The sequence below is a fragment of the Buttiauxella brennerae ATCC 51605 genome (genome assembly GCF_001654925.1).
In the GTDB taxonomy this organism is placed as follows: Bacteria; Pseudomonadota; Gammaproteobacteria; order Enterobacterales; family Enterobacteriaceae; genus Buttiauxella; species Buttiauxella brennerae.
This window is the reverse complement of sequence record NZ_LXER01000006.1, coordinates 230,251-345,593: the sequence shown is the minus strand read 5'-3', so window position 1 is coordinate 345,593 and position 115,343 is coordinate 230,251. Positions and strand designations below refer to the sequence as shown.

The window sequence follows — 115,343 nt, the reverse complement described above, 5'->3', positions numbered from 1 at the left end:
GTGTTATGAATAAAATCGATCGTCACAGATTTAACGCATTAAATCAATTAAACAAATAAAAACCACGTCACAAATCACGCAGAAGTTAATTAAGTAAATAAAAACCATTAAGTCTATTTAAATCAGATAACCCTTTGTGAAACAGCTCAAAATCCGCCTGTCAAATACCCTTTACGATCTTCCCTACAGCACAAAAAATGCCGCAAAGCGCAATTGAAAATAAAACGTTATAAGTTGCAACAAATAACCCTGTTCCAGGAAATCAGAATTCATGTTTGGTAATACCGTATTCGCCCAGGTTAAACGCGCCGAAAATATAAAGATGTCGGCTATCACTCAATTTCTGCGTGAAAATGATCTGAGCATCGATACCACAGTGGAAGTGTTTATTACCGTAACCCGTAACGATCGGCTCATCGCCTGCGGCGGCATTGCCGGAAATATTATTAAATGCGTGGCTATCAGTGAATCGGTGCGCGGTGAAGGTTTAGCACTTACGCTTGCCACGGAATTAATTAACCTCGCCTATGAGCGCAACTGCCCCAACCTTTTCATCTACACCAAAACGAACAATGAAGCGTTATTTAAGCAGTGCGGTTTTTATACTCTGACCAGCGTGCCAGGCCTGATGGTGTTGATGGAAAACAGCGCCACGCGTTTAGAGCGTTACGCCAGCTATCTCACAACGTTGCGCCAGGCAGGCAGCAAAATTGGCTGCATCGTGATGAATGCCAATCCGTTTACCCACGGGCATCGCTATTTAATTCAGAAAGCTGCGGAACAGTGCGACTGGCTGCATGTCTTTTTGGTGAAAGAAGACACCTCACGCTTCCCTTATGAAGACCGCCTGGCGCTGGTTCGCGCCGGCACTGCCGATATCAAAAAACTCACCGTGCATCGCGGTTCGGAATACATCATCTCGCGGGCGACCTTTCCTTGTTACTTCATCAAAGAACAAGGTGTGCTCAACCATTGCCACACCGAAATCGACCTGAAGATTTTCCGCCAGTATCTGGCTCCTGCGCTGGGCGTTACACACCGTTTCGTCGGCACCGAGCCCTTTTGCGCCGTCACCGCCACCTACAACCAGGATATGCGCCACTGGCTGGAAACGCCGATGCTGCAAGCGCCGCCCATTGAGCTGGTCGAAATTGAGCGCCTGCAATATCACGGCATGGCGATATCCGCATCCTGGGTGCGCAAGCTATTGGTGAAAAAAGACTTTCTCACTATCGACTATCTGGTTCCTGAGGTCACCCGCGATTACTTACAACGCACGTTCACAGCTCGCCCGGCTAACCCCGCAGGCGAGCAGCTGGAATCCACATTAACAGGTGAAAAATGAAAATTACCCACGCAGCCGTTGCCGGCACCCTGGAGTCGGGTGATGTGATGATCCGCATCGCACCGCTTGATACCCAGGAGATTGATCTGCAAATCAGCAGCAATGTTGAAAAACAGTTTGGCGAAGCCATTCGCGCCACGATGCTGGAGATCCTCGAGCGCCATCATGTTACTGGCGTGCAATTGATTGTGGATGACAAAGGTGCGCTGGACTGCATTCTGCGTGCCCGTCTGGAAACCCTGCTGGTTCGCGCAAGCGATGTCAAAGCGCTGCCGTGGGAGGAAAACCTATGACGCCGGAACAAAAAAACCGCACCCGCCGCAGCATGCTGTTTGTGCCGGGCGCGAATGCAGCGATGGTCAGCAACGCCTTTATTTATCAGGCGGACGCGCTGATGTTCGACCTGGAAGACTCGGTTATTTTGCGCGAAAAAGATGCCGCCCGCCGCCTGGTTTACCACGCGCTGCAACACCCGCTGTATCAGGATGTGGAAACCATTGTGCGCGTGAATCCGCTCGACTCTGAATATGGTGTTGCCGACCTGGAAGCCGTGGTGCGTGGCGGTGCCGACATCGTCCGTCTGCCAAAAACCGATACCGCACAAGACGTTATTGATACCGAAAACGAAATTGCGCGCATTGAAGCCGCATGTGGCCGTGAAGTCGGGAGCACCGGAATTTTGGCCGCTATCGAATCCCCGCAAGGCATTACGCAGGCCGTGGCGATTGCTCATTCATCAACACGCTTAATCGGGATTGCGCTGGGCGCAGAGGACTACGTTCGCAACTTGCGCACCGAACGATCCCCTGAGGGTATCGAGCTGCTATTTGCCCGTTGTTCCATTCTGCAAGCCGCACGTTCCGCAGGGATTCAGGCCTTCGATACCGTTTATTCCGATGCCAATAACGAAGCGGGTTTTCTGCAAGAAGCCGCACATATCAAGCAGCTTGGCTTTGACGGCAAATCATTGATCAACCCACGCCAGATTGAGTTGCTGCACAACCTTTACGCCCCGACGCAAAAAGAGGTCGATCACGCTAACGCCGTTGTTGAAGCCGCCGAAGCATCTGCCCGTGAAGGCCGTGGCGTGGTGTCGCTAAACGGAAAAATGGTCGACAGCCCGGTTATCGAACGCGCTCGTCTGGTGTTATCTCGCGCCGCACTTTCCGGCATTCGTGAAGAATAAGGCAAAAAAATGACTCAGAAACAACAACGTATCGCCGCCTGGAGCCGCCGCGCTGAAAGCGACCTGCCTGCTTATAAGAACGTTTCAAAACTCAATTTACAGGCGCAAAAGCCGCGGGCGAAAAAACTGTGCAATTCACTGGAGGAAGCAATTCGCCGCTCCGGGCTGCACGACGGCATGACAATCTCCTTCCACCACGCCTTTCGCGGCGGCGACCTGACGCTGAATCTGGTGATGGCAACCATCGCCAGCATGGGCTTCAAAAACCTGACGCTCGCCTCAAGTTCCCTGAGCGACTGCCATGCGCCGTTGATCGAGCACATTCGCAATAACGTGGTGACGCGGATTTATACCTCTGGCCTGCGTGGTCCGCTGGCCGAAGAAATTTCACGCGGCCTGCTGGCAGAACCGGTGCAAATTCACTCCCACGGCGGGCGCGTGCAACTGGTAAATTGTGGCGAGCTGAAAATAGATGTCGCGTTCCTTGGCGTGCCTTCCTGTGATGAGTTCGGTAACGCCAATGGCTACACCGGCAAAGCCTGCTGCGGCTCTTTGGGTTATGCCAGAGTCGATGCCGAACACGCCCACCAGGTTGTGCTGCTCACCGAGGCACTGCTGCCCTACCCGCACAACCCGGCAAGCATTATGCAAGATCAGGTCGATCTCATTGTGCAGGTCGAGCAAGTTGGCGACGCCGATAAAATCGGTGCCGACGCCACCCGTATGACCTCCAACCCACGCGAATTACTGATTGCCCGCACGGCGGCAGATGTGGTCGTCAATTCCGGCTATTTCAAAGAAGGTTTTTCACTGCAAACCGGAACCGGTGGCGCATCGCTTGCGGTGACGCGTTTTCTGGAAGACAAAATGCGCAGCCGTGGCATTCACGCAGGTTTTGCGCTCGGTGGCATCACCGCAACCATCGTCGACCTGCATGAAAAGGGGCTAATCAAAAAGCTGCTCGATGTGCAGAGTTTTGACCGCAGCGCGGCACAATCCCTGGCGCGCAACCCGAATCACATTGAAATCAGCGCCAATCAGTACGCCAACTGGGGCTCAAAAGGCGCGTCAGTCGACCGCCTGGACGTGGTGGTGTTGAGCGCACTGGAAGTCGACACCCAGTTTAACGTCAACGTGCTGACCGGTTCCGACGGTGTGTTACGCGGCGCATCCGGCGGGCATTGCGACACCGCCGTTGCCGCAGCGCTCTCTATTATCGTCGCCCCACTGGTGCGCGGGCGTATTCCAACGCTGGTCGATAACGTCCTGACCTGCGTCACGCCGGGCTCCAGTATCGATATTTTGGTTACCGATCACGGTATTGCGGTTAACCCCGCTCGCCCTGAACTGGCCGAACGCCTGAAAGATGCCGGGATGAAAATCGTCACCATCGAATGGCTGCGCGAACGGGCGCAAATCCTTACCGGCCTTCCCCACGCCATTGAATTTACTGACCGCGTAATTGCCGTGGTGCGTTACCGCGACGGTTCGGTGATTGATATCGTTCATCAAGTGAAGGAATAAATCATGCCGATGTATCTCTCTTCTGCGAGCAACGCCGTGGTCACGTTACCGCAGCTACTTGCCAGTCGCGACGCTCGCCAAAAACGGCAACAGGAGTGGCTGGCGCGCCATGCCATAACCTTAATTTCTTTTACCGTGGTCGCCCCCGGCCCGGTGAAAGACAGCGTGTTAACACGGCGTATTTTTAACCATGGGCTCAGAGCGATTCGCCACCTGGCTGAGCTTTCTGGCTGGGAAATTAAACATCAGAATTGCCTGGCTCAAGCCACCGGGCCAGAAGCCCTGCTGGCAATCAACGCCCTGCCTGGGGCGGTGAAGCAAGCCACTATTGAGCTTGAGCAAAATCATCCGCTTGGCCGCCTGTGGGATATCGACATCCTGACGCCACAGGGCGAAATTCTCTCGCGCAGTGATTTTGCGCTCCCCGCTCGACTGTGTTTGTTATGCGAAAAAACTGCCGCGGTTTGCGCTCGCGAGCAAGCACACCCGTTTGCTGAGCTGACCGAACGCATGGAGGCACTACTCAATGATGCAGACAACTCTGGCGCGCGTTGAGGTTCCGGAAACGATCGCTGCCCATTACAGCGAACTGGCCTTTCGCGCATTACTGGCGGAGGTGAATCTAACGCCGAAACCGGGCCTGGTCGACAGGCGTAACTGTGGTGCGCATAAAGACATGGCACTAAAGGATTTCTACCGCAGCGCCGATGCGATTCGCCCGTGGTTGCCGCGTTTTATTCAGCAAGGTGCGCGCACAGCTTTACTGCCAGCAAGTGACGTGCTGAAAGATTTGCGCCCCATCGGCATGGCGTGTGAGTCCGCCATGTTCCGCGCCACTGCGGGTGTGAACACCCATAAAGGCAGCATTTTCTCACTCGGGTTGCTGTGCGCCGCGATTGGCCGCCTGCATCAACAACAGCGTGAAGTCACGCCGCTTGCAGTTTGCCAGACAGCGGCGGCTTTTTGCCACGGGCTGACGCAGCGAGAACTGCGGCAGAACAACCACCAGCAAACTGCCGGGCAGCGGCTTTTCTGCAAAGTGGGGTTAACCGGGGCGCGCGGTGAGGCCGAAGCCGGCTATCCGTTGGTGATAAACCTTGCACTACCGCATTACCGCTCGCGCCTGGCCCAGGGAAGCGACCCGGAACTGGCATTGCTGGATACATTGCTGCTGCTGATGGCACACAACGGCGACACCAATATCGCCTCACGTGGCGGCGTTGAAGCCCTGAACTGGCTGCAAGATTACGCACGCAACCTGCTGCACAACGGCGGTACCCATCAGCCCGCAGATCTTCACTCTCTGCACGTTTTCGATAATGCCTGTATTGAGCGCAACCTCAGCCCCGGAGGCAGCGCCGACCTGCTGATCATCACCTGGTTCTTAGCCCAAATTTCGCAATCTCACCCTTAACCTAATCAGAAAAAACGCCTTACTGGAGAATCAGTTATGTCTGTTTCAAAAGATAAAATATGGAAGTTACTGGCACCGCTGGCGGTCATGGCCATCATGCTGCTCATTCCTGTACCCGATGGTATGCCGCCTCAGGCATGGCATTACTTCGCCGTATTTGTCGCGATGATCGTGGGCATGATTCTGGAGCCCATTCCGGCGACAGCCATCAGCTTTATTGCCGTCACCATCTGCGTTATCGGCAGCAATTATTTACTGTTCGATGCCAAAGAGTTAGCCGACCCGGCCTTTGATGCGGGTAAGCAGGCGTTGAAATGGGGGCTGGCGGGCTTTTCCAGCACCACCGTCTGGCTGGTGTTTGGGGCGTTTATTTTTGCGCTGGGCTATGAAGTCACCGGGCTGGGCCGCCGTATCGCCCTGTTTATGGTGAAGTTTATGGGTAAGCGCACGCTGACGCTGGGTTATGCAATTGTCATTATCGATATTCTGCTGGCACCCTTTACGCCGTCGAATACTGCGCGTACTGGCGGCACGGTTTTCCCGGTTATCAAAAACCTGCCACCGCTGTTCCAGTCTTTCCCGAACGATAAATCTTCACGCCGTATCGGTGGCTACCTGATGTGGATGATGGTCATCAGTACCAGTTTGAGTTCTTCCATGTTTGTCACCGGCGCCGCCCCCAACGTGCTGGGGCTGGAGTTTGTCAGTAAAATCGCCGGGATCCAGATTAGCTGGATGCAGTGGTTCCTGAGCTTCCTGCCGGTCGGCCTTATTTTGCTGATCGTGGCGCCATGGCTTTCTTATGTGCTGTACAAACCCGAAGTGACTCACAGCGCGGAAGTATCGGGCTGGGCGAATGACGCATTAAAAGAGATGGGCAGTCTGACGCGTAAAGAGATCACACTGATTGGCCTGGTGCTGCTGAGTCTTGGGCTGTGGGTATTTGGCGGTGAGGTGATTGATGCCACAGCGGTCGGTTTGCTGGCCGTTTCGCTGATGCTGGCGTTGCACGTTGTGCCGTGGAAAGACATCACCAAATACAGCAGTGCTTGGAATACGCTGGTTAACCTTGCGACCCTCGTTGTAATGGCAAGCGGCCTGACCCGTTCTGGTTTTATCGACTGGTTCGCCAACACCATGAGTTCGCATCTGGAGGGCTTCTCGCCGAACACGACGGTTATCGTGCTGGTGCTGGTGTTCTACTTTGCGCACTACCTGTTTGCCAGCCTTTCGGCACACACCGCTACCATGCTGCCGGTTATCCTGGCCGTGGGTAAAGGTATTCCGGGGGTTCCAATGGAGCATTTGTGTATTTTGCTGGTGCTGTCCATCGGGATCATGGGTTGCCTGACGCCATACGCAACAGGCCCAGGGGTGATTATCTATGGTTGCGGCTACGTGAAATCGAAAGATTACTGGCGCCTGGGGGCAATCTTCGGCGTGATTTATATCGCAATGTTGTTGTGCGTCGGCTGGCCTATTCTGGCACTCTGGAGCTAATACCCGTCATACTTTAAGTTGCATTATTTATGGGTAGACATATTCAGAACAAAGCGTCTCTGCGAGGCGCTTTTTTTATGATTAAATACGGAATCATCATTTAACCAAATGAGAACGGCATGAAATTCATCTGCCAGACCACATTATTGTCATTCGTATGTGCCACCAGTTTTGCTGTGCAGGCCGAAGATCTTCAGCCCAAACAATATGGTGATTTTGACCGTTACGTACTCGCTCTTTCCTGGCAAACCGGCTTTTGCCAGGCGATGCATGAACGCAATCGCAATGAACCCGCAGAGTGTAAGATTCAACAGGAACAAAGCGACAAACGCGCCTTTTTAACTGTGCATGGCCTGTGGCCTGGATTACCGAAATCCGTTGCAGCCCGCGGTGTGGATGAAAAACGTTGGATGCGTTACGGCTGTTCAACTCGCCCGGTGCCCAATATGGCGGAAGTTCGTGGCTCACAAAAATGCCAGGCTCCAGCCCCAGCGTTATCCACAGATATAGCCAGCAAACTCGCGGGTGTGATGCCGGGAGCGGGCGGTCAGTCGTGCCTTGACCGCTATGAATTTGCCAAACATGGTGCCTGTTTTGGTTTTAACCCCAATGCCTATTTCGGCACCATGGTTCGCCTGAATAATGAGTTCAAACAGAGCGCATTCGGCACGTTCCTTGCGGAAAACTACGGCAAAGACGTCACGCGTAAAGCATTCAATCAAGCGCTGAATAAAAGCTGGGGAAATGACGCAGTGAAAGCGGTGAAACTGACCTGTAACGGCAACCCCGCTTACCTGACAGAAATGCAAATCTCGCTGGATGCGGCAAAAATTAATAACCCACTTAACGAAGGCTCTTTTGCCGCTCAAAAAAATCCAGGCAACTGCACGAAACAGTTCCGCCTGGATGCTGTGGGTTACTGACGGTTAAGCAACATGGGGTTGTTTAGCTGATTTATCTGCGACTGGCTTATCGTTATTCGGAGTCAGATCGCAGTTCTTCGGCAAGGTTAAGGTAATCAGTGCGGCAATCACCAGCGAACCGGCCAGCGCACATACCGCCACGTTTTGCCCGTAAAGATAAATCATCATCCCCACCAGCCACGGCCCGCAGAATCCGCCCAAATTCCCCAAACCATTTATTACACCACGCGCCCCACCGGCGACTTCTGGTGATGCGATACGACCCGGAATCGACCAGAATGGGCTGGTTGCCGCTTTAAGGAAGAAGCCGCACACCACCAGTGCGATATACGCCGCAATAATGTTATGGCGTAAAACCACCGAGGCCAGCAGTGCCGCGGCAAAACAGAGCAGTGAAACCATCACCCACAAACGGCGTTTCCCGGTTTTATCGCTGAGCGTTGAAATCACGTAGATGCCGATAATCGTTGCCACAAAGGGCACTATCGCCAGCAACCCAACCCCTGCCATATTCGCGCCCGTCAGGTTTTTCAGGATAGTCGGCAGCCACAGCGTGTAGCCATAATCCCCGGTCTGGTAGAAGAAATTAAGCGCCACCAGTTTCATTAAGCTGCTGTTACGGAACACATCCTGCAGCGGTGCTTTACTGACGGGTTGTTTCAGGCTGCGCGCCTGACGGTCACGCTCCAGTTCGGCCAGTAAATAGTCGCGCTCAGCCGTTGGCAGCCAACGCGCTTCCTGCGGGCGGTCGCTAATCAACACCCACCACACCGCCAGCACCACAATCGACAGCAAACCTTCGATGATAAACAGCCAGCGCCAGTCTAAACCTTGAATAATCGCACCCGAGATAGGGGCCGTCACCATGCCGCCAATCGGTGCAAACATCATGACAAAAGCATTCGCCCGGCCGATTTCCTTATCCGGGAACCAGTTGCTGATCATCGTCAGCACCACGGGTAGCATGCCGCCCTCGGCCACACCCAACACAAAGCGCAGCACCAAAACCTGATAATGATTGGTGACAAAACCCGTGGCGATAGAAACGATCGCCCAGGCCACCAGCGACCAGGCTATGAACCGTTTGCCACTGCCGTTGACTGCCGCACGCCCACCGGGGATCTGCAAAAAAAGATAGCCGATGAAAAATATCCCGCTGGTAAGCCCGGCCATCTGGCTGGTAATTGCTAAATCGGCTTCCATTCCGCCGGGAAGTGCAAAACTAATATTCACCCGATCCATAAAAGAAATAATGCAGGCGATTAAAATAGGTGCGACCACACGCCACCAACGAGTGCCGGGTATTTTATTTTCCATGGTATTTTTCCGTGACAATTAAAGTCATTGCCCTTCTTAACAAAGGGCGCGGTATAATTAATTTATGCGGTGCGGTAATGGCTGACCGTTAAAATAGGCCTGAACATTTTCAAATACGATATGACTCATACGCTGGCGTGTTTCATGTGTCGCACTGGCGACATGAGGCTGTAATACCACATTATCCATGCCGATAAATTCCGCTGGCACATTAGGCTCATCAACAAAAACATCCAGGCCTGCACCCGCAATATCACCATTTTGTAAAGCGGCAATTAAATCTGGCTCGTTAATAATGCTGCCGCGGGCGATATTAATCACTAATGCATGCGCCGGTAACGCCTGGAATACCTCGTGGTTCACAATCCCCTGGCTCTCCTTTCCGCCCGAAACGGCAACGACAAAAAAGTCACTGCGCTGAGCAAGGCTCAATACATCATCACACCAGTGATACGGCAGCGTGTTATCTGCCTGGCGGTCGGTGTAATAAATATCCATATCAAACCCGCTGGCGCGACGGGCGATGGCCCGGCCAATATTGCCCATGCCAAAAATGCCGATACGTTTACGACTCACCTGTGTTGCAAGCGCGGGGCTTTCCTGTAACCAGCGCCCTTCGCGCACAAAACGGTCCCCCAGGCAGAGCTGGCGGGCACTACTGAGCAACAAACCGAACGCAAGGTCGGCGACATCATCGGTTAATGCCCCGGCAGTCACCGTCACTGCAATATGGCGACGGCGTGCATATTCAAGATCCACCGCGTCAGTGCCAACGCCAAAAATAGCAATCACGCCAACCTGAGGCAGGTTTTCCAGCACGGCGCTGGTAACGCCCACATCGCCTCGGGTCACGACAGCCCCCACGTTTGCACCGTTCTCAGCAAGCCAGGCGGCTGCATCGGGTTGTTGATAGAGGCGGTGTACGGTGTAGTGCGCGTCCAGTTGTTGCTGGAGCGCATCCATCACAGGAGCAATCAGTAATACGTGTTGGGTAGGTTGTGACATGTGTCCCCCGGTTAAGTCAGTTAAGTCAAAATTTCTGCTTAACATCAAAACCGTTTTAAGCGCAGGGTTTTGCGACGCAGGTCACGCGAATTCATGTTAGAAAAGCGTGTTACCGTTAGCGTGATCGTTTCAGCATTTTGGAGGCTAAAGCGTGCCGCCCAGGGACAAACGATAGTGCAAATCGACCTGTTCAATGGTCGGTTGTTTATTGATTTTCTTAAGTAAAATTTCCGTGGCAACTTTGCCTATCTCAAAGCGTGGCGTCACGACACTGGCAAGTTTTGGCGCGGTAACCTGGCCGATTTCCAGCCCGTGAAAACCGGCAATGCCCATCTGCGCGGGCACAGAAATGTTGGCCGCCTGACACTCCTGTAACACGCCCGCGGCAAGGTCATCATTTGTACACAATATTCCGTCCATATCCGGGTACATCTGGCGCGCCATCGCCATCATTCCGGTGCCCACGCTGATGGACGAGACTTTATTTGGCATCAGTCGCCCATCAGCCAACCCCGCATCAGCCATCGCTTTGCAGTAGCCTTCATATCTTTTGATGTCACGCGCATCAGCCATCGAACCAAAATAGATAATTCTCTTCTTACCGCTGGCAATCAGCATGTTGGCCATATCAAAGCCTGCGCGAAAATTATCGAACCCGACATTAATTCGCCCGCTGTCAGCCACCAGATCCATCACCTCAGCAACCGGGATCCCGGCGGCCGTTAGATACTTCTCGGCCCGCAGCGTATGCACGGTTTCCGTCAGAATTAACCCGGCAACGTTGAAACCTAATACCGTGGAAATTTGCTCTTCTTCGCGTTCGCGGTCGTAATCATAGTTAACCACCAGGGTCTGGTAGCCCATCGGCTTTGTTACGGACTCGATACCGGCCAGTAAATCGGCAAAAATCTGGTTATGAAATGAGGGAATAATAACGCCAATGCGCGGCTGCATATTACTCGCCAGCGCCCTGTTTTCAGGGTCCGGCATATAATTCACTTCTGCCATTACTTCAGCAATTCGGGCGGCGGTTTCCGGGGCAACTTTATCCGGCGTGCGCAAATAACGGCTGACGGTCATTTTTGTCACCCCGGCAAGGGCGGCAATATCCTGCAATGTAATGCGCTGGTACTTCATCTGGCTTTCCTGATAACCCCGCAGAAAAACGATTATGCCTCGCATTCTCAAGAAAAGAAAAGCCGCTGCGCTTCACACTCCAGGTATCATGCTGGCGTAACACGATTCTCAGTGATCTACTTCACAGTTTTGAATGGTCTGAACCGCTTTGATAGGAGGTATTAAATACTACGCAGCATTAACAGGAATTGACCATGAAGAATTTATTTACGCTCGATAATAAACGCGTATTAATTACCGGTTCCGCTCAGGGAATAGGTTTTTTATTAGCGCAAGGTCTGGCAGAACAAGGCGCTGAAATTATCATCAACGATATTACTGCTGAACGCGCCGAAAATGCTGCAATGAAATTACGTGATAAAGGTTTTACCGCCTGGACATCAGCATTTAATGTCACGGCCCCTGACGCAGTAGAAAATGCAATTGAAAATATTGAGCAAGAGATCGGCCCGATTGACGTATTAATTAATAATGCAGGCATTCAGCGACGCCATCCTTTTACTGAATTTCCATTCAACGAGTGGAACGATATTATTGCCGTTAACCAGACAGCGGTATTTTTAGTTTCCCAGTCTGTTTCACGCCGCATGGTGAAACGCCAGGCCGGGAAAATTATCAACATCTGTTCGATGCAAAGCGAGCTGGGCCGTGACACCATCACGCCATATGCCGCTGCAAAAGGTGCCGTAAAAATGCTGACCCGCGGCATGTGCGTTGAACTGGCGCGTTACAACATTCAGGTTAACGGAATTGCACCTGGCTACTTTAAAACCGACATGACTAAATCGCTGGTCGATGACGAAGCCTTCACCCAGTGGCTCTGCAAGCGCACGCCAGCGGCTCGCTGGGGCGACCCGGAGGAACTGATTGGAGCGGCGGTGTTCTTGTCGTCTAAAGCATCAAACTTCGTCAATGGCCACCTGCTGTTTGTCGATGGCGGCATGCTGGTTGCGGTGTAAGGGGGAAATATGATTATTGATAAACTCAGCAACGCCGCCCATAACCCGGTTTACCCGCAGGTTATTCGCCATGCGCTACAAGCCATTATCGCAAACGAACCGCTGCAATTAGCCAACGGTAAATACCCGATTGAAGGCGAACTTATCTATTTCTCGGTGTTTGATGGCAAAACTAAACGGCTGGAAGAACAACGCCCCGAACTGCATGCCCGCTATATTGACGTGCATATCGTACTGGAAGGCGAAGAGATTATTGGTGCCGCGCCCGTAGAGCAGCAGCAACAGCCAGACGGTGAGTTCGACGAGCAAAGCGATATCGGTTTTTTCACCGGTATGGGCAGTGAATCATTGATTAAACTGCTGCCAGGCGACCTCACGATCCTCTTCCCCGGCGAGCTTCATCGCCCAATGGCGACGCTCAATACACCTGCTGCACTCAGGAAAATTGTGGCAAAGATTGATGTGAGCTTACTGAGCCGTTAGCTTCATGCAGGCTTTTCGACTAAATACGGAAGACAAAAAATAATCAGTTCACTATTAGTTCCGGTTTTGTAGACATATGCTTTGTCTGGCAAATACGGAGGTAATCATGAACACTACGAAACGTTATTTATTGCAGTTAAAAGCTCAGTTTGAACGTGAAGGCCAGGCACATAAGCTGTTGGGTTTGATTTGGCTATCCCCCCAACAGCGCTATGAGATTTTGAAAGAGATAATGCTGCCGGTGGCAGGCAAATGAAATGGCAAATGGCGGATAAGGCTGCGCTTATCCGCCAATGCTTTCTAGCCCTTCAAAAACGCCAGCAAATCCGCATTTACCCGGTCTTTCTCCGTGGTGCAAATACCATGCGAGCCACCTTCATAAACTTTGAATATTGAATCCGGTAGCGTTGCGGCGGTCACTTTGCCACAGGTTTCGAACGGGACAATCTGATCGTCATCCCCATGAATAACCAGCGTCGGGATGGTCATTTTCTTCAGATCTTCGCGCAAATCGGTTTCCGAGAACGCTTTAATACAGTCATACAAGGCCTTGATTCCGCCCTGCATACCCTGCTCAACAAAACTCTCTCTGACACCTTCTGAAATTTCAGCCCCCGAGCGGTTATAACCGTAGAACGGTAAAGTCAGCTCTTTGAAAAAGTCTGCGCGGTTAGCACGCACACCTTCGCGGATCCCATCAAACACATCAAGTGGGACACCGTTTGGGTTGAAATCGGTTTTCACCATGATGGGTGGAACCGCGCTTATCAACACAGCTTTCGCCACACGACTGGTGCCGTGGCGGCCAATGTAACGCGCCACTTCCCCGCCGCCTGTTGAATGCCCAACGTGGACCGCATCTTTGAGATTCAAATGCGCGGTCAGTTCGGCAAGATCATCGGCGTACTGGTCCATGTTATTTCCGTCCCAGCTTTGCGATGAGCGCCCGTGTCCGCGCCGATCATGAGCTATAACCCGAAATCCTTTCTGCCCAAGGAAAAACATCTGGTCTTCAAACGCATCCGCCGTTAACGGCCAGCCGTGGCTGAATACTACCGGTTGTCCTTCTCCCCAATCCTTAAAGTAAAGAGAACTGCCGTCCTTTAACGTGAGTTTGTCGTAATGGCTCATGATATCTCCGGTTCAGGTGATGACCGCACAAGGCCTGAGTGAAACGTGCTTATAAAGAGTAATGCAAGTTTTGCCCATGGCAGGTTTATTTACGGTCAGCAATTAATCAATGCGGCTTATGGACGGTTTCTTTCGATAGTTTGAACTTGCTCTCAAAATGTTAATAAACATGGTGCACTCCATTCCCGACAGCGGCATGTTACCGATATCATGTTACCGGTATCAGAGATCTGGTGAATTATGCTTAATGCATATCTTGCCTATAAATTCGGCGCAGAGGACAAACATATGACCGAAATAACAGCACATTACGGCGCAGGGACCCTACTTGGGATCGCAGCTTGTGCAGTCGTACTCCTACTTATTCTCATCATGCGCTTCAAAGTGCATGCATTCTTAGCATTAACCCTTGTGAGTGTTGTTGTCGCCCTGGTCACTGGCGTGCCGTTTGATAAAATTGTCCCGACTATTTTGGGTGGTTTTGGTAGCACACTGGCGGGCGTTGCGCTGCTGGTTGGCCTCGGTGCCATGATTGGCCGCCTGCTGGAAATTTCCGGTGGAGCTAAAGTGCTAGCAGACACACTTGTCGGGAAATTTGGTTCACACCGTGCTCCGTTGGCGCTTGGTGTCGCCTCTTTGCTGTTTGGCTTCCCAATCTTCTTTGATGCGGGCCTGGTCGTGATGCTGCCGATTATCTTCAGTGTGGCAAAACAATTTGGTGGCTCTACGCTGAAATATGCCCTGCCTGCTGCGGGTGCATTTGCTGTTATGCACGCCCTGCTACCACCCCACCCGGGCCCGGTTGCTGCGAGTGAATTGCTCGGCGCGAACATCGGTCTTCTGGTCATTGTTGGCCTGGTTATCGCGATCCCGACCTGGTATCTGGGTGCCTATCTGTTTGGTTTGTACGCGGGCAAGAAATTCGAAGTACCATTGCCTTCTTCATTCCTCGGTAATGTCGAAGCTGATCCAAACCACCAGCCGCCATCTTTTGGCACCGTATTATCGATTCTGCTGCTGCCGCTGGTGCTGATTTTCCTCGATACCGGCCTGAACACCGCCACCGTACTCGGTTGGGTATCGGCCGACAATACCGTGGTTCAGTTCCTGCGCATGTTAGGTAAAACCCCAATCGCCCTGCTGATCACCGTGTTCTTTGCGCTTGCGGTATTCAGTGGTCGCCACAGCCGCCAGCATCTGGAAAAGGTGTGTGATGGTGCGCTTGGCCCAATCTGCGGCATCATTCTGGTGACCGGTGCGGGTGGTATGTTCGGTGGCGTGCTGCGTGCAAGTGGCATTGGTGATGCGCTGGCAGGTGTATTGTCTGATACCGGTATGCCAGTTATCGTCGCCGCGTTTGTTATCTCTACCGCGCTGCGCGTGGCACAAGGTTCTGCAACCGTAGCACTGACAACCACAGCCGCGTTGATTTCACCAATGGTTGCAGCAACACCAGGCCTGAGCCAGTTCGACCTGTGTTTCATCGTGGTGGCGATTGCAGGCGGTGCGACAGTGTTGTCTCACGTTAACGACTCTGGCTTCTGGTTGGTTGGCCGTTTCCTCGAGATGGATGAGAAAACAACGCTAAAAACCTGGACCGTGATGGAAACGCTGATCGGTTCCATCGCCTTCCTGTTCGCGCTGGTCGGCAGCATTATTCTGTAAATTGTGGTGTTACTAAACTGTGACTGAAGTCACTTTAATCTAAGTGTTAAGCTCAGTATCATCAGTACAGACCAAACCCTCACTCTAACCGGTGAGGGTTTTCTTTTGTAAGGTCCCCATCAGGCACATGAATGCCTGTTTTTTTACACGGAGAGAAATATGTCCAGACCAGCCATTATCATTAATGAACTCGATGCCGAGCGTATTGACCGTTTGCTGGAGCAGCCACAATTTGCCAACCAGCCGGTAGCAACAGTGCTGAACGCAGAACTGGACAGAGCAGAAATGCGTAAGCCTGGAGATATCCCAGCCGACGTCGTGACAATGAACAGTCGCGTGAGATTCCGCGATTTGTCCTCGAAGGAAGAGCATGTGCGCACGTTGGTTTACCCGATAAACCTGACCGATAGCGACACTCAGTTATCAGTCATGGCACCTGTTGGTGCAGCACTGCTGGGTTTACGTGTTGGTGCGACAATTAACTGGACGTTACCGAACGGTAACCAGACGCATCTGGAAGTGCTGGAGCTGCAATATCAGCCGGAAGCTGCGGGCGAGTATCACCGTTAGAGATCTGTTGCTCAAAACGAAACCCGAATAATTCGAGTTGCAGCCAACACTGCTGCAACTCGAAGTATGAATGGGTCAAGCCGATTCCCGCTGTACCAATTCCCCTGAAATAATGATCTTTTGCGCAGGCAACGTTGGCGTTTTAATTTTATTCACGATTAGCGTTGCCGCTTGTCGCCCTGCTTCTTCGCTGGATGCCGAAACATAGGTAAAGCGCGGTGAGGTAAGATTAATGTGCATCATGTCTTCAAAACCAATCAGCGATACCTGTTGGGTCAAAAACACGTCTTTCCCAACGGTTCGCCCAACCTGCGCAATCCCATTCAGGCAGCCAATAATGGCGGAAGGCGAATGGCAAAGCATTGCGGTGATTTTGCTATTTGTCTCAAGCAACTGCCGGGTTAAGCGTGCCGCCGCTTCGGTATCATTTTCACAAACCGGGGCCCACTCTTCACGGAACGGTAAATCGTATTGCGCCAGTGCATTGCGATAACCGAGCAGGCGTTCTTCACGCATCAGGTTCGCTGCCGTACCGCCCAGATAGGCAATATTTCTGTGTCCACGGTCAATCAGGTAACGCGTTGCCTGGTTTCCCGCCTGGCGATTATCCCGGCCAATCACATCACGTTGGGTACTTACCGTTGATTCAGAAATGATAACCGTCGGTAGCGGGCATTCGGCAATCAATGCCGGAATGGCCGCTAAACGGTGATTCGCATCCAGATAAATAACACCCGCCACGCCTTGCTGCGAAAAGGATGTTAAGCACTGCTGTAGCTGTTGAACGTCGTCCTGCGGATGACCAAGAAAAACCATATAGCCTTGTTTTTCAAGATAATGGACCACACTCGCCATGACATTCACACAAAAAGAGTCGTTGAAGTCACGGATAATCAGGCCGATAAGGTTTGAGGTACTGGAACGCAGATTCGCCGCCGCCACGTTGTGGACATAGCCAAGCTGCTTAATGGCCGCATTCACTTTGTCGATGGTTGCTTCCGAGATCTTTCCTTTTTGGCGCAGCACTAAAGAGACTGTGGAGACAGAAACTCCCGCCAGTTGTGCCACATCAATAATATTGACCTTTTTCATCCCGTTCCTTTGCACCAAATATCCTTGTTATCAATACCATAAAGCCGCCGATAAACATATCGGCGGCTTGAAGGATGACGGGGAAATTATTTGCCAATCATTGTGGACATCGTCTGGGCGATGAATTGTGCTCGTGCGCCAAATATCACCTGAATACCCGAATCACCGACAAACACTACGCCGCGCGCACCCAGGCTATTGAGCCCGTCTTTATTGACCTTATCGCTCTTATCCACTTCCAGACGCAGACGCGTAATGCATGAACCAACCGAGTTAATGTTCTCTGCACCGCCCAGCAAGCCGATAATATCGCCAGCAAGTTCAGTGTCAGTTTTATCGTTAGCGTTGGCAGTAATATCTGCGCGGCCTGGCGTTTTCACATCGAAGCGGCGAATCACAAAACGGAAGGTAAAGTAATAGATCAGCGCCATCGGGATACCGACGATGATTGCCGACAGGAAGTTTGTCTGGTAACCGTTAAACGACGGCAGGATCCCAAAGGAGATGTAGTCAATCATCCCCGCCGAGAACGACTTGGCGATATGCGCATGTAGCAGATACATACACATATAAGACAAGCCAGCCATTACTGCGTTGAAGACATAAAGGATGGGTGCGACAAAGATAAAGGTAAATTCAACCGGCTCGGTGATGCCTGTCAGGAAACAGGTCAGCGCCGCAGAGAACAGAATACCGGAGGCAATTTTCTTATTTTTGGTGTTCGCTTCGTGATACATCGCCAGACACGCAGCCGGCAGTGCAAACAGCATCAACGGGAATTCGCCCTGCATGAATTTGCCCGCGTTCTGGTAGCTGTCGCTGCTGAAGGATTTCACACCCTCTTCCAGCATTTTGAACCAGATAGTCTGGTCGCCATGAATAACCTGGCCCGCGCTGGTTGTGTATTCACCAAACGAATACCAGAAAGACGGATACCAGATATGGTGCAAGCCAAGCGGGATCAACGCACGCTCAACTAGGCCGAAGATAAAGGTCGAAAGCGCCTGGTTGTCACCGTTTACAATGACCGATAGCGAATCAATCCCCGACTGAATGTAAGACCAGACCCACGGCAGCATCATTCCCAGCAGGAACGATAAGAAAGCGGTCGCGATGGCAACGAAACGCTTGCCGGAGAAGAAACCAAGAAATTCAGGCAACTGCATGGTGTGGAATTTGTTGTAGCACCACGCCGCCAGAATGCCGGAAATCAACCCGCCGAACACGCCCATTTGCAGCGTTGGGATGCCGACAACCATGGCATATTTGCCACCCGCTGCCGCCATTTCCGGCGTAATGTGCATCACCGTACCAATCGTGACGTTAATGATAAAAACAGACACCGCCGCCGACAGCGCAGCAATGCCTGATTCTGCCGCCAGCCCCACCGCTGAACCAATCGCAAACAGCATCGGCAGGTTATCGAAAATAACCCCACCTGCGTTCATCATCAGCGGTAAATGGAATTTGTCACCGAAGGCCAGCAACAGGCCCGCTGCAGGTAACAAAGAGATCGGCAGCATTAATGCACGGCCTATCATTGATAGCTTTGATAATGATTTTGTAACACTCGATAACAAACTCATAGAAAATCCCCCGGTGTTGACGTCGCCATCGCGTTTTGTTTATTTCCGCGTTTTTATGGTTGGTAGAACGTTCTAGTAGAACGTTCTACTTATACTGACGAAACGTTTTTTAACCAGCAACTAAAATATGAGTTGTAGCCATACTGTTATCGAATATTTGAAGTTGCGCAGGTTTTAACCTGATTTTTATGAGGGATTAAACAGCAGTTAGCGCAGGTTTTTGCGCATCACAAACAACAAAAAGGCCATCATCAGCCCTGGCAGCCAGACCCATTGCAATTCAGACCAGATCACCGCCTGCCCACGGGGTTCGAGATAGCGCGAGAGCGCAAAAGGTGCGACCCGAATCACCTGCCAGGGCGCGAAAAAGCGTTCGGCCGACCACGGCCACAACCAGCCAACGCCCTTGCCCCCGGTGGTTACCGAGTCCAGCAAACTATGCGAAAGCAGCGAAACGGTCAGGAATAACCAGACGCGGATAAACCCTGCCTGGAACCAGCGATAACCGAATAAGCACAGCAGCGGCACCACAAAAGCGAACAGCAAAGAGTGCGTGAAACCGCGATGACCGAAAACATTGCCGTATGCCACGCCGAACTTGAATGCCAATACATCGACGTCAGGTAACATCGCCAGAACAATGCCGCCCAATAACAGGCGTGGCGGGATGACTTTTTTACCCAGTCCTAATGCTAAACAAACGGGCACAGCAGCATGAGTGATGATCGTTGGCATAGAAGGCGTTATTTGATGAGCGGAAACAGCAGAATAGCTTAGGATCAACAAAATAAACCAGGCTAAACATCCGAAACTGGTCACTATTTTCCCCTTCACCTTGATAACTTATCGTTTCACTGACATCCACACCAAAACCTGCCAATCCACATCTCATATCTGCCGTAATAAAATCTGTAAATGTAGACATTAGTCGACTTTTCATCTAAAAACTCTGCAGTTGGCATTAGACAAATCCCGCCGACGAATAATAATGGCTGAATATTAAAGAGCGGCAAGTCAGCTACCCGCCGGGCATTTCGCCACTGATAAACACAACCACGCACCTTCTTGGGAGAATTTATGCAATCCTCGGTTAACAACAACGAGAGCCGAACCTTCTTCGGTCATCCTTACCCGCTAGGCTCACTGTTCTTTACTGAGATGTGGGAGCGATTCTCGTTTTACGGGATCCGTCCCTTACTCATTTTGTTTATGGCAGCAACGGTTTACGACGGCGGTATGGGGCTTGCGCGTGAAAACGCATCGGCAATCGTCGGTATCTTTGCTGGCTGTATGTATCTGGCGGCGCTGCCGGGTGGGTGGCTTGCTGATAACTGGTTAGGGCAGCAGAGAGCTGTCTGGTATGGCTCGATTCTCATTGCCCTCGGTCACCTGTCGATTGCGCTTTCCGCGTTCATGGGTAACAACCTGTTCTTCATCGGCCTGATGTTTATCGTTCTTGGCTCTGGTCTGTTCAAGACATGCATCTCAGTCATGGTCGGGACGCTGTATAAAAAAGGCGATGCGCGCCGTGACGGCGGTTTCTCGCTGTTCTATATGGGCATCAACATGGGTTCGTTTATTGCCCCTCTGATCTCCGGATGGCTGATAAAAACCCACGGCTGGCACTGGGGCTTTGGTATTGGCGGTATCGGAATGCTGGTTGCGCTGGTTATCTTCCGTGTGTTCGCCGTTCCGGCCATGAAACGCTACGACAGTGAAGTGGGCCTGGATTCAACCTGGAACAACCCGGTGTCTAAGAAAAACGGTGTCGGTGGCTGGTTGCTGGCACTGGCGGTCGGCGTGGCTGTTATCGTTACGCTGATTGCAAAAGGTGTGATCGTCATTAACCCTGTTGCGGTTGCCAGTGTGCTGGTATACGTGATTGCGGCGTCGGTAGCGCTCTATTTTATCTATCTGTTCATGTTCGCGGGTCTTAACCGCAAAGAGCGCGCCAGGCTGCTGGTTTGCTTTATTCTGCTGGTTTCTGCGGCCTTCTTCTGGTCTGCGTTTGAGCAGAAACCCACTTCGTTCAACCTGTTTGCGAATGACTACACCGACCGCATGATCGGCAATTTTGAGATCCCTGCTGTGTGGTTCCAGTCCATCAATGCGCTGTTTATCATTTTACTGGCGCCGGTGTTTAGCTGGGCATGGCCGCGCCTTGCACGTAATAACATCCGCCCAAGCAGTATCACCAAGTTTATCATCGGCATTTTATGCGCCGCTGCGGGCTTTGGTTTGATGATGCTGGCAGCACAAAATGTTCTGAACAGCGGCGGTGCGGGTGTGTCGCCACTTTGGCTGGTGGGAAGCATCCTGATGCTGACACTCGGCGAGCTATGCCTGAGCCCAATTGGGCTTGCGACCATGACGCTGCTGGCTCCAGAAAGAATGCGTGGCCAGATGATGGGGCTTTGGTTCTGCGCCAGTGCGCTGGGTAACCTGGCGGCAGGTCTGATTGGCGGTCACGTGAAAGCCGACCAGTTGGATATGCTGCCTGACCTCTTCGCACGTTGTTCCATTGCGTTACTGATTTGCGCCGCTGTGTTGTTCGTACTGATTATTCCGGTGCGCAAAATGCTGGAAAATGCCCAGGTGAAGACAGAACAAAAACCGGTAACCAACGCCTGATTTTTACTCTCGTAATGAAATAAAAGAATATTAATTTAGAAGGGAAACCCTCGCTGGAAAGCGAGGGTTAAACGGGAAGTTTAAGCTTCGACCGTAATGCTCAGTGTTTCAAAAACCACTGTCTGACCAGCAACAATTTTGCAGCGTTTGCGGATTTCTACTTCGCCGTCTACTTTCACCAGCCCTTCTGCAATCACCGCTTTCGCCTGTGCGCCGCTTTCACACCAGCCTTCCAGCTTCAGCAGATCGCATAATTCAACGTGTGGGTGTTTACCTAATGAGAAGGTCGCCATTTTATTCTCCATGGACATCATGATATTCCTCGCAAGCCTGCAAGGTATTCTGGATAAGAGTGGCGACGGTCATTGGGCCAACGCCACCCGGAACCGGCGTAATATACGAGGCTTTGGCGGCGGCTTCATCATAATTTACGTCGCCGACCACTTTACCGCTCTCCAGACGGTTAATACCCACGTCCACGACAATCGCCCCTTCCTTGATCCACTCGCCAGGAATAAAGCCAGGTTTACCCACCGCAACGATGACCAGATCGGCGTTCTCAACGTGTTGACGCAAGTTTTTGGTGAAGCGGTGCGTGACGGTTGTGGTGCAACCGGCCAGTAACAGCTCCATGCTCATCGGACGGCCAACAATATTCGATGCGCCAATCACTACCGCGTTCAAACCGTAGGTGTCGATATTGTAGCGCTCAAGCAATGTCACGATTCCACGCGGCGTACAAGGGCGCAGACGCGGTGAACGCTGGCACAGACGACCAACGTTATAAGGATGGAAACCATCAACGTCTTTATCCGGGTCAATACGCTCCAGAACTTTTACGTTGTCGATGCCCGCAGGTAACGGCAACTGCACCAAAATTCCGTCGATTTCTTTATCTGCGTTGAGGGTATCAATCAGCTCAAGCAGCTCTGCTTCTGAGGTGGTGTCCGGCAAATCGTAAGAGCGAGAAAGGAAGCCCACCTCTTCGCACGCTTTGCGTTTACTACCGACATAAATCTGCGATGCAGGGTTCTCACCAACCAGAACAACTGCAAGTCCTGGCGCACGTTTTCCTGCGGCAATTCGGGCTTTCACTTTTTCAGCAACTTCAAGCCGTACCTGCTGCGCAATCGTTTTACCGTCAATAATCTTTGCTGCCATCAGTCGAAGTATTCCGTCTGTAATGAAATAGAAAGGGGATTGTTGGTATTTTGTCAGAAGCGCGGCTCGCTGTCAGGCATTGTTAGCATTTATGCTTAATTGTCGCGCAGGTAGTTGAAAAGCCATTGACTCAAAGGGCGCGGACCGTATAATCCGAGTCCGCAATGCTCCCGAAAGGGATTCAGTGCGCCCTTAGCTCAGTTGGATAGAGCAACGGCCTTCTAAGCCGTAGGTCACAGGTTCGAGCCCTGTAGGGCGTACCATTTCGACTTCTCCCAGCGTCTTTTCAAGTCTACTAAATCCCACAGAATCCAGTCATACCAAGGAATCTTGTTATTTCTACGTCTCCCTATGTCTATTGCAACCTACACTTAGGTGGGGGTACCCTCAGGTTCAATAAGGTGATATTGAAGTGGAGCGATATTAAGCGCAGTTATTTAGCAAAATCAGACGCTATAAATCAGACGCTATATATTAATAAGCATCTGAGCGGGTTGATAATCATCGATTAACGTTTAAACCTTAGCGCCTCAACAAATAAAGAGAACGCCGTAGTGTGTTGTTTACGGCTTGGGTAATACAGGTAATAACCCGGGAATGGAGCACACCATTCTTCCAGCAATGTTACCAGCTCACCACGAGCAATAGCCTCTGCGACCGAGTCTTCCGGAACATATGCCAGGCCAAGCCCGACGGCTGCGGCATCAATGCGCTGGCGCAGGCTATTGAACGTCAATTGCCCATCGACGCGCACCCGTAACTCCCGGTCGTCTTTAGCAAATTCCCAGGCATACAGACCGCCCATGGTAGGTAGTCGCATATTAATGCAGTTGTGGTTTTGCAGATCCTGCGGCGTTTGTGGCGAACCATTTTTAGCGAGATAGCCAGGCGAAGCAACCACTGCCATGCGCATATCCGGGCCGATGCGCACTGCAATCATATCTTTGGCTACCTGCTCACCCAGGCGAATACCTGCGTCAAACCGACCAGCCACAATATCCGTCAGTGTGTTATCGACCGTAATTTCTACTTTTATATCCGGGTATTCGCCGAGAAATGATTTCAGCACCGGCCACAGAACGGAATCCACCGCGTGTTCCCCTGCGGTGATACGGATATTGCCCGCTGGGTTTTCACGCATTTCAATCAGCGCTTCCAGTTCACCTTCTATTTCGGCAAAGCGCGGCCCAAGGCTTTCCGCCAGTTTTTCCCCGGCCTGGGTTGGCGCAACACTGCGTGTAGTACGCGTCAATAATCGCAGTTCGAGGCGTTCTTCAAGACCCCGAATGGCATGGCTTAATGCCGATTGTGATACGCCTAATTTAGCGGCAGCTTTAGTAAAACTGCGTTCACGTGCAACCACGAGAAACGAAATCAGATCGTTAAAGTTCTCTTTTAACATGCGCATTCTGCCGTTAATACGAAATAAACCAGCAACCACTATACGCTGATTCATGAGTTCAGCTCATAGCTCCTTTCGTATTTAACAGACTAATCGGCAGCGATTAGCACAGATAACATGGCTGTCTCAGAACTCACAACGAAGCGTGAGCCACCGTCTTAATCGCCTGTTATCTGCCAGTTGCTCTCAGTTACCTATACTTCTGACTGGCGTTATCTTTGTTAACCCCGGCTATGAATGCCGAAGTGGAGTAAAAAATGGAAGAAAAAATGAAAATCATCCAGGCTGGATCACAGCCTTCTCAGTCTGGTCCGGAAAGTTACTTTACTGGAAAAGTCCGTATTGATTCTCCTTTCCAGACCACGCCACCAGCCCGTACTGGCGGTGCAACCGTCACTTTTGAACCGGGTGCCCGTACCGCCTGGCATACCCATCCACTGGGCCAAACGCTGATTATCACCCATGGACACGGCTGGTTACAGGAATGGGGTGGCGAAATCCGCCAAATGAATCAAGGTGATATCGTCTGGATCCCTGAAGGCGTGAAGCACTGGCACGGTGCCACGCCCGACAATGCCATGACGCATATTGCCATTGCTGAATCACTCAACGGCAGCCCCGTCGAATGGATGGAGCATGTCAGCGACGATCAATACAAAAAAGATACCCTTCATTCTTGAAGTTGCCGCCTTGAAGCAACTTCAATTATTTTGGGTATAGCCTCTCAATTCGGAGAACAAACATGACGATGAAAGTGCTCGGTTATGCGGCCCAATCCGCACAGGTTCCACTTGCTCCATTCGAATTTATGCGACGCTCGCCGCGTCCTGATGACGTAGTGATCGAAGTGATGTACTGCGGCGTGTGCCACTCAGACCTCCACCAGGCCCGTAATGACTGGGGTTTCAGCCAGTATCCTGTGGTGCCGGGCCATGAAGTCGTTGGCCGTGTAGCCTCCGTTGGCAGTGACGTAACAAAATTCAAGCCGGGTGATTACGCCGGTATCGGTTGTATGGTGGATTCATGTCGTATCTGCCATCCCTGTAAAGAGGGCCTTGAGCAGTACTGCGAAGAAGGCAACGTGCAGACTTACAACGGCATTGATCGCCACGATCACCTGCCGACCTACGGCGGTTATTCGCAAGCGATTGTAGCTTCGGAAGATTTTGTGCTGAAAATGCCTGAGGGTATGGATCTCAAAGGTGCGGCCCCATTGCTGTGCGCGGGTATTACCACGTGGTCGCCACTGCGCCACTGGAATGTAGGCGAAGGTAGCAATGTGGCTGTGATCGGGCTCGGTGGCCTCGGCCATATGGCGCTTAAACTGGCAAATGCCATGGGCGCAGAAGTCACGCTGTTCACCCGTTCAGCCAGCAAAGAGGAAGATGCACGCCGCTTAGGGGCCCATCACATTGTGCTTTCAACCGACGATGCGCAAATGGCATCGGTGAAAAATCAGTTCGACCTGATTATCGATACCGTCCCTTACGACCACGACATTAACCCGTACATGCCAACTCTGACGCTGGATGGCACGCTGGTGTACGTCGGTTTGCTGGGCAATATTGAGCCGCCGGTCAGCACATTGCCCATGATCCTGGGTCGCCGTTCGGTTGCCGGGTCCTGTATTGGTGGCATTAAAGAAACCCAGGAAATGCTGGATTTCTGTGGTGAGCACGGGATTGTTTCTGACATTGAAATGATCAATATGTCGGATATCAACGCCGCCTACGAACGGATGCTGAAAAGTGATGTGAAGTACCGTTTCGTGATTGATATGGCGACACTAAAAGCCTGATGGCTCAGACCCTCTCTGTAAAAAAGGGAGGGGTTTTCTGGTTATAACCTCCCTTCAACCATCACACTTCATATACAATCACGCAACAATATGGGTATCAGGTAGATTGCACGGTTGTCGTCACTTTTCTCACTTTCACATCGTAAATGGCCTTCAGCAATCGCTTTACTGGCGATGTTGATGCTTTTTATCGCCCCGGTGATTTCAAAATCGCTGGAGCAACGACGTGCGACGACGAACGGTGAGCATCATATGATGGGCCATTCAGGCGCCATGATGATGGAAATGGGCGCAATGGAAATGCCTGTTTCTTCCCATTTATTACCGGGTGCTGGCACATCTTTGATGGACGATATCGCCTGCGGATATTGCCAACTCCTGCTGCATATTCCGCTTATCGTCTGGTTATTTATTCCGTTTATCTGGCTGGCGTGGCGTATTTCGCGCGCGCCGCCTCCCCCGGTTATTGCCCCGCTTCTGGCTCAGCATGATGACGCCGAAGCACTGCCCCGCGCCCCTCCTGTTGCACTGTTTCGTTAAAAAAACTCATTTAACGTCACAGTTTTACTGGAGATAACCATGTCTGTGAATCAATCCCAGCTCGCCTGCCGTGGCGCGCTGCTGACGCTATTGCGTCGCCTGCATTTTTATATTGGCCTGTTCATCGGCCCGTTTATTTTCGTTGCGGCCCTCACCGGCACGCTCTATGTGTTAACGCCCCAAATTGAGAATGCGCTTTACCATGAAGCCTTGCGCACGAAAGATACGGGTGCAAACCAGTCACTTTCACAGCAAATAGCTGCCGCTCGAAAATATACAGGCGAAGATGCCAGCATCTTTGCCGTGCGGCCTGCACCTCAGCCGGGCGACACCACGCGCGTGCAGTTTGTTGACCCTGAACTTGGCGAGTCTGAATCCCGCGCCATTTTTGTCTCACCTTCCACGCTTGCCATTCAGGGCGATCTGACGGTGTACGGCACCAGCGGTGTACTGCCGCTGCGCACATGGATTGATCAATTTCACCGTGAATTGCTGTTGGGCGATACTGGCCGACTCTATAGTGAACTTGCTGCGTCCTGGCTATGGGTTGCAACGCTTGGCGGTGTGGTTTTGTGGCTGACTTCCAGGCCAAAAAGAATGCGTAAAGTACGGCAAACTCCGCAAAGAAAAGCGCGGCACTGGCACATCACTCTGGGGGCTGCGCTGTTACTTGGCCTGCTGTTTTTCTCTGCCACCGGACTCACCTGGTCGCAATGGGCAGGCGTAAATATTGACAAGATGCGAAGCGCGCTGGGCTGGATGACACCACAGGTGAATACTGCGTTAGTCGCGCAAACCGGGCATCAGCACCACGACCCGCACGCGGAACATCACGCAATGATGCCTGGCATGACCATGCCGCAAACAGACGACAGCACCTGGGATAACGTACTTACCGCCGCTCGCGGAGCAGGTATCGAATCCACCAAAATAGAGATTCGCCCTGCCCGCTCGGCAGATAAAGCCTGGACCGTGACTGAAATTGACCGCGCCTGGCCGACACACGTCGATACTGCTGCCGTCGATCCCACAACGTTCAGGGTGATTGACCGTACCTGGTTTGCTGATTTCCCGTTAGTGGCCAAACTGACGCGCTGGGGAATTGATGCCCACATGGGTGTGCTTTTCGGGCTGGTAAACCAGCTGTTGCTGGCGACGTTTGGTCTGGGTCTGTGTGCGATGGTGGTTCTCGGTTACCGGATGTGGTGGTTAAAACGCCCGGCGGCTTCTGCGAGCAACCCCGCACAAACGCTGTGTGGAGCATGGCTGGCACTGCCTGGCACGTGGCGTGCTGGGGTGGTGATTATCGCGCTGCTTTTCGGTTACTGCCTGCCAGTAATGGGTGCCAGCCTGTTGCTGTTTATCACGGTGGATGTGGTGCGCTGGCGCAAGAGCGCATTGAGATTGCAGATTTCGTAGTTTTCCCCCTCACCCTAACCCTCTCCCTCAGGGAGAGGGGATTGTCCGGTTTTCCCCCTCTCCTGGGGGAGAGGGCCGCGGTGAGGGTTCCCTTCAAATATTGGTCCTACCAATCACTTCCAAAACGTGACCACCTCACGCTTATTGACAAAATACACAACACGAATATTGCCAATAATTAACAAAAGATTAACCTTTACACATTAACTACCCTACATCGCCGCATTGGTCCTACCAATCAGTCGAAAAATAATAAGCACATCACGTTCTGGAGAGTCCTGCATGCAAGCCTGGCAACAAGCCGAACACAGCTTGATTTTCACCTGTATGGTCGGTGTCCTCACCACACTTCAGGCTTATGTCTTAACCTGGATGATTCCTTGATGAGCACTCAACCGCGCCTGGCCGACCACCTGGTCGAGCGTGTTAAAGCATTAATTAGCGAGCGTAAACTGGAGGCGGGCATGCGGTTGCCCGCCGAACGCCAGCTTGCGGCAGAAATGGGTGTGTCGCGCTCATCAATTCGCGAAGCTATCCAAAAGCTAATTAGCGAAGGCATTCTGATTAGCCGCCGCGGTGGCGGGACATTTGTGCGCTACGAAGTTCAGGCGTGGTCGGAGCAACGTATCGTCCAGCCGTTGAAAACACTGGTGGAAGATGACCCCAATTACCGTTACGACATTTTAGAAGCACGCCACGCGATAGAAGCCAGCACCGCCTGGTATGCCGCTCAACGGGCAACACCTGCCGATAAAGAGAAACTCATCGCCTGTTTTGACGCTACCGTGAAATTCAAAGAGAGCGACGACCCGGATCTCGCAGCCCAGGCTGACGTGCGCTTTCACCTGGCAATTGCCGAAGCCTCGCACAACATCGTGCTACTCCAGACGATGCGCGGTTTTTTCGATTTGCTGCAATCCTCTGTGATGCACAGCCGCCAGCGCATGTACACCGTACCGGCAATTTTTGCTGGTCTCACCGAACAGCATAACGAACTGTTGCAGGCCATTCTGGCAGGCGACCCGGCACGTGCTCGCCTTGCGGCGAAAAAACACCTCGGTTTTGTCCACATCACAATCAAAAACCTGCATGAAGACGAAGCCCGACAGGCGCGAATCAGCCGCCTGCCTGATGAAGACACCGACGTAATAAGGGACGAAAATCCATGATTATTTCAGCTGCATCTGACTACCGCGCCGCTGCAAAGCGTATTCTACCGCCATTTTTGTTCCATTATATTGACGGTGGGGCTTATGCCGAACACACGCTGCGCCGCAACGTTGAAGACCTCGCGCAGGTGGCGTTAAAGCAGCGCGTTTTAAAAAATATGTCCGCATTAAGCCTTGAAACCAAACTGTTTAACGAAACGCTATCGATGCCCGTAGCGCTCGCCCCCGTTGGTTTATGCGGAATGTACGCCCGCCGTGGCGAAGTGCAGGCAGCAAAAGCGGCAGCTGCCAAAGGCATTCCGTTTACGCTTTCTACTGTTTCTGTTTGCCCAATTGAAGAAGTGGCACCAGCAATCGACCGCCCGATGTGGTTCCAGCTGTATGTTTTAAAAGACCGTGGTTTTATGCGCAATGCGCTGGAGCGCGCCAAAGCCGCTGGCTGTTCGACGCTGGTGTTTACCGTTGATATGCCGACGCCGGGTGCTCGTTACCGCGATGCGCATTCAGGTATGAGCGGTCAACATGCCGCACTGCGCCGTTACTGGCAGGCGGTGACGCATCCGCAATGGGCATGGGATGTGGGTCTGAATGGTCGCCCGCATGATTTAGGGAATATCTCAACTTATCTGGGTAAACCCACCGGGCTTGAAGATTACATTGGCTGGCTGGCGAATAATTTTGACCCGTCAATTTCCTGGAGTGATCTGGAGTGGATTCGTGAGTTCTGGGATGGCCCAATGATCATCAAAGGTATTCTCGACCCGCAAGATGCGAAAGATGCGGTGCGCTTCGGGGCTGACGGGATTGTGGTATCAAACCATGGTGGCCGCCAGCTCGACGGAGTGCTTTCATCGTGCCGTGCCCTGCCCGCCATTGCAGATGCCGTCAAAGGAGATATCGCGATCCTTGCCGATAGCGGTATCCGCAGTGGGCTGGACGTGGTGCGCATGATTGCGCTCGGAGCCGATACCTGTCTGTTAGGCCGCGCTTATCTGTATGCGCTGGCAACCCACGGCCAGGCGGGCGTAACCAACCTGCTGAACTTAATTGAAAAAGAGATGCGTGTGGCGATGACGCTGACCGGTGTTAAAACCATCGCTGAAATCAGCCCGGAGTTACTGGTGCGAGAAGGGCTGAAAGATATCCTTTCGCCACAAAGCATGGCGGTTGGGTTTTAAATAAACTGATGCTCGCCCGGTTGTAAGTGGCGAGCATTTCCACTTAATTCGTCAGCTCCGCAAAACTGATTCCAGCAGCATTAATGATTTTTTTAGTGGTGCTGATGGTCGGGTTACCGCGTTCGGAAAGCGTTCTGTAGAGTGTTTCGCGATTCAGTTTGGTTTCGGCGGCAATTTTGCTCACCCCGCCCCGAGCTTCTACAAGGCGGCGTAAAGCCAGCAGGAATAACACTTCACCGTTTTCTTCATCCAGGCCCGCAAATGCCCCTTTTATATATTCAACGGCAAAGGCGGGATCTTCTTGAAGCATTTCAATAACAGTGTGGTCAAACTCGTTAAATTTCATTTTCTGACTCCTGATGTTCTTTCCACCACGCAACAGCCTGGTCGATATCCGCCTGCTGTTTGCGTTTATCACCACCGAGCAAAAGCAGGTAAGTATCCTTGCCTTCATGGGCGTAATAAATTCTGTAGCCCGGCCCTTCATCAATTCGCATTTCCCACACCCCTTGCCTGCATGGCTTATGGTCGCCTGGGTTGTTGAGCGCTAACTGGTCAATTCGTTGAACGATTTTTGTTTTAGCGCGTGGATCCCTTAACACCCTTAACCACTCATCAAATGGAACCCTGCCATTTTGCAGCCTGAAATACTTAATGATGTTCATCCCTGAAGCCCCCGATTGTAGCTTTAATGCCACAACAGTCAATGAATAAATTTTGCGCGAAAAAGCTTATTACGCAGCAGGCTACAGCAGGTCCAATGAATACAGCGAGAGAAGTTCGAAGGGGTATTTCAGCTTTGCGGCATATCTTCCAGGATGGAAATAAATGGCACAACGCTGCCGTCGAAATTCATCGGGGCAGCGTGTGTAGAACGTTAGTTGAGTTTGTAATCGAGGGTGATTTCAGCTTTCATCAATTGTGAAACCGGGCAACCCGCTTTGGCTTTCTGAATAATCTGGTCGAATTTAGCGCTATCTGCATTCGGCACTTTTACCGTACTGGTCAGTGCGATTTTAGTGATGGCGAAACCACCGTCGGTTTTATCCAACGAGACATCGGCAGTCGTGTCGATACTTTCTGCCGTATATCCTTCTTCACCAAGCATCAGCGAAAGCGCCATTGAGAAACAAGCCGCATGCGCTGCGCCAATTAACTCTTCAGGGTTGGTCCCCGCGGCACCCTCAAAGCGGGTGTTAAAACCATAAGGCTGCTCTTTTAATGCACCACTTTCAGTGGAAACCGTGCCCTTACCGCGTTTAATGTCACCTTCCCAGTGAGCCTGCCCTTTCTTATGAATCGTCATATCTGCGCTCCTGTTTTATTTATGCAAAGCATAAGTATAGAAGTTGAATACACGTCTGCCTGGCAACTAAGAGCAATCCTTAACGCATAAAAATAAATCGAATAAATCATTACTCTCAAATGTTCACTGCATACCGAACACCACGAGGGCTTCACCATGAACCGTTTTTCTCCCTGGTTGTTACCTGCTGTTGTCAGCAGTTTCTTTTTACTTTCAGGCTATGCCCAGGCGATGGGTGGCAGCAGTGACGAACCCACCCCGCCAACCTGTCCGAAAGGGCAAATTTACGACTCGAAAACGAAAACCTGCATGGTTGATAAGGGCGGGATGATTGGCGATGAGGCGCGTACCGATTATGCCTACGCGCTGGCAAAAGCGGGCCGTTATCAGGAAGCACTGGATATGCTCAATACCCTTAAAGACCCTGATACCGCCGAAGCGCTGAATTACCGGGGTTACGCCACCCGTAAGTTGGGCCGCACGGATGAAGGCATCAGCTATTATTTAAAATCTGTGGCGCTTGATCCCAAATACCCCAAAGTTCGCGAATATCTGGGCGAAGCGTACATGATCAAAAACCGTCCTGATTTAGCACGCGAACAACTCGCGACCATCAAAACCCTGTGTGGCGTAGGTTGCGAAGAATATCGTGACCTGGCAGCAGCCATTGATGGCCATCCGGAATCCTGATATTCGCCTCTGGAGGCAAAAATCAGCAGCGAGACAATACGCAACGAAATCGCCCTCTACCTCTCCCGCCTGTGGCGTTACGCCCTGGTGCTGTCCCACCGGCGGGATGTGGCGGACGATCTCGTTCAGGCAACCTGTGTGCGGGCGCTCGAACGCGCCTCACAATATGCCGCTGGCAGTCGTATAGACCGCTGGCTGTTCTCTATTTTGCATTCGATCTGGATTAACGAAGTGCGGGCGCAGCAAATTCGCCGTGGGCAAGGTTTTGTCGATGTGGATGAACTGGTCGGCGAAGAAAACAGTGACGCCCCAATTTGGTCTAACGATGTCATGAAGCGGGTTAATCGTCTGCCGGAAGCCCAGCGGAATACCGTGTTTTTGGTGTATGTCGAAGAGTTGTCTTACCGGGAAGCAGCTGAAGTGCTAAATGTGCCTGTCGGCACGGTGATGAGCCGCCTTTCTACGGCACGCCTTACCCTCGCTCAGGACAATTCACTCCAGCCAGATTCGCCGCAAATCAAAGGAGAGAAATCATGAGCCTACCGCTGGGTTCGGACGAAATGCTGGTGGCGTATCTGGATAATGAGCTCAGTGATGCACAGCGCAAAGATCTGGAAAAATGGCTAATTGAGGACGAGGCTCTTACTCAGCGTCTGGCTTTACTGGAACGCAGTAATCTGCCTTTTAAAACGGCTTTTGAACCGCTACTGGAGATGGCCCCAGTTAAGCGCTTACAGCAGCGGCTCCCTCCTGAAATTCACAAAACCTCAGGGGTTTCGCGACGCCATTTGATTGCGGCCGCAGTTGGTTTCCTGGCACTTGGCGTGGTGGGCGATCGGGTAATGATTCATTTAACGCAACCCGAAGATAACTGGCGCGAATTAGTGGCGCAATATATGGCGCTTTATACGGCGGAAACACTGACGGAAACGCCATCAAACCAGGCTATGGATGCGCAATTGCAGACAACAGGCGAGCAGTTAGGCCTTGTTCTTTCCTCTTCGAGTCTATCGCTACCAGGTGCTGTACTAAAGAACGCGCGGATGCTGGCTTATGATAACCAGCAAATTGCGCAAATTACCTGGCTTGATGAAGTGCACGGCCCTATGGCGTTATGCATTACAAAAAACTCAGGCCGCGGGATGCAAAAGATGAACGAACAACGGCTCGGCATGAATATTGTTTATTGGGCAAGTGCGAACCACCAGTTTATGGTGATTGGGCATGGTTCTGAGGAACAAGTCGGTCAAGTCGCTGAGCGGCTACAAAGTACAATCGGTGCTTAGTTCAGGCAGGCAGCAACTTTGCTTACCCGCAGGCAAAAGTTACAAAGTGCACGCTTAGACCGTCCAGTCTTCGACACGCAAACGCGCCACCATAGTAAACGCACGATCGCTGGTAATAATCGTCGCGTTTCGGCTAAGGGCATGCGCGGCAATTAACTGATCAAGGTGGCCCATGACTTTGCCTTTTTGTTCCATTGCCGCGCGGAGCTGGCCGTAGCTTTTTGCAGCTTCACTATCCCAGGCGTATACGGTGACTGTTTCCAGAAAACCCTGCACAGCAGCCGTTAAGGCTTTGCTCTTGCGCTTAGCAACGCCATACAACAACTCAGCTTCTGTAATACTCGATATACAGATTTCTAAAGGCCGTATTTGGGCAAGATTTTCCAGCACCTTTGGGTGCTGGCGGAAAAGATAGCTCACCGTGTTGGTATCGAGCATATACATGGTCAGTCCATCCCTGCGAAAGGATCTCGGTCTGCAGTACCTTGGTTACGTTCTTGCTCGTCAAGGAAGTTACTCGGCACTTTTGCTTTTTTCAATAAAGCAAAAACGTTGTCCCATCCTTCTGGTTTAGCTGGCGTTTTTGAAAGAATCACGTTCCCATCCTTGTCTTTGCGGATATACACCCTGTCGGTATCAAACTCAAATTCCACCGGTAACCTCACCGCCTGGTTTCTGCCGTTTTTAAAAAGCTTTGCGACGCGTTCCATGGGACCTCCTGACACTCATTGGCCTATGCCATAGCATATGCCAACGGAACACATCAAACAAGCTCACTTCTTGTACGCTTAACGTCTGTGCCAGCAAATCTATCCTGGATGGGTGAACTTAGGTTGGCTTTATTTCAACCAATGAATGGTTTTGCGAGAAGCTTTCAGGATTATGAAAAAACGATGGGATATTGCAGTGAATAATGAGACTGATGACAAACCTTTCCCCTGGCCCGATTAGCGAAACAACATCCGAAACCATCGGCGTAAACGGTGGATGTCGCTTGCGCTAATCCACCTTACACCATCTTTTACTGCACCAGCGCAGTCAGCTTGCCAAATACGCCTGCGCCATCGGCATCACGCCTGATTTGCACCACATCCTCAAGCTTGTCGATTTGGCTAATCATCTGCTCAAGGCGCTGGTCGTCTGCTACTTGTAGCCAGATTCGGCTCTGATCACCCTGTGGGAGAGGAAGGCAAAGAATGCCTTCAACGTTAAACGCACGGCGGGCAAACAGGCCACAAATGTGAGACATCACGCCCGGATGGTTACGCACCGTAAGTTCCAGAATAACGGTTAGTTGTTGCATCGCTTACTCTCCAATCATTTCAATATTGGCAGCGCCTGGCGGCACCATCGGGAATACTTTTTCGCTGGCATCAATACGCACGTGAATCAGACATGGGCCTGGTCGTGAAATCGCGTCTTGCAATGCCTGTTGCGGGTTTTCAGCGGCGTTCAAATCGCACGTTGCGAGGCCAAAACCTTCGGCAATTTTCAGGAAATTAGTCTGCCCTGAGTAGGTAGCAGCAAAGACATTTTGTTGATAGAACAGCGTTTGTTGCTGATGCACCAGCCCCAAAGCCTGGTTGTTGAGCAAAATAATTTTTACATCCAGATTATGTTCAGCCGCGGTCGCCATTTCCTGAATATTCATCATGATGCTGCCATCGCCAGTGAAGCACAGCACTTTGCGATTCGGTTCAGCTAATGCCGCACCTACTGCCGCGGGCAGGCCAAAGCCCATGGTTCCCAGGCCGCCAGAAGTCAGCCACTGGCGCGGACGGTTCAACGGATACGCTTGCGCCACCCACATCTGGTGCTGGCCTACGTCGGTGGTGATAACCGCTTCGTCATCCACACAGGCGGCCGCCGCGTTAATCAGGCCGTATGGCGTCAACGGGTTATCGGCACCCGGCATATTGAACGGGAACTCCTGCTGCAAACCCGCCACTTGTTGCAGCCACGCCTCACGTGGTTTCGCGTCAACTTTTGGCAGTAATTGTTCAAGCACTTCACCCACGTCGGCGCGAATGGCAACGTGCGCCTGTTTGATTTTACCCAGCTCCGCACGGTCGATATCAACGTGAATGATTTTTGCATTCGGGCAGAACTCTTCAGTTTTACCAATCGCGCGGTCGTCAAAACGCGCGCCCAGCACAATCAGTAAATCCGCTTCCTGCATAATGTAGTTGGTGCTACGCGCACCGTGCATTCCCAACATACCCAAGGATAACGGGTGTTTAGCGGGAACGGTGCCGAGCGCCATTAACGTCATGGTGGTGGGCAGGTTAGCTTTTTCGGCCAATGCACGCGCATCAGCATGGGCATTAATCACCCCACCGCCAAGATACAGCACCGGGCGCTGCGCCTGGTTGATCATCGCGGCAGCATCGGCAATTTGTTGGGCTTCAAATTGTGGTGCTGGAGTGTGTGCGGAAACAGGCGGCAACTCGTTGATGTCAATTTCTGCCGTTTGCACATCTTTTGGAATATCAATCCACACCGGGCCAGGGCGGCCAGATTCAGCAATGCGAAACGCGTCGCAAATTACCTGCGGTAATTCCGCAATATCGCGAACCAGATAGTTGTGTTTGGTGATGGGAATGGAGATGCCGTAGGTGTCGACTTCCTGGAATGCGTCGGTGCCAATCATTGATTTCGGCACCTGGCCGGTGATGCACACCAGCGGGATGGAATCGAGACGCGCATCAGCAATCGCAGTCACCAGATTTGTGGCACCAGGGCCGCTACAGGCGATGCACACCGCCGCTTTGCCTTGTGTACGTGCCATGCCCTGCGCCATAAAGCCTGCGCCTTGTTCGTGGCGCGCCAGGATGTGGCGGATTTTTTGGCTTTGACTCAGTGCGTTGTAGAGCGGCAGAACGGTGCCACCGGGGATACCGCTAACGGTGGTGATGCCATGATGTTCAAGCATTTGCACAATTAACTGTGCGCCCGTAATACGGTGTGCTTGCGGTGGGTTTTCCGAAATTGCCATTGCTCCAGTCCTTCTTCTTATGCCGTTTCGCTTCTGGCCGGGGGACTAAAACAAGAAACCCCGCCCGGTTTGCGCCGGCGGGGTTTTGGAATCGATGTGTTGATTCAGACCCTACGGCGCATTGCCGACGACGACCACCACCACACGCACGACGACTACCGCGGCTGGTAGCGCGGTTAGTAGTAGGGCTGATGTGTGCAGGTTAGTTGTCATTTAGGTCCTGAATGTGTTGTGTGTTTTTAACAGCGAATTTCATACAAACATACTGCTTCGTTTCGCACAACAGCTTTATTCGCCATGGATGAAAATCGTGCGTGAGATCACATCCGCGTTTCAGCGTTTAAATGGTTGTTGCAGCAAACTCCTGACGCAGCTCATCAATCGGCAGGTAACGCCCGATAATCACTAAGCGCGAAACGCGTGACTCGGACGGGTGCCACATCGAGCCATAATCAAAGCCCACCACTTTATGCACGCCCTGCACAATCAAGCGCTGCGGATGATCGGCAATCGCCAGTACACCTTTATAACGCAGCATGTCGTTGCCAAAACGCGCGATGCAGCTTTCCATAAACGCACCAATTTTTTTCACATCAAGCATTCCGGCGTCAAAAACATGGGCCTGAATCGCATCATCCCAGGATCGTTTAACGGGAGTTTTACGGAACGGTTGAAAACGATCGAACTGGCCAGCACCCGCACGAATCACATGGAACCCGGCAGCCATGTCGATATTATCGGTGAGTTCAAAAGCGTTAAGATCAAGCCATAACTCTTCCGGGCATTCGCCGTTTACAATCTCAAACAGATCCGCTTTGGTATTGATCCGATGAATGCGATCCAACGCCAGCTGTTTTGTTTCTTCGTCGACACGATCCGCTTTGGTGAGCAAAATACGATCGGCAAAGCCGAGTTGTGACGCTGCAACCGCATGTTCATCAAGCTGGCGTGAAATATGCTCAGCATCGGCAAGTGCGATAACCGCATCCAGGCGCAACGCTTCACGCAGGTGTTCATCGACAAAGAAGGTCTGGACGATAGGTGCAGGGTCAGCAAGGCCTGTGGTTTCAACAATCAGACGCTCAAATTTCAGCGTTCCGGCAGCACGCTTTTCCAGCATTTCTCTTAACGCTGCGGTGAACTCCCCACGCACGCTGCAACAGACACAGCCATTACTGAGTTCCACAACGTTGACGTTTTCACCGCCTCTGAGCAATGCGCCATCAATGTTTACCGCGCCAAATTCGTTTTCAAGAATGGCAACGGAGGCGTTGTCGCAATGGGCGAGAAAATAGTTGAGAAGTGTGGTTTTCCCGGACCCGAGAAAACCCGTTAGCAGAGTGACAGATACCGCTTGATTCATGTCAAATTCCTTAGCTTAACAGCAGCGAGCGCCGCCTTTGCCGCCGTAGCGCGCATCCTGACGCTCACGGAAAAACTCTTCGTAAGTCATCGGCGTCTGCTCCGGATGAGTCAGACGGATGTGTTGCACGTAGTTGTCGTAATCAGGGACGCCAACCATCAGTTTAGCGGCCTGGCCGAGATATTTTCCGGCTTTGGCGAGAGTGTCGAACATAGTGGCTCCTGTGTTTATTGGACTGCCCTCACCCTAACCCTCTCCCACAGGAGAGGGGATTTTCTTTTCCCCCTCGCCCCTTTGGGGAGAGGGCCGGGGTGAGTGGAGAACTCAATTAGTGCACGCTTTTCGCCTGAGCTAACACCTGCTCAACGTCTTCTGGCATCTTCTGGTAAGGCGTTTCTTTCGCGGTTGGCGTGTCCGATTTCAGCGCCTGGCGAGCAGTTTTAATCGCGAACAGGCCAATCACCACCACAACCACCATAAAGAAGATGGTCAGCCCAGCATCCAGACGGTTGTTAAACACCAGTTGGGTAAGCTGAGACTGAGTGTATTGCGCCGGAATATTGCCGCTGTCGAGAATCGCCTGGAATTTATTAGCGATAGCCAGGAAGCCCACTTTCGGGTTGTCGCTGAACGCTTTTTGCCAGCCCGCCGTCAGCGTACAGAACAGCAGCCATGCCGTTGGTACCAGTGCCACCCAGGCATATTTCTGCTTCTTCATCTTAAACAGCACGACCGCACACAGCATCAGCGCCATGCCAGCCAGCATCTGGTTGGCGATACCAAACAGAGGCCACAGGGTGTTAATACCGCCAAGTGGGTCAACAACGCCCTGATGCAGGAAGTAACCCCATGCCAGTACGCAAAGTGCCGTCGCCAGCAAGTTCGCAGGCAACGAGTCTGTACGTTTCAGGCTCGGGGAAATCACGCCCAGCAAGTCTTGCAGCATAAAGCGCGCCGCACGTGTACCGGCATCTACCGCCGTCAGAATAAATAGCGCTTCAAACAGAATGGCAAAGTGATACCAGAACGAAACATCCATCAGGCCGCCCAATGCGCCGTGCAGAATGTACGCCATCCCGACCGCGAGCGTTGGTGCGCCACCAGCACGGGAGATGATGCTTTGCTCACCCACCTCATTCGCAATATTAGTTAAGGTTTCTGGCGTGATATGGAAGCCCCAGCTACTGACAACACTTGCCGCAGAGGTGACGACATCAACCGTCCCTGCTGGAGCCAGAACCGCCATCGGGCTGTTCATCGCGAAGTAGACGCCAGGATCGATAACACAGGCCGCCACCAGCGCCATAATCGCCACAAACGATTCCATCAGCATGCCGCCGTAGCCGATGAAACAAGCCTGGTTTTCGTTAGCCAGCATTTTCGGTGTAGTGCCCGAGGCAATCAGCGCGTGGAAGCCTGAAACCGCACCGCATGCAATGGTGATAAACAAGAACGGGAACAGGTCGCCAGTCCAGACCGGGCCAGTACCATCAATGAATTTAGTCAGCGATGGCATTTGCAGCGTTGGGCGCATAATCAAAATGCCAATCGCCAGCCCGATAATGGTGCCGATTTTCAGGAAGGTTGAGAGGTAATCACGCGGCGCCAGCAGCAGCCAGACCGGCAATACCGCAGCGACAAAACCGTAGCCCACTAACATCCACGTCAGTTGCACGCCGGTAAAGTCAAAGTACGGAGCCCAGGTTGGGCTTTCGGCAACCCAGCCACCAGAAATGATGGCAAAGACCAGCATCACCAGACCGATGACCGACACTTCACCAATGCGGCCCGGGCGCAGGTAACGGATGTACACACCCATAAACAGTGCCAGCGGAATGGTGAACGCCACGGTGTAAGTTCCCCAAGGGCTGTGGGTCAGCGCTTTCACCACAATCATCGCCAGTACCGCAAGGATGATCACCATGATCATAAAACAGGCTACCAGCGCAATCACACCCGCCGTGTTGCCCATCTCTTCTTTCACCAGTTCACCCAGTGAACGCCCGTCGCGACGGGTTGAGACAAACAGCACCATGAAATCTTGTACCGCACCTGCCAACACCACACCGGCCAGCAGCCAGAGCATGCCAGGCAAGTAACCCATTTGCGCGGCAAGTACCGGACCGACAAGCGGCCCCGCACCGGCAATCGCGGCAAAATGGTGGCCGAACAGCACTTTTTTGTCGGTTGGTACGTAATCCAGCCCGTCGTTATGGCGCACGGCTGGCGTCATACGAGTGGCATCAACAGTTAACACCCGTTTAGCGATAAACAGGCCGTAGTAACGATAAGCGATGAGGTAAACGCAGATTGCAGCAACCACAATCCACAATGCGTTTATCTGTTCGCCACGATTAAGCGCGATGTAGCCGAGCGCGAATGCACCAATCAGTGCAAGCACAGCCCATATGAGGTGTTTCCCTGGATTATTCATATTGTTTTTCCATGTGTAGCGCCAGAGGCAGACGGTATTACCGTTTTGTTCTAGAACAAGCACGCGGATTTAACAACATTGAAACATTGGAATGCAGTGGTTTGACCAGGTCTTTACATCAGCTTGTTACGGGGATCACGATGTGGGGAATTTGTTGGAGCGCCCTCACCCCGGCCCTCTCCCCCAGGAGAGGGGAAAACAGAGCTGTCTCCTCTCCATCAGGGTTAGGTTTGTGTTAACCCAACGTCGCCGTCGTCAGCCGACTCGTACAACACCGCTTCCCACGAGCATCAAAAATAGCAATTTCCCACACCTGGGAAGCCCGCCCTAAATGCAGCGGTTTGCACACGCCGCGCACTGTACCCGATGCCACCGCGCGATGGTGGCTGGCGTTTATCTCCGTTCCCACCACGCACTGCCCTTCGCTCGTCGTCAGAAACCCAGCCATCGATCCCAGCGTTTCTGCCAGCACCACAGACGCACCGCCGTGCAGCAAACCAAACGGCTGCTGGGTGCGGTTATCGACCGGCATTTCCGCTTCCAGGCTTTCGTCATCCAGGCGCGTATAAATAATCCCGAGATGCTCAACCATCGTTCCGGCGCTGGTTTGGTTTAGCTCGTCGAGCGTTAACTCTCGTTTCCAGATGCTCATTCAGGCTCCAAGCGTTGCGCCGCCATCAATCACAATATCCTGCAACGTGATGTGGCTGGCGTGCATTGAAGCGAGGAACAAAATCGTGCTGGCGATTTCCTGCGGGCGGGCAATTTTCCCCAGCGGGATCCCCAGTTTGAACTGCTCCGGGAACCCCTGAATGCGCTGCTGTTCGGCATCCGGCGTTTTCCACAATGTGCGTTGCATATCGGTATCCGTCGAACCCGGTGACACCACATTGCAGCGCACACCAAATGGAGCCAGTTCCAGGCCAACGGTTAGCGCAAGGCTTTTTAGCGCCGCTTTCGATGCACCATAAGCCGACATTCCGGTGCGCGGCGTGTGCGCGGCATCAGATGCAACAGTCACAATCGCCCCGCTACGTTGCTCACGCATTCGTGGCATGACGGCGCGGAACATATTGAACGCGCCGCCGACGTTTACGGCAAAAGTGTCCTGCCAGTCCTGCAACGCCAGCGCATCGGTTGCGCCCATGCGCAAAATTCCCGCCGCGTTCACCAGCACATCGAGCGGTTGTCCATCACTCAGAATACGCTCGGTGATGCTGGCGACCTGGTCCGCATCCGCTACGTTGACCACTTCGATGGCGAACGGGTAAATCTCCAACGGAAACGTCAAATCAAAGCCGGTTACCGTCGCACCCGCGTCGCTAAACGCCCGCGCGGTGTGGTAACCAATGCCTCTGCCTGCCCCCGTTACCCAAACTTGTTTGCCGCTAAAATCGATGTTCATGCCTGAGCTTCCCGCGACAGCAGCGCCCACCAGGCGTCAATCGTCGGGTTCTTCGCCAGCATCACGAAATCAATGTCGGCGTGGATTTTGCGCCAGCGTGCCGCCAGCGCCATCATGCGCACGGAATCAAGACCGTAATCAATCAGGTTTTCGTCATCTTCCGGAATGTCAGATTCATCAAGCAGCGGCAGGACGATTTCACGCAGTTGCTGTTTGTTTTGCGGCGCGCTTTCCGGCAGCAAATCGCGGGTCATCACTACGCGCCCGGAACGGCCTGCGGTGTATTTCAGCGCCATCATGTGCTCTTCGCGGCTGAAATCAGCCAGCGCATCGGCCACCATAAACGGTTTGATATCGCGCATAAACGCGTCAGTTGCCGTCGTCATGCAGCCAATGTGTGCGTATACGCCGCAAATAATGAGCTGGTTGCGGCCAGTTTCTTTTAAGGCTTGCTCCAGCGGCGAGCGGATAAACGCGCTGTACCGCCATTTGGTCAGCACCGTGTCGTGTTCGTCTGGCGCAAGTTCTGCCACCACTTTCTGGCGTTCAGGGTGTTTGTTTAAACCCGGCCCCCACATGTCGTTTAGCAGCGCACGGTCTTCATCGCTCTGGCCGTTAGGCTGCGCGGTGTAGTAGACCGGAATATTGTGGCGCTTGCAGTAATCGCGCAGCGCGGCAATGTTGGCGATAACCTGCTGGATCATCGGGCAATTGTCGCCCCAGAAATCGATGAAATATTCCTGCATATCGTGAATCAGCAGTGCCGCGCGCTCGGGTTCAAACGCCCAGTTCACTTTGTTTTCCGGGATGTCGGCAGCCGTCGGTAAGGTGTATGCGTTCAGTTTTGGAATAGCCATAAATTCTCCGTCAATCAGGAAGCCAGTTGCTTATCAGCAATCAACTGGCGCAAACGTTTTTTGTCCACTTTGCCCACCGCGGTTAGCGGCAGGTTTTCAACGATTTCAATACGATCGGGTAGTTTGAAGTCGGCAATACCCAGTTCACGCAAATAGCGACGAACTTCCACGGCGCGAAACGGGCGGCTGCCGACAATAAACGCGCAGCTTTTCTCGCCCAGCAGACTGTCTTCCATCGAAACCAGCGCGGCATGGACGATCTCTTCGTGGCGCAGTAACAGGTTTTCGATCTCCTCGGCGGCGATCTTCTCCCCGCCACGGTTGATCTGATCTTTCTCGCGCCCTTGCACGGTGATGTAGCCGTCTTCGGCAATCGAAATCAGATCGCCCGAGCAGTAGAAACCGTTGGCATCAAAGGCGCTGGCGTTGTGCTCCGGGCTGCGGTAATAGCCACGGAAGGTGTATGGCCCACGCGTCATCAGGCGGCCGACTTCGCCGTGTGGCAGCGGGTTTCCTTGCTCATCGGCCACCCAGACTTCGTCGTCCGGGCACATTGGTTTGCCCTGGGTTTTGAAGATGTGGTCGTTATCGTCGTCAAGGCGCGTGTAGTTCACCAGGCCTTCGGCCATGCCGAAAACTTGCTGTAACTGGCAGCCAATTTCAGCCGGGATACGCGCGGCCAGCGCTTCGCTCAAACGTGCGCCGCCGACCTGCAACAGTTCTAATGATTCGAGGGATTGATTGCTGCCCCACTCGCCAATCGCTTGCAGCCACAGGCTGACGGCCGGCGGCACCAGCGCGGTGGCATTGAGTTGGTGGCGTTCAATCAGCGGGAAACAGAGCGTCGCACTCGGGTCGTTTGCCAACACCACGCGCCCGCCGCCATAAAACACGCCCAGCGAACCCGGCGAACTTAGCGCGTAGTTGTGTGCCGCCGGGATCGCGCACAGAAAGCGCGTGTTCGCATCAAAGCGGCAGATTTCTACGCTACGGCGAATGCTATAGTAGTAATCGTTATGAGTGCGCGGGATCAGTTTTGGTGTGCCCGTGCTGCCACCGGAAAGCTGGAAAAAGGCCACTTCGTCGGCAGCGGAAGGGCTGGCAACAAAGTTGTCTTCCGGCTCATTGATAAAGGCACTCAGCGAACGTTCACGATCGTTTTCATTGAGCAACACCGCCATGCGTAGCGATGCGTTTTGCTGGCACAGCGACTCGAGAAAATCATCATGAGCGAACAAACTGTGTTTGCGATCGGCAATCAGCACCACCGGCTCGATTTGCCTGGCGTAGGCTTCCATTTCCGTGCGCTGATGGCTGTACAGCGCGTTCACCGGAGCAACACCTATTTTCAGCAGCGCAAACAGCGTGATGTACAGTTCCGCCACGTTGCCAAGTTGAACCAGCGCGGTTTCACCACGGCTCAGGCCGCGGCGCTGTAACGCACTGGCAAGCCGCGTCGCCGCCAGTTCCAGCTCGCGGTAGCTGTAATGACGTTCACCTTCGATTAACGCAATCACGTCGTTTTTGGCCTGGCGGCTGAGAATGTCGGTCAGGGGCAAGTCGGCCCAGTAACCTTTTTCGCGGTAGCGAGCGGCCAGTTCATCCGGCCAGCGAGTGAATTGAATCGCCATTTAATTAAGTCCAAATACGTTGAGCATGGTGGAAAGTTTGACGCCGGTTTCGCGCCATTCCGATTCAGGAGAGGAAGCAGGCACAATCCCTGCTCCGGCGAACAGGCGCACCTGATTACCGCCCACGCGGGCGCAGCGAATAGTGACTACCCACTCGCCGTTACCTTCGGCGTCACACCAACCAACGATGCCGCCAAACAGTTCGCGATCGAACGGTTCCAGTTCGGCAATTAATTTTTGTGCCACATCGTGTGGGAAACCGCTCAATGCAGGAGTTGGATGCAACAAACAGGCAAGAGATAACGCATTGTCGTGGCTGTCTTTCACCTGACCGTAAATCGGTGTGGCGAGGTGCCACAAGGTTGGCGTGGTGATAAGTTCCGGTGTATCGGAAAGCGTTAAATACTGGCTGTGCGGCTGCAAAACGTCGCGCATTGCCTGTGTCACCAGACCATGCTCGTGGCGGTCTTTAGTCGAACGCAGCAGCTGTGCGCCGATTTCACTGTCGCGCTGGATATTGTCTTTATCGCGACGCGCTGAACCCGCCAGCGGCAAAGAGCTGAAATTCTTACCGGATTTACGTAACAGTAATTCCGGGCTGGCCCCCACCAGCGAACTGCCATCGGCTAGTGGCACATGGAAGTTGTAGCTGGTCGGATTTTGGCTAATCAGGCGATTGAGCAAAGCATCGAGATCAACGGGCGCATCCGTTTCAATATCGATCAGGCGTGAGAGCACCACTTTGTCGATATCCGGCTGGGTGGTAGCGGCAGCGGCGTGCGCCACCATTTCCATAAATTTATCTTGTTCAGGGACGGCTTTACGCGCGGCAATGTTCAGCGGTTGGGCCGCACCGCACTGGCTGGAATCACTCTGCCGTTGAGCACGAGAAAACGTCTGCCATCTTTCAGGAATAAACAATGCTGATGGTTGGCGGGGATCAAAGGGGATTGCGCCTACGGCAATGGGCTTCTCGATACCGTGCTTTTTGGCGTTTTCGAACACTTCACGCAACTGTTTTTGCAGCCCACCATTGAGGTTTTCACCATCAAATGCCGGGCAGTCGAGTCGAATAAAGCAGCCGCTTGTCGAGAAACTGCGATAAGGCGACATAAAGAAAAAACTATCGGCACAAGAAGTTAGCTGTTTTTCTTGCGGCTGCCGGGCCAGTAACGTATCCATCCATCCTCCGTCAAAAAATGATAAAAGATATTAATAATAATTATCATTTGTATTTCGGAGTCGTAACCTAAAGAGAAACCGCCGCGCTGTCAACAAAGGCAAATTTATTTTAACAATTGTGCCGCTTGCACCCTGATGGCATAACAGTGAAAATGAGAAGCATTACCATAACTTTGCGCATAATTTCCTACAGGATGTCATTGAGTGAAAATCAGATTCTCCGCACTAATCCTTTTCTGCCTGAGCAGCTTTGCCCACGCCGCCGACTGGCCGCGCACCATCACCGACAGCCACGGTACGCACACGTTTGAGCAGGCACCACAGCGTATTGTTTCGACCAGCGTGACATTAACCGGCTCGCTGCTGGCCATTGATGCGCCCGTTATCGCAAGCGGTGCAACGACGCCTGGCAACCGAATGGGTGACGCGCAGGGTTTTCTGCGCCAGTGGGGAGATGTGGCTAAAGAGCGTAACGTTCAACGCTTATATATCGGCGAAGCCAGCGCCGAAGCCGTTGCCGCACAAATGCCGGATCTGATTTTGATTAGCGCAACCGGTGGCGACTCCGCCCTCGCCCTTTATGAGCAGCTCTCTGCCATCGCGCCAACGCTTGTGATTAATTATGACGACAAGAGCTGGCAGCAATTACTGACTCAGCTTGGTGGCATCACCGGGCATGAGAAGCAAGCCGCCGGGCGAATTGCCAGTTTTGATAAGCATCTGAGCGAAGCAAAAATGCATATGGCGCTGCCACCGCAGCCGGTTACCGCGCTGGTTTACACCCCTGCCTCACATTCGGCGAACTTGTGGACGTCAGAATCTGCGCAAGGGAAATTGCTTCAACAACTTGGCTTCACGTTGTCGACGTTACCCGTGACAATTCAGGCCAGTAAGAGCATGGGGAAACGTCATGACATTGTGCAACTTGGTGGGGAAAACCTGGCCGCAGGTTTGAACGGTGAAAGTCTGTTCCTGTTTGCCAGCGATGATAAAGATGCCACCGCGCTGGAAAACAACCCGCTGCTTTCGCATTTGCCTGCCGTGCAGCACAAACAAGTTTATGCGCTGGGCACTGAAACTTTCCGTCTGGATTATTACAGTGCCACTCAGATTCTGGAGCGGATGAGTAAGCTGTTTGCCAGTAAGTAATTGATTGCATGTCGGATGTCGCTAACGCTAATCCGACCTACTGGTTTCAGGTGATTGCGTGGTATTTCCATGTCGGATGGCGCAGCGACATCCGACATGGTTCATGTTTTAAGCAGGAACGGTTTGCTGGTAACGTCGCAATTGCACCAGCACAATCGCCAGCACAACCCCGCATATCGTCAGCGCAAAACCACCTGAGCTTGCCGCCGCAACAGGCGTCATAGCAACGGTCATTCCGCCCAAAATCGCCGCCCCAATCGCATCACCCGTCACATTTTGCGCGGTCCATAAACCGTTAATACGGCCTAACATGCCGTCCGGCGTCAGCGTCTGAATTAACGTGTATTGCAGCAGTGAGCTAATCGCACTGAGGTAGCCAAACAGCGCAAGGCACGCAAGCCCGAGACCCCAAACGGGCATCAGGCTGAATACGCCAATTGAGATAAACGACACAACACCCGTTCCCAGCATGACCCTACCCGGAGTTGCATGATGCGCAATGCGCCCGCTGGTCAACGCGCCAATGGCGGCACCCAGTGGCACGGCGGCGTACATCAAGCCGATTTGCGCTGCACTCATTTGCCAGTGCCCGGCGAGCGCCGGATACAACACGCGCACCGCGCTCGCCATCGTCAGCAACGCGCCGACTAACGCAATGCCGCCGATAATCGGGTGGCCAACCAGAAAACGTAAACCATTCCACAGTGACAGCAGCGGGTTTTCACGCGCTTGTGGCGGCGGTGCCAGTTTCGGCAAACTCAGCAGGGGCAGCAATGTGATAAAGGTGCCGACGGAAGCCAGCGCGTAGTTCCACACCACGCCGCCCGAGGCCAGCAGCAGCCCACCGATCATCGGCGAAATCACGGAACCCAGGCGCACGGTGAGCATGGTAATCGCACTCGCCTGCATTAAATTTTCGCGCCCCACCAGCGCAGGTGTTGCGGCTAAAAGTGCCGTTACACCCAGTGCGCCAAAGAACCCATCCCACACACCAAGCAGGTAAATTGCCGCCAGCGACGGTTCCGGCAACGCGGCGTTAATCGTCAGGCCAATAAAACCGACACCGCAGGTGGAACGGGCCAGAATAATCAGGCGGCGGCGCTCGTGGCGGTCTGCCAGCACACCGCCCATCATCAGGCCGATAAACATCGCCGAACCGGTCAGCGTCACCGCAAGACCGACTTGCAAAGAAGAACCTGTCAGGGTCTGAATTTGTACCGGCACCGCAACGCCCAGCAACCCCAGCGAAACAATGGAGATAAAACGGGCGAGGAAGACGGCGCGAAAAGCGGGATGGGTCTTGAGCAAACTGAGATTTAGCAGCAAAGAATTGCGGTTCATTACATGGCCTTAAAGCGAATTTTTCTTTCCGGGTGCGAAGCGGCTCATGCTAACATAAACAAATAAGAGTGATAATGATAATAACTATCATTATATTTTACTTAAAAGGATTGCCGCTTTTTGTGGCTTTGTCGGGTGGATGACGCGCGCTTATCTGCCCTGCGACGTGAAGGATATGCAAGGTATGTCTCGCTGGTTTACCCTGCTGAGTCTGTTGTTTTTTCTGTTATTGATGGCAACGCTCAGTTTGTTATTAGGTGCAAAATCACTCCCCGCTGAAGTTGTTATCGATGCGCTTAGCGGCCAGTGCCAGAGTGCGGATTGCACGGTCGTGCTCGACGCTCGCCTCCCCCGCACGCTCGCCGGTATTCTTGCGGGCGGCGCGCTGGGCCTTGCCGGTGCGTTGATGCAAACCCTGACCCGAAATCCACTCGCTGACCCCGGTCTGCTTGGCGTTAATGCCGGAGCAAGTTTTGCCATTGTGTTGGGTGCGGCGGTCTGGAGCCTCTCATCTCCGCTGGCGTTGCTCGGTCTGGCCTTTTCTGGCGCGCTGTTCGCCGCCCTGGTGGTGGCATTTACCGGCAGTCAGGGTGGCGGGCAACTCAGCCCGGTGCGCTTAACGCTGGCGGGTGTTGCGCTCGGTGCGGTGCTCGAAGGTTTAAGTAATGGCATCGCGCTACTTAACCCAGTGGTTTATGACCAGCTACGTTTCTGGCAGGCCGGTTCACTCGATATCCGTACGCTTTCAACGTTGAAAGTCATTGTCTTGCCCGTGCTGGCAGGCGGTGCGATTGCGCTGCTTATCAGCCGTTCGCTAAACAGCCTGAGTATGGGTACCGATACCGCAACTGCACTTGGCAGCAAAGTGGCACGCACTCAGTTGCTCGGTTTAATCGCCATCACTTTATTGTGTGGCAGTGCTACAGCAGCCGTTGGCCCTATCGCTTTTATTGGCCTGATGATGCCGCATCTGGCGCGTTGGCTGGTGGGCGCTGACCATCGATGGTCGCTTCCCGTCACCTTGATTGCCACACCAGTGCTGTTGCTGTTTGCCGATATTGTTGGCCGCATGCTGGTTCCCGGCGAATTACGTGTTTCAGTGGTGAGCGCATTTATTGGCGCACCGATGCTCATTTACTTAGTCCGCCGCCAGCGTAAAGGAGCCGGAATTTGAACCGCCTCTCCCCTCGCCTGTTAATCAGCAGCCTGATGCTATTAATGCTCAGTATTATTCTCGGATTGTGGAGCCTGGGGAGTGGCGTTTTGCCGCTATCAGTCAACCAGGTGATTGACGCACTACTCGGCTCCGCACCACGCAATATCTCACTGGTCGTCGTTGAATGGCGCCTGCCACGCGTTGTCATGGCGCTGCTGATTGGTGCGGCGCTGGGCGTGAGTGGTGCCATCTTCCAGTCACTGATGCGTAACCCACTCGGCAGCCCGGACGTGATGGGCTTTAATACCGGGGCGTGGAGTGGTGTTCTGGTCGCCATGGTGCTGTTCGGCCAGCATCAAACTGCAATTGCAACCTCCGCCATGGCCGGTGGCATTATTACTGCGCTGGTGGTCTGGTTGCTCGCGTGGCGAAACGGCATTGAAACTTTCCGTTTGATAATCATCGGTATTGGCGTGCGTGCGATGCTGGTGGCGTTCAATACCTGGCTATTGCTACATGCCTCGCTTGAAACCGCTATTTCCGCAGGGCTGTGGAATGCGGGTTCCCTTAATGGTTTAACCTGGGGGAAATTATTCCCGGCAGCACCGTTAATGTTGCTGGCATTAGTGGCTGGTGCATTGTTAGTGCGGCGCATGCGTTTGCTGGAAATGGGCGATGATAGTGCCTGCGCGCTCGGAGTTTCCGTGGAGCGATCTCGCCTGCTGTTGATGCTAACGGGGGTTATTCTCACTGCCGCCGCAACGGCACTCGCCGGGCCAATTTCGTTTATCGCGCTGGTCGCCCCGCATATCGCCCGCCGTTTGAGCGCCACTTCACGCTGGGGTTTGCTGCAATCTGCATTATGCGGTGCAACGCTATTGCTCGCAGCAGACCTGTGCGCCCAACATCTGTTTATGCCGTATCAATTACCGGTCGGCGTTGTCACCGTAAGCCTCGGCGGTATTTATCTTATTGCGTTGTTGATTCAGGAGTCCCGTAAGAAATGAGCCAGATTTCCACTCCATCGCGCCTGCATGGCGAAAAATTACGGCTTGGATATGGCAATCATGTGGTGGCCGACGGCCTGACCGTTGCTATTCCTGACGGGAAATTTACCGCGATTATCGGCCCCAACGGCTGCGGTAAATCCACGCTGCTGCGCACGCTAAGCCGCCTGATGAAACCGATGCACGGCCAGGTGTGGCTCGACGGCAATGAAATTCACCGTTTTGCCACCAAAGAAGTGGCGCGGCGTGTGGGTTTACTGGCACAAAATTCCACAGCTCCGGGGGATATTAGTGTGGCGGAACTGGTGGCTCGCGGCCGTTACCCGCACCAGCCGATGTTTTCACGCTGGCGCGAAGAAGACAGCCTGGCGGTCGAGCGGGCATTAAAAGCGACAAACATTGAAGATTTAGCCGATCAACCCGTCGACACGCTTTCGGGCGGCCAGCGGCAACGAGCCTGGATTGCGATGGTGCTGGCGCAGGAAACCTCTATTTTACTGCTTGATGAGCCCACCACCTGGCTTGATATCAGCCACCAGATTGATTTGCTGGAATTGCTGCGCGACCTCAACCAAAAACAAGGTTACACGCTTGCCGCCGTGCTGCACGATTTGAACCAGGCATGCCGTTACGCCACGCATTTAATCGCCTTGCGGGACGGCAAGATTATCGCCGAAGGGGCACCGACCGAGATTATCACCCCTGAACTTATCGAAGCGATTTACGGCCTGCGCTGCATGATTATTGAAGATCCGGTGGCACATACACCGCTGGTGGTTCCGCTCGGACGGGCGTGAAGTATCGGTGGATGTCGCTTACGCTAATCCCCCCTACAAAACCTGCTCATCCGTAGGTCGGATTAGCGCAGCGACATCCGACATTCTTCAACAATGTCGCAAGACAAAAAATCGTGCCGCCGCATTTGTTTAATCTAACGCTAACACTCGCTGCAATACCGGCCCAATTTCCTCGAAAGCATGGGGGGAAATGATATCGACATGGGCGCAATCGAGGTGGAATACATCAAGCTCACCCACCCACGGAGCCCAGGTTTGCTGCGGGTCCATTCCTTCTGGCAACGTCCGTTCGGCAACAAACAATGTGGCTTTACCCGCAAACGGCACACTTTGCGCCGTGGTCAGCAGGCGCACCGCATCACCATAGTTGCCTTCGATAGCCTCGAATAAAGCACCTGAGGCTTGCCCCTGCTGTGCGGCGACAAATGCCTCACGCTCGCGGTTGATTTCATCAAGCACCGCCGGGTCGAGTTCGTTGGCACCTTTTTCAGCCCAGTTTTGCGTTTCCGGCGGCCAGGTATCTAATAGCCCTAAGAACGCCACCTTTTCACCCGCCGCTTCAAGACGCGCCGCAATACCTTGTGCGAGCGTGCCGCCTAACGAATATCCCATCAGGTAATACGGGCCATGCGGCTGAAGTTCACGCAGGGTTTGCAGATGCGTTTCACAAACCTGCGCCAGGTTTTCTGCCTGCTGCATCGGGCCAGATGGCCGGGGAGACTGAATGCCAGTAATTGACCAGCGCGGGTCGAGGTAGCGCTGCAACACGCTAAACTGCCAGGCAAAACCAGACGCCGGATGGAAGCAATAGAGCGTTGGGCCAGAGCTTTTACGCAATGGCAGTACCGCTTCAAACCCTGCCCGATTCGCTTCTTCTTCGTCGCAATCATGCGCCAGAATTTCAGCAAGCTGGCCGATTGTCGACGCCACCATCACTTGCCCCACGGTTACTGGCCTTTCAAGCGTACGGCGTAATTGAGCCGCGAGGCGCATCGCCAGTAATGAATGTCCGCCGAGGGCAAAGAAATCGTCGTCTACCGAGCGAATTTCACAGCCCAATAGATTCGCAAACGAGTCTGCAATGGTCATTTCTAAAGAAGATTCAGGCGCGCGCCCTGAGCTACGTTGGGCCAGTTGTGGCAACGGCAGCGCTTTTCTGTCGAGCTTACCATTCGCACTTAACGGGAAATCATCCAGCTGAATCAGCGCAACCGGCACCATGTGTGCCGGGAGCACGGCAATCAATTGTTCGCGCAGCGTTGCAACGGGCAAAGCCAAGCCTGAAGCAGCAACCAGGTACCCCACCAACTGACGGGCATCGCCACCACTTGCCGCGCCTTGATTCAGCACACAGGCGTGCGTGACGGCCTGAGCTACACCCGGCAGCGCCTGCAAAGCGCGGTCGATGTCACCCAGTTCGATGCGCTGTCCACGAATTTTAAGTTGATCGTCACTGCGCCCAAGGTATTCCACCGCGCCATTATCAAGCCAGCGAGCCACATCGCCCGTGCGATACATACGCTCGCCCGCAACAAAAGGATCGGCCACGAAGCGGCTGGCGGTAAGATCCGGGCGGGACAAATAGCCCTGCGCCAGTTGGATACCGGTGAGATAAAGGTCGCCAGCAACACCCGGTGCTACCGGGCGCATTGCCGCATCCAGAATCCGCAGCCCGGTGTTCCACACCGGCCAGCCAATTGGCACGCTGCTGCCAGAGACTTGCGCTAACTCGTCACCAAATGCCGGATACCAGCTCACATCAACGGCGGCTTCCGTTGGCCCGTAAAGGTTGTGCAGCGGCGCATGGGTAAGCTGCTCCCACTGGCGGCAAAGTTCGGTTGGCAGCGCTTCGCCGCTACAGAATACGCGTTTCAGATTGGCGCATTTCGCCACTGCGTCGGCATCGTTTAAAGCAGCAACAAACGCGGCTAACATCGACGGCACAAAGTGCGTGGTCGTCACCCGGTAGCGGGAAAATAACTGCTGCAACGCTTCCGGGTCACGGTGTGCTTCTGGGGGAGCCATCACCAGTTGTGCACCCACAATATACGGCCAGAAGAACTCCCAAACCGACACATCAAAACTGCATGGCGTTTTCTGCAAAACCACATCATCGCCATTTAACGGATAGTGGTTTTGCATCCATAACAGCCGGTTCACGATGGCCTGCTGCCCGACCATTACTCCTTTCGGGCGGCCGGTTGAGCCTGATGTGAAAATCACATAAGCGGTATGTTCAGGGCGTGAGAGATTATGAGTCTGCGGCGGCGCAAGCGTTGCCAGCACGTTTTGATAGCAGAAAGTTTGCAGGCCGTTGACGCGCTCAAAACGTGGTAACTGATCTTCGGATGTCAGCAACAAACGCGGGGCGGCATCTTCCAGCATCATGTGTAACCTGTCATCGGGGTAACCGGTATCCAGCGGCAACCAGGCGGCGCCAGCTTCCACAATGGCCTGCAACGCCAGGGATAAAAACACTGAGCGTGGCAACGCGACTGCGACGACATCACCCGGTTTAACACCACGAGTTATCAGCTCCCCCGCCAGTGCAGTCACTTGTTCGCGCATCTCGCGATAGCTGAACTGATGGTTTTCATCGGCAAGTGCGGGGGCATCAGGTGTGCGCTCCGCTTGCTGAGCAATCAACTGGCTTAAGGTTGTCGCCGGGACGGGTATCTGCGTGGCATTCACACGAGCCAAAAGTTCGATTTCGGACTTTTGTAGCATTTCAGCATCCACACAGCGCAGTGCGGGACTGACCGCAAACTGGTTTAAAAGTAGCGGTAAGCGCGCAATATGCTGCTGCAACGTTTGTGCATCATAACGTTCGGAGTTAGCCAGCATTTCAAGGGAGAAGTCGCCTTGTTCGCTGATATACAACGCAATTTCTAAATCACGTACCGGGCCGGAGGCCAGTTGATGCGTAATGCCTTCGATACCGTTGAAATCCAGGCGGTAATCGAACATTTTCAGGTTCAGCACCGGGCCGAATAATGGCTCTGAACTTGCGGCCTGCCCCAAATCACGCTGGATTTGCTCGGCATCGTAGCGCTGATAACGGCGCATACCTTTCAGCTCTTTAGCCAGGTTTGCCGCCAGATCCACGAGGGTGAAGCCGGGTTCGATACGCACGCCAAACGGCAGCACATTCAGCACCGGGCCGGTGGCGCAAAGAGCCGTAGAACCCATGCGGCGCATAAAGATAAAACCGGCGCAATATTCCGCACGGCCACTTAAACGCCCGAGCCACAGCGCCACCAGCCCTAATGCCATATCAGCGGGCGTCAGGTTGTGAAGCCGTGCGTGTTCAACCAGACGCTGAAAATCTGCACGGTCAAAACTCAGCGACTGGCGGATAAGTTGCGTGGTGGAACCATGGCTGTTGAGCGGTTGTGTTGAAAGCGTGGCGGGTGGCGGCAGTTGTTTGGCTTTCTCAGCCCAGAACGTCGCATCGCGTTGCCACGCGTCGCTTTCGCGGTATTTTTGGTACTCGGCAACCACGTTGCTAAATGGTGTAAACGGCGAGGGTTCTGGCGATTCGCTTTGGCAAAGTGCGCTATAAATATTGGCAATCCGGCGGGTAATGGCGGTGAAACTGAAGCCATCAACCACTAAATGGTGAAAACGTTGATACCAGAACCAGCGTGTGTCGCTGATACGCAGCAACTGGTGGTGGTAGAGCGGTTTGCCGCTGGAAAGACGCAAATCCTGCTCGAGATCGTTGCGCATAATATTTTGCGCGGCAGCCACCGGGTCTGCGTCGTTACGCAGGTCCTGGCAATGCGGCGTGGTGAATGAAGCATGCGGATCAAGCCACTGGCGTGCTTCGCCGTCCACTTCACTAAAGCGCATGCACAAAGTATCGGCCTCTTTCATTCCGGCCACGATAGCCTTGCACAGCAGCGCTTCATTGAGGACACCATTTAACTCTACGTAGTGGGCCACGCTCCACGCATTAGCCTGCGGCGAAAGTTGATCCGCCATCCAGATGCCGGGTTGGGCCGCCACGAGCGGCAGAGTTTCAATGTGTTGTTCCAGTGCAGATGACATCATTAATTCACTCACCAATCACGCCCTCTTTCGCAAAAGAAGTGGGTTGAAGTTGGGTCCAGTTGGCGAGCAGCCAGCGGTTGCACTCATCGTTTGATGCGGGTTCACAAACCACCTGCCAGCCATCGGGCAAGGCACAATGTTCTGGCCATAAGCTGAACTGGCTCGCGGCATTTTCAAGGATGAAAAAGCGGCTCTGCGGCGAGTCGAAAGGGTTACTGAATTCCATAGTTCACTCCAATCTTTAAGGCACTTTCCACAACCAGGCTAAACCATTCAGAAGGCCGCCTCGCCAGCAAAGTGCATCGTGCCCACCGTCAACCTGACGGTAGAAAACAGCTCGCTGTGTTTTTTGTAGTAAGGGAAAAATTCGCTGATTAACCTGATGGATGAGAGGTTCTCTGACCCCTGCCTCAAGATAAATACGTAACGGAGTGTCGCACTGCAGCCCATCTTCAAGCTGTTGAATCAGTTGCCCACCTTGTTGATTTGACTCGCGACGCGGCCACCAGTACGAACCAGACTGGCTGAGCACGCAGCCAAATTGTTCCGGCCAATGGAGAGCAGCATAAAGCGAGGAAAGCCCGCCAAAACTTTGCCCGGCGACGACCGTGGTTTGCGGGGTTTCATTCCAGCGGGTGAGCGAGCGTAATTGCGGCAATAACTCTTCCTGCACCGCCAGCCAGAACTGCGCATTACAGGGGAGTTCAGCACTGCGCGTTGAATTGTCGATGACATCAATAAGCACGTAAACCGCGGGAGGCAATACTCCGGCATCGGTTTGAGCCTGCAGCGCAGACCACACCGGCATGCTTTCGGCCCAGAATTGCCCGTCGAGCAAAATCGCCATCGGGCGTTGTTCTGGCTGTGCATCACCCGTTGCAAATACCCAGACGTTACGCTGATTTTTCAGGCGTGAACTCGTCCAGGTTATGCAACGTGCTGCGGCAAACGGCGTATCGGGTTGATCCCAGCCCGCTTGTTTCGGCGCATCAGGAAGATGGAGCGCTGACATCGGGTGCCCTCGCCCACCGGCCCAGCTTTCAGAGTTAAGCGGATCGGCTATCGCACAAGGCAGCAGCTTTCGCCAGCCTTCACGCAGCGCCATCGGAACCGGAACCAGCTCTTCAAAAGCCTCTGGCGGGAAATCGTCTGTGCTGGCCGAGGGAATGTAGCAATAGCTGCCGCGCCATGTGGCAGTCAGGCACGTTTGCCATTGCCAGACATCAGTGCCCGGAACGCGTTCGAGCGTCTGCGGACGCGAGCGTTGGTGATGGTCAGTCACGCCTGTGATGTAAATCCAGACTCGTTTTATGGGGGAGGTTTTCTCGCAGCCTTGTGGGTCACGCCACAAAAAAGTCACTTCGCACAGACCGTCATTTTCACAGGTCACGGCGGGGATCCCTTGCGCCTGTTTTTCCTGCCACCAGCTCTCACTTCCTGTCAGCAAATTCACCACTCGAACATAACCCCATGAAAGTATTGATAACGATCAATTAAGCTGAAATATATTGATAATACTATTGATAATTATTTGCATTTGCAATAGCGTATTTCCGCGCTTTGAGCTACCAGCTTCCTGGTGCAAAAACAATAAATTGCCGAACTTGAACGCACGATTCCCTCATTTCGGGGTGGTTGCTGACAATTTTGGTATCACGACGTGAAATCTATTGCTGCACCCGATCCCTCTGGGAATGGAATGACGCCGGGTTCAGTGGAAAAGCAGGCCGCCATAATGAATAAAAAAATAAACTATTCCCTCGCTATGCTGATTAACCTGGGAATATACGGTGTCGCTTCACCTGTCTTTGCGGCAGAACAAGCAGCACCGGCAACGGCTGAGACCGCTGCCAACAATGACAACACACAAAACCCCGCAGACGAAGACACGCTGGTTGTCACCGCCGCTGTGCAAAATTTGCAAGCCCCCGGTGTTTCGACCATCACCGCTGAAGAACTCAAAAAACGCCCTCCGGCGCGTGATATTTCCGAAATTGTCCGCACCATGCCTGGCGTAAACCTGACGGGCAACTCCACCAGCGGCCAGCGCGGTAACGGTCGCCAGATTGATATTCGCGGCATGGGCCCGGAAAACACCCTGATTCTTATCGACGGCAAACCGGTAACCAGCCGAAATTCGGTGCGACTTGGCTGGCGTGGCGAGCGTGATACACGCGGCGATGCAAGCTGGGTGCCACCAGAAATGGTTGAACGTATTGAGGTTATTCGTGGCCCGGCCGCAGCACGTTACGGCAACGGTGCGGCAGGTGGTGTAGTGAACATCATCACCAAAAAAGGTAGCGGCGAATGGCACGGCTCCTGGAACACTTATCTGAATGCGCCAGAGCACAAAGATGAAGGTTCAACCAAGCGCACTAACTTCAGCCTGAACGGCCCGCTGGGCGGGGATTTCAGCTTCCGCCTGTACGGTAACCTGGATAAAACGCAGGCCGATGCGTGGGACATCAACCAGGGTCACCAGTCCGAGCGTACCGGAATTTACTCTGATACTCTGCCCGCCGGGCGCGAAGGTGTGATTAACAAAGATATTAACGGTGTCGTGCGTTGGGACTTTGCCCCGATGCAATCTCTGGAACTGGAAGCGGGTTACAGCCGCCAGGGCAACCTCTATTCCGGCGATACCCAGAACACCAACACCAACCAGATTGTGAAAGATAACTACGGTGAAGAGACAAACCGCCTCTATCGCCAGAGCTATTCCATGACCTGGAACGGTGGTTGGGACACTGGCCTGACGACCAGCAACTGGGTGCAGTACGAACACACGCGTAACTCGCGTATGCAAGAAGGGCTGGCGGGGGGGACCGAAGGGATTTTCTCCAGCGATAAGTTCAGTGATATCGACCTGAGCGACGTGCTGCTGCACAGCGAAGTGAATATTCCGATCGATTTCGTGGTCAATCAAAACCTGACGCTGGGTACCGAATGGAACCAGCAGAAGATGAAAGATTTGTCTTCGAACAACCAGACCTTTATGGGCGGTCCGATTCCTGGCTCGACCAGCACCAACCGTAGCCCATATTCACAGGCTGAGATATTCTCGTTATTTGCTGAAAACAATATGGAGGTCACCGACAGCACCATGCTGACGCCGGGCCTGCGTTTTGATCACCACAGCATTGTTGGCAACAACTGGAGCCCGTCGCTGAACTTGTCTCAGGGTTTGGGCGACGACTTTACCCTGAAAATGGGTATCGCCCAGGCATATAAAGCGCCAAGCCTGTATCAAACTAACCCGAACTACATTCTGTACAGCAAAGGTCAGGGCTGCTACGCAAGCGGCACCGGCGTGGGTTGTTACATGATGGGTAATGACGATCTTAAGGCTGAAACCAGCATCAACAAAGAGATCGGTCTTGAGTTCAAACGTGATAACTGGCTGGCTGGCGTGACCTGGTTCCGTAACGATTATCGGGACAAAATTGAAGCCGGTTACGCGCCTATCGGCCAGACGGGCCAGGGAAAAACCAAAACTGATATTTATCAGTGGGAAAACATTCCTAAAGCCGTGGTTGAAGGCCTGGAAGGGACGTTAAATGTGCCGGTTTCCACTAGCGTAAACTGGACCAACAATGTCACTTACATGCTGCAAAGTAAGAACAAGGAAACTGGCGAGCGTCTGTCCGTTATCCCTGAATACACCATCAACTCCACGCTGAGCTGGCAGGTTCGCCAGGATATCTCTGTGCAATCTACCTTCACCTGGTACGGCAAACAGGAGCCGAAGAAGTACAACTACAAAGGCCTTCCGGCAACGGGTTCAGAAACCAACGAAGTTAGCCCTTACAGCATTGTTGGCCTGAGCGGAACCTGGGATGCGACGAAGAATGTCAGCCTGACAACGGGTATCGACAATCTCTTTGACGAACGCCACTGGCGTGCGGGTAATGCCCAGACCACGGGCGGTGATGCGGGTTATATGTATGGCGCAGGTGCCGCAACGTATAACGAATCCGGTCGTACTTACTATGTCAGTTTGAATACGCATTTCTGATAGACCTCCGCTTACGCCATGCAGCCCCTCTCCTTTTTGGAGAGGGAGCCGCGATAACCGCTCTCACCACAACCTTCTCCCCAGGGTAGAAGGAGAAAACATCTGATGAATACTCAGCTCACCCATTTCAGCCTCTCTGACACGACGCAAACTATCGTACGGGTGGATTTTGACGCCGCCACTTTTCAACCCGATGACCTACTGTTACTCCCGCATCACACGCGTCTTGAAAATGCTGTCAGGCAACGCAAAGCCGAGCATCTTGCTGGCCGGATTGCTGCCTGCGAAGCGCTGCGTCTTCATGGAATAAGCCATCATATTCCGGGCATTGGCCTGCACCGCGAACCCTGCTGGCCGCCAGGGTTTACCGGCAGCATGACTCACAGCGGCAATGTGGCGCTGGCAACGGTAATCGCTGACTCAGCGCAGATGCGTGTGGGAATTGGCATTGATTGTGCTGAAATTATTACGCCAGATGTCGCCGGGGAAATTTACCCTGGCATAATTGATAGCGCGGAAAGAGAAGTTTTGTACGCGACCGCCCTCCCCTTTCATTACGCATTAACGCTGGCCTTTTCAGCCAAAGAGAGTTTATTCAAAGCCTTGTTTCGCCACGTTGGGCGCTATTTTGATTTTTCAGCTGCATCCATAAGAAAAATAGATGACAAGCATCTTATTGTGACGCTCAACCATTCACTCGGACCATTTAAAAAAGAAAGTAAATTCAAAGTGATATGGGAAAATCACGCTGCGCAATTAATAACGCTAATACAGTTATAAACAGCATAAGATAAATCACTTGCGGCCTGGTAATAAGTGAATGTTATATTCGAAAGAACACAACACATCTACAACATCACTTATAACAAGGACTTCTTAATCTATGGAAAACTCGCTTTCTCTCGAATCATTCCTCACCTCTGTACAACAACGCGACCCAAACCAGCCTGAATTTGCTCAGGCCGTTCGCGAAGTAATGACCACCCTGTGGCCGTTCCTCGAGCAAAACCCACAATACCGCCGCTCTGCGCTGCTCGAGCGCCTGGTGGAGCCGGAGCGTGTGATTCAGTTCCGTGTTACCTGGGTGGATGACAGCAATCAGGTGCAGGTTAACCGTGCCTGGCGCGTGCAGTTCAGCTCGGCTATCGGGCCATTCAAAGGTGGGATGCGTTTCCACCCGTCCGTTAACCTCTCCATTCTGAAATTCTTAGGCTTTGAACAGACCTTCAAAAATGCGTTGACCACATTACCGATGGGCGGAGGTAAAGGCGGCAGCGACTTTAACCCGAAAGGCAAAAGTGAAGGCGAGATCATGCGTTTTTGCCAGGCGCTGATGATGGAGTTGTACCGCCACCTCGGGCCAGATACTGACGTTCCGGCTGGTGATATTGGCGTGGGCGGGCGTGAAGTCGGCTTTATGGCCGGGATGATGAAAAAGCTCTCCAACAACACTTCTTGCGTGTTCACCGGTAAAGGCTTGTCGTTTGGCGGGAGTCTGATTCGCCCGGAAGCGACCGGTTATGGTCTGATCTACTTCACGGATGCGATGCTAAGCCGCCACGGTCTGGGCTTTGAAGGGATGCGTGTCGCGGTTTCCGGTTCCGGAAACGTGGCGCAATATGCCATTGAAAAGGCATTGTCGCTGGGGGCACGCGTGGTAACGGCGTCGGATTCCAACGGCACTGTCGTGGATGAAGCGGGTTTCACTACCGAGAAGCTGGCGCGTCTGGCTGAGATCAAATCCAGCCGCGACGGGCGTGTTGCGGATTATGCGAAAGAGTTTGGCCTGCAATATCTCGAAGGGCAGCAGCCGTGGAGCGTACCGGTTGATATCGCGCTGCCTTGTGCCACACAAAACGAGCTGGATACCGAAGCGGCACGTACGCTTATCGCCAATGGCGTGAAAGCCGTGGCAGAAGGCGCGAATATGCCGACCACCATCGAAGCGACCAATTTGTTCCTCGATGCGGGCGTGTTGTTCGCACCGGGCAAAGCGGCAAACGCAGGCGGCGTGGCCACTTCCGGTCTGGAAATGGCGCAAAACGCTGCGCGCCTGAGCTGGAAGTCTGAAAAAGTCGATATTCGTTTGCATCACATCATGCTCGATATTCACGAAGCCTGTGTGAATTACGGCGGCGAAGATAAGCAAACGCATTACGTGCGCGGTGCCAATATTGCCGGTTTCGTGAAAGTGGCGGATGCGATGTTAGGGCAAGGCGTGTTGTAAGAACGGGTGATGGTTTTGTGTCGGGTGGCGCTACGCTTACCCGACCTACAAAACCGCGCTATGTTAGTTAAAACCGCGCTATATTAGTTAAAACCGCTCTACCCGCTCAAACGCCGCAAACAACACTTGCGGACTTAATTCCACCGCCAGCGCATGAATCGACTCCCCTGCTTCCAGTGTGCGGGTAATGACCTTATCAATCTGTTGGCGGTTATAAATATCCACGTCCAGTTGCGCAAGGCTTGTCGGGAGATTGAATCGCTTAAAGGCCTGAACCAGCCCCGCCAGAACGTCATCCTCTCCAAGCAATGCGCTCTGCACCAGAATGCCGTAAGCCACTTTAGTACCATGCAGGAAACGATCGGTTTGTGGCAACGTGGTTAAACCATTGTGCACCGCATGGGCTGCCGCCACCCGCGTATAACGTTCGCCAAGCCCGCCAACCATCCCGCCACCGGCAATAATCGCGTCCACTACATCAAGAAAAACCTGCGTCAGTTCGCCCCGTTTTTGATCCGCCAGCGCCGTTTCGCTACTTTCCAGCAGCACATCGCGAATAGCCAGTGCGGCGTTAATCCCCAGGCGCACCGTCAACGGCAAGGTTTCTGGCTGCGGGCTTAGCACCACCGCTTCATACCATTTCGCCAGCGTATCGCCGATGCCTGCCAGCAGATATTCCTGCGGCGCACGTAAGATGATTTCCGGCTCAACCAGCACCAGATGGTTTGCATTATTGAAAATCTCAAAGCGCAGCGCCTGCCCGGCATCGTTGTACCAGACGGAAAGTGGCGTCCAGGCGGCACAGGTTGCGGCAATGGTCGGTATGGCGACTACAGGCGCGCTCAGTCGACGCGCCACCACTTTCGCAGTATCCAGCAGTGCACCACCGCCAACGCCAATCACCACCTGACTTTCACCCGCCTCGGCCACCAGCTTTTGCACTTCGCTTTCGCTGCAATGCCCGCCGAAAGAGATGTGCTTTGCACCTGGCGCGTTAAAGCATGCAGGCAGGAAAGGACGCGCCGCCGCGATTGCTCGTTCGCCGTAAATCCACAGCGCATTTTGCAACTGCTCATCAGTATAAAACTCGTTCAGCCTGGCCAGCGCCCCCGGATGGGAGTAATAGTTTGCCGGGCCGGTAACAACGCGGATCGCCGTCGTAGTCATAGTCTGGTTCCTTTTTCTTCTTCTCATTTATTGCGCGTGGAATGGGGTTAGCACGATGATATGTCTGGACATCCGGACGGCTAAGACCATTTTGCTTTATCTTATGCCTTTTGGTTAGTTGCTAGCCGCCCTTTTGCCCGTTAAAAAGTCGATAAATCAATTTATTAATCCTTAAGGCTAGCTAAACGATGACCACACATCACCGTCTTGAGATGCGGGACATTTCCATCGCATTTGCTGGCTTCAACGCACTTAACCGAGTGGATTTCACCCTGGACGGCGGCTCGATTCATGCGTTAACCGGCACAAACGGGGCCGGGAAATCGACACTGATGGCGGTGCTTTCAGGCGCGCACGACCATTATCTGGGACAAATCCAGATTAATGGCGAGCAGGTGGAAATTCGCACCCCGCGTGATGCGAAACAGCTCGGCATTCACCTCGTCCAGCAGGAAGTGGATGTGGCGCTGATCCCAGGCCTGAGCGTGGCGGAAAACATCATGCTCGATACGCTCTCGGAAGCAGGCCACTTCTACCACTGGTCGCAAATTCATAAACAGGCTCACGAAGCGCTGTCGCTGCTGGAAGTCAACATCGACACCCGTAAACGCATCGAACAGTGTTCGCTGGCCGAAAAGCAGCAAATCCTGCTGGCGCGTGCGCTTTCGCATAACTGCCGCTTTTTGATCCTCGATGAGCCGACCGCCCCGCTGGATCAGAATGAAAGCGAGCACTTGTTCAACGTGGTCAGGCGTCTGCAGCGTAACGGCATCGCGGTGGTCTTCATCTCGCATCGCATTCACGAGCTGAAAGCCATCTGCGATCGCATGACGGTATTGCGTGATGGGCGACTTATCGAAAGCGCGCCAATGAACGCGCTGAGCGGTGAAGAGATCGTTGAGAAGATGCTTGGCCATCAGTTAGACGATATCTATCCGCCCAAACGTCCGAAAGTGGCTGACGAAACGCTGCTGCACATCGAAGGGCTACACGACGATTTGCTGCTGCGCGACATCTCGCTACGTCTACGCAAAGGCGAAATTCTGGGCATTGCCGGCCTTGCAGGCGCAGGCAAAACCGAGCTGTGCAAAGCGCTGTTTGGTGCCACCCGCAGCCAGGTTCAGCGCGGCGAACTAAACGGCAAAGCCTGGAAGCCGAAAGACCCTGCCGATTCCGTACTGCGCGGTTTGGCGCTGGTGCCGGAAGAACGTCGCAAAGAAGGCATTTTTATCGACGAACCGGTGAGCATGAATCTCTCAATCAGCTCAGATAATAGCTTTTCACGCTGGAGTCTGTTCGGTCACCGTCAGGCGTGGCGCTGGGCAGAAGAGGTTATCGCCCGTCTCGGTATTCGCACCACCGGCCCGGCACAAACTCTGCGTCGCCTGTCAGGTGGTAATCAGCAAAAAGTGGCGATCGGTAAATGGCTGCGTGGCAATGCTGAAGTGCTGATCTTCGATGAGCCAACCAAAGGTGTGGACATCAAAGCCAAAACCGATCTGTTTACCCTTATCGACGGTCTGGCCCGACAGGGCAAAGGCGTGATTTATGCCTCCGGCGAATTTGCCGAGCTGGTTGGCCTGTGCGACCGGATCTGCGTGCTGTGGGATGGTCGTATCGTCGCTGAACTCGACGGCCATGAAGCTTGCGAAGAAACCCTTTTACTCTACTCCACCGGAGGAACACCTGCGTGAGCAAAGCATTATCCCTAAAAGCGGCATCTGGCCGTCATCAGCTGTTTGAGTTTCTCTATAAGTGGGGAATGCTGCTTACCGTGGTCGCGCTGGTGGCGCTATTTGGCATCGCCTCGGAGAATTTCCTCGAGCCAAATAACATCATCAATATCCTGCGCTCTATCGCCATCGTGACGGTGATTGCCATTGGCGTATCGATTTCACTCACCGTGGGTGGCTTTGATTTGTCCGTCGGTTCAACCGCCTCACTTGCCAACGCGCTGGTGATTTCCCTGTTTGTCTGGCATGGCTTCGGCACCACCGAGGCGATTGTTATCACCCTGGTGCTGTGTACCCTCGTCGGCCTGTTTAACGCCTTTTTAATCGTCATTCTGAAAATTCCTGACATGCTCGCCACCCTCGCCAGCTTGTTTGTGATTCAGGGCGTGGCGATGACTTACAGCTACGGCGGCTCGATAACCGAAAATATGGTGCTGCCGAGCGGCGACATGGCGGAAGGCACGATCCCGGCGGCGTTTGGTCTGCTCGGCCAGGTACCGACCATCGTCATTATTATGTTGGCGGTCACCATTGTGGCGCAGCTGGCCCTTTCGCTGACCAAACATGGTCGCCGGATGTACGCCATTGGTGGTAATCCGGAGGCGGCGCGCCTGTCAGGCATTCGCACTACGCGCTATCGCGTGGCGGCTTATGTGCTGGCGTCGTTGCTGGCAGGTTTAGGCGGCATCCTGCTGGCCTCGCGTATCGGTTCTTCACAGGTTAACGCTGGGGGCGGTTATCTGATGGACGCCGTGGCAGCTGCATGGATTGGTTTTTCGCTGGCGGGTTCCGGTAAACCCAATGCGCTGGGCACGCTGGTCGGCGCGGTGATCCTCGGGGTACTGCAAAACGGGCTGGTGATGCTCTCCGTGCCTTACTACGCCATGGACATTATTAAAGGTCTGGTGCTGGCAACAGCGCTGGCGATTACTTACATACAAAAACGTTAATCACTTGCAGACAGGGAATACACAATGAAAAAAATAACCACTTCACTGATAGCGCTAAGCCTGCTCGCCGCTTTGCCAGGACAGGCCGCAACCGTGGCACCCGTGCCGGAAGCCATCGCAAGCCATGATGGCCCGATTCGCATCGCCATTATCCGTAACCTGGGTTCCGACGATAACACCACCCAGTTTGTCGCAGGCGCGGCTCAGGAAGGCAAAAAGCTGGGCTTTAAAGTCAGCACCTTCTTAAGCAACGGCGACGACGCTAAATTCCAGGACTTCGTTAACCAGGCCATCAGCCAGAAATACGACGGGATTATTCTCTCGCAAGGGCGCGATCCTTACTCCACTGAGCTGGTGAAAAAAGCCGTCGATGCGGGGATTAAAGTCGCGGTGTTCGATACCGCCGTGAACGGCACCATCCCGGGCGTGACCGTGACGCAACAGGATGACTCCTCGCTGACCAACCTCTCTTTCGGGCAGTTAGTGAAAGATTTCAACGGCAAAGCCAACATCATCAAGTTGTGGGTGGCCGGGTTCCCGCCAATGGAACGCCGCCAGACCGCTTACCAGGAATTGCTCAAAGCTAACCCTGGCATTAAAGAGCTGGAGTCCATCGGCGCAGTATCAAGCGACGTGCAGGGAGACACCGCCAACAAAGTCGGTGCGGTGCTGGCGAAATACCCGAAAGGCAAAATCGATGCAATCTGGGGCACCTGGGACGCTTTCAGCCAGGGCGCATATAAAGCGCTGCAAGAGAACGGACGCACCGAAATCAAACTCTACAGCATCGACGTGTCCAACCAGGATTTACAGCTGATGCGTGAGTCAAATAGCCCATGGAAAGTGAGCGTTGCGGTGGATCCGAAACTGATTGGCGCGACAAACGTGCGTCTGATTGCCAACAAGATTGCGGGTGAATCCACCCCTGCCACCTACGACTTCAAAGCCGCGGCTATTCCGCAGGCATTGCTGGCAAGCCAACCGGGACCGGTGAACGTCGCGTCACTGGGTAAAATCATCCCTGGTTGGGGCCAGACGGAAGATTTTATCGCGCCGTGGTTCGCCACCCTTGAAGCGAAAAACGCGAAAAAATAAGGATCGGTAATGGCACTTCCGCAACCCGAATACAGCCGCAATATGCAGCTTATCGGCCACAGCGACCAGGGAGGTCGCCCGGACGGCGTGCAAGTGATGGTCCATCGCGGCTACGCTTACATCGGCCATATGGTCTCGAAGGGATTTTCGATTGTCGATGTACGTGATGCTAAAAACCCGAAAGCGGCTGGCTTTGTGCCAGCCCCGCCGGGAACCTGGAATGTGCATCTCCAGGCGCATGACGATCTGCTGCTGGTGATCAACGCCCGCGACCTGTTTGCCGACGTCCGTTTTGCCGATGAAAAGGTCTATTACACCCGCGCGGTGGGCGAAACCGTCAGCGATGTGCAGGACAAAGGCTGGAGCGCCGGACTGCGGATCTTTGACATCTCCACGCCGGACAAGCCGCGTGAAATCAGCTTTCTGTCGCTCAATGGTATCGGTATCCATCGCTGCTGGTATGTGGGCGGACGCTGGGCGTACGTTTCAGCGCTGATCGACGGCTTTAGCGACTATATCTTCCTGACCCTTGATCTTGCCGACCCGCGAAATCCGCAGGTGGCGGGCAACTGGTGGTTACCGGGCATGAACACTGCCGCCGGTGAAACGCCGAGCTGGCCGCAAGGTAAACGCTACGCGCTGCATCACGCGATTATCAGTGGTGACACCGCTTACGCCAGCTGGCGCGACGGTGGTTTGACGCTGCTGGATGTCTCCGATCGCAGCCAGCCGCAGCTCATCAGCCATCGTAACTGGAGCCCACCGTTTGGCGGCGGCACGCATACCGCCCTGCCGCTTCCGGACCGGGATTTGCTGGTGGTGCTGGATGAAGCCGTGCTGGATAACCAGGAGGATGGCGAAAAGCTGATTTGGGTGTTTGATATTCGCGATAAATCAAACCCTGTCAGTATCTCCACCTTCCCGCAGCCTGATGAAATCGATTATGTGGCAAAGGGCGCGCATTTCGGCCCGCATAACCTCCATGAAAACCGGCCCGGCAGCTTTATGAGCTCGACGCTGATTTTCGCGACGTATCAGAATGCGGGGGTCAGAGCGTATGACATCTCTAACCCGTATCGTCCGGTGGAAACCGGTGCGCTGGTGCCCGCCGCACCTGAACGGATGATGGACACCCGCCCAGGCCGTCCGCAGATAATTCAGTCCTGCGACGTATTTGTCGATGCCCAGGGGATTATCTACAGCACCGACTACAACGGCGGGCTTTCGGTGATTGAATATTTGGGGTGAGTTGAGGCGTTAATTGTCGGATGGCGCAGCGCCATCCACCGTTTTACCTTGCTCTAACCCTTCTGCCGAACGCGGGCAATAAACTGCTCGACGTTCTCAATCTTCCCGGCAATCAAAATCAAGAATGAACCCAACTCAATGGCGTGGCGGGTGCATGCCACGCGCGTTTCGTGGTCTTCAATCGTTTCCAGGTCCGCGACATGGGACATCCCCACCGTGCGACGGATAAGCTCTGTACCGCAATAACCGATGGCGTCCTTCCACACACTTTGCAGGAAGCGATTCGCATAACCCGGATAAGCCAGCGCGACGTCGCGAGTTTCGCTCCGCGCCAGCGCTTCGAAGCGTTGCGCGAAAGTGAGCCACAACTCGCGGATATCCTGTAAACGTTGCTCACGATGGGCAGCGGCATCGCGTGGGCCAAAATGCCCAGGCTGAGCGCAGTAATTCAGCAACAGGTTGCCGATTGCGGTACCGATATCAAAACCAATCGGGCCAAAGTAGCCGAACTCGGCGTCGATGGATTTCAGGCTGCCCTCGGCGACAAAAATCGAGCCGCTGTGGATATCGCCATGCAGTAAAGCCTCTGCCGCCGTGAAGAAGCGGTGTTTCAGCCCGGCCACGGCAATCTTCAGGTTGTCGTCACTTCTCAGCGCGACAACCTGATCTTCCAGTTCAGCAGGATAGTTATTTCGCTCGTGGTCGATAAACGGATCGTTAAAGAACAGATCTTCGGTGATCTCGCACATTTCTGGATTGATAAAGCGCGCAACCTGCGCTTTTTTCTCATGAGGATGCAGATAGAAATCAGACGTGTGGAACAGTGTTTGTGCCAGATATTCACCCAGCTGCGTCGCGGCTTGCGGGTAGTAAACACCGCTAATCAACTCGCCACGCCAGATGCGGTGGCTGGAGAGATCTTCCATCACCATCACCGCCAGTTCCGGGTCGTAATGCAGAATTTGCACGGTGTGCTGCGGGCTGTGTTGGTAATGCTCTACCAGGGTTTGCGCTTCCAGGCGGGCACGGTCAAGGGTTAGCGGCCATGACTCGCCGACGCAGCGCACGTAAGGCAGCGCCTGTTTAACAATAATGCGGCTGATACCTGCGGTATCGAAGATTTTAAACACCAGGTTGAGGTTCCCGTCGCCCACTTCCTGCGCGTCCACCAGGCTTGCTGGATGCGCCAGGCCACCAAACTCTTGAGCATAAGCCACCGCGTCGGCTGCGGTAAACGTGCGGTATTGCGACATTGCCGGTTCCTCTTCGAAATAAGTAAAATAAGCCGTTCAGACGTCTATACATCCATGTGGCATGTTGGCACAATACGAAGCAATAACGCAACATGGATTTAACACGCATGCATAATTTAAAAACAACCAGCCTGCACGTTCGCGATAACCAATTGTGGATCCTTGACCAGCAGGCGCTTCCCCAGCAGCAAAACTGGCTGCCTGCTCATACCGTCGACCAGCTTGCCGGCCATATTCATGCCCTGCGTGTGCGCGGTGCGCCGCTTATCGGCCTTTCTGCCAGCCTGCTTCTGGCGCTGCTTGCCGAAAACGGTCAGCCGAGAGCCCAACTCGGACAGGCGCTGGAGATCCTTCGGGCGTCACGTCCGACAGCCGTCAACCTGATGAACAATCTGGATCGCATGAAGCTTGCCCTGGCGGCAGATAACGTCGTCGACGCCCTGAGCGTTGAAGCGCTGCGTCTGGTGGAAGAAGACAAAATTCTCTGTGAAAAGATAGCGATAGCCGGAAGCGCGCTGGTTAAACCTGACAGCCGCCTGCTCACCCACTGCAACACTGGTGGGCTGGCGACAGCGGGCGTCGGCACCGCCATTGGCGTGATTCGCCGGGCTTTTGAGCAGGGCAACGTGGCTAATGTGTGGGTGGATGAAACGCGCCCACTGTTACAAGGTGGTCGTTTAACAGCATGGGAGTTGGGCGAGCTGGGTATCCCCTACCAGCTGATTTGCGACTCCATGGCGGCAAGCCTGATGGCGAAAACACAGGTCGATGCGGTGTGGGTGGGTGCGGACCGAATCGCTGCCAACGGTGACGTGGCAAACAAAATTGGTACCTATAGCCTGGCGGTGCTGGCGAACTATCACGGTATTCCGTTCTACGTTGCCGCCCCGCAAACCACGCTGGATACTCATTGCCCGAACGGTGAAGCCATTCCTATCGAGCAGCGCGCTGCCAGTGAAGTCACTGGTGTGGCAGGCAGTTTTGGCGCGGTGCAGTGGGCACCAGAAAATGCAGCGGTTTATAACCCGGCATTCGATGTGACCCCTGCCGAACTTATCAGCGGCTGGGTGTTGGATTCCGGCGTGGTGACGCCTGAGCAGGTTCGGGATGGTGTATTTAAACGCAGATAGTTTTATGGTGGATGGCGCTTACGCTTATCCACCCGACTATTCACTTAAGGCAACTTCGGATAAGCATCCGCAATCGAATCACCGGTAAAGTTCGCAATCCACCCTTCCGGATTATCGAAAATACGAATGGCGGTGAAATGCGGCTGCGAGCCCATATCAAACCAGTGCGGTGTCCCGGCTGGTACTGAAATCAGATCATTTTTCTCACACAGGATCTGGTAAATCTTGCCGTCCAGATGCAAGCAGAACAGACCGGCACCTTCCACAAAGAAACGCACTTCATCTTCGCCGTGCGTATGCTCGGAGAGAAACTTACCGCGCATCACCTCTTTTTGCGGGTTATCCGCACGTATGCTTATCACATCCCAGCTTTGATAGCCTTTCTGCGCCACCAGCTTGTCGATGGCGTGCTGATAGGCTTCCAGCACCGTTTGCGGCTCCGGGTTCTGGCCTAAATCGCGGTTAGCTTCCCAGCGTTCAAAACGCACATCTTTCGCGTTCAACTGCTCGCGGATAGCCTCAGCATCGGTGCTGTGCCACACCGGCTCGCGGGATTCGGTGTCGGTAAAAATGGTCAATGCGCTCATGAGGGAAATTGCTCCAGGTTTATCTCGTCAAAACGGTTAACCTGACGGTGAACACTGTCGGTGTCCTCCTCGCCACGAATTAACTGCACGGTGTTCCAGCCCGCCTGCTGCGCGGCATCCAGCTCCTGTCGGATATCAGACAGGAATAAAAGCTCATTCGCAGGCTTGCCAATTTGAGCGGCGATATTGCGATAGGACTGCACGTCGCGTTTCGCCCCAACGTGGGTGTCAAAATAGCCGCTGAACCGCGAGGTTAAATCACCTGCATCGCTGTAGCCAAATAACAATTTCTGCGCAGCTACTGAGCCTGAGGAATATACATACAGCGCAATGCCCTGCTGCTGCCAGGCGTTAAAAACAGGTAGAACGTCTGGATAAAGATGCCCGGTAAAATCGCCGTTTACGTAGCCATCTCGCCAGATTTCGCCCTGAAGTGCTTTTAAAGCGGTGGATTTACGATCCTGGTCCATAAAGCTAAACAGGATCTCGATCAGCCGTTCGGTATCGGCCTGCGGCTCTTCGATCTCCGTACGCAGATCGACCATGATCGCCTGAATATGTGCTTGTTGCTGATGCTCGCGCACAAATCCCGCCAGCCGTTCACGGGCAAACGGGAAAAGAATGTTATGCACGAAGCGGATGTCGCTGGTGGTGCCTTCGATGTCGGTGATAATGGCGCGGATCATGTTCTCTCCAGCAAGCGTAAATTCATTTCGCATTCAAATAAAAACTCCAGCCCTTCAAGGTGCTGACGGGCTTGAGCGACATCTTTGCCCCAGCAGGTCAGGCCGTGTCCGCGCAGCAAAAAACCGTAACGGAGGGGCGTTTCCGTAGCAAAGTGCTCAATACGGCGGGCGAGTTTGTCGATATCCTGCTCGTTGTCGAAAATCGCAATCGGTAGCGCATCCAGATGCGTGGTCTGGCCGGTCAGGGACTTTTGCATCTCGTAACCACGTAGCACCAGTGAGTCTGATTTTTCCACTCGCGAGAGCACCGTCGAATTAACGGTATGGGTATGCAGAACCGCCCCCGCGTCAGGGAACAGGCGATAAATCAGAGTATGCAAAGCGGTTTCTGCCGAGGGTTTGCGGCCCGAGGGTGCGCGATTACTGGCAATCTCAACCTGAATAAAGTCGTCCACCGTCAGGCTACCTTTGTCTTTGCCGGATGCGCTGAGCAGGCAGTGAATCTCGTCTTCCCGCACCGACATATTGCCGCCGGTTGCCGGTGCCCAACCTTTCGCGCCTATCCAGTGGCAGGTCGCCACGAGTTCGGCGAGTTGCAGATGTGCTTTCATACCCCTCCTGAATGCGGGTGCGATGTTGTTATATCTTTATGGTTTAGACGTCTAAGCGTCTTGATTGCCAAATATTAACATCGACGTTATAGTCCAGCAACATAAGGAATACAGCCGTGACATCAAAGGTCGTATCACAATGACGCAAAAAACCTTGATTCCCGAGAGCAAATTGCCTGCCCTCGGCATCACCATTTTCACCCAGATGAGCCAGCTTGCGCAGCAGCATCAGGCCATTAACTTGTCGCAGGGATTCCCGGACTTCGACGGGCCGCGCTATTTGCAGGAGCGCCTCGCGTTTCACGTGGCAAACGGGGCTAACCAGTACGCGCCGATGACTGGCGTGCAGCCACTGCGTGAAGCTATTGCAGAGAAAACCGCCGAGCTTTATGCCTATAAACCGGATGCCAACAGTGATATCACCGTGACGGCTGGGGCAACCGAAGCCTTATACGCGGCCATTACTGCGCTGGTTCGTCCTGGCGATGAGGTGATTTGTTTCGACCCAAGCTACGATAGCTATGCGCCGGCGGTGACGCTTTCAGGTGGCATTCTCAAACGAATCGTCCTCCAGCCGCCCTCTTTTCGCGTTGACTGGGAAGCGTTCGCCACGCAGCTCAGCCCACGCACGCGCCTGGTGATCCTCAATACGCCGCATAATCCTTCCGCCACGGTGTGGCGCAAAAGCGATTTCGCCGCCCTCTGGCAGGCGATTAAGCAGCAAGAGATTTATGTCCTGAGCGACGAAGTTTACGAGCACATTTGCTTTGATGAAGCAGGTCATGCCAGTGTGCTCGCTCATCCACAACTGCGTGAACGCGCCGTGGCCGTGTCGTCGTTTGGCAAAACGTTCCATATGACGGGTTGGAAAGTGGGTTATTGCGTGGCGCCAGCCGCCATTAGTGCCGAGCTGCGTAAAGTGCATCAATATCTGACTTTCGCGGTCAACACGCCGGCGCAACTGGCGATTGCGGATATGCTGCGCGCCGAGCCTGAGCACTATCGCGAGTTACCGGAATTCTACAAGGCACGTCGCGACCGCTTTATTCAGGCGCTGGCAGACAGCCGTTTCGAAATACTGCCATGCGAAGGTACCTATTTCCTGTTGGCAGATTACAGCGCGATTTCCGATGCGGATGATGTGACTTTCTGCCAGTGGCTGACAAAAGAAGTTGGCGTGGCGGCTATTCCGCTTTCGGTGTTCTGCGCCGATCCGTTCCCGCATAAGTTGATTCGCCTGTGCTTTGCGAAGCAGGAAGCGACGCTGGATGCGGCAGCCGAGCGTTTATGTAAGGTTTGAGTTGTCATGGATAAGGGTGGATAACGCTAATCGCTTATCCACCCTGCAACAACCTTAAGCCTGGCCATGCGACAACTAAGCCGCTGGCACCACCTTAATATCCTCCATCCCAATACCCAGCTTGCGCGGTTCATGGCCAAGAATATTACCTTCATTCGATAACTGCGGTTGCGGTGGAACAATCTCCAGCACATTGCTGCGTTCAGGGTTATCGAAATGCAGCGTCGTGGTACTGGCATCTTCACCCAGGACCAATGTTTGCTGCTGGCTCCCCACTTTTACCGGCACAGGCTTACCGATATTCGGGCCAAAGGCTTTCGCCGTAATCACCAGATCAAACTTCTCCGGTAGCGGCTCGGCGTATTCAATTTTCACTTCCGGTGCCAGGTTGGCATTCGACCAGCGGCCCCACTCTTCCGGGCGAGAAATCCCGCTAAACTCTTTCACATTTTGCGGCGCACCCGGAACGTTGAAAATAAAACTGTCGGCCTGATAACGAATGGCATTTTCATCGACCTTCAACAATGCGACATTCTTTTTAAACTGCGCTTTGTCGATATTTTGCTGCGCAAATTGAACGGCGTGTTGCTCTTGCGGCTGTTCAATTAAACGCACCGATGTTTGCCCACCCACTTGCCCCTGAGCCACGCACAGCCCGGTCGAAAGTGCCAGGTTGGGTTCCCATAAACGCGCCATTTTGAAGCAGCGGTCGGCCCAGATAAATTTGTCATTCTCTTTAAAGTCAGCCAGTTGATAACGCAACGGCGCTGAATATTCGCTTTCAGGCAACGGTTCTATTTTTTTATCCAGAACACGCAGCAACAGTGGCATTTTGAAATGCGCCCCCGAATAGCTGAAGGTATTTTTCTTCTGGTCAATTTCATACTGGGTAATTGTTTTCGGGAAGTTCCACAGATCGATGACATCAGGTTTCCACTCCATCACCTTTTCTTTGACGTTAAGGAATACCGATGCAATAGACTGCCCGGACAAACTACTGCGCCCCAGCCCAAGATAATTATCGCCGCCTAACACATCTAACACCGTTGCCCCGTTATCCAGCGTGCTGCGTTTTACCGGCACCAGATCGGCCTGTGGTTTATCACCGCGAATAATAAAGAACAGGTTATTACGGTCATGCTGATTGAGGTATTTGTACGCGGTGTTATTCATTGCCAGGTGATCGGAACTCACCACAATGACGGTATTTTTAAAATACGGCGATGCTTTTATTTTCTCGATAAGGGCGGCAACGTGTTCCTGGCTGCAAGCCACGGCGCTGAAGGATTGGTTTTCTTTACCGTCAAAACGGTAACTGCGGCGCTTACAGGTTTTCGAAATAAAGCCGTCAGGGTGATGCGTGTCGACGGTCAGCGTAAACAGGGAGAATCGTTTATTCTTTTTCGACAGTTCAACATACTTTTCATACACCTCGTCCAGAACCGTATCGTCGTAGAAGCCCCAGTTATTACGGTATTCCGGGTCAGCCACCATGCTTTTCAGCTCTTGCGCGCCGTACATATGGTCGAAACCATGAGACTGTAAAAAGATGTCTTTGCCCGCAAAGCGCAAGTCCGCGCCCTGCATAAAGTAATTTTCATATCCCGAGGCTTTGAGGATATCGCCAAGGCAGATATTTTTCGGGAAGAAACTCGACATCGAAGCCGAGGAATTACCTTCAAATGGTGCAAATAACGGAATACCACATTGCGAGGCGACCATTCCGGCAATGGTATAATCGGTTCCCGGTAATTGCACCGTATGGCTGAAATCTATTGCTTCATTTTTAAGCCCGGTTAATTCCGGGGCTAAGTCAGGAAAATATTCCGGCTGCAAATAAGTGCGTTCCAGACTTTCACCGTAAATATAAACCAGGTTTAATTTAGGGTCTTTAATACTCCCCTGCGGGACTTTGTAATAAACATCAAAATCAGAATCGCCGGAACGAGTTTGCGATTTTACCAGCTCAGCGACCTGGCGGAATGCGGGTGACGCATCCACAGAACCCATCGCCAGCATGAGTGCCAACAGGCTATAGCCAAAATGGTGAGGGTAGTTTTTACGACGGCGTAAAATCCAGGTCAGGCCGCTGAAAACGGCCACCAGCGCGACAAACACGCCCACACCCGGCAGTATGTATTTGCCAATCCCGGCGCCAGTCAGGCTGCTGGTTAGCGTGTAAAGCACGGCGTCGTTAATCCCGTCGCCGGTAAAGTAGTTACTGGCAACAAAGGTGACGTTCAGGACAATATACAGCCCCAGAATCAGAAGGATGGCGATAAACCACCAGACGTTACGACCTGCTTTTACGGCGTACACGGCAATGGCTGCGACAAACAACACAATTGAAAGCATTTCCGACAACGCCTGACCCTCGAAATAGATGCGCATAAGTGCGCAAAACTGAACCCAGTCACTACTGACCGCTAAATCTAGCGTTGTTGTCACAGTCCTGCAATTTCTCTGACATGAAAGTGTGCTGCATTTCGGAATTGTACCCGCTAAAAGTAAGGGTACAGGGGGAATCAATAGCAAATAGCTATCAGAACCATCGTTAATACAAGGGTTGCGCGGATTGACCCATCCGCTACATCAATGATTTAATCCCGCCGCTGTTATGATTTTTTAAAGTGGAATTGTAACGCGCAACATGAGAAGCCACCCCGCAACGGGTGGCTTTTTTTTATATCCGTAGAGGCAGAACATTCCGGGTATTAATTAAGTTGTTAGGTAAAACTTATCAATTCGATACAGCTTACCCATTAGAGCCAGACGCAATTATTCGGTACCTTTCTCCCATCGCAAAACGGAGGAAGTACAGATGTCTTTAATTAATACAAAAATCAAACCATTCAAAAACAGCGCTTTTAAAAACGGTGAATTCATTGAAGTTACCGAAAAGGATGTAGAAGGTCGCTGGAGCGTTTTCTTCTTCTACCCAGCTGACTTCACTTTTGTTTGCCCAACTGAACTGGGCGATGTTGCTGACCATTACGACGAATTCCAGAAACTGGGCGTGGATATCTATTCTGTTTCCACGGACACCCATTTCACTCACAAAGCGTGGCACAGCAGCTCTGACACCATCGCGAAAATCAAATACGCAATGATCGGTGACCCAACTGGCGCACTGACTCGTAACTTCGAAAACATGCGTGAAGACGAAGGCCTGGCGGATCGCGGTACCTTTATTGTTGACCCACAGGGCATCATTCAGGCTATCGAAGTGACTGCTGAAGGTATTGGCCGTGACGCCTCTGATCTGCTGCGTAAAGTGAAAGCGGCTCAATATGTGGCATCTCACCCAGGTGAAGTTTGCCCGGCTAAATGGAAAGAAGGTGAAGCAACGCTTTCTCCATCTTTAGACCTGGTCGGTAAGATCTAAAAAAATAAGACAATGAACACCTGCAATAACTAACTCAGCGGTGGGCAGCGCGCAAGCCTGTCCACCCTGGTTATTCTCGCCATCAGGGAGATTTAAATGCTCGACAACAACATGAAAACCCAACTCAAGGCCTACCTTGAGCGCTTAACTAAACCTGTTGAGTTGATTGCCACGCTGGACGACAGTGCAAAATCAGCCGAGATAAAGGAACTGCTGGCAGAAATTGCTGAGTTATCTGAGAAAGTTTCCTTCAACATTAATAACGACTTGCCGGTGCGCAAACCGTCGTTTTTGATTACCAACCCAGGTTCCGATAAAGGCCCACGCTTTGCGGGTTCCCCACTCGGCCATGAATTTACTTCTCTGGTTTTGGCTTTGCTGCAAACCGGGGGACATCCGTCGAAAGAGTCGCAAGATTTGCTTGAGCAGATCCGTGAAATCGACGGCGATTTCCATTTTGAAACCTATTACTCGCTTTCGTGCCACAACTGCCCGGACGTGGTGCAGGCGCTAAACTTGATGGCGGTGCTAAACCCGCGCATCAGCCACACGGCAATTGACGGTGGCGTTTACCAGAATGAGATTACGGATCGCAACGTGATGGGCGTGCCTGCGGTGTTCCTCAACGGTAAAGAGTTCGGCCAGGGCCGCATGACGTTAGCTGAAATCGTCGGTAAAATTGATACCGGTGCTGAAAAACGTGCGGCCGAAGCGCTGAACAAACGCGATGCTTACGATGTGCTGATTGTCGGTAGCGGCCCTGCGGGGGCTGCAGCAGCGGTTTACTCGGCACGTAAAGGCATTCGCACCGGTTTGATGGGCGAGCGTTTTGGCGGCCAGGTTTTAGATACTGTTGATATCGAAAACTATATTTCCGTACCAAAAACGGAAGGCCAGAAACTGGCTGGGGCACTGAAAGCACACGTTGATGATTACGACGTGGATGTTATCGACACCCAAAGTGCCAGCAAGCTTATCCCGGCGAAAACCGAAGGCGGCTTACATCAGATTCAAACGGCTTCCGGCGCCACCCTGAGCGCACGCAGCATTATCATTGCGACGGGTGCAAAATGGCGCAATATGAACGTGCCTGGCGAAGAACAGTACCGTACCAAAGGCGTGACTTATTGCCCGCACTGCGACGGCCCGCTGTTTAAAGGCAAACGCGTAGCGGTGATTGGCGGCGGTAACTCCGGCGTGGAAGCGGCGATTGACCTGGCGGGTCTTGTTGAACACGTTACCCTGCTGGAATTTGCCCCAGAAATGAAAGCCGACCAGGTCCTGCAGAAGAAACTCCGCAGCCTGAAAAATGTCGATATTATTTTGAACGCGCAGACGCTGGAAGTGAAAGGCGATGGCAGCAAAGTGACCGGATTGCAGTATAAAGACCGCGTGACTGAAAGCGTGCATCAGATTGAACTGGCAGGTATTTTCGTGCAAATCGGTCTATTGCCGAACACCAACTGGCTGGAAGGCAGCGTTGAACGCAACCGCATGGGTGAAATCATTATTGATGCGAAGTGCGAGACAACCGTGAAAGGCGTGTTTGCCGCGGGCGATTGCACTACCGTGCCGTACAAGCAAATTATCATCGCTACAGGCGAAGGCGCGAAAGCCTCTCTAAGCGCATTTGATTATTTGATTCGCAACTCGTAAGACTGATATTCATCTTAAAAATGGCCTGTCATCTGACGGGCCATTTTTTTAATACTCTTTAGGCAAATGCTTAATACCCATCAGCCTCCCACGCTTAATCTCAACGTAATCTCCGCGTCTTAACTCGCCAAGAATCGCCATGATAGTGCTGTGTGCAAGCTGCGTGCGTTCCTGAATGTAGTCGGCCACATTCACGTTAGCGCGAGTTTCAGGTGCCAGCAAATTCAACTCGAGCAGTTTATTGCGTACCATGACGTAAGCCGTCACACCAATCAGATGCTCTTCGCGGTAAGTCACGACCTGAATATACCAGGAAAGCGTGATAGCAACAGATTGCCACAGCTGTTTTTCAGTGAACATTTCAAAGGCTTGAGATGCCGGAATAACCCGCCCCTGGCATAATTCTTGTGCTTTCAGAAACCAGCCTCCCCGTGGCCGTAAACACTCGGCGATGCCATAAATCATGGGGGCGTGAATTGAACTAATGACTAAACCATCGCTTGCGCGGATACAGGTGAAATTTCCTTCGGTGAAAAGAAAAAGTGACTTTTCATTTTCTCGGGTCGCATGAATTTCATCCTGCACATGAAATGTTTGCACACTTCCCAGCGTTGAAAGCGCGTCCTGCAATTCCATTAACTCGGCTGTTGGCCGGGAGGAAGCATGAGGGAAGACCGAATTATCACTGCATCCATCATTTATAGTGACCATGAATCAACCCTTTCTCATTCGTGTCACCAATATAATAGCGCATAAAAAAAAGCAGCCTGAGCTGCTTTTTTACTATTGATTCTAAATGGCTATTTGCGACGCCAGGTTGTCCCTTGCGCGCCATCTTCCAGCACAATGCCCATTTCATTCAAGCGATCACGAGCCTGATCCGCCAGCGCCCAGTCTTTTGACTGACGGGCATCGTTACGCTGTTTGATGAGCGCTTCGATCTCAGCCACTTCACCGTCGTCAGACTGTGCACCACCTTGCAGGAATGCTTCTGGATCTTGTTCCAGTAAACCCAGAACACCAGAAAGCTGGCGCAGCGCAGCCGCGAGGCTATTTGCTGCAACCAAATCCTCAGTTTTCAGGCGGTTCACTTCACGCGCCATATCAAACAGCACAGAGTAGGCTTCCGGCGTATTGAAATCATCGTCCATCGCTTCACGGAAACGAGCTTCAAAGGCTTCGCCGCCCGCAGGCTGAACGCTGCCGTCGGTGCCACGCAGTGCGGTGTACAAACGCTCAAGCGAAGTACGCGCCTGTTTCAGGTTCTCTTCGCTGTAGTTCAGTTGGCTACGATAGTGGCCGGACATCAGGAAGTAGCGAATGGTTTCGGCATCGTAATACTTAAGCACCTCACGCACGGTGAAGAAGTTGCCCAGTGATTTGGACATTTTTTCACGGTCAACCATCACCATCCCGGAGTGCATCCAGGTGTTAACGTATTCGCCGCCGTGCGCACAGGTGGACTGCGCGATTTCGTTTTCGTGGTGCGGGAACATCAGGTCTGAACCGCCACCATGAATATCAAAATGGTTACCAAGCTGCTTGCAGTTCATGGCAGAACATTCGATGTGCCAGCCTGGACGACCTTCGCCCCACGGGGATGACCAGCTTGGCTCGCCTGGTTTCGACATTTTCCACAGCACGAAATCCATCGGGTTGCGCTTAACGTTCGCTTCTACTTCAACACGGGCACCGGCTTGCAGTTGCTCCAGGTCCTGGCGAGAAAGTTTGCCGTAATCGGCATCGCTTTCGACCCAGAACATCACATCGCCATTGCTGGCAACATAAGCGTGATTACGCGCGATAAGCTGTTCAACAATTTCGATGATGTCCGGAATATGTTTGGTGGCGCGTGGCTCGCTGTCCGGGCGCAAAATATTCAGCGCGTCGAAATCGGTGTGCATTTCGGCAACCATGCGGTCTACGAGCGCAACAAAATCTTCGCCGTTTTCATTGGCGCGTTTGATGATTTTATCGTCGATGTCGGTAATGTTGCGCACATACTTCAGCTTATAGCCGATAAAGCGCAGGTAACGCGCGACCACATCAAAGGCAACAAAAGTACGGCCATGGCCGATATGACACAAATCGTAAACGGTGATACCACACACGTACATGCCAACTTCTCCGGCATGAATAGGTTTGAATTCCTCTTTTTGGCGACTCATTGTATTGAAGATTTTTAACATCAGGGGATTCCATGTAAGCGTGTGATTTCAAAATTAGGCTATATGTTACATCAAAATTTCACACGGAAGCAGCACGCTTTGCAAGGTGATGATCATGTGCAGTTATGCTATAACAACCACCTTGTGTCGCGGCACCGTCTGCCCGAACACTGTCTGACTAATATAGGATGCACAGCATGGTTACTTTTCATACTAATCACGGCGATATCGTAATCAAAACTTTTGATGATAAAGCGCCTGAAACTGTTAAAAACTTCCTCGAGTACTGCCGCGAAGGTTTCTACGCGAACACCATTTTCCACCGTGTGATCAACGGTTTCATGATCCAGGGCGGCGGTTTTGAACCGGGTATGAAGCAAAAAGACACCAAAGACACCATCCAGAACGAAGCGAATAACGGCCTGAAAAACACGAAAGGTACGCTGGCAATGGCTCGTACCCAGGCGCCACATTCTGCAAGTTCCCAGTTCTTTATTAACGTGGCTGACAACGATTTCCTGAACTTCAGCAGCGAAAGCATGCAAGGTTGGGGTTACTGCGTGTTTGCTGAAGTGGTTGAAGGCATGGACGTTGTTGAGAAAATCAAAGGCGTGTCCACTGGCCGCAGCGGTATGCACCAGGACGTTCCTAAAGAAGACGTGGTTATCACAAGCGTAACCGTCAGCGAATAATTCGCCCATGGCGACGCTGTTTATCGCAGATTTACATCTGTGTTCAGAAGAACCGGCGATTACCGCCGGTTTTCTGCGTTTTCTGGCGGGCACCGCTCGGGAAGCTGATGCGCTCTACATCCTTGGCGATCTGTTTGAAGCCTGGATTGGCGATGATGACCCTGAACCGCTGCACCGCCAAATTGCTTTAGCCATTAAAGAACTGGTTGATTCCGGCGTGCCCTGCTTCTTTATTCATGGCAACCGCGATTTCCTGCTCGGCAAACGCTTCGCCCGTCTTAGCGGCATGACTTTATTGCCGGAAGAAAAAACGCTCGACCTGTATGGCCGCAAAATACTGATCCTGCATGGCGATACCCTTTGCACTGACGACCACGGTTATCAGGCGTTCCGCAAAAAAGTCCACCAACCGTGGCTACAATGTTTGTTCCTCGCCCTGCCGCTGTTTATTCGTAAACGCGTGGCCGCCAAAATGCGCGCCGGCAGCAAAGCCTCGAACAGCAGCAAATCAATGGCCATTATGGATGTGAATCAACACACCGTGACCCGCGCGCTCACCCGCCATCAGGTACAGTGGATGATCCACGGCCATACGCATCGCCCAGAAATTCACTCGCTCTCAGCTAACGGCAAGCCCGCATTTCGTTGCGTACTTGGTGCATGGCATAGCGAAGGGTCAATGATTAAAGTCACTGCCGAAGACGTCGAACTCATCCCCTTCTCTTTTTAAATAAAATCGCGTTTTTTTGCCGCCTTGTTGACCACGCAACCGTTTTCCTTGCTCTATGTTCATGCTATTCTCTGAGCCCTTCTGACCGACCGAGCCACGTTCGGTGATGTTTGCACACCCACAGGAGTTTTGAGACGCATGTCCTCCAACCAGACCCCAGCGCGTATCGCCATTGTCATGGGTTCCAAAAGTGACTGGGCTACCATGCAGTTTGCCGCAGAAATCCTCACCGCCCTTGATGTTCCACACCATGTCGAAGTGGTTTCCGCACACCGCACTCCCGATAAACTTTTCAGCTTTGCCGAACAAGCAAGCGGTAACGGTTATCAGGTTATTATTGCGGGCGCGGGTGGTGCGGCGCATTTGCCAGGTATGATCGCGGCAAAAACGCTGGTTCCAGTGCTGGGTGTGCCAGTCCAGAGCGCGGCATTAAGCGGCGTAGACAGTCTCTACTCTATTGTACAAATGCCGCGTGGCATTCCCGTTGGGACGCTGGCGATCGGTAAAGCGGGCGCGGCTAATGCTGCACTGCTGGCGGCACAAATCCTTGCGCTGCACGATAAAGAACTCACCGTGCGTCTTGAAGCATGGCGCCAGAGCCAGACCGATGAAGTGCTGGACAATCCAGACCCACGGGGTGAAGCATGAAACGCGTTTGCGTGCTGGGTAACGGCCAGTTAGGCAGAATGCTGCGCCAGGCAGGTGAACCGCTGGGCATCGCGGTTTACCCGGTTGGCCTTGATGCAGAACCTGAAGCCGTGCCATTTGCGCAAAGTGTCATCACCGCAGAAATTGAACGCTGGCCTGAAACCGCCCTCACCCGCGAACTGGCTCGCCACAATGCGTTTGTGAACCGCGATGTGTTCCCAATCATCGCTGACCGTCTGACGCAAAAACAGCTGTTCGATAAACTCGAACTGGCGACCGCGCCGTGGCAATTACTGTCCAGCCGCGACCAGTGGGCTGGCGTGTTCCAGAACCTTGGCGAGCTGGCCATCGTAAAGCGCCGCACCGGGGGTTATGACGGACGCGGGCAGTGGCGTTTGCGCAGTGATGAAACCGCTCAGTTGCCAGATGATTGCTACGGTGAATGTATCGTTGAGCAAGGGATCAACTTCTCGGGCGAAGTCTCGCTGGTTGGCGCACGTGGTCACGACGGTACAACCGTGTTTTACCCGCTGACGCACAACCTGCATCAGGACGGTATTCTGCGCACCAGCGTGGTTTTCCCGCAGGCTGACATCGAGCAGCAACAGCAAGCAGAAGCGATGCTTTCTGCCATCATGCATGAGCTGAACTATGTTGGTGTCATGGCGATGGAGTGCTTTATCACGCCAGCCGGGCTGCTGATTAACGAACTGGCACCACGCGTTCACAACAGCGGGCACTGGACGCAAAACGGCGCCTCCATCAGCCAGTTTGAATTGCATCTGCGCGCCATTGTTGACCTGCCTTTGCCGCAGCCTGTCGTTAATTCACCGTCGGTGATGATTAACCTTATCGGCACCGATTTAAATTACGACTGGCTGAAACTGCCACTGGTCCATTTGCACTGGTACGGCAAAGAGGTGCGTGAAGGCCGCAAAGTGGGCCATCTCAACCTGAACGACTGTGATACCGGCCGACTATGCGCGTCACTGGAAGCCATCGTGCCGTTGTTACCGGCGCAATACGCCAGCGGCATCGCGTGGGCGCAGCATAAATTCGTTAAGTAACCTTTATGGCGGGTGGCGCAAAGCGTTTACCCGCCCTGTAATTCAAGCCCATTCCCCCTTCCTTTCTTTTTTGCATGCAAAAGCGCACAATTCTGCCTCACTCGCTTGAAGGTTTATCCATGCAAAACGCTCGTCCCAATACTCAAAATTATGAACATCTGCTGCGTAACGATATCCCGCTTATCGACGTACGCGCTCCGGTTGAATTCACCCAGGGGGCGATGCCTGCCGCGCTGAATTTACCGCTGATGTCTGATGACGAGCGTGCTCAGGTCGGCACATGCTACAAACAGCGCGGGCAGCAGGCTGCGGTGGAATTAGGCCACAGCCTGGTGAATGGCGACGTTCGTGAAGCGCGTTTGCAGCAGTGGATTGAGCAATGCAAGCAGAACCCGGAAGGCTACCTGTGCTGCGCCAGAGGCGGCATGCGCTCGCACATTGTGCAGCAGTGGCTACGGGAAGCGGGTGTGGATTACCCACTGGTCGAAGGCGGCTATAAAGCGCTGCGCCATTATGCGATGGATGTTATTGAATCCTGCTCGCGCTGGCCGATGGTGCTGATCAGCGGAAATACAGGCGGCGGTAAAACGATTCTGATTCGCTCGCAACAGACAGGCGTTGATCTCGAAGGGCTGGCACATCATCGCGGTTCGTCCTTTGGCCGCACAATTGTCGAACAGCCCTCGCAAACCAATTTTGAAAACAACCTCGCGGTCACGTTGCTTAAGAAAAGCGACGGCGCGCAAGTCACCTGGGTTGTTGAAGATGAAGGCCGAATGATTGGCTCGCGCCACATCCCGGAGTGTTTCAGAGAACAGATGCAACGCTCACCGATTGTGGTGATTGAAGATCCCCTCGAGCAGCGTTTAGAGCGTTTAAAAACCGAATATTTCCAGCAAATGAGTACTGCGTTTTTGTCGGTCAACGATGAGGACACAGCATGGCAGCAATACGGCGAGTATTTACATCATGGCCTGTTCGCCATTCGCCGCCGTTTAGGCATGGAACGTTTTGCACAGTTCAGCGCCTATCTGGATGACGCGCTGGTTGAACAACGTAAAACCGGTTCAGTAGACGGGCATCTCGCCTGGCTTTCACCGCTGCTTGAAGAGTATTACGACCCAATGTATCGCTACCAGCTCAGTAAAAAAGCAGGCAATGTGGTATTCCGCGGGGATTACAGCCAGGTTGAATCCTGGCTACGTAATAACATCGGTTAAAAGCAGGCTGAATAGTTTGTTAAGGCCAGCTGAGTTGGCCTTGCCGCCGGGATGCAGCGGGCGTCAAGTCGCCCGCAGAGCGAGTCAATCCTATCCTCTACAATCCAAGTTCACTAAGAGAGGGATGATTATCCGGGCGCCTTCCCAGAGGCCAGTGGAACAACCGCTCAGATGCACTGATAGGCATATCATTCACACAAGCAAAGCGGCGCTGCATCAAACCGTCTGGCTCAAACTCCCAGTTTTCATTGCCATATGAACGGAACCAATTGCCCGAGTCATCATGCCATTCATAGGCGTAGCGCACGGAAATCCGGTTTTCAGTAAATGCCCAGAGTTCTTTTATCAGGCGATAATCGAGCTCCTTTTTCCATTTACGTTCAAGAAAGGCCTGTGCTTCCTCACGGTTCGTGGCAAATTCTGTACGGTTTCGCCATTGGGTGTTCACGGAATAGGCCAGCGCCACTTTACTTGGGTCGCGGCTGTTCCAGCCATCTTCTGCCAGCCTCACTTTTTCTATTGCACTTTCACGTGTGAATGGCGGTACAGGGGGACGTTGATTCATTTGTGTTCCTCTAAAATCCATAAAGTAGACAGACCTGTCTACTTTATGTAAAAGTACATCTGAGAAATAACACTGTCAATAAACTTACGAAGGCCATCTACACTATGTTTTCTTTAACTAAGAGTACTGATAAAAAAATCGCCGCCAGGGAAAAAATACTGATTACAGCGCACGATTTATTTTACTCTTCCGGTTTTAGGGCGACAGGTATTGATAAAATCATTCAGCAGGCCAAAGTAACAAAAGTCACTTTCTATCGCCATTACCCCAGTAAAAGCGCATTGATAATCGCTTATTTAAATTACAGACATGAAATCTGGATCGACTGGTTTCACAGCACCCTCAGAAACAAACGAGAAGATAATAAAGCCCCATCACTCGCCCTTTCTGAAACATTTAATGAATGGTTCAGCCATGAATCTTTTCGTGGTTGTGCATTCATCAATGCAACCGCTGAAGCAGAATCTGAAGATATTAAAGAAGAAATTAAGTCTATTTGCCGCAATCACAAGCATGAGACCAGAGCGATAATTATGTCGTTGTTTGACATTAAAGAATATCAATTAGCTGATAATATAATAACGTTGATTGATGGCGCGATTATTCATGCACAAATGGGCATGAATATGAATGGAGTTATTGAGCAGTTAAATAACGGGCTGGAGAAATTAGTTTCAGCTGCATAGCATAAAGAAACATTGCCATAAATAACCCCCCTGCGGCATTCACGCCGCAGGGGGGTATACTTATGGTGTAACGATATTGAACCAGAACTCGAACTTGTCCATGTAGCCGAGCATCTCATCGAGCTTCGCACCATTCCCTGTGACCTTAACTTCGCCTTTATCTTCAGCCTGCTTCAGGGTTTCTTCTTTCAGGATGATTTTATTCAGCGTGTCACGGTTCAGAGCAATCGTGGCATCAGCGTCTTTCGCTTCTGCATTAGGCGTGTGGTTCAGCACACCGTTTTCCAGCTCCAGCTTGTACTTGCCGCCGTCGCTGCCCAGGTCGATGTTAAACACCGCTTTGGCATTACCCGCTTTTTCACCGTTGATATGTACCGCCAGGAAATCGAAGAACATTTCAGGCGTCATCGCACGAACGGTATCCGGGCTTGCGGTATTCGGCGTCGGGCCTTTAACCACACCATTACGCAGCTCCTGAGCACCGGTCAGGTAGAAGTTACGCCATGGGCCAGATTCAGCCTGGTAACCCAGTTGTTCCAGTGCATCCGCTTCCAGGTTACGCGCATTCTGGTTATTGGGATCGGCGAACACCACTTTACTCACCACCTGAGCAACCCAACGGTAGTTACCCTGGTCAAAGTCGGTTTTCGCTTTCTGAAGAATCGCATCGGCACCGCCCATGTATTCAACAAATTTCTTAGCCGCTTCTTCCGGTGGTAATTCATCAAGTGTTGCCGGGTTGCCATCGTACCAGCCGAGATACAGCACATAGGTCGCTTTCACGTCATGGCTGATGGAGCCGTAATAGCCGCGGTTAGCCCAGGTCTTCGCCAGGTTGTCTGGCAGTTTGAAGTTGGCAGCAATTTCATCGCGTGTCAGGCCTTCGTTGGCCATACGCAGCGTCTGGTCGTTGATATAACGATACAGGTCACGCTGGCTTTTCAGCAGGCCAACCACGTTTTCGTTGCCCCATGTCGGCCAGTGGTGCTGAGCCATAATGATTTCGGCTTTGTCACCCCAACGCACAATGGCTTCGTTGATGTATTTCGACCAGGGTAGCGGTTCACGAATTTTCGCGCCGCGCAGGGAATAAGTATTGTGCAGAGTGTGAGTCACATCCTCTGCGGCTTCGATGAGTTTCTTCTCTTCGATATACCACAGCATTTCAGACGGGGCTTCTGAACCCGGTGCCAGCATGAAGTCATAAGTCAGACCATCAATGACTTCCTTCTGGCCATCTTTCTCGATGATGTTCGTTGGGGCAATCAGCGTCACGGTACCCGCTGATGTGGTGGTGCCCAGACCCGCGCCGACCTGGCCGGTGGCATCAGGTTTCAGGAGGTTGCCATACATATAGCTGGCACGGCGGCTCATGACATTGCCTGCCATAATATTCTCGGCGACAGCAGCTTCCATAAAGCCTGCTGGCGCATAAACTTTTACCTTCCCGGATTTCACATCCGCTTCATCTACCACACCACGTACACCGCCGTAGTGGTCAACATGGCTGTGAGTGTAAATGATGGCAACAACAGGTTTATTGCCGCGATTTTTGAAGTACAAATCCATGCCGACTTTTGCTGTTTCCGCTGAAACCAGCGGGTCAACGACGGTAATCCCCTCTTTACCCTCAATGATGGTCATGTTGGATAAATCGAGGTTTCGGATCTGGTAAACGCCCTCAGTCACTTCAAACAGACCGCTGATATTAATCAACTGAGACTGTCGCCAAAGGCTAGGGTTTACAGTGTCAGGGGATTTTTCCCCTTCTTTGATAAATGCATACTGCTGTGGGTTCCAGATAACATTTCCCTGCTCGCCTTTAATCACGTCCTGCGGTAAAGCGGCGATAAAGCCTTTGTGAGCATTCGTGAAATCGGTGTTATCGGAGAAAGGAAGCTGGTTATAAAGTGCATCGTTAGCCTGCTTTGTTGACGCGGTGGCACCTTTTGGTGCTTCCTGCGCGAACAAAGGTGTCAGAGCAGTGGAGGAGAGTAACCCTGCCAGTGCCAGACTTTTGACGATCAACGTAAGTCTCATCTGTACCCCTCATGTGAAAACCTTCTAACTACTCAGTCTTATCGAATAGTTTCTTCTGGAAATCATTCATTAATTCAAACAATTAAAATGGCCGCTGACCATTTTCATTTTTTAAATATAACCAAGGAGTTACATTTCGCCACTTATGGATACATAAAAAATTATTTTTGCGCGACTTGCCGCCCATATGTTTTTACATTAGCGATTAAACCTTGCAGCAAAAACTGTTTATACATTTTTGGAAGGGTTAGCAAACATTCAGTAATATCAATATAAGCATATGACTCTCTGGTCATTGCATCATACATACATTCCGTTTTTCGTTAAGTCATGGATCATCATTTAGCATAAAGATAATAGGGGGACTAATTTCAGTCACCCCAATTCAGGAAGGGAGATTTAAAACACCTTTGAGGAAAAGTCGTTTTTTACTTCACTTTCTATATAAGTATTCAGACCCCACCCGGCACGAGCCAGCTCTTTCATTTTTTCCAGATGGTCCGGTCCAGGGTGGCGGATATCGTAGAGATAGACGTGGTTATTCTTAAAACGGACTTTAATTGAGTTAGCATCAATCTGGAAGCTGACAACTTGTGAATCACCGCTTTTGTTGGCGTAATTTTCCATACCGCATCCTGTCCTGTTAGTTAAGCCTGATTTCTGGCGACCTTATCTATTAACCACATACTGCATTCTCATACAGGGTAATGGCTCACGGTTTACGTAACAGCCCCCAAAATTTCCTGTCACTGCGCACCTTCAAAAATCATCAGCCATGCATACTTCGGTGCAGGCCGAAGCATCATCTTCTTCCCGGTCATAAACTCGCTGAAAATTGACGACGGAGAACCGACATGATTGCAGTACTTTTTGAGGCAGACGCCGTGCCAGAAGCGCAGGAACGCTATCTTCAGCTTGCTGCCGAACTGAAACCACTATTGTGCGACACGCCGGGGTTTATCTCTATTGAGCGGTTCCAGAGTCTGAGTACACCGGGAAAAATCCTTTCATTGTCGTGGTGGAAGGATGAGGAGTCGGTGGCCGGATGGAAGCAGAATGTTATGCATAAGGCTGCGCAGAAAGAAGGTAAACAGGCTATTTTTTCGTTTTACAGAATACGTGTTGCCCGAGTATTACGCGATTACTCTTCGGATAAGGGAGCACATCAGCATGTATGATATTCACGTCATTCTCACTAACACCCCAGGCGCGCTTGCCTCACTTGGCCGTGTGCTGGGCAAAAACGGCGTTGGTCTTGAAGGTGGGGGTGTATTTTCGACATCAGAAGTCGGGCACGCACATTTTCTGGTGGAAGACGGTGAGAAAGCCCGCAAGGTACTGGTTGATGCAGGCTTTGACGTGAGAAATCTCTACCGCCCGGTGATAAGAAAATTACCTCAGGAACGCCCTGGTGAGCTGGGAGAAATAGCGGATACAATCGCCCGGAATGGTATTAACATTCTGGTACAGTACAGCGATCACAGTAACCGGCTCATTCTTCTGACGGATGACGATACCCGGGCCGCTGAAGTCACCCGAAAATGGGCAATACTCTCTGAATGAACTTTGTGAAACCTGAATACGATAGCCAGCCGGATGATTCTCTTGAAAAGTCCATGTCACTGGTTGCTTCCGCCATATCTGACCCGTCAAGGGTCAGTATTCTGTGTGCCCTGATGGATGGGCGCGCTTGGACGGCGACTGAACTCAGTGCAGTCGCGGGTATCGCCGCCTCCACAACGAGCGGGCATCTGGCCCGACTTCTCAGCAACGGGCTGGTGATTTGCCTGACTCAGGGTCGCCACAGATATTACAGCCTGGCGAGTCATCACATCGCCGGACTGCTGGAAAATCTGATGGGGGTTGCCATGAATGCCCACACTTCCCCAGCACCCAGCACGCCGCTACATCTTCGTTACGCACGAACGTGTTATGACCATCTGGCAGGCGAGGTGGCGGTAAAGATTTACACGTTTATGCTACAGGAAAAGTGGCTTGAGTCTGACGGTACGGCGCTGACGCCTGCGGGGAAATCCCATTTTCAGAACATGGGGGCGGTACTGAACCCGCATTCGCGGCGTAAATCTTGTTGCCCCTGTCTCGACTGGAGCCAAAGACGCTTTCATCTGGGAGGCGATGCAGGCTCGGCATTGTTGACGCTTTTGCTGCAAAAAGGATGGATCACCCGCACGCAGGGATATCGTGAAGTTAACGTGACCGAAAGTGGCAGAATAGCCATCAACCGCTTATTCAGTATGAATCTGACCTGATGTTGTATTGCCGCGGTAGTTGCGGGAACGGTAATGTGGCGAAAGGAAACTCAACCGGCAGTGAGTTTCCTTCAGGAATCTATTTTTTGGCCGCCATTATTTAGCCGAGAGTTCTCTGCGAACAATTTCCGCGCCAGCACTTAACGCACTCAACTTGCCTCTTGCGACCCGGCGAGATAACGGCGTCATGCCGCAGTTAGTACTTGGATAGAGCTTGTCGGCATCGACAAACTGCAACGCTTTTCGCAGCGTATTCGCGACTTCTTCTGGTGTCTCAATGGTATTGGTTGCCACATCAATGGCTCCGACCATCACTTTTTTACCCCGGATAAGTTCAATGAGATCCATTGGAACTCGGGAGTTTTGACATTCCAGGGAAATGATATCGATATTAGAGGCCTGCAATTTTGGGAAAAATTCCTCATATTGCCGCCATTCTGAGCCCAGCGTCTTTTTCCAGTCGGTATTGGCTTTGATGCCATAGCCATAGCAAATATGCACCGCCGTTTCACATTTCAGCCCTTCAACCGCTCTTTCTAAAGCGGCAATTCCCCAGTCATTCACCTCATCAAAAAACACATTAAATGCCGGTTCATCAAACTGGATAATATCGACCCCCGCAGCCTCTAATTCTCTGGCTTCTTGATTAAGAATTGTGGCAAATTCCCAGGCGAGTTTTTCACGACTTTTATAATGGCTATCATAAAGCGTATCGATCATGGTCATCGGACCTGGTAGCGCCCATTTAATGGGTTGGCTGGTTTGCTGGCGTAAGAACTTGGCATCTTCAACAAAAACAGGCTTCTGGCGGGACACAGGGCCAACAACCGTAGGAACGCTGGCATCGTAGCGATTGCGAATTTTCACAATCTCACGTTTCTCAAAATCAACGCCACTCAGGTGCTCAATAAAGGTTGTGACAAAATGCTGGCGCGTTTGCTCTCCGTCGCTGACGATATCAATACCTGCATGCAGTTGATCTTGCAGGCACAAACGTAAAGCATCTTGTTTGCCGTCAATTAATTCATCGCCCTGTAATTTCCACGGTGACCAAAGTGTCTCAGGTTGTGCAAGCCAGGAAGGTTTCGGTAAACTGCCCGCAGTCGACGTCGGTAATAATATTTTCATAATAGATAACCTTATATTTTTGATAATCAAAGAACGTAGTTAGCGGACCATTGCTCAAGGAGAGTTCGGTATGGTTTGATGAAGTTCTCTTCTGTAAACCTGCCCTGTTCAATCGCTAAATGGCTGCGTTCTTCTCGATCATAAACAATTTGAGTTAATGAATAATCCTGTTGATTCAAGCTAGGTTGATACTCTTTTCCTGCTACAGAATGAGCATTATAAATTTCAGGACGATAAATCTTTTGAAAGGTTTCCATCGTACTAATGGTACCCGTCAGTTCAAGATCCGTGTAATCGCCAGTTAAATCACCCACAAAATAGAAAGCCAGCGGCGCAACACTATTTGGCGGCATAAAATAGCGTGCCTGTAAGCCCATTTTATTAAAATAGTGGTCGGTCATGGAGGGTTCATTTTGTTGGTACTCAACACCCAATACAGGATGCTGATTTTCAGTGCGGTGGTAAGTGTTTTTACTGGACACGCTTAAACATATAACCGGTGGTTTCTTAAAGCGCTCTGTGTAAGCATTTGAGTTAATGAAGCATTTGAATATGTTGCCATGCAAATCACCAAAATTATCTGGCGTGCTAAACGCGGCACTATTCTTGTTATGCTCTAACAGCAATACGCTAAAATCGTAATCTCGTACATAAGAGGAGAAGTTATTCCCTACAATGCCTTCAATGCGCGCGTTAGTTTTTTGATCGACAATATTTGTTTTCAATATTTCAATCACCGGGAAGGTGTCGCCCTTGCCTTCAACATCCATCTCAACAGAAATGATTTCAAGTTCGACGCAATAACGGTCCCCTGCAGGGTTATCGGAATGTGCGAGAGAATTGAAACGATCATCAATCATCTTTAAGGTATTGCGCAAATTCTGCTGGCGCTGACTTCCTCTGGCTAAATTAGCGAAGTTAGTCGTAATGCGTGTATTTTCAGATGGATTGTAATTCTCATCGAAAGAAAGGCTTTTAATAGTAAAGGTAAATTCTTTATTCATCGCGATGGTTTCCTGATTTCTGATAAAACCTGAATTTATTTTTGCTTTTTCAGCATGACTGCATTTTATTTTAAGGTTTTTATTCAGAAGCTTTCATATTGTCTATAACTCAGTGCAGTAGGTTATTTATGACAGAGTCATGAGTTGAGTAAAAGTGATTAAATTTCAGTGAACATGAATGATTTTCATGTTCTATCGGTGCCTGCCACACAGGTACGGAGCAAAGGTGACATCTACATGGGTAAGCGATTTTCCTGAATCAGGCGCTGAGGGGAGAATATGTGATGCTGGAAGAGCGTGCCGACGGGCTTGATGCGATAATATTTAACAGGATGAGACTTTGCTTGCTACGACAGACGTAAGCAAAGTCTCATCCGGATAGATTAGATGGAATGTGTTACCTGTGTGGCCGGTCTGATCTGTAACCTATGTGACCGGTCATACATTAGCGATATCCGCCACAAAAATCACATCGAGATACAGGTCCCCGCTTTGCCCGCAAGGATCTCATCAATCTGATGTAACGCCCCAATGTAAGCGGGTTTACCCAGTCTACGAACAAAATCGCTGACCGCAGCCACTTTTGGCCCCATCGAACCATCAGATTTGGCAAACGGTGCCAGCTCATCCGGTGTGGCGTGGCGAATGGCGCACTGCTCTGGCGTGCCCCAGTGCTGATAAACCGCATCAGCATCGGTCAGAATCACCAACCCATCGGCACCAATTTGCTGAGCTAACAACGCGGCGGACAAGTCTTTATCAATGACCGCGTCCACACCCTGAGCACCCGCTTCGCCTTCCACCATCGCTACACCGCCACCACCGCTACAAATCACGATGTGATTATTTTGCAGCAGGAGTTCAATGGCCTCGCTGTCGACGATTTTTATTGGTGCGGGCGATGGAACAACACGGCGCAAATAACGGCCATCGGCTTTCATCACCCAGCCATACTGGCTTTCGAGCTGAGCCTGCTGTGCGGGGTCATACACCGGGCCAATAAACTTCTCAGGACTTTCAAACGCCGGATCATTACGGTCCACCATCATGCGTGTTAGTACCGTGGTCACGGGTGGTGAGTCCGCTTTTTGAGCCAGCCGTTGTGCCAGCATATAGCCAATCATCCCCTGGCTTTCTGCTACCAGCACATCTAGCGGATACGGTGCCACTTCCTGATAAGCCATATTTTGTAACGCCAGTAGACCCACTTGAGGGCCATTGCCATGCACTAACGCCAGGCGATACTTTTTGGCTAATTGCCCGAGTGTGGCAGCCACTTTATCAATGTTACGGTACTGATTATCGACCGTCAGCGCTTCCCCGCGCTGCAGCAATGCGTTGCCGCCAAGGGCGACGACCAGAGTTTTCATAACGAATCCTTTTATAATAATCGGATAGCCTGTTGCCCCAACCAGAACCCCAGTAACGTATCCGCACCGGAGGTATGGCCAAGGGACAAAAGTTTTTCCAGCGCAATCTGTTGGCGCTCGTTGTTGATCAGGGCGTAAGCAAAATGTAGTAGCGGCGAGGAGAAAATGCCCCGGGCGGCGTACTCTAAATAGGCCACGCTAACCGTGGTGGTGGCGGCGCGCAGACTGCCGGAGGCCGCAAAAAAATGATCATCCGTCTGCCTGCCGTTGAGCCTTGCAGCCAGTAACATTCCCACCAGCAAATCATCATGAGTGGGCGTTAGCCCCGGCCCTTTTCCCAAATGACCCGACCAGTCCACTTTTCGCCCGCGAAGCGATTGACGAAACAACCGCGACAACTTGAGTAACTGCTTATCTAACGGTTGGGAAATTGCCGCATACAGCGGCCCGTAAAGTCCCGTTTCCTCGCCTCGATTGAGATATTCAGGCGCAAGCTGTCGGGGGCTGTTTGTTAGCGGCAAGCGCAATGAATAGCGTCTTTGCGGCGCGTGAACTTGCAATTTGCCAAACATAAGGCCATAAGGATTGACTTCCACCGTACAGCCTGAGAGCAATTTTTCCCGTAAACGGTCAAAATCCTGGTGGCGCAAAATCCAGCTCATCGGGCTGATGCCGTTTCCTGCTCGCTGCAAGGTCAACAAATTCCCTGACTGCCCTGCCAGATTGATGGCGCGGGTATAAACCCCCGCCACCTGCCAGTTATCAAGGTGATATGGAGCATGCAGACTACTGGCTTGTACGTTAATCATCGTCGTTTCAGGCAACGTTCATCGCAGCGGCCAGTGCTTCTAGCGCCTGCTCAAAACAGGCCAGTGGTGCACGTACCGTACCCGCACCGATTTGCCCAACCCCCGCTTCTTTATGAGCGATGCCGGTATTAATCAGCGGTGTAATCCCAGTTTCGACGATGCGGCGAATATCCAGACCTAGACACGCGCCCTGGAAATCCCAACCTGGAATAGTGAGCTGCATATTGCGTTCGAGGAAAATCTCCGCCATCTCTTCAGAAACGGTTTGCGCGGCGTCCATTCCACCAGCGCCGACAAAGCGCGTCACGCCCGGTGCGGCAATCATGGCTGCACCACCAATGCCGAAGGTTTCGGTAATGGCGCTATCGCCCATATCCGGGTTGGCCTGCTCCTGGGAATAACCGGTGAAGAACAACCCCTGAGGCGTATTGACGGGAGCCGTGAACCAGCGGTCGCCCAGCCCGCTGACGCGGATGCCAAACTCATGCCCGTTGCGCGTCATCGCCGTCACAATGCTGCCCGCTTTTATTTCCGCACCCGCATCCATTGCAGCTTTGCAATACGCCATCGCCAGGTTGAGGAAGAACTGGTCGGTAACGCTCAAGAAATCCATCACTTGCGCAAGCTCGGCTTTATCGTGATTCAGGCGAATAATGTGCGGCGCCAGCGTGCGCATCAGCAGAGCTGAAGTGGCGATATTACGCTGGTGAAACTCATCGCCCATCGTGATGCCCTGCGCCATCATGGCGGTCAGGTCAATTCCTCGTTCCATGTGCGAAAGTGCGGCGCTCAATACCGGAGCCAGCACATCACGCATCCAGCGATGGCGCGCCTGCACATCTTCACCGTAAGCGCCAAAACGCATCACTTTACCGATACCTTCGTTGAGGTTGCAGTAGGCACGGTTGCCGTCAGTGATATTTTCCACCACCAGCATCGGCATGTGCGCCGAGGTGATCCCGCCCATCGGGCCAACGGCATTAACGTGGTGGCAAGGCACAAAAGTAACATCTCCACCCGCCAGTAATTGCAGCGCCTGCGCCTCATCTTTCGCCCAGCCTTCGAACAGACATGCACCAATGCAGGCACCTTTCATCGGACCAGTCATGTTTTCCCAAGCCATTGGCGGGCCTGCATGCAATAACGTCATTCCACGGCTTAACACGCTAATCAGCGAACCCGCAGGTTTGACATCCAGCCAGTGCGGACGGGCTTTGCGAATACGTTCAATCACTGCGGTGTTGGCTTGCGCCACAGATGTAGTCATATCAACCTCTTACTGTAAACGAGCTAATAAACAGGCCAGATGGGGATTGCCACCGGCAACTGGCGCCCACTGAAAATGCACCACCGGCGTAACGGTAGCTTGTAAATCCACAGCAAAACTGCGTAATCCGGCGTTGATCACCGCCACGCCATCCAGCAGCGAAGGTGCGGATTCAGCGATGGAAACAGGTGCGCACTGGATTAGTAAACTGGCCAACAACGTGGCTTGCGGCAGGGTGTCCATCACCACAACGCCCGCCTCACGCAAAATCGCGCGTTGTTTCAAACGGCATTGCGGGTCTTGTTCGGTCCCGGTGACGGTGGCGATAATGGATAAAGGCGTGGTGCGTTTGGCTTTGAGCGTAGAAATAGCCTCGGCCAGAGTGCCAGCAGGATCTTCTTGTGCGCCGTAACCAATCACTACGTCGAGCAGCAACACGCTGACCTGCGGCTGGTTTGCCAGATCTTTAATCATTTGATTACGCGTGGAAGGGTCAATCATTGGATGCGGCTTACCAACGGTATAAAAATCATCACCCAGATCGATAACGCGATGGCCGTCTGCATCCAGCATGGTGCCATGATGATGGGTATCGTCCGCTTCAACACCAAGTTGTTCTGCCAGTAACATGGCGGTTTCCGCCGCCAGCGTACCACCAGTAAACAGACCACTGATTTTGCCGCCAACCACGTTTGGAGAAAGTGAGCGCTCACGTTCAACATTGGCAAGCAGGCAGGCTATTCGCGCAGCTTCATCGATAGTGTCGGCAAACCAGATATTACCGTCGCGCCTAATTGCTGATTTATGACCAAGGAACAAGGCCACTACCGGTTTGCTTTGCGCTTGCATCGCGGCGATCACTTTAGTACGCACCCCTTCGGCTGGAGGTTTTGAGACAAACGCCAATACCTGACTTTGTGCATCAGCACTGAGCATCTCTAATGCAGTTAATGCACTAATTCCGCCAACCTGAGCCGATAAATCACGCCCGCCAAGACCTAAAGCATGGGTGATACCTTCACCGCCCAATGCGATTTGCGAAATCAGTTCCTGAATCCCGGTACCGGATGCGCCAATCACACCGATATTGCCCAGTGGCATCACGTTGGCAAATGCGAGCGGAGTGCCTGCCACAATCGTGGTGCCGCAGTCCGGCCCCATCACAATCAGGCCTTTTTCACGGGCTTTGGTTTTCAGGGCAATTTCATCTTCAAGCGTGACGTTATCGGAGAAAATCATCACGTTCTTGTCACTGTCCAGCACCTGGTTTGCGAGCTGTGCCGCATACTCCCCGGCAATGGAAATTAGCGCCAGGTTAGCGTTTGGCAGCTTCTGGCAGGCACTTTCCCAACGCCTTGCCTGCACCAGTTTTTGCCCATTGCCACCCGCCTGCCCGACGCCTTCAAGCGCTGCGTCAAGTTGCTGGCAAATGAGTTGCACAATCGCGGCATCTTCATTCTCACTGCGAATGGCCACACAAATATCGTTAGGCGTTGCCCCGGCAAAATCTGTATGCCAGAAGCCTGTGTTTTCGAGCAGCGTCTTATTAGCAGGCGTGCCCATCATTACCGAAACATCATCGACACCTTCGGTTTCGCTCAGCTTACGAGATATAAGCATTAAGCTGACCGAGTCCTGAAAACATCCTTTCTTAATAAAGGCGTGAATCATTGATAATTCCTCATCACCGAAAAGCCTGTTGAATGGCCTGCAGGTTATTTCTTCAACCCTTTAATTAAGGTGACAAATATCACAACAAATTTATTAGCAAACTTATTCAAACAGTGGCGCAGGGATTATTTAATATTTCACTAAAAAGCCATTAATAGAAATTAGTTACAGAAAACACCGCTATCATCAAATTAATTCTAACAATAGAAATATACCCATGCAGATCACAATTTTTATCAAGCCAACAGGTATGTTATCCGCAAAATAAAGCTCTATCCGTAACAGAAGGAAGGCAGATGAAAATCAGTCGGGAAACACTCCAGCAGTTAATTACAACCAAATTATCTGTGGCTGGGCTCAAGGAAGAACATGCAGCGACCGTAGCCGAAGTGCTGGTTTATGCCGATGCTCGCGGGATTCATTCTCATGGAGCAGTGCGTGTGGAATATTATGCGCAGCGCATTTCGCAGGGCGGCACAAACTGCAATCCAGACATACGATTTGAACAAACTGGCCCTTGTTCCGCTCTTTTGCATGGGGATAACGGCGCAGGCCAGGTGATGGCCAAACTCGGTATGGAACACGCGATTAAGATGGCACAGGAAAATGGTGTCGCGGTCGTGGGGATCCGCAGCATGGGCCATAGCGGTGCGCTTTCGTACTTTGTGCAACAAGCTGCAAAAGCAGGCATGGTAGGCGTTTCGGTTTGCCAGTCCGACCCGATGGTGGTGCCATTTGGGGGTGCAGAAATCTATTACGGAACCAACCCATTAGCCTTTGCCGCTCCGGGTGAAAATGGCGACATCGTCACCTTTGATATGGCGACCACAGTGCAGGCATGGGGAAAAATTCTCGATGCGCGGGCGCGCAATACACCAATTCCAGATAGCTGGGCGGTAGATAAAAATGGTCAGCCGACCACGGATCCTTTCGCGGTTCATGCGTTGCTACCCGCCGCCGGGCCGAAAGGCTACGGGCTGATGATGATGATTGATGTGCTGTCCGGCATTTTGCTCGGCTTGCCGTTTGGCAAACAGGTGAGCTCAATGTACGACGATTTAAGTGCTGGCCGCAATCTTGGTCAATTACATATCGTTATCAACCCAGACTATTTTGGCGGCAGTGATTATTTCCGCAACGCCATTAGCCAGACGATGCAGCAATTAAATGCTATTAATCCCGCACCTGGTTTTTCTCAAGTTTATTATCCTGGGCAGAATCTGGATATTTATGAGAAAACTACCGAGCGCGAGGGAGTCGAAATCGTCGATGATATTTATGACTATTTAGTTTCCGATGCGTTATATACCCGCTCTTATGAAACTAAAAATCCTTTCGCGCAATAATTAAGGATATTCATCATGTATTCTTTTCAATCTGATATCGAAGAAACCTTACCCTGGCTTTCTTCATTCGGTGCCGCGCCTGATGGTGGATTAACGCGTTTACTGTATTCACAACAATGGCTGGAAACGCAGCGGCAGTTTAAAACGCGGATGCAACAAGATGGCCTCGAGACTCGCTTTGACAAAGTCGGCAATTTATATGGCCGCGTGACAGGCAAGCGTTATCCCAATGAGGTTGTTCTGAGTGGCTCGCATATTGATTCCGTGGTTAACGGCGGCAATCTCGACGGGCAATTCGGCGCACTAGCGGCATGGCTTGCGATTCGCTGGCTGAATAAAACTTACGGTGCACCATTGCGTACGCTAGAAATGGTGGCACTAGCTGAAGAAGAAGGCAGCCGTTTTCCTTATGTTTTCTGGGGCAGTAAAAATATCTTCGGCCAGGCTGACCCTGAAGATGTGCGCCACATTTCAGACGCCAAAGGTATTGCTTTCGCCCAGGCGATGAATGAATGCGGCTTCACCCTCGCCGCCGCCCCGCTAAAACCACGGACTGATATCAAAACCTTTGTGGAATTGCATATTGAGCAAGGGCGTATTCTCGAAACTCATCAGCAAGAGATTGGTGTGGTTACCGCGATTGTCGGTCAGCGTCGCTACACCGTGATGTTGAGCGGTGAGTCAAACCACGCGGGCAGCACGCCGATGAGTTATCGCCGCGACACGGTTCACGCGTTCAGCCGCATCTGCTGCGAGAGCATTGCCAAAGCGCGAGCGATGGGCGACCCGCTGGTGCTGACCTTCGGCAAAGTGGAACCGCAGCCCAATACCGTGAACGTAGTGCCGGGAAAAACCTGTTTCACCATTGATTGCCGCCATACCGATGCCGCCCTGCTCAAAGCCTTTACCACGGAAATTGAGGCCGATATGCGCCGTATTTGTGATGAGATGAATATCGGTATTGATATTGATTTGTGGATGGACGAAGCCCCGGTGCCAATGGATACGTATTTGGTGGATAAACTGGAAACTATTTGCCAGTCCGAAAAGCTGAATTATCGCCTGATGCACAGCGGAGCCGGGCACGATTCACAAATTTTCGCCCCACAGGTACCGACCTGTTTAATTTTCATGCCGAGCATTGGTGGTATTAGCCATAACCCCGCAGAAGCAACACATATAAAAGATCTGGCCGCAGGGGTGAAAACCCTGGCGTTAATGCTTTACGAACTGGCTTATAAAGAATAAGGAAGAAAAAGAAATGGGTTATCTTAATAACAACACGGGTTACATCAGTGATTTACTGGCTTCGCGATCCATTATTAAACGTGGCAACTATGCGTTAATTACGCCCGACGGTTTGGTGAAAAATATTATTCCCGGTTTTGAAAACTGCGACGTAACCATTTTATCAACGCCTAAACTGGGTGCGACATTCGTCGATTACCTGGTGACGCTACATCAGGATGGCGGGAATAATATCGGCTTTGGAGGCGACGGCGTTGAAACCTTTGTTTATGTTATCGACGGCGCGATCAAAGCCCGCGCTGGCGAACAGAGTTTCACGCTGACGCAAGGGGGTTATTTGTATTGCCCGGCAGATACCGTGATGACCTTTGTTAATAATCACACGCAGGACAGTCGCCTGTTTTTATATAAACGCCGCTATATCCCAACCGCAGGGCATCAGGCTCATGTCGTCAGCGGGAATGTGAATCAGCTTGAGCGTATTGAATATGAAGGTATGAGCGATGTGATTTTGCAGGATCTGCTGCCAAAAGATCTCGGCTTCGATATGAACATGCACATTCTGTCATTTGCTCCGGGCGCATCTCACGGTTATATCGAAACTCACGTTCAGGAACACGGTGCTTATATTCTCAGCGGCCAAGGTGTATATAACCTCGATAACGAATGGATCCCGGTCAAACAAGGCGATTATATTTTCATGGGCGCTTATTCATTGCAGGCGGGTTACGGCGTCGGGCGCGGTGAAGCATTTAGCTATATCTATTCAAAAGACTGTAACCGCGATGTAGAGATTTAAGGTTTTTGTCGGATTTGAATGGCGGATGACGCTGCGCTTATCCGACCTACGAAAAACTGATTTTATATGATTTTTCTTAGCTTGTCGGTTTGGCCACGGATAATACCGTGGCCTTTTTTTATGCCGGAATTGCCTGCCCCAACTTCATCGCCTGAGCGATATTCCGTGCGCAATGTTGCAGGTTAATCTCCCCCTGCAATAACACGGTGGCAAGCGGAGCAAGGCGCGGGAGGATGCTGAAGACGGCGTCGATACCATGCTGGTGCACCACTTCTACACCTTCCCCAAGTACACCGGCCATGCCGATAACGGGTACACCGATGCGTTGAGCCACTCGCGCAACCCCGATTGGCGCCTTGCCGCCGACGGTCTGGCTGTCGATGCGCCCTTCGCCGGTGATCACCAAATCAGCACCTTCAAGTACCTGTTCAAGATTGACGGCATGCATGATGATGTCGATGCCCGGTTTCAGTTGGCCGCCGAGGAAAATCTCTGCAGCAACGCCCATGCCCCCAGCCGCACCACCGCCGACAATCGCGTTAATGTCGCAGCCGGTTTGCGCGCCCAGAATAGCAGCAAGTTTTGCCAGGCCATTATCAAGCTGGATGACCATTTCCGGCGTCGCCCCTTTTTGTGGGCCGAAGACCGCAGACGCCCCTCGCGGCCCGGTGAGTGGGTTATCCACGTCGCAGGCGATTTCAAAGTGGCACTCTTTAACTCGTGGGTCGATTTGCTGTTGGTCGATGTGGGAAAGTGAATTCAACGCGCCACCACCCGCAGCCAGTTCGTTGCCATCGGCATCGTAAAAATGCACGCCTAACGCCTGCGCCATGCCGATACCGCCGTCAACCGTCGCGCTGCCGCCGATGCCGAGAATAATGTGGCGGATACCCGTATCAAGCGCGTGTTTGATAAGCTCCCCGGTGCCGAAACTGGTGGCCGACATCGGGTTACGCAATTCGGGTTCTACCAACATTAACCCACTGGCCGCCGCCATCTCAATCACTGCCGTGCGCCCGTCCCCGGTGACGCCATAGAATGCCTTAACGGGTTGGCTCATTGGCCCGGTCACGGTCAGCGTCACAAGTTTGCCGCGAGTGGCTGCAATCATCGCTTCTACCGTCCCTTCCCCGCCGTCGGCGATGGGCAGGCAGACATATTGCGCATCAGGGAATATCTCTTCAAAACCCTTTTTAATTGCCTGCGCCGTGCGTTCCGCGCTCAGGCTCTCTTTAAATGAATCCGGTGCAATCACAATTTTCATTATTTATTCCTTAACAATGTGGGGCGTTATTTCACGCGATCCCAGGGGAAGAGGTTTTCCAGCGCCACAGCAAGCAGCACGCCCATCAACAGGCCGTTGCTGAGTAACGGGCGCACCAATAGCGGAAGCTGCTGCAAATAAGCGCCCGGAACGCCCATCAAAAACACGCCGCAGAACAGCGGAATAGCGATGCGATAAATGTTGCGCGAGTTAAGCGCGGTCAGGTTCACAAACAGAAGCGACGACCACAGCAGCGGCAAATAAGCCACCAACATCACGGCGCTGCTGATGGTCAAAGGAATGGCGCAGAAAAAACGCGTCAACGGAGGAAAAATACCAATCAACAGAAACAACAGGCTTCCGATGACAAACGCCCGACGTGTGGCATCCTGGGTTTGGGTTATCAGGCCAATGGAGGAAACGAACGGCGAAAAAGGGATCACCCCTAGCGGCGCGCCGACAACGGTGACGGAGCCGGAGATAATAAAACTGCGTCGATAAAGGGCATGTGAGGCAGGCGTGTTGCCATAAAACGTGTCGCTTGCGCGAATCGCACCGAAGGTATTGGAAATATTCACCAGACCCGTGAGCACGGCGGTAATGACAATACCAGGTTTGATATCCAGCGAATGACCCAGCGGGAACCATTGCCAGCTCGGGTTTTGCTCCAGCGAATGTGGGGAGCCAAACCAGCAAACGTAGAGTATCCAGCCCAACACGGTGCCGAGCAAAACGGCAAACTTCCCAATACGTTGGGGAAGAATAACGATGAACGCGACGATAAAAATGACCACCGCAACGGCCAGTGAGAATGCAGCGCCGTTAAGCTCAACAGGCCCGCTCACTGCTCCAAACGGTAATCCAAGCATGCCTTTAAAGAAGATGGTGGTGAGCTGCGCGCCGAGTAAAAACATAAATACAATCATCACTGCCGGGCGAAACAACCTGGCAAGCCACGGTCCAAGCCCGCTAAAACCAATCACCATCGTCAGAACGCCCGCCAGCGCAATCCCCAACGCGAGACTACCGCCAATTGAGGCAAGCGAGGTTCCCTGTGCAGATTCTGCAAGCGTGAGGGTTAAAATCGTCCCCCACCACAGGCCACCCGGTCCTTCCATCAATGCACGACGATGGCCAAAAAAAGCCTGAAGCAGACAAGCCAGCGCGGTGGTCAAAAACGAATATTGCGTCAGCACAAATGTCGTGGCGGGAGTGAGATGAAACGCGGATTGCAGCGTCGGTGGGATCACCACCGTATTGCAGAAGATAAAAAAGAACCATTGAAAACCAGACAGCCAGGTGTCCCGGCTAAGACGTACAGCACTCATAATCTCACCCTACAAAACGGAAAAAAGGCTGCCCCCGTATTCACGAGCGCAGCCGCAGGATAAAAATTACTGCTGGTGTTTCAGAATGAACTGGCCGATTGGTTTAGCACCAAAGCCGCTTTCGATGTCGTAAATCACCTCACCACGCAGAATGGTTTTCAGGATACGAGCACCGATAGTACGCCCCACGTATGGGCTGACTTTGTGGCGATATTCCAGATCTTCGTTTTTCAGCACATAAGAAGAGTTAGGCTGGATAAAGACCAGATCCGCATCTTTACCTGGCGCGATATGTCCTTTGTGTTTCAGACCAAAAATATCCGCCGCGTTGCCAGACATCAGCTTGCCGAACATAGGCAGTGACATGCCACGCTTTTGCACCGCTTCATCAAACATCACATCCATACAGCTTTGCAGGCCAGCAATACCGCCCCACGCCTGCATTATATTGCCGGCCTTCATATCTGGCGGGCATGGAGAGTGGTCCGAAACCAGACAATCGATTTCACCGTTGAACAGCTTTTCCCACATCCCTTTCTGGTTTTCGGCATCGCGGATTGGTGGTGAGCATTTTGCCAGGGTGCCGATTTCTTCAAACTGATCGGTATCGAGCACGAAGTAATGCGGGCAGGATTCGCAGGTGACGTCCTGGCCTTCCTGACGTGCGCGAGTCACTTCAGCCACGCCTTCCGGGCTGCTGACGTGGCAAACGTGCAGGCGGCAACCGGCAACTTTTGCCAGGTACAAAATACGGCGAATGGCTTCGACTTCGGTGAAGACCGGACGTGAGGCCACATAGTCATGTGCCGTCACACGGCCTTCGCGTTTCGCTTCATCACCCAGTTCGTCACAAATCAGCGCGTTTTCGCAGTGCACTAACACTGGCTGACCCAATTTTCCGAGCTTCTGAGCGCCTTTAAAGAACTGGAAGTCGTTCACGTCGCGGAAGTCGTTGTCGATACCACGATCGCCACAGGTAGCGACGAAGCATTTGAAGCCCACCACGCCGACTTCGTCCAATTCATGCAGACGGTCGATGTTGTAAGAAACAAGACCGCCGAGCTGCGCGGCATCAATGGTCAATTTGCCTGCGGCGGCATCGAATTTCATTTCAATGCTGGCGCGGTCAACCGTAGCAGGGAGCTGGTTGAGCGGCATTTCGATCATCGTGGTGATGCCGCCTTTAGCCGCAGCACGTGTGCCAGTGGCGTAGCCTTCCCAATGGCTGCGGCCTGGCTCGGAAATGTGGGTGTGAGCATCGACCATGCCAGGTGCAACTATCAGACCGGTAGCATCCATCACCTTCGCTGCGCCGTTCAGACCATTCCCGATGGCGGCTATTTTGCCGTCTTTAACTGCAATATCGGTCACTAATGCTTCGTTGTCTAAAATGACGGTGCCGTTTTTAATAATCAGATCGTAAGACATAACTTCTCCTTGTAAGGGTACGTATTTTTATTAAGTACAGGGGTAAGACGTTATATTTATATCAAGCAGCTTTATGCTCGGTAGAGACTCCTGGTGCATCGCGTTTTTTAAGCAGAACATATAAAACGAATGCGGTAATCACACCAACAAACCATGACACACGCGACAGCGGCTCAAGTAGCGGAATAAATTTCCCGCCTAACGAAAGCACAACCGCAATTAAAGTGACAGAGAACGCCGTGACGTTAAAACCGTTATCGTAAAACTTATAATCACCGGCTTTGGTATATAAAGTATCCAGGTCAATTTGCGAACGCATCACAATAAAGTAATGTGCCATCATCACGCCGATGACCGGCCCTAACATTCCACCGATGATATCGAGGAATAAATAGATGCTGCTTTGGTTTTCCATTAATTTCCATGGGCAAATCAGCAGGCTGATAATACTGGCAATGAGCACACCGTTTTTATAAGTCAGTTTGGTCGGAGCAATGGCCGCAATCTGGTATCCCGCAGGGATGATATTACCCGTGGCATTGGTTGAAATCGTGGTCATCAGAATCACTAACACCGCGAAGAATGAAGCAAACAGGCTGTCCCACTTCTGCACGATATCCAGCACGTTCCACGTGTCTACGCCGTAGTGAATACTGGCCCCAGCGATAATACACACACCTGCCACCGCAAACAGAATGTAGGCCACCAATAACCCTAAAGTTTGCCCTAGTGCCTGCTGACGGAAGCTTTGCGCATTCTGGGTAAAGTCAGAGGCACTGACTGCCGGGGCCGCCCAGACCGCCACTACGGCGTTAATCACCACCAGGAACAGGAAGCCACTATTTTCTGCTTTCTGAACACCTGCCGGGACGTAGTCCAGAATAGGTTGAATCCCCACCAGGGAAATAGCCCAGATAGCCATGCCGCCGAAGACGATGTAAATACAAGGGTTGAGAACCGCAGTGAATTTATTGAGCACTCCACCACCACCAAAACCAATGGCGACGTTGATTGCCCAGAAGAACAGGAAGGCAATCAGGCCCGGCAAATTAAGACCCAGGATATTGAAATCGCCGCCGAGGGAGAGGAAGCCTGGCCAGATTTTGCCAATCAGAATTAAGAAGGCGAGCGAACCGGCATAGCATTGCAGGCCGAACCACATAATAGCTGCAATCCCACCACGTAAAATGCCGGGGAATAGTGAACCGCGCACGCCATAGGAAGCACGTAAAATCATGGCAAACGGCACGCCGTATTTGGTTCCTGCCGCACCGTTCATTACCATGACAAAAGCAATAAAAAACGCGCTCAGAATAATTGCCAACATAATACTTAATGTGGACAACCCTAATATAAAGAAGCCGCCGACCATGACATAATTTGGAACATTATGAACTGACCCCATCCATAGGGTAAAATAGTTAAATGCTTTCCAGGTTTGTTTCTCTTTTTCTTTTGGAAGAAGATCGTCGCTATAGCCCCTGGCCCGATAAAACTCTCTTTGCTGCTGTTCCTGTCTTTCCATATATCCCTCTACTAATCACGTAATAACAACGCTATGGGCTTAGCTTTTCGGAAACACAAATAAAACAAAAAGAAAAAGTTAACTCTATTAGCACTGCGCCTCTTTGTGCGCAGTGCTTTTATTTCAATAATCAGGAAATTTTGTGATTCGCCATTAATTCCAACGACTGAATTAATGCAGAATGGTCTAGCTGGCTACCGCCATTCGCCGCACAGGTATTAAATAACTCCTGGCAGGTGGCTGTATTTGGCAATGTAATCGCCAGGGCTTTGGCACTTTGTAGCGCCAGATTTAAATCTTTCTGGTGTAGGGCAATTTTAAAACCAGGCGCAAACGTCCGTTTGATCATGCGCTCACCGTGAACTTCGAGAATACGTGAAGACGCAAATCCACCCATTAATGCCTGGCGAACGCGTGCAGGGTCAGCTCCGGCTTTAGAGGCAAACAATAAGGCTTCAGAAACCGCTTCAATGTTTAACGCCACAATAATCTGGTTTGCCACTTTGCAGGTTTGACCGTCGCCATTCCCACCCACCAACGTAATGTTTTTGCCCATCACTTCAAACAACGGCTGCACACGTTCAAACACTTCTGGATTGCCACCCACCATGATTGAAAGCGTGCCTTCTTTAGCTCCCACCTCGCCGCCGGAAACCGGTGCATCAAGGTATTCGCCGCCGCGTTCAATCACCTTTTGAGCAAAGCGTTTGGTTTCGATAGGCGAAATTGAACTCATATCAACAATGGTTTTGCCCTTCAGTGAAGCCTGCGCACAACCTTCAGGCCCAAACAGCACCTCTTCGACCTGCGGTGTATCTGGCACCATGATAAAGATGATGTCTGATTTTTCTGTTACGTTGCGCGCCGTTTCGCAGTTTTCAGCCCCTAATGAATAGAGTTTGTCTGAGACAGGGCCGATCGTGCAGACACGAAGCTTATGCCCCCCCTGCGCCAGGCGCTGTGCCATCGGCGTGCCCATAATACCCAGACCAATAAAACCAAGATTCATTGTTTCATTCCTTACAGGTTATTTCAGGCAATAAGTGTCCCTGCCACAAAAGTGGGCATATTTTTATTGCCTGTTTATTTAATTAGGATTAACGGTACTGATTAATCCAGGACATCCCTTCTTCGGTGGTGGTTTTCGGTTTATATTCACAACCCACCCAACCGTCATAATCTAATTTATTAATTAGCGAGAAGAGATAATCATAATTAATTTCACCGGTTCCTGGCTCACCACGCCCAGGATTATCTGCTAACTGGATATGGCCAATTCTGGCTAATTTCCCCGTTAACGTATTGGCTAATTCTCCTTCCATCCGTTGCATATGATAAATGTCATATTGCACACGGATGTTGTCGCAGCCAATTTCATCAATCAGGTCGATAGCCTGCTGGGTGCCAGTGAGGTAAAAGCCGGGCATATCGAAATGATTGAGCGGTTCAATCACCAACAGAATGCCTTCTTTTGCCAGTTCGCTCCCCGCGTAACGCAGATTTTCAACCAGAGTCTCGCGGACTTTTTCAGCACTTACCCCTGCTGGTGTTTTCCCGACCAGGCAATTGATTTTGCTGTTGCCCAGCGCTTTGGCATACAAGATTGCAGCTTGTACACCGCTGCGAAACTCTTCTTCACGCCCAGGAATACAAGCAATACCACGCTCGCCTTTATCCCAGTCACCCGCCGGTAAGTTATGTAGCGTGTGTTCAAGTCCGTTAGATTTTAACTTTTCCTGCAACACCGCAACGCTGTATCCATACGGGAACATAAACTCTACCGCTTTAAACCCTGCCGCAGCGGCGCGTTCAAAACGGTCAAGAAAATCATATTCCAGAAACAGCATCGATAAATTAGCCGAAAAACGTAGCATGATATTCTCCGTTATTCATATTTCATAAAGCAGGTTTCAGTCGGTGCGTCCGCGGCACTTTCAGCAGTGGCTTCAAATTCATTAACGTTATCCAACTCGCTTCCCATTGAAATATTGGTGACACGCTCAAGAATAACTTCCACCACGACTGGCACGCTGTATTTCGCCATTAACTCTTTTGCTTGCTCAAATGCCGGAGCAATATCTTCCGGTTTAAATACGCGAATCGCTTTACAACCTAAACCTTCAGCGACTTTGACGTGGTCAACACCGTATCCATTAACTTCTTCAGAGTTAATATTTTCGAAGGCTAACTGGACGCAATAATCCATATCGAAGGCGCGCTGTGACTGGCGAATAAGACCTAAATAGGCGTTATTCACCACAACGTGGATATATGGAATATTGAATTGCGCCCCGACAGCCAACTCTTCAATTAAGAACTGGAAGTCGTAATCGCCGGAAAGTGCAACGACACTACGTTTTGGATCGGCGACACAAACACCGAGCGCGGCCGGAATTGTCCAACCCAGCGGACCTGCCTGCCCGGCATTAATCCAGTGGCGATCGTGGAAAACGTGCAGCATTTGCGCCGCAGCAATTTGCGACAGGCCGATGGTGGTGACGTAGCACGCCTCGCGGCCAAAGGCTTTGTTCATCTCTTCGTAAACGCGCTGCGGTTTGACCGGCACATTGTCGAAGTGAGTTTTGCGCAGCAGAGTACGTTTGCGCTGCTGACAATCGGCAATCCATGCTTTGCGATCCGGTAAGCGCCCTGCTTTTTTCAGCTCTTCTGCGACGTCGACCAACAAGGTGAGAGCCGCTTTTGCGTCAGAAACAATGCCGAGATCCGGGCATAACACGCGGCCAATTTGCGTTGGCTCAATGTCGATATGCACGATTTTGCGACCGGCGGTGTACTTATCAACCGAGCCGGTGTGACGGTTCGCAAAGCGGTTGCCGATACCAAACACCATGTCAGAAGCCAGCAGGGTAGCGTTGCCATAACGGTGCGCGGTTTGCAGCCCAACCATGCCCGCCATCAGTTCGTGATCGTCCGGAATCGTGCCCCAACCCATCAGCGTAGGAATCACCGGAACCTGGGTAATCTCCGCAAAACGTTGCAACAATGCCGCCGCATCCGCGTTGATAACGCCACCACCAGAAACGATAACCGGGCGTTCGGCCTGCATCAACATCTCAAGTGCTTTGACGATTTGCTTGCGCGAAGCTTCAGGTTTGTAGACCGGCAAAGGCTCATACATATCCGGATCAAATTCGATTTCCGCTACCTGCACGTCAAACGGTAAGTCCACCAGCACCGGGCCTGGGCGACCAGAACGCATTAAGTGGAACGCCTGTTGCAATACACGTGGCACCAGCGCAGGTTCCAGAACCGTGACGGCCATTTTGGTGACAGGCTTGGCGATAGATTCGATATCCACCGCCTGGAAATCCTCTTTGTGCAAACGCGCACGCGGAGCCTGGCCGGTAATGCAAAGAATGGGAATTGAGTCAGCAGATGCGGAATAAAGTGCGGTAATCATATCCGTACCCGCCGGGCCTGAAGTACCGAGGCATACGCCGATATTACCGGCTTTAGCGCGGGTATACCCTTCCGCCATATGGGATGCCCCTTCAACATGGCGAGCAAGGACATGGCGAATGCCGCCATGCTGACGCATTGCCGAATAGAATGGGTTAATCGCCGCACCCGGTACGCCAAACGCGGTATTCACACCTTCTTTTTCCAGTACATACATTGCCGCATCAACGGCTTTCATTCTGGCCATGGGTCTTTTCCTTTTTATTTCAATGTTGGAAACTTTTTCCAACTTAAAGTAAGTTCAAAAAAATCCCGCACATAGACTGACGGGAATTTTGTTTCTAGCGTGCCGGAGTATTCAGACCCAGCGCCGCACTAATATCAGTTGCCGTATCGCGAACTAATTCGCCCAGGTTTAAAAATCTTTCCGGCGTTAACCGGGAGCTTGGGCCAGAGATAGAAATGGCCGCTACCACGTTGCCGGTACTGTCGTATATCGGTGAGGCGATGCAATTTAGCCCCTGCACATGCTCTTCTTTATCAATGACATATCCACGGTCACTAGAAAGCTGCAAGTCCTTCTTAAGCTGATGCAGGTCTGCAAGGGTTCCCGACGTAAAGCTCTTCAGCCCGGTTTTCACTATCAAGTCCATCAGCTCATCTTCCATCAGCGGATAGAGCAATGCTTTACCCGCCCCGGACGCATGAAGCGGCAGACGGCTGCCCAGTGGCGCACACATGCGCACCATCGACTGGCATTCAAGTTGGCCAATCAGCACCGCTTCGCCACCGTTACGAATCGCAACGTTGACCGTCTCCCCTGAATGCACCATCAGGCGGCGCATGAAAGGTGCCGCAACGGATAACACATCCCGGTTGTGGATATAGGCCGAACCGACGTTAAACACGCCAAGACCGATATGCCACCAGCCTAACTGGCTGTCCTGATAGATAAAATCGGCATTCTCCAGCACTTTAAGTAAGCGAAAAGTGGTGGATAGCGGCAGTTCGAGGTTTTCGGCGATATCAGTAACCGAAGAGCTGCCACCCGCCTGCGCCAGATACTGCAAAATGGCGATGCCTCGTTCCAGTGCCTGCGCGCCTTTCTGCGAGCTGGACTCCGGCTGACTTGGCCGTCCGCGACGTCTTAGTTCAGTCATTCTTCTATTATCTCCCACCCCTGAAACACTACGGGAAGCGTGCTACGTCAATGAATTAAACGCGCCATCTTATGAAAGATACTTTGAAGCGTCACGGGATTTATCCTAAAAAAAACCTAAAACAATCAGCTCAACACCAGCTCTTTTGGCGCGACGTTCACCAAATCGCAATTATCGCTGCCGCCGCGATCCACCGTTAAAAAGTCTGTCACTTTCTGCCAGGCAAACAACGGGTGATGCCAGACGTTGCGATGGTAGTTCACGCCCTGGCGGCCATTGGTGATAAACCCGAGCATGGTTTCAGGGTCTGGCTGCTCGTCACCTAGTGCGACGACCACAATAAAACGCTCGCCGTTAAGGGGAATAAACGCCTGCGAGCCGAGTGGATGGCGTTCGAGCTGCGTGACGGTGATTGGCATTTCCAGCGGCTGGGCGCGGTTAATGCTGACGAGCGCACGATCCTGCTGGAGGATCTCAACCAACGCCAAATCGTGGTAACGCTCGGTTTGCCCGTTATTGATATGGAAAAATTCCTTTCCTTCGGTTCCGATAACGTCACCATAAGGCGCAAAAGCCTCTTGAGTCAGAGGTAACAACTTGAGTTTCATTCCGTGTTCCTGCTCCTGTTGATCCTTTTGCCATTTCGAGTGATCAAAATGACACCGCTGAGAGCAATCTAAAACCTAAACCTCTTTTGATGCAATATTAAATTGGAATATTTTTCCAATAATGAGATTTATACCACATCATTTATAAGGCAAATATGCAAATATCATTAAAAATCATTGATATATAAAGGCCTGAAAATGCTTGACCAGGAAACCATCCGCACCTTTCTCACCGTGGCCGAAACCGCCAGCTTTTCTAAAGCGGCCGAGCGATTACACAAAACTACGGCGACGATCAGCTATCGCATTAAGTTGCTTGAGGAAAGTACGGGTGTACCCCTGTTTCAGCGCACGACGCGCAGCGTTCTGCTGACCGCGGCGGGCGTTCATTTACTGGAGCGTTCGAAAGAATGGTTGGCGTGGCTCGATGCCATGCCCGGCGAGCTGAAGCAAATCAATGATGGCGTGGAACGGCAGGTCAATATTGTTATCAATAACTTACTGTATGAACCTGCGGCGATTGCTACTCTGCTTGCACATTTAGTGGCGCGTTTCCCACTGACGCAATTCACCCTTTCTCGCCAGATTTATATGGGTGTCTGGGATGCGCTATTGCACGGCGATTTTTCGCTGGCGATTGGCGTGTCAGGAACGGAAACGCTGTCCGAAACCATCAGCCTGCTGCCGCTTGGGGAAATCGACTGGGTGTTTGTACTGGCAGCGCACCACCCGTTAGCGCTGGAAACGGGGGCGTTAAACGAGGCAAAACTGCGTCAGTATCCGGCGATTAATATTGAAGACAGCGCCCGTCACATCACCAAACGCGTGGCATGGCGACTGACCGGGCAAAAAGAGATTCAGGTTTCAGATTTGAGCACTAAAATTGCCGCGCACGTGGCGGGAGTGGGAATTGGATTTTTGCCCAGAAAGCTGTGCCAGCGCTATCTCGATAGCGGCGAACTGGTGACGCGCACCATTCCAGCGATGCGCCCGCCTTCCCCGCTGAGTCTTGCCTGGCATCACGCGCAGGCCGGGAAAGCGGCGCTGGAAATTGTCCGTCTGTTTGAGGACAACGCCAGCACCATTAAGGGTTTCCTGACGCCTTTAAACTCAGGCAACAAACTGGCGGAACAGCGCCTTACCTTTCAATAAGCGCACACCCAGCCAACCGCCACAAACCGACAGCAGCACCGCACCGCTCACCGGCAAAATCACCCACAACCGCCAGTCTGGCTCCCATGGGAAATCAAACACGCGGGTTTGCAGCAGGCCGAGCGCGGTTTCAGCGCCAATTGCGGCAACCAGCCCGGAAACCAGACCCAACACGGCAAACTCACACCAAAGCGTGGTGCGCAGCAGGCGCTTTCCGGCTCCCAGCGTGCGGTACACCACCAGTTCCTGATGGCGCTGGCGCATACCGACCTGAACCTGGGCTAACAGCAGCAACACGCCACAAGCCGTAACCAGCACCACCATCACTTCCAGTGCCCGGCTCACCTGCTCCAGGACCTGGCTAACCTGGCGCAGTATCGCGCCAATATCCAGCAAACTGACGGTCGGAAATTCGCGGTTTAGCTGCGTGAGCACGCTGTTTTTTCCATCGAGATGGAAACTGGTTAGCCAGCTTTGCGGCTGGTTATCCAGCGCACCCGGCGGGAAGATAAAATAGAAATTAGGACGCAGGCTTTCCCAGTCGACTTTACGCATACTGGACACTTTCGCTGAGAAATCCTGGGTGTCGCCCATAAAGGTCACGGTATCGCCTAGTTTAATCTTCAGACGTTTTGCCACGCCTTCATCCATCGACACTTCGCCCGCTTTCGGCGGCCACGAGCCCGCTAGAATGGGATTATGCGCTGGCTTCTGGCTTTGCCACGTCAGGTTCAGCTCACGGTTTAACGCTTCGTCCGGGTTCCCTTCGGTGGATTTACCGTTAATCGCCGTCATGCGCACGCGCACAATCGGGTAGAACGATTCAGGGATAATCTGGTGATCGGCCAAAAACTCTTTCACGGGCTGAACCTGCTCAGTGGCAATGTTTAGCAGGAAATAGTTCGGGCTTTCCGGGGGTAATTGCTGTTGCCAGCGGTCGAGCAAATCGCCACGTAACACCAGCAGTAATGCCAGCAACATAAACGACAGCGAGAACGCCGCCAGTTGGCTTAAGGTCACCCACGGCTGGCGCAGCAAGCGGTTCACCGCCAGGCGCAGCGCAAGGTTTTTCAACGTCAGCTTTTTCAGCAGTTTCAGCACACCCCAGCCAACAATGCCGCACAGCACCGCCAGAACCACCGTACCCGCCAGCACCGCCCACAGCAGCGTGCTACCGCCCATCAGCAAGGCTAAAAGACCGACCACCACCATACTGATTATTGGCAGATAGATTTTCAGCGGCCAGACGTTTGCCACGGCATCGCGGCGTAAAACGCGCAGCGGTTGGGTTGCCAGCAGTAAGCGATAGGGGCGCAAACCCACCAACAGGGAAATCACCACCATTGAACCGACAGCCCACACCCACGGCCAGAGACTTGCAGGTGGCAGCGCCGCAGGCAAAACAGGTTTCAGCAGGCGCATCAGCACCGCTTCAAACACCATACCGGCTACGCCACCGGTAATGGCTGAGAGCGCCAGCACCATTAGCCACTGGCCGATAATCAGCTTACGCAACGCCGCGCGCCCTGCCCCGAGCGTTTTCAGGATAGCGACTAAATCGTAGCGACTGCGGCAATAATGGTTCATCGCCACGGCAACGGCGGCGACCGCCAGTAATAGCGTCAGCAGTGCGGAGAGCAGTAAGAATTGTTGCGAACGCTCAAGGGATTTGCCCAGTGCGCCTTCATCTTGTTCCATACCGTACCAGCGCTGCTCTGGCTTGAGTTTTGGCACCACATACTGTTCAAATTTATCGAGCTGCTGCGGCGTGCCGCCAAATTTGTAGCGCCATGAGATACGGCTCCCCGGCTGTACCGCGCCGGTTTTTTCCACATCAGCCAGGTTCATCATCAAGCGCGGAGCCATCTGGAACGGGTTAAAACCCGAGTCCGGTTCCTGAATCACTTCCCCGGCAATGCGTAATGTGGTGTCGCCCACATCCAGCGAGTCCCCCACTTTAAGATTGAGCAACGCCATTAAACGCGGTGCCAGCAGCACGCTTCCCGGCTCAGGTTTTAGCCCCGGCGGGTTGGTATCGAGCTGGCCGTACATCGGGTAAACGCTATCCACGGCTTTGACCGAAGCCAGCTGTGGCGTATCTCCGGCAAATGTCATGGTGGCGAAGGTCAGCTGCTTGCCGACTTTCAGGCCATCTTTCCGGGCCTGATCAAGCCACTCCTGCGGCACTTCACGCGCGCTGCGCAGAGCACGGTCGCCCGCCATAAAATCGCGGCTTTGCTGGTTTAGCCCTTGTTCCATGCGGTCGCTGATATTGCCCAACGCCAGCACGCATGCAACCGCCAGGCTCAACGCCAGCCAGACAATCAGCAGTGATGGCGATCGCCATTCACGCCAGAACCAGCGGGCAATCATGCCTCCTCCCACAATTGACCTTCACGCAGACGCAGGCGGCGGTCGCAGCGGGCGGCGAGTTGCTCGTCATGCGTGACGAGAATGAGCGTGGTGGCAAAATCACGGTTCAAAGAAAACAGCAGATCGGCGATGCGGTCACCAGTGTGGCGGTCAAGATTGCCAGTGGGTTCATCAGCAAATAACACGCCCGGCCGCCCGTTAAACGCCCGAGCCAGCGCCACTCGCTGTTGTTCGCCGCCGGAAAGCTGCGCCGGAAGGTGGTCGAGACGTTTGCCCAAACCAAGCTGTTCGAGCAGCGCTTTCGCCTGCGCACGGCTGGATGCGTCGTTTTCCCCGCGCAGCAGCGCCGGAAGCTCGACGTTTTCCAGCGCGTTGAGTGTCGGTACTAACATAAAGGACTGGAACACAAAGCCGACGTTTTTCGCCCGCAGTGCCGCTCGTGCTTCTTCATCCATGCTGTGTAGCGGTTGGCCGCACAGGTGAACTTCGCCTTCGCTGCCATCATCAAGCCCTGCGAGAATCGCCAG

General features: G+C 52.5%; 109 protein-coding genes, 1 tRNA gene and 1 pseudogene (1 of these 111 running past the window's edge). 53 read left to right on the top strand and 58 right to left on the bottom strand.

Annotation, left to right across the window (positions count from 1 at the left end; all coding sequences use genetic code 11):
* The first annotated feature begins 271 nt into the window (after positions 1-271).
* The 8 genes from citC to rna all read left to right on the top strand — a co-directional run bounded on the left by citC (position 272) and on the right by rna (position 7,892).
* Positions 272-1,345, top strand: coding sequence for a [citrate (pro-3S)-lyase] ligase (gene citC, locus M975_RS02810; protein ID WP_064557183.1), 1,074 nt, complete (start codon positions 272-274; stop codon positions 1,343-1,345).
* Positions 1,342-1,638, top strand: a complete 297-nt coding sequence (gene citD / locus M975_RS02805) for a citrate lyase acyl carrier protein (protein ID WP_064557182.1) — start codon at positions 1,342-1,344, stop codon at positions 1,636-1,638. The genes citC and citD overlap by 4 nt, the downstream gene beginning before the upstream one ends.
* Positions 1,635-2,531, top strand: coding sequence for an aldolase/citrate lyase family protein (locus M975_RS02800; protein ID WP_064557181.1), 897 nt, complete (start codon positions 1,635-1,637; stop codon positions 2,529-2,531). Before citD ends, M975_RS02800 begins: the two co-directional genes overlap by 4 nt.
* A gap of 9 nt (positions 2,532-2,540) precedes the next feature.
* Positions 2,541-4,055, top strand: coding sequence for a citrate lyase subunit alpha (gene citF / locus M975_RS02795; protein ID WP_064557180.1), 1,515 nt, complete (start codon positions 2,541-2,543; stop codon positions 4,053-4,055).
* A gap of 3 nt (positions 4,056-4,058) precedes the next feature.
* Positions 4,059-4,610 carry a citrate lyase holo-[acyl-carrier protein] synthase gene (citX, locus tag M975_RS02790; RefSeq protein ID WP_064557179.1) on the top strand — a complete coding sequence of 184 codons (552 nt, stop codon included), beginning with the start codon at positions 4,059-4,061 and terminating at the stop codon, positions 4,608-4,610.
* A complete protein-coding gene (citG, locus tag M975_RS02785) occupies positions 4,582-5,469 on the top strand; it encodes a triphosphoribosyl-dephospho-CoA synthase CitG (protein WP_064557178.1) in 888 nt (295 codons plus the stop codon). Before citX ends, citG begins: the two co-directional genes overlap by 29 nt.
* Positions 5,470-5,505: 36 nt before the next feature.
* Entirely contained in the window at positions 5,506-6,969 is a 1,464-nt protein-coding gene (locus M975_RS02780) for an anion permease (RefSeq protein ID WP_064557177.1), read from the top strand.
* Positions 6,970-7,088: 119 nt separating this feature from the next.
* On the top strand, positions 7,089-7,892 hold the full coding sequence (rna, locus tag M975_RS02775) for a ribonuclease I (RefSeq protein WP_064557176.1): 804 nt from the start codon (positions 7,089-7,091) through the stop codon (positions 7,890-7,892).
* Positions 7,893-7,895: 3 nt separating this feature from the next.
* Here rna and M975_RS02770 read toward each other — a convergent pair whose 3' ends face one another.
* From M975_RS02770 to M975_RS02760, 3 genes are all read right to left on the bottom strand, one after another.
* Entirely contained in the window at positions 7,896-9,209 is a 1,314-nt protein-coding gene (locus M975_RS02770) for an MFS transporter (RefSeq protein ID WP_064557175.1), read from the bottom strand.
* A 57-nt stretch (positions 9,210-9,266) separates the two neighbouring features.
* Positions 9,267-10,214 carry a 2-hydroxyacid dehydrogenase gene (locus M975_RS02765; protein WP_064557174.1) on the bottom strand — a complete coding sequence of 316 codons (948 nt, stop codon included), beginning with the start codon at positions 10,212-10,214 and terminating at the stop codon, positions 9,267-9,269.
* Positions 10,215-10,358: 144 nt separating this feature from the next.
* Positions 10,359-11,351, bottom strand: coding sequence for a LacI family DNA-binding transcriptional regulator (locus M975_RS02760; RefSeq protein WP_064557173.1), 993 nt, complete (start codon positions 11,349-11,351; stop codon positions 10,359-10,361).
* A gap of 194 nt (positions 11,352-11,545) precedes the next feature.
* Here M975_RS02760 and idnO point away from each other — a divergent pair, with 194 nt between their 5' ends.
* The 3 genes from idnO to M975_RS23065 all read left to right on the top strand — a co-directional run bounded on the left by idnO (position 11,546) and on the right by M975_RS23065 (position 13,049).
* Positions 11,546-12,310 (top strand): gluconate 5-dehydrogenase, encoded by a 765-nt coding sequence (gene idnO / locus M975_RS02755; protein ID WP_064557172.1) that lies wholly within the window; start codon positions 11,546-11,548, stop codon positions 12,308-12,310.
* A gap of 9 nt (positions 12,311-12,319) precedes the next feature.
* Positions 12,320-12,793, top strand: coding sequence for a NanQ anomerase/TabA/YiaL family protein (locus M975_RS02750; protein WP_064557171.1), 474 nt, complete (start codon positions 12,320-12,322; stop codon positions 12,791-12,793).
* A 106-nt stretch (positions 12,794-12,899) separates the two neighbouring features.
* Positions 12,900-13,049 carry a hypothetical protein gene (locus M975_RS23065; RefSeq protein ID WP_167350517.1) on the top strand — a complete coding sequence of 50 codons (150 nt, stop codon included), beginning with the start codon at positions 12,900-12,902 and terminating at the stop codon, positions 13,047-13,049.
* Positions 13,050-13,093: 44 nt separating this feature from the next.
* Here the strand turns inward: M975_RS23065 and M975_RS02745 are convergent, their stop codons facing one another.
* Positions 13,094-13,924, bottom strand: coding sequence for an alpha/beta fold hydrolase (locus M975_RS02745; protein ID WP_064557170.1), 831 nt, complete (start codon positions 13,922-13,924; stop codon positions 13,094-13,096).
* A gap of 288 nt (positions 13,925-14,212) precedes the next feature.
* Between M975_RS02745 and M975_RS02740 the strand changes: the two genes are divergently transcribed.
* Positions 14,213-15,589 carry a GntP family permease gene (locus M975_RS02740; protein ID WP_064557654.1) on the top strand — a complete coding sequence of 459 codons (1,377 nt, stop codon included), beginning with the start codon at positions 14,213-14,215 and terminating at the stop codon, positions 15,587-15,589.
* Positions 15,590-15,748: 159 nt separating this feature from the next.
* Positions 15,749-16,159 (top strand): nucleoside diphosphate kinase regulator, encoded by a 411-nt coding sequence (gene rnk / locus M975_RS02735; RefSeq protein WP_064557169.1) that lies wholly within the window; start codon positions 15,749-15,751, stop codon positions 16,157-16,159.
* A gap of 75 nt (positions 16,160-16,234) precedes the next feature.
* On the opposite strand, the gene malI is transcribed toward rnk, so the two are convergent.
* From malI to M975_RS02720, 3 genes are all read right to left on the bottom strand, one after another.
* The gene (malI, locus tag M975_RS02730) at positions 16,235-17,251 is read right to left on the bottom strand and encodes a Mal regulon transcriptional regulator MalI (RefSeq protein ID WP_064557168.1); all 1,017 of its coding nucleotides are present in this window, start codon (positions 17,249-17,251) and stop codon (positions 16,235-16,237) included.
* An 86-nt stretch (positions 17,252-17,337) separates the two neighbouring features.
* Positions 17,338-18,837 carry a PTS transporter subunit EIIC gene (locus M975_RS02725; RefSeq protein WP_064557167.1) on the bottom strand — a complete coding sequence of 500 codons (1,500 nt, stop codon included), beginning with the start codon at positions 18,835-18,837 and terminating at the stop codon, positions 17,338-17,340.
* A gap of 207 nt (positions 18,838-19,044) precedes the next feature.
* On the bottom strand, positions 19,045-19,572 hold the full coding sequence (locus M975_RS02720) for a metal-dependent hydrolase (RefSeq protein WP_064557653.1): 528 nt from the start codon (positions 19,570-19,572) through the stop codon (positions 19,045-19,047).
* A gap of 342 nt (positions 19,573-19,914) precedes the next feature.
* On the opposite strand from M975_RS02720, the gene M975_RS02715 reads away from it, so the two are divergent.
* Positions 19,915-21,468: a peptide MFS transporter gene (locus M975_RS02715; protein ID WP_064557166.1), complete on the top strand. Its 1,554-nt coding sequence runs from the start codon at positions 19,915-19,917 to the stop codon at positions 21,466-21,468.
* Positions 21,469-21,548: 80 nt separating this feature from the next.
* Here the strand turns inward: M975_RS02715 and ybcJ are convergent, their stop codons facing one another.
* Together ybcJ and folD are read right to left on the bottom strand one after the other, a co-directional pair.
* Positions 21,549-21,761 carry a ribosome-associated protein YbcJ gene (gene ybcJ, locus M975_RS02710; protein WP_064557165.1) on the bottom strand — a complete coding sequence of 71 codons (213 nt, stop codon included), beginning with the start codon at positions 21,759-21,761 and terminating at the stop codon, positions 21,549-21,551.
* Between the two features lies 1 nt (position 21,762).
* The gene (gene folD, locus M975_RS02705; RefSeq protein ID WP_064557164.1) at positions 21,763-22,629 is read right to left on the bottom strand and encodes a bifunctional methylenetetrahydrofolate dehydrogenase/methenyltetrahydrofolate cyclohydrolase FolD; all 867 of its coding nucleotides are present in this window, start codon (positions 22,627-22,629) and stop codon (positions 21,763-21,765) included.
* A gap of 186 nt (positions 22,630-22,815) precedes the next feature.
* Between folD and M975_RS02700 the strand changes: the two genes are divergently transcribed.
* A tRNA-Arg gene (locus M975_RS02700) sits at positions 22,816-22,892 on the top strand.
* Between the two features lie 245 nt (positions 22,893-23,137).
* Here the strand turns inward: M975_RS02700 and M975_RS02695 are convergent.
* Positions 23,138-24,031: a LysR family transcriptional regulator gene (locus M975_RS02695; RefSeq protein WP_064557652.1), complete on the bottom strand. Its 894-nt coding sequence runs from the start codon at positions 24,029-24,031 to the stop codon at positions 23,138-23,140.
* Positions 24,032-24,288: 257 nt separating this feature from the next.
* On the opposite strand from M975_RS02695, the gene M975_RS02690 reads away from it, so the two are divergent.
* The 7 genes and pseudogenes from M975_RS02690 to lldD all read left to right on the top strand — a co-directional run bounded on the left by M975_RS02690 (position 24,289) and on the right by lldD (position 30,135).
* A complete protein-coding gene (locus M975_RS02690) occupies positions 24,289-24,711 on the top strand; it encodes a (R)-mandelonitrile lyase (protein ID WP_064557163.1) in 423 nt (140 codons plus the stop codon).
* Positions 24,712-24,773: 62 nt separating this feature from the next.
* Positions 24,774-25,829, top strand: coding sequence for an NAD(P)-dependent alcohol dehydrogenase (locus tag M975_RS02685; RefSeq protein WP_064557162.1), 1,056 nt, complete (start codon positions 24,774-24,776; stop codon positions 25,827-25,829).
* 114 nt (positions 25,830-25,943) lie between these two features.
* On the top strand, positions 25,944-26,369 hold the full coding sequence (locus M975_RS02680; protein WP_157093319.1) for a DUF2946 domain-containing protein: 426 nt from the start codon (positions 25,944-25,946) through the stop codon (positions 26,367-26,369).
* Between the two features lie 39 nt (positions 26,370-26,408).
* On the top strand, positions 26,409-27,788 hold the full coding sequence (locus M975_RS02675; protein ID WP_064557160.1) for a PepSY-associated TM helix domain-containing protein: 1,380 nt from the start codon (positions 26,409-26,411) through the stop codon (positions 27,786-27,788).
* A gap of 303 nt (positions 27,789-28,091) precedes the next feature.
* A pseudogene (locus M975_RS23540) lies at positions 28,092-28,172 on the top strand (hypothetical protein); the annotation flags it as partial.
* A complete protein-coding gene (gene lldR / locus M975_RS02670) occupies positions 28,172-28,957 on the top strand; it encodes a transcriptional regulator LldR (protein ID WP_064557159.1) in 786 nt (261 codons plus the stop codon). The pseudogene M975_RS23540 and the gene lldR, both read left to right, overlap by 1 nt.
* Complete coding sequence (gene lldD, locus M975_RS02665) at positions 28,954-30,135, top strand: FMN-dependent L-lactate dehydrogenase LldD (protein ID WP_064557158.1); 1,182 nt, start codon at positions 28,954-28,956, stop codon at positions 30,133-30,135. Before lldR ends, lldD begins: the two co-directional genes overlap by 4 nt.
* 43 nt (positions 30,136-30,178) lie before the next feature.
* Here the strand turns inward: lldD and M975_RS02660 are convergent, their stop codons facing one another.
* The 3 genes from M975_RS02660 to M975_RS02650 form a co-directional block, all read right to left on the bottom strand.
* The gene (locus tag M975_RS02660; protein WP_064557157.1) at positions 30,179-30,481 is read right to left on the bottom strand and encodes a helix-turn-helix domain-containing transcriptional regulator; all 303 of its coding nucleotides are present in this window, start codon (positions 30,479-30,481) and stop codon (positions 30,179-30,181) included.
* The gene (locus tag M975_RS02655) at positions 30,471-30,800 is read right to left on the bottom strand and encodes a type II toxin-antitoxin system RelE/ParE family toxin (protein ID WP_064557156.1); all 330 of its coding nucleotides are present in this window, start codon (positions 30,798-30,800) and stop codon (positions 30,471-30,473) included. The genes M975_RS02660 and M975_RS02655 overlap by 11 nt, the downstream gene beginning before the upstream one ends.
* A gap of 212 nt (positions 30,801-31,012) precedes the next feature.
* Positions 31,013-31,441 (bottom strand): OsmC family protein, encoded by a 429-nt coding sequence (locus tag M975_RS02650; protein ID WP_064557155.1) that lies wholly within the window; start codon positions 31,439-31,441, stop codon positions 31,013-31,015.
* Positions 31,442-31,597: 156 nt separating this feature from the next.
* On the opposite strand from M975_RS02650, the gene M975_RS02645 reads away from it, so the two are divergent.
* From M975_RS02645 to M975_RS02635, 3 genes are all read left to right on the top strand, one after another.
* Positions 31,598-32,131 (top strand): tetratricopeptide repeat protein, encoded by a 534-nt coding sequence (locus tag M975_RS02645; protein ID WP_064557154.1) that lies wholly within the window; start codon positions 31,598-31,600, stop codon positions 32,129-32,131.
* 87 nt (positions 32,132-32,218) lie between these two features.
* A complete protein-coding gene (locus tag M975_RS02640; protein ID WP_245164274.1) occupies positions 32,219-32,668 on the top strand; it encodes an RNA polymerase sigma factor in 450 nt (149 codons plus the stop codon).
* Positions 32,665-33,417 carry an anti-sigma factor family protein gene (locus M975_RS02635; protein WP_064557152.1) on the top strand — a complete coding sequence of 251 codons (753 nt, stop codon included), beginning with the start codon at positions 32,665-32,667 and terminating at the stop codon, positions 33,415-33,417. The genes M975_RS02640 and M975_RS02635 overlap by 4 nt, the downstream gene beginning before the upstream one ends.
* Positions 33,418-33,471: 54 nt before the next feature.
* On the opposite strand, the gene M975_RS02630 is transcribed toward M975_RS02635, so the two are convergent.
* The 13 genes from M975_RS02630 to entC all read right to left on the bottom strand — a co-directional run bounded on the left by M975_RS02630 (position 33,472) and on the right by entC (position 45,284).
* Positions 33,472-33,861 (bottom strand): type II toxin-antitoxin system VapC family toxin, encoded by a 390-nt coding sequence (locus M975_RS02630; protein WP_064557151.1) that lies wholly within the window; start codon positions 33,859-33,861, stop codon positions 33,472-33,474.
* A 2-nt stretch (positions 33,862-33,863) separates the two neighbouring features.
* Complete coding sequence (locus tag M975_RS02625) at positions 33,864-34,127, bottom strand: antitoxin (RefSeq protein ID WP_064557150.1); 264 nt, start codon at positions 34,125-34,127, stop codon at positions 33,864-33,866.
* A gap of 311 nt (positions 34,128-34,438) precedes the next feature.
* Positions 34,439-34,720 (bottom strand): acetolactate synthase small subunit, encoded by a 282-nt coding sequence (gene ilvN, locus M975_RS02620; RefSeq protein ID WP_034456867.1) that lies wholly within the window; start codon positions 34,718-34,720, stop codon positions 34,439-34,441.
* A 3-nt stretch (positions 34,721-34,723) separates the two neighbouring features.
* Complete coding sequence (ilvB, locus tag M975_RS02615) at positions 34,724-36,412, bottom strand: acetolactate synthase large subunit (RefSeq protein WP_064557149.1); 1,689 nt, start codon at positions 36,410-36,412, stop codon at positions 34,724-34,726.
* Between the two features lie 111 nt (positions 36,413-36,523).
* Complete coding sequence (gene ivbL, locus M975_RS22855) at positions 36,524-36,625, bottom strand: ilvB operon leader peptide IvbL (RefSeq protein WP_134183912.1); 102 nt, start codon at positions 36,623-36,625, stop codon at positions 36,524-36,526.
* 127 nt (positions 36,626-36,752) lie between these two features.
* Positions 36,753-37,775 (bottom strand): CobW family GTP-binding protein, encoded by a 1,023-nt coding sequence (locus M975_RS02610; protein WP_064557148.1) that lies wholly within the window; start codon positions 37,773-37,775, stop codon positions 36,753-36,755.
* Between the two features lie 15 nt (positions 37,776-37,790).
* Positions 37,791-37,988, bottom strand: coding sequence for a YbdD/YjiX family protein (locus tag M975_RS02605; RefSeq protein WP_034456870.1), 198 nt, complete (start codon positions 37,986-37,988; stop codon positions 37,791-37,793).
* A gap of 115 nt (positions 37,989-38,103) precedes the next feature.
* Positions 38,104-40,209 carry a pyruvate/proton symporter CstA gene (cstA, locus tag M975_RS02600; protein ID WP_064557147.1) on the bottom strand — a complete coding sequence of 702 codons (2,106 nt, stop codon included), beginning with the start codon at positions 40,207-40,209 and terminating at the stop codon, positions 38,104-38,106.
* A gap of 235 nt (positions 40,210-40,444) precedes the next feature.
* Positions 40,445-40,861 carry a proofreading thioesterase EntH gene (gene entH, locus M975_RS02595; RefSeq protein ID WP_064557146.1) on the bottom strand — a complete coding sequence of 139 codons (417 nt, stop codon included), beginning with the start codon at positions 40,859-40,861 and terminating at the stop codon, positions 40,445-40,447.
* Positions 40,862-41,608, bottom strand: a complete 747-nt coding sequence (dhbA, locus tag M975_RS02590; protein WP_280643762.1) for a 2,3-dihydro-2,3-dihydroxybenzoate dehydrogenase — start codon at positions 41,606-41,608, stop codon at positions 40,862-40,864.
* Between the two features lie 2 nt (positions 41,609-41,610).
* The gene (locus M975_RS02585; RefSeq protein WP_064557144.1) at positions 41,611-42,471 is read right to left on the bottom strand and encodes an isochorismatase; all 861 of its coding nucleotides are present in this window, start codon (positions 42,469-42,471) and stop codon (positions 41,611-41,613) included.
* Positions 42,472-42,485: 14 nt separating this feature from the next.
* Positions 42,486-44,102, bottom strand: coding sequence for a (2,3-dihydroxybenzoyl)adenylate synthase (locus M975_RS02580; protein ID WP_064557143.1), 1,617 nt, complete (start codon positions 44,100-44,102; stop codon positions 42,486-42,488).
* Entirely contained in the window at positions 44,103-45,284 is a 1,182-nt protein-coding gene (entC, locus tag M975_RS02575; protein WP_064557142.1) for an isochorismate synthase EntC, read from the bottom strand.
* Positions 45,285-45,488: 204 nt separating this feature from the next.
* On the opposite strand from entC, the gene fepB reads away from it, so the two are divergent.
* Positions 45,489-46,433: a Fe2+-enterobactin ABC transporter substrate-binding protein gene (gene fepB, locus M975_RS02570; protein ID WP_064557141.1), complete on the top strand. Its 945-nt coding sequence runs from the start codon at positions 45,489-45,491 to the stop codon at positions 46,431-46,433.
* A 108-nt stretch (positions 46,434-46,541) separates the two neighbouring features.
* On the opposite strand, the gene entS is transcribed toward fepB, so the two are convergent.
* Complete coding sequence (gene entS / locus M975_RS02565) at positions 46,542-47,774, bottom strand: enterobactin transporter EntS (RefSeq protein ID WP_064557140.1); 1,233 nt, start codon at positions 47,772-47,774, stop codon at positions 46,542-46,544.
* A 184-nt stretch (positions 47,775-47,958) separates the two neighbouring features.
* Here entS and fepD point away from each other — a divergent pair, with 184 nt between their 5' ends.
* From fepD to fepC, 3 genes are read left to right on the top strand one after another with little or no spacing between them, the layout of a single operon-like run.
* A complete protein-coding gene (gene fepD, locus M975_RS02560) occupies positions 47,959-48,948 on the top strand; it encodes a Fe(3+)-siderophore ABC transporter permease (RefSeq protein WP_374941777.1) in 990 nt (329 codons plus the stop codon).
* 35 nt (positions 48,949-48,983) lie between these two features.
* On the top strand, positions 48,984-49,937 hold the full coding sequence (gene fepG / locus M975_RS02555; RefSeq protein ID WP_064557650.1) for an iron-enterobactin ABC transporter permease: 954 nt from the start codon (positions 48,984-48,986) through the stop codon (positions 49,935-49,937).
* Positions 49,934-50,734: an iron-enterobactin ABC transporter ATP-binding protein gene (gene fepC, locus M975_RS02550; RefSeq protein ID WP_064557139.1), complete on the top strand. Its 801-nt coding sequence runs from the start codon at positions 49,934-49,936 to the stop codon at positions 50,732-50,734. The genes fepG and fepC overlap by 4 nt, the downstream gene beginning before the upstream one ends.
* A gap of 129 nt (positions 50,735-50,863) precedes the next feature.
* Here fepC and M975_RS02545 read toward each other — a convergent pair whose 3' ends face one another.
* The 3 genes from M975_RS02545 to fes are packed head-to-tail and all read right to left on the bottom strand — an operon-like array spanning position 50,864 to position 56,243.
* Entirely contained in the window at positions 50,864-54,772 is a 3,909-nt protein-coding gene (locus M975_RS02545) for an enterobactin synthase subunit F (protein ID WP_425338990.1), read from the bottom strand.
* 19 nt (positions 54,773-54,791) lie between these two features.
* The gene (locus M975_RS02540) at positions 54,792-55,013 is read right to left on the bottom strand and encodes an MbtH family protein (protein WP_064557138.1); all 222 of its coding nucleotides are present in this window, start codon (positions 55,011-55,013) and stop codon (positions 54,792-54,794) included.
* A 15-nt stretch (positions 55,014-55,028) separates the two neighbouring features.
* Positions 55,029-56,243 carry an enterochelin esterase gene (fes, locus tag M975_RS02535; protein WP_064557137.1) on the bottom strand — a complete coding sequence of 405 codons (1,215 nt, stop codon included), beginning with the start codon at positions 56,241-56,243 and terminating at the stop codon, positions 55,029-55,031.
* Positions 56,244-56,522: 279 nt separating this feature from the next.
* Here fes and M975_RS02530 point away from each other — a divergent pair, with 279 nt between their 5' ends.
* The 3 genes from M975_RS02530 (at position 56,523) to gdhA (ending at position 61,029) form a co-directional block, all read left to right on the top strand.
* On the top strand, positions 56,523-58,802 hold the full coding sequence (locus tag M975_RS02530) for a TonB-dependent siderophore receptor (protein ID WP_064557648.1): 2,280 nt from the start codon (positions 56,523-56,525) through the stop codon (positions 58,800-58,802).
* A 105-nt stretch (positions 58,803-58,907) separates the two neighbouring features.
* Positions 58,908-59,582, top strand: a complete 675-nt coding sequence (gene entD, locus M975_RS02525) for an enterobactin synthase subunit EntD (protein WP_064557136.1) — start codon at positions 58,908-58,910, stop codon at positions 59,580-59,582.
* Positions 59,583-59,685: 103 nt separating this feature from the next.
* On the top strand, positions 59,686-61,029 hold the full coding sequence (gene gdhA, locus M975_RS02520) for an NADP-specific glutamate dehydrogenase (RefSeq protein ID WP_064557135.1): 1,344 nt from the start codon (positions 59,686-59,688) through the stop codon (positions 61,027-61,029).
* Between the two features lie 87 nt (positions 61,030-61,116).
* On the opposite strand, the gene M975_RS02515 is transcribed toward gdhA, so the two are convergent.
* On the bottom strand, positions 61,117-62,196 hold the full coding sequence (locus M975_RS02515) for an oxidoreductase (RefSeq protein WP_064557134.1): 1,080 nt from the start codon (positions 62,194-62,196) through the stop codon (positions 61,117-61,119).
* 188 nt (positions 62,197-62,384) lie between these two features.
* Here M975_RS02515 and M975_RS02510 point away from each other — a divergent pair, with 188 nt between their 5' ends.
* Genes M975_RS02510 through M975_RS02495 form a run of 4 tightly spaced genes read left to right on the top strand, consistent with a single transcriptional unit; the run spans position 62,385 to position 67,222 of the window.
* Entirely contained in the window at positions 62,385-63,890 is a 1,506-nt protein-coding gene (locus M975_RS02510) for a sugar ABC transporter ATP-binding protein (protein WP_064557133.1), read from the top strand.
* The gene (locus M975_RS02505) at positions 63,887-64,879 is read left to right on the top strand and encodes an ABC transporter permease (protein WP_064557132.1); all 993 of its coding nucleotides are present in this window, start codon (positions 63,887-63,889) and stop codon (positions 64,877-64,879) included. Before M975_RS02510 ends, M975_RS02505 begins: the two co-directional genes overlap by 4 nt.
* 24 nt (positions 64,880-64,903) lie before the next feature.
* Positions 64,904-65,974 carry a sugar ABC transporter substrate-binding protein gene (locus M975_RS02500; RefSeq protein WP_064557131.1) on the top strand — a complete coding sequence of 357 codons (1,071 nt, stop codon included), beginning with the start codon at positions 64,904-64,906 and terminating at the stop codon, positions 65,972-65,974.
* Between the two features lie 9 nt (positions 65,975-65,983).
* A complete protein-coding gene (locus M975_RS02495; protein WP_064557130.1) occupies positions 65,984-67,222 on the top strand; it encodes an LVIVD repeat-containing protein in 1,239 nt (412 codons plus the stop codon).
* Positions 67,223-67,275: 53 nt separating this feature from the next.
* Here the strand turns inward: M975_RS02495 and mtnK are convergent, their stop codons facing one another.
* Positions 67,276-68,475 carry an S-methyl-5-thioribose kinase gene (mtnK, locus tag M975_RS02490; protein ID WP_064557129.1) on the bottom strand — a complete coding sequence of 400 codons (1,200 nt, stop codon included), beginning with the start codon at positions 68,473-68,475 and terminating at the stop codon, positions 67,276-67,278.
* Between the two features lie 107 nt (positions 68,476-68,582).
* Between mtnK and mtnA the strand changes: the two genes are divergently transcribed.
* Positions 68,583-69,605: an S-methyl-5-thioribose-1-phosphate isomerase gene (gene mtnA, locus M975_RS02485; protein ID WP_064557128.1), complete on the top strand. Its 1,023-nt coding sequence runs from the start codon at positions 68,583-68,585 to the stop codon at positions 69,603-69,605.
* A gap of 44 nt (positions 69,606-69,649) precedes the next feature.
* On the opposite strand, the gene M975_RS02480 is transcribed toward mtnA, so the two are convergent.
* From M975_RS02480 to M975_RS02470, 3 genes are read right to left on the bottom strand one after another with little or no spacing between them, the layout of a single operon-like run.
* Entirely contained in the window at positions 69,650-70,192 is a 543-nt protein-coding gene (locus M975_RS02480) for a 1,2-dihydroxy-3-keto-5-methylthiopentene dioxygenase (RefSeq protein ID WP_064557127.1), read from the bottom strand.
* The gene (gene mtnC, locus M975_RS02475) at positions 70,189-70,878 is read right to left on the bottom strand and encodes an acireductone synthase (RefSeq protein ID WP_064557126.1); all 690 of its coding nucleotides are present in this window, start codon (positions 70,876-70,878) and stop codon (positions 70,189-70,191) included. Before mtnC ends, M975_RS02480 begins: the two co-directional genes overlap by 4 nt.
* Positions 70,875-71,489, bottom strand: coding sequence for a methylthioribulose 1-phosphate dehydratase (locus M975_RS02470; RefSeq protein WP_064557125.1), 615 nt, complete (start codon positions 71,487-71,489; stop codon positions 70,875-70,877). Before M975_RS02470 ends, mtnC begins: the two co-directional genes overlap by 4 nt.
* 139 nt (positions 71,490-71,628) lie before the next feature.
* Between M975_RS02470 and M975_RS02465 the strand changes: the two genes are divergently transcribed.
* Positions 71,629-72,789, top strand: a complete 1,161-nt coding sequence (locus tag M975_RS02465) for a pyridoxal phosphate-dependent aminotransferase (protein WP_064557124.1) — start codon at positions 71,629-71,631, stop codon at positions 72,787-72,789.
* 75 nt (positions 72,790-72,864) lie between these two features.
* Here M975_RS02465 and opgB read toward each other — a convergent pair whose 3' ends face one another.
* Positions 72,865-75,180, bottom strand: a complete 2,316-nt coding sequence (gene opgB, locus M975_RS02460; protein ID WP_064557123.1) for a phosphatidylglycerol--membrane-oligosaccharide glycerophosphotransferase — start codon at positions 75,178-75,180, stop codon at positions 72,865-72,867.
* A 430-nt stretch (positions 75,181-75,610) separates the two neighbouring features.
* Between opgB and ahpC the strand changes: the two genes are divergently transcribed.
* Complete coding sequence (gene ahpC / locus M975_RS02455; protein ID WP_064557122.1) at positions 75,611-76,174, top strand: alkyl hydroperoxide reductase subunit C; 564 nt, start codon at positions 75,611-75,613, stop codon at positions 76,172-76,174.
* A gap of 96 nt (positions 76,175-76,270) precedes the next feature.
* Positions 76,271-77,830 (top strand): alkyl hydroperoxide reductase subunit F, encoded by a 1,560-nt coding sequence (gene ahpF / locus M975_RS02450; RefSeq protein WP_064557121.1) that lies wholly within the window; start codon positions 76,271-76,273, stop codon positions 77,828-77,830.
* 48 nt (positions 77,831-77,878) lie between these two features.
* Here the strand turns inward: ahpF and M975_RS02445 are convergent, their stop codons facing one another.
* Both M975_RS02445 and cysS read right to left on the bottom strand, forming a co-directional pair.
* Entirely contained in the window at positions 77,879-78,541 is a 663-nt protein-coding gene (locus tag M975_RS02445; RefSeq protein ID WP_083967827.1) for a helix-turn-helix domain-containing protein, read from the bottom strand.
* An 89-nt stretch (positions 78,542-78,630) separates the two neighbouring features.
* Positions 78,631-80,019, bottom strand: coding sequence for a cysteine--tRNA ligase (cysS, locus tag M975_RS02440; protein ID WP_064557119.1), 1,389 nt, complete (start codon positions 80,017-80,019; stop codon positions 78,631-78,633).
* 176 nt (positions 80,020-80,195) lie between these two features.
* Between cysS and ppiB the strand changes: the two genes are divergently transcribed.
* The 5 genes from ppiB to mnmH all read left to right on the top strand — a co-directional run bounded on the left by ppiB (position 80,196) and on the right by mnmH (position 84,355).
* Positions 80,196-80,690: a peptidylprolyl isomerase B gene (gene ppiB / locus M975_RS02435; protein ID WP_064516793.1), complete on the top strand. Its 495-nt coding sequence runs from the start codon at positions 80,196-80,198 to the stop codon at positions 80,688-80,690.
* A gap of 7 nt (positions 80,691-80,697) precedes the next feature.
* On the top strand, positions 80,698-81,420 hold the full coding sequence (gene lpxH, locus M975_RS02430) for a UDP-2,3-diacylglucosamine diphosphatase (RefSeq protein ID WP_064557118.1): 723 nt from the start codon (positions 80,698-80,700) through the stop codon (positions 81,418-81,420).
* Between the two features lie 138 nt (positions 81,421-81,558).
* Positions 81,559-82,068: a 5-(carboxyamino)imidazole ribonucleotide mutase gene (gene purE / locus M975_RS02425; protein ID WP_064557117.1), complete on the top strand. Its 510-nt coding sequence runs from the start codon at positions 81,559-81,561 to the stop codon at positions 82,066-82,068.
* Positions 82,065-83,135: a 5-(carboxyamino)imidazole ribonucleotide synthase gene (gene purK / locus M975_RS02420; RefSeq protein ID WP_064557116.1), complete on the top strand. Its 1,071-nt coding sequence runs from the start codon at positions 82,065-82,067 to the stop codon at positions 83,133-83,135. Before purE ends, purK begins: the two co-directional genes overlap by 4 nt.
* A gap of 119 nt (positions 83,136-83,254) precedes the next feature.
* Complete coding sequence (mnmH, locus tag M975_RS02415) at positions 83,255-84,355, top strand: tRNA 2-selenouridine(34) synthase MnmH (protein ID WP_064557115.1); 1,101 nt, start codon at positions 83,255-83,257, stop codon at positions 84,353-84,355.
* 97 nt (positions 84,356-84,452) lie between these two features.
* Here mnmH and M975_RS02410 read toward each other — a convergent pair whose 3' ends face one another.
* On the bottom strand, positions 84,453-84,920 hold the full coding sequence (locus M975_RS02410; protein ID WP_064557114.1) for a nuclear transport factor 2 family protein: 468 nt from the start codon (positions 84,918-84,920) through the stop codon (positions 84,453-84,455).
* 104 nt (positions 84,921-85,024) lie between these two features.
* On the opposite strand from M975_RS02410, the gene M975_RS02405 reads away from it, so the two are divergent.
* The gene (locus tag M975_RS02405) at positions 85,025-85,606 is read left to right on the top strand and encodes a TetR/AcrR family transcriptional regulator (RefSeq protein ID WP_064557113.1); all 582 of its coding nucleotides are present in this window, start codon (positions 85,025-85,027) and stop codon (positions 85,604-85,606) included.
* A 60-nt stretch (positions 85,607-85,666) separates the two neighbouring features.
* Here M975_RS02405 and M975_RS02400 read toward each other — a convergent pair whose 3' ends face one another.
* Entirely contained in the window at positions 85,667-87,646 is a 1,980-nt protein-coding gene (locus M975_RS02400; RefSeq protein WP_064557112.1) for an alkyl/aryl-sulfatase, read from the bottom strand.
* A gap of 399 nt (positions 87,647-88,045) precedes the next feature.
* Positions 88,046-88,273 (bottom strand): hypothetical protein, encoded by a 228-nt coding sequence (locus M975_RS02395; RefSeq protein ID WP_064557111.1) that lies wholly within the window; start codon positions 88,271-88,273, stop codon positions 88,046-88,048.
* 227 nt (positions 88,274-88,500) lie between these two features.
* Here M975_RS02395 and M975_RS02390 point away from each other — a divergent pair, with 227 nt between their 5' ends.
* From M975_RS02390 to M975_RS02380, 3 genes are read left to right on the top strand one after another with little or no spacing between them, the layout of a single operon-like run.
* Positions 88,501-88,824: an antibiotic biosynthesis monooxygenase family protein gene (locus M975_RS02390; protein ID WP_064557110.1), complete on the top strand. Its 324-nt coding sequence runs from the start codon at positions 88,501-88,503 to the stop codon at positions 88,822-88,824.
* Positions 88,817-89,209 carry a hypothetical protein gene (locus M975_RS02385; protein WP_064557109.1) on the top strand — a complete coding sequence of 131 codons (393 nt, stop codon included), beginning with the start codon at positions 88,817-88,819 and terminating at the stop codon, positions 89,207-89,209. The genes M975_RS02390 and M975_RS02385 overlap by 8 nt, the downstream gene beginning before the upstream one ends.
* Positions 89,206-89,916, top strand: coding sequence for an ArsR/SmtB family transcription factor (locus M975_RS02380; protein ID WP_064557108.1), 711 nt, complete (start codon positions 89,206-89,208; stop codon positions 89,914-89,916). The genes M975_RS02385 and M975_RS02380 overlap by 4 nt, the downstream gene beginning before the upstream one ends.
* Positions 89,917-90,012: 96 nt before the next feature.
* Here the strand turns inward: M975_RS02380 and M975_RS02375 are convergent, their stop codons facing one another.
* The 6 genes from M975_RS02375 to M975_RS02350 form a co-directional block, all read right to left on the bottom strand.
* Entirely contained in the window at positions 90,013-91,044 is a 1,032-nt protein-coding gene (locus M975_RS02375; RefSeq protein ID WP_064557107.1) for a methionine synthase, read from the bottom strand.
* 26 nt (positions 91,045-91,070) lie between these two features.
* Positions 91,071-92,048, bottom strand: coding sequence for a DUF1852 domain-containing protein (locus tag M975_RS02370; RefSeq protein WP_064557106.1), 978 nt, complete (start codon positions 92,046-92,048; stop codon positions 91,071-91,073).
* Between the two features lie 467 nt (positions 92,049-92,515).
* Positions 92,516-93,418, bottom strand: a complete 903-nt coding sequence (locus tag M975_RS02365) for a carbamate kinase (protein WP_064557105.1) — start codon at positions 93,416-93,418, stop codon at positions 92,516-92,518.
* Between the two features lie 11 nt (positions 93,419-93,429).
* Positions 93,430-94,227 (bottom strand): oxamate carbamoyltransferase subunit AllH family protein, encoded by a 798-nt coding sequence (locus M975_RS02360; protein ID WP_064557104.1) that lies wholly within the window; start codon positions 94,225-94,227, stop codon positions 93,430-93,432.
* A gap of 7 nt (positions 94,228-94,234) precedes the next feature.
* Positions 94,235-95,494, bottom strand: a complete 1,260-nt coding sequence (locus M975_RS02355) for a YlbE family protein (RefSeq protein WP_064557103.1) — start codon at positions 95,492-95,494, stop codon at positions 94,235-94,237.
* A 9-nt stretch (positions 95,495-95,503) separates the two neighbouring features.
* On the bottom strand, positions 95,504-97,165 hold the full coding sequence (locus M975_RS02350; RefSeq protein WP_064557102.1) for an acyl-CoA synthetase FdrA: 1,662 nt from the start codon (positions 97,163-97,165) through the stop codon (positions 95,504-95,506).
* Between the two features lie 296 nt (positions 97,166-97,461).
* Between M975_RS02350 and allD the strand changes: the two genes are divergently transcribed.
* Genes allD through allE form a run of 3 tightly spaced genes read left to right on the top strand, consistent with a single transcriptional unit; the run spans position 97,462 to position 100,558 of the window.
* Positions 97,462-98,511: an ureidoglycolate dehydrogenase gene (gene allD, locus M975_RS02345; RefSeq protein ID WP_064557101.1), complete on the top strand. Its 1,050-nt coding sequence runs from the start codon at positions 97,462-97,464 to the stop codon at positions 98,509-98,511.
* A gap of 15 nt (positions 98,512-98,526) precedes the next feature.
* A complete protein-coding gene (allC, locus tag M975_RS02340) occupies positions 98,527-99,759 on the top strand; it encodes an allantoate deiminase (RefSeq protein WP_425338986.1) in 1,233 nt (410 codons plus the stop codon).
* A gap of 13 nt (positions 99,760-99,772) precedes the next feature.
* Positions 99,773-100,558, top strand: coding sequence for a (S)-ureidoglycine aminohydrolase (gene allE, locus M975_RS02335; protein WP_064557099.1), 786 nt, complete (start codon positions 99,773-99,775; stop codon positions 100,556-100,558).
* 118 nt (positions 100,559-100,676) lie between these two features.
* Here the strand turns inward: allE and glxK are convergent, their stop codons facing one another.
* The 9 genes from glxK to allA all read right to left on the bottom strand — a co-directional run bounded on the left by glxK (position 100,677) and on the right by allA (position 111,291).
* Complete coding sequence (gene glxK, locus M975_RS02330; RefSeq protein ID WP_064557098.1) at positions 100,677-101,822, bottom strand: glycerate 3-kinase; 1,146 nt, start codon at positions 101,820-101,822, stop codon at positions 100,677-100,679.
* A 26-nt stretch (positions 101,823-101,848) separates the two neighbouring features.
* Positions 101,849-103,150, bottom strand: coding sequence for a uracil/xanthine transporter (locus tag M975_RS02325; RefSeq protein WP_064557097.1), 1,302 nt, complete (start codon positions 103,148-103,150; stop codon positions 101,849-101,851).
* Positions 103,151-103,216: 66 nt separating this feature from the next.
* The gene (gene allB, locus M975_RS02320; RefSeq protein WP_064557096.1) at positions 103,217-104,578 is read right to left on the bottom strand and encodes an allantoinase AllB; all 1,362 of its coding nucleotides are present in this window, start codon (positions 104,576-104,578) and stop codon (positions 103,217-103,219) included.
* 61 nt (positions 104,579-104,639) lie between these two features.
* Entirely contained in the window at positions 104,640-106,103 is a 1,464-nt protein-coding gene (locus M975_RS02315; RefSeq protein ID WP_064557095.1) for an allantoin transporter, read from the bottom strand.
* Between the two features lie 130 nt (positions 106,104-106,233).
* Positions 106,234-107,112 carry a 2-hydroxy-3-oxopropionate reductase gene (gene glxR, locus M975_RS02310; RefSeq protein ID WP_064557094.1) on the bottom strand — a complete coding sequence of 293 codons (879 nt, stop codon included), beginning with the start codon at positions 107,110-107,112 and terminating at the stop codon, positions 106,234-106,236.
* 88 nt (positions 107,113-107,200) lie between these two features.
* Positions 107,201-107,977: a hydroxypyruvate isomerase gene (gene hyi / locus M975_RS02305; protein WP_064557093.1), complete on the bottom strand. Its 777-nt coding sequence runs from the start codon at positions 107,975-107,977 to the stop codon at positions 107,201-107,203.
* Positions 107,978-107,988: 11 nt separating this feature from the next.
* Positions 107,989-109,770: a glyoxylate carboligase gene (gcl, locus tag M975_RS02300; RefSeq protein ID WP_064557092.1), complete on the bottom strand. Its 1,782-nt coding sequence runs from the start codon at positions 109,768-109,770 to the stop codon at positions 107,989-107,991.
* A gap of 94 nt (positions 109,771-109,864) precedes the next feature.
* The gene (gene allR, locus M975_RS02295) at positions 109,865-110,683 is read right to left on the bottom strand and encodes an HTH-type transcriptional repressor AllR (RefSeq protein ID WP_064557091.1); all 819 of its coding nucleotides are present in this window, start codon (positions 110,681-110,683) and stop codon (positions 109,865-109,867) included.
* Between the two features lie 125 nt (positions 110,684-110,808).
* Entirely contained in the window at positions 110,809-111,291 is a 483-nt protein-coding gene (gene allA / locus M975_RS02290; protein ID WP_064557090.1) for an ureidoglycolate lyase, read from the bottom strand.
* Between the two features lie 198 nt (positions 111,292-111,489).
* On the opposite strand from allA, the gene allS reads away from it, so the two are divergent.
* Positions 111,490-112,443 carry an HTH-type transcriptional activator AllS gene (gene allS, locus M975_RS02285; protein ID WP_064557089.1) on the top strand — a complete coding sequence of 318 codons (954 nt, stop codon included), beginning with the start codon at positions 111,490-111,492 and terminating at the stop codon, positions 112,441-112,443.
* On the opposite strand, the gene ybbP is transcribed toward allS, so the two are convergent.
* Both ybbP and ybbA read right to left on the bottom strand, forming a co-directional pair.
* Positions 112,402-114,816 (bottom strand): putative ABC transporter permease subunit YbbP, encoded by a 2,415-nt coding sequence (gene ybbP / locus M975_RS02280; protein ID WP_064557088.1) that lies wholly within the window; start codon positions 114,814-114,816, stop codon positions 112,402-112,404. The two genes, allS and ybbP, sit on opposite strands and share 42 nt — an antisense overlap.
* A protein-coding gene (ybbA, locus tag M975_RS02275; RefSeq protein WP_064557087.1) for a putative ABC transporter ATP-binding protein YbbA crosses the window boundary here: on the bottom strand, positions 114,813-115,343 show its 3' portion. It continues 156 nt past the right edge of the window; only the last 531 of its 687 coding nucleotides appear in the window; its start codon lies off the right edge, out of view — the gene reads right to left on this strand; the stop codon is at positions 114,813-114,815. Before ybbA ends, ybbP begins: the two co-directional genes overlap by 4 nt.

Excerpts from the sequence above, each read along its gene's own strand:
- citC (WP_064557183.1), top strand. The coding sequence starts at position 272 with ATGTTTGGTAATACCGTATTCGCCCAGGTTAAACGCGCCGAAAATATA.
- citD (WP_064557182.1), top strand. The coding sequence starts at position 1,342 with ATGAAAATTACCCACGCAGCCGTTGCCGGCACCCTGGAGTCGGGTGAT.
- M975_RS02800 (WP_064557181.1), top strand. The coding sequence starts at position 1,635 with ATGACGCCGGAACAAAAAAACCGCACCCGCCGCAGCATGCTGTTTGTG.
- citF (WP_064557180.1), top strand. The coding sequence starts at position 2,541 with ATGACTCAGAAACAACAACGTATCGCCGCCTGGAGCCGCCGCGCTGAA.
- citX (WP_064557179.1), top strand. The coding sequence starts at position 4,059 with ATGCCGATGTATCTCTCTTCTGCGAGCAACGCCGTGGTCACGTTACCG.
- citG (WP_064557178.1), top strand. The coding sequence starts at position 4,582 with ATGATGCAGACAACTCTGGCGCGCGTTGAGGTTCCGGAAACGATCGCT.
- M975_RS02780 (WP_064557177.1), top strand. The coding sequence starts at position 5,506 with ATGTCTGTTTCAAAAGATAAAATATGGAAGTTACTGGCACCGCTGGCG.
- rna (WP_064557176.1), top strand. The coding sequence starts at position 7,089 with ATGAAATTCATCTGCCAGACCACATTATTGTCATTCGTATGTGCCACC.
- M975_RS02770 (WP_064557175.1), bottom strand. The coding sequence starts at position 9,209 with ATGGAAAATAAAATACCCGGCACTCGTTGGTGGCGTGTGGTCGCACCT.
- M975_RS02765 (WP_064557174.1), bottom strand. The coding sequence starts at position 10,214 with ATGTCACAACCTACCCAACACGTATTACTGATTGCTCCTGTGATGGAT.
- M975_RS02760 (WP_064557173.1), bottom strand. The coding sequence starts at position 11,351 with ATGAAGTACCAGCGCATTACATTGCAGGATATTGCCGCCCTTGCCGGG.
- idnO (WP_064557172.1), top strand. The coding sequence starts at position 11,546 with ATGAAGAATTTATTTACGCTCGATAATAAACGCGTATTAATTACCGGT.
- M975_RS02750 (WP_064557171.1), top strand. The coding sequence starts at position 12,320 with ATGATTATTGATAAACTCAGCAACGCCGCCCATAACCCGGTTTACCCG.
- M975_RS23065 (WP_167350517.1), top strand. The coding sequence starts at position 12,900 with ATGAACACTACGAAACGTTATTTATTGCAGTTAAAAGCTCAGTTTGAA.
- M975_RS02745 (WP_064557170.1), bottom strand. The coding sequence starts at position 13,924 with ATGAGCCATTACGACAAACTCACGTTAAAGGACGGCAGTTCTCTTTAC.
- M975_RS02740 (WP_064557654.1), top strand. The coding sequence starts at position 14,213 with ATGACCGAAATAACAGCACATTACGGCGCAGGGACCCTACTTGGGATC.
- rnk (WP_064557169.1), top strand. The coding sequence starts at position 15,749 with ATGTCCAGACCAGCCATTATCATTAATGAACTCGATGCCGAGCGTATT.
- malI (WP_064557168.1), bottom strand. The coding sequence starts at position 17,251 with ATGAAAAAGGTCAATATTATTGATGTGGCACAACTGGCGGGAGTTTCT.
- M975_RS02725 (WP_064557167.1), bottom strand. The coding sequence starts at position 18,837 with ATGAGTTTGTTATCGAGTGTTACAAAATCATTATCAAAGCTATCAATG.
- M975_RS02720 (WP_064557653.1), bottom strand. The coding sequence starts at position 19,572 with ATGCCAACGATCATCACTCATGCTGCTGTGCCCGTTTGTTTAGCATTA.
- M975_RS02715 (WP_064557166.1), top strand. The coding sequence starts at position 19,915 with ATGCAATCCTCGGTTAACAACAACGAGAGCCGAACCTTCTTCGGTCAT.
- ybcJ (WP_064557165.1), bottom strand. The coding sequence starts at position 21,761 with ATGGCGACCTTCTCATTAGGTAAACACCCACACGTTGAATTATGCGAT.
- folD (WP_064557164.1), bottom strand. The coding sequence starts at position 22,629 with ATGGCAGCAAAGATTATTGACGGTAAAACGATTGCGCAGCAGGTACGG.
- M975_RS02695 (WP_064557652.1), bottom strand. The coding sequence starts at position 24,031 with ATGTTAAAAGAGAACTTTAACGATCTGATTTCGTTTCTCGTGGTTGCA.
- M975_RS02690 (WP_064557163.1), top strand. The coding sequence starts at position 24,289 with ATGGAAGAAAAAATGAAAATCATCCAGGCTGGATCACAGCCTTCTCAG.
- M975_RS02685 (WP_064557162.1), top strand. The coding sequence starts at position 24,774 with ATGACGATGAAAGTGCTCGGTTATGCGGCCCAATCCGCACAGGTTCCA.
- M975_RS02675 (WP_064557160.1), top strand. The coding sequence starts at position 26,409 with ATGTCTGTGAATCAATCCCAGCTCGCCTGCCGTGGCGCGCTGCTGACG.
- lldR (WP_064557159.1), top strand. The coding sequence starts at position 28,172 with ATGAGCACTCAACCGCGCCTGGCCGACCACCTGGTCGAGCGTGTTAAA.
- lldD (WP_064557158.1), top strand. The coding sequence starts at position 28,954 with ATGATTATTTCAGCTGCATCTGACTACCGCGCCGCTGCAAAGCGTATT.
- M975_RS02660 (WP_064557157.1), bottom strand. The coding sequence starts at position 30,481 with ATGAAATTTAACGAGTTTGACCACACTGTTATTGAAATGCTTCAAGAA.
- M975_RS02655 (WP_064557156.1), bottom strand. The coding sequence starts at position 30,800 with ATGAACATCATTAAGTATTTCAGGCTGCAAAATGGCAGGGTTCCATTT.
- M975_RS02650 (WP_064557155.1), bottom strand. The coding sequence starts at position 31,441 with ATGACGATTCATAAGAAAGGGCAGGCTCACTGGGAAGGTGACATTAAA.
- M975_RS02645 (WP_064557154.1), top strand. The coding sequence starts at position 31,598 with ATGAACCGTTTTTCTCCCTGGTTGTTACCTGCTGTTGTCAGCAGTTTC.
- M975_RS02635 (WP_064557152.1), top strand. The coding sequence starts at position 32,665 with ATGAGCCTACCGCTGGGTTCGGACGAAATGCTGGTGGCGTATCTGGAT.
- M975_RS02630 (WP_064557151.1), bottom strand. The coding sequence starts at position 33,861 with ATGTATATGCTCGATACCAACACGGTGAGCTATCTTTTCCGCCAGCAC.
- M975_RS02625 (WP_064557150.1), bottom strand. The coding sequence starts at position 34,127 with ATGGAACGCGTCGCAAAGCTTTTTAAAAACGGCAGAAACCAGGCGGTG.
- ilvN (WP_034456867.1), bottom strand. The coding sequence starts at position 34,720 with ATGCAACAACTAACCGTTATTCTGGAACTTACGGTGCGTAACCATCCG.
- ilvB (WP_064557149.1), bottom strand. The coding sequence starts at position 36,412 with ATGGCAATTTCGGAAAACCCACCGCAAGCACACCGTATTACGGGCGCA.
- ivbL (WP_134183912.1), bottom strand. The coding sequence starts at position 36,625 with ATGACAACTAACCTGCACACATCAGCCCTACTACTAACCGCGCTACCA.
- M975_RS02610 (WP_064557148.1), bottom strand. The coding sequence starts at position 37,775 with ATGAATCAAGCGGTATCTGTCACTCTGCTAACGGGTTTTCTCGGGTCC.
- M975_RS02605 (WP_034456870.1), bottom strand. The coding sequence starts at position 37,988 with ATGTTCGACACTCTCGCCAAAGCCGGAAAATATCTCGGCCAGGCCGCT.
- cstA (WP_064557147.1), bottom strand. The coding sequence starts at position 40,209 with ATGAATAATCCAGGGAAACACCTCATATGGGCTGTGCTTGCACTGATT.
- entH (WP_064557146.1), bottom strand. The coding sequence starts at position 40,861 with ATGAGCATCTGGAAACGAGAGTTAACGCTCGACGAGCTAAACCAAACC.
- M975_RS02585 (WP_064557144.1), bottom strand. The coding sequence starts at position 42,471 with ATGGCTATTCCAAAACTGAACGCATACACCTTACCGACGGCTGCCGAC.
- M975_RS02580 (WP_064557143.1), bottom strand. The coding sequence starts at position 44,102 with ATGGCGATTCAATTCACTCGCTGGCCGGATGAACTGGCCGCTCGCTAC.
- entC (WP_064557142.1), bottom strand. The coding sequence starts at position 45,284 with ATGGATACGTTACTGGCCCGGCAGCCGCAAGAAAAACAGCTAACTTCT.
- entS (WP_064557140.1), bottom strand. The coding sequence starts at position 47,774 with ATGAACCGCAATTCTTTGCTGCTAAATCTCAGTTTGCTCAAGACCCAT.
- fepD (WP_374941777.1), top strand. The coding sequence starts at position 47,959 with ATGTCTCGCTGGTTTACCCTGCTGAGTCTGTTGTTTTTTCTGTTATTG.
- fepG (WP_064557650.1), top strand. The coding sequence starts at position 48,984 with ATGCTATTAATGCTCAGTATTATTCTCGGATTGTGGAGCCTGGGGAGT.
- fepC (WP_064557139.1), top strand. The coding sequence starts at position 49,934 with ATGAGCCAGATTTCCACTCCATCGCGCCTGCATGGCGAAAAATTACGG.
- M975_RS02540 (WP_064557138.1), bottom strand. The coding sequence starts at position 55,013 with ATGGAATTCAGTAACCCTTTCGACTCGCCGCAGAGCCGCTTTTTCATC.
- M975_RS02530 (WP_064557648.1), top strand. The coding sequence starts at position 56,523 with ATGAATAAAAAAATAAACTATTCCCTCGCTATGCTGATTAACCTGGGA.
- entD (WP_064557136.1), top strand. The coding sequence starts at position 58,908 with ATGAATACTCAGCTCACCCATTTCAGCCTCTCTGACACGACGCAAACT.
- gdhA (WP_064557135.1), top strand. The coding sequence starts at position 59,686 with ATGGAAAACTCGCTTTCTCTCGAATCATTCCTCACCTCTGTACAACAA.
- M975_RS02515 (WP_064557134.1), bottom strand. The coding sequence starts at position 62,196 with ATGACTACGACGGCGATCCGCGTTGTTACCGGCCCGGCAAACTATTAC.
- M975_RS02510 (WP_064557133.1), top strand. The coding sequence starts at position 62,385 with ATGACCACACATCACCGTCTTGAGATGCGGGACATTTCCATCGCATTT.
- M975_RS02500 (WP_064557131.1), top strand. The coding sequence starts at position 64,904 with ATGAAAAAAATAACCACTTCACTGATAGCGCTAAGCCTGCTCGCCGCT.
- M975_RS02495 (WP_064557130.1), top strand. The coding sequence starts at position 65,984 with ATGGCACTTCCGCAACCCGAATACAGCCGCAATATGCAGCTTATCGGC.
- mtnK (WP_064557129.1), bottom strand. The coding sequence starts at position 68,475 with ATGTCGCAATACCGCACGTTTACCGCAGCCGACGCGGTGGCTTATGCT.
- mtnA (WP_064557128.1), top strand. The coding sequence starts at position 68,583 with ATGCATAATTTAAAAACAACCAGCCTGCACGTTCGCGATAACCAATTG.
- M975_RS02480 (WP_064557127.1), bottom strand. The coding sequence starts at position 70,192 with ATGAGCGCATTGACCATTTTTACCGACACCGAATCCCGCGAGCCGGTG.
- mtnC (WP_064557126.1), bottom strand. The coding sequence starts at position 70,878 with ATGATCCGCGCCATTATCACCGACATCGAAGGCACCACCAGCGACATC.
- M975_RS02470 (WP_064557125.1), bottom strand. The coding sequence starts at position 71,489 with ATGAAAGCACATCTGCAACTCGCCGAACTCGTGGCGACCTGCCACTGG.
- M975_RS02465 (WP_064557124.1), top strand. The coding sequence starts at position 71,629 with ATGACGCAAAAAACCTTGATTCCCGAGAGCAAATTGCCTGCCCTCGGC.
- opgB (WP_064557123.1), bottom strand. The coding sequence starts at position 75,180 with ATGCGCATCTATTTCGAGGGTCAGGCGTTGTCGGAAATGCTTTCAATT.
- ahpC (WP_064557122.1), top strand. The coding sequence starts at position 75,611 with ATGTCTTTAATTAATACAAAAATCAAACCATTCAAAAACAGCGCTTTT.
- ahpF (WP_064557121.1), top strand. The coding sequence starts at position 76,271 with ATGCTCGACAACAACATGAAAACCCAACTCAAGGCCTACCTTGAGCGC.
- M975_RS02445 (WP_083967827.1), bottom strand. The coding sequence starts at position 78,541 with ATGGTCACTATAAATGATGGATGCAGTGATAATTCGGTCTTCCCTCAT.
- cysS (WP_064557119.1), bottom strand. The coding sequence starts at position 80,019 with ATGTTAAAAATCTTCAATACAATGAGTCGCCAAAAAGAGGAATTCAAA.
- ppiB (WP_064516793.1), top strand. The coding sequence starts at position 80,196 with ATGGTTACTTTTCATACTAATCACGGCGATATCGTAATCAAAACTTTT.
- lpxH (WP_064557118.1), top strand. The coding sequence starts at position 80,698 with ATGGCGACGCTGTTTATCGCAGATTTACATCTGTGTTCAGAAGAACCG.
- purE (WP_064557117.1), top strand. The coding sequence starts at position 81,559 with ATGTCCTCCAACCAGACCCCAGCGCGTATCGCCATTGTCATGGGTTCC.
- purK (WP_064557116.1), top strand. The coding sequence starts at position 82,065 with ATGAAACGCGTTTGCGTGCTGGGTAACGGCCAGTTAGGCAGAATGCTG.
- mnmH (WP_064557115.1), top strand. The coding sequence starts at position 83,255 with ATGCAAAACGCTCGTCCCAATACTCAAAATTATGAACATCTGCTGCGT.
- M975_RS02410 (WP_064557114.1), bottom strand. The coding sequence starts at position 84,920 with ATGAATCAACGTCCCCCTGTACCGCCATTCACACGTGAAAGTGCAATA.
- M975_RS02405 (WP_064557113.1), top strand. The coding sequence starts at position 85,025 with ATGTTTTCTTTAACTAAGAGTACTGATAAAAAAATCGCCGCCAGGGAA.
- M975_RS02400 (WP_064557112.1), bottom strand. The coding sequence starts at position 87,646 with ATGAGACTTACGTTGATCGTCAAAAGTCTGGCACTGGCAGGGTTACTC.
- M975_RS02395 (WP_064557111.1), bottom strand. The coding sequence starts at position 88,273 with ATGGAAAATTACGCCAACAAAAGCGGTGATTCACAAGTTGTCAGCTTC.
- M975_RS02390 (WP_064557110.1), top strand. The coding sequence starts at position 88,501 with ATGATTGCAGTACTTTTTGAGGCAGACGCCGTGCCAGAAGCGCAGGAA.
- M975_RS02385 (WP_064557109.1), top strand. The coding sequence starts at position 88,817 with ATGTATGATATTCACGTCATTCTCACTAACACCCCAGGCGCGCTTGCC.
- M975_RS02380 (WP_064557108.1), top strand. The coding sequence starts at position 89,206 with ATGAACTTTGTGAAACCTGAATACGATAGCCAGCCGGATGATTCTCTT.
- M975_RS02375 (WP_064557107.1), bottom strand. The coding sequence starts at position 91,044 with ATGAAAATATTATTACCGACGTCGACTGCGGGCAGTTTACCGAAACCT.
- M975_RS02370 (WP_064557106.1), bottom strand. The coding sequence starts at position 92,048 with ATGAATAAAGAATTTACCTTTACTATTAAAAGCCTTTCTTTCGATGAG.
- M975_RS02365 (WP_064557105.1), bottom strand. The coding sequence starts at position 93,418 with ATGAAAACTCTGGTCGTCGCCCTTGGCGGCAACGCATTGCTGCAGCGC.
- M975_RS02360 (WP_064557104.1), bottom strand. The coding sequence starts at position 94,227 with ATGATTAACGTACAAGCCAGTAGTCTGCATGCTCCATATCACCTTGAT.
- M975_RS02355 (WP_064557103.1), bottom strand. The coding sequence starts at position 95,494 with ATGACTACATCTGTGGCGCAAGCCAACACCGCAGTGATTGAACGTATT.
- M975_RS02350 (WP_064557102.1), bottom strand. The coding sequence starts at position 97,165 with ATGATTCACGCCTTTATTAAGAAAGGATGTTTTCAGGACTCGGTCAGC.
- allD (WP_064557101.1), top strand. The coding sequence starts at position 97,462 with ATGAAAATCAGTCGGGAAACACTCCAGCAGTTAATTACAACCAAATTA.
- allC (WP_425338986.1), top strand. The coding sequence starts at position 98,527 with ATGTATTCTTTTCAATCTGATATCGAAGAAACCTTACCCTGGCTTTCT.
- allE (WP_064557099.1), top strand. The coding sequence starts at position 99,773 with ATGGGTTATCTTAATAACAACACGGGTTACATCAGTGATTTACTGGCT.
- glxK (WP_064557098.1), bottom strand. The coding sequence starts at position 101,822 with ATGAAAATTGTGATTGCACCGGATTCATTTAAAGAGAGCCTGAGCGCG.
- M975_RS02325 (WP_064557097.1), bottom strand. The coding sequence starts at position 103,150 with ATGAGTGCTGTACGTCTTAGCCGGGACACCTGGCTGTCTGGTTTTCAA.
- allB (WP_064557096.1), bottom strand. The coding sequence starts at position 104,578 with ATGTCTTACGATCTGATTATTAAAAACGGCACCGTCATTTTAGACAAC.
- M975_RS02315 (WP_064557095.1), bottom strand. The coding sequence starts at position 106,103 with ATGGAAAGACAGGAACAGCAGCAAAGAGAGTTTTATCGGGCCAGGGGC.
- glxR (WP_064557094.1), bottom strand. The coding sequence starts at position 107,112 with ATGAATCTTGGTTTTATTGGTCTGGGTATTATGGGCACGCCGATGGCA.
- hyi (WP_064557093.1), bottom strand. The coding sequence starts at position 107,977 with ATGCTACGTTTTTCGGCTAATTTATCGATGCTGTTTCTGGAATATGAT.
- gcl (WP_064557092.1), bottom strand. The coding sequence starts at position 109,770 with ATGGCCAGAATGAAAGCCGTTGATGCGGCAATGTATGTACTGGAAAAA.
- allR (WP_064557091.1), bottom strand. The coding sequence starts at position 110,683 with ATGACTGAACTAAGACGTCGCGGACGGCCAAGTCAGCCGGAGTCCAGC.
- allA (WP_064557090.1), bottom strand. The coding sequence starts at position 111,291 with ATGAAACTCAAGTTGTTACCTCTGACTCAAGAGGCTTTTGCGCCTTAT.
- allS (WP_064557089.1), top strand. The coding sequence starts at position 111,490 with ATGCTTGACCAGGAAACCATCCGCACCTTTCTCACCGTGGCCGAAACC.
- ybbP (WP_064557088.1), bottom strand. The coding sequence starts at position 114,816 with ATGATTGCCCGCTGGTTCTGGCGTGAATGGCGATCGCCATCACTGCTG.